The sequence below is a fragment of the Acidovorax sp. genome (genome assembly GCF_034519795.1).
Classification (GTDB): Bacteria; Pseudomonadota; Gammaproteobacteria; order Burkholderiales; family Burkholderiaceae_C; genus Acidovorax.
In genome coordinates, this window is record NZ_JAXHOB010000012.1 from 1 (window position 1) to 111599 (window position 111599).

Here is a 111599-nt window from a genome sequence, read left to right on the forward strand (position 1 = left end):
GCAGGCGCCCGCCCTGGCTGCCGATGCACCCACCGTGCAACTGCTGGGCAGCGGCACCATCCTGCGCGAATCCTTCTTCGCCCAGGAACTGCTCGAAAAGGAATGGGGCGTGGCTGCCAGCATCTGGAGCTGCCCGAGCTTCAACGAACTGGCCCGCGACGGCCAGGACGTGGAGCGCTGGAACCTGCTGCACCCGACCGAGACGCCACGCGTCTCCTTCGTTGCCGAGCAACTGGGCAAGACCACGGGCCCCGTGGTCGCCTCCACCGACTACATGAAGAACTACGCCGACCAGATCCGCTCGTTCATCCCCGCCGGCCGTACCTACAAGGTGCTCGGCACCGACGGCTTCGGCCGCAGCGACTTCCGCAGCAAGCTGCGTGAGCACTTCGAGATCAACCGCCACTACATCGTCGTCGCGGCGCTCAAGGCGCTTTCCGAAGAAGGCAAGGTGCCCGCCACCAAGGTGGCCGAGGCCATCGCCAAGTACAACATCCAGGCCGACAAGGTCAACCCGCTCTACGCGTAAATCGAACCGGAGACAACAATGGCATTGGTAGACATTCAAGTCCCGGACATCGGTGACTTCGACGAAGTCGGCGTGATCGAATTGCTGGTCAAGCCCGGCGACACGGTCAAGGCCGAGCAGTCGCTGATCACGGTCGAGTCCGACAAGGCGTCGATGGAGATCCCGTCGAGCCACGCAGGCGTGGTCAAGGAGGTCAAGATCGCCGTGGGCGACAAGGTCAAGCAGGGCTCCGTGGTGCTCACGCTGGAAGTGGCAGGCGAAGCGGCTGCGGCTCCCGCTGCTGCCGCACCCGCACCAGCCGCCGCATCTCCCGCACCGGCCCCTGCCGCTGCGGCGCCTGCTCCGGCGGCTGCTGCCTCGGCAGCAACATCCGGCCCGGTGGAAGTGCGCGTGCCCGACATCGGCGACTTCAAGGACGTGGCCATCATCGAGATGCTGGTCAAGGTCGGCGACACGGTCAAGGTCGAGCAATCGCTGTTCACCGTCGAGTCCGACAAGGCCTCCATGGAGATCCCGTCGCCCGCCGCCGGCGTGCTCAAGGAACTCAAGGTCAAGATTGGCGACACCGTGAACATCGGCGATCTGGTGGCGATCCTCGAAGGTGCCGCCGCGCCCGCGGCATCCGCACCAGCACCCGCAGCGGCGCCTGCCGCGCAGGCACCGGCAGCCGCCGCCCCCGCCCCCGCGCCGGCATCGGCACAGGCCGCAGCTGCCCCGGCGCCTGCCGCCGCATCGGTGCCCGCCCACCAGCCCGGCGGCCCCGTGACGGGCCTGCCCCACGCATCGCCTTCCGTGCGCAAGTTCGCCCGCGAACTCGGTGTGCCGCTCGAAGAGGTCAAGGGCTCCGGCCCCAAGGGCCGCATCAGCCAGGACGACGTGCAGGCCTTCACCAAGCAGGTGATGAGCGGCGCCACCCAGACCAAGGCCCAGGCCGCCAAGGCACCTGCTGGCGGCGGTGGTGGTTCCGGCGCAGGCCTGGACCTGCTGCCCTGGCCCAAGGTCGACTTCAGCAAGTTCGGCGCTGTCGAGCGCAAGGACCTCTCGCGCATCAAGAAGATCAGCGGCGCCAACCTGCACCGCAACTGGGTGATGATCCCCCACGTCACCAACAACGACGAGGCCGACATCACCGAGCTCGAAGCCTTCCGCGTCTCCACCAACAAGGAGAACGAGAAGAGCGGCGTCAAGGTGACCATGCTGGCCTTCGTGATCAAGGCCGTGGTGGCCGCGCTCAAGAAGTTCCCCGAGTTCAACACCAGCCTGGACGGCGACACCCTGGTCTACAAGCAGTACTACAACATCGGCTTTGCGGCAGACACGCCCAATGGCCTGGTGGTGCCCGTGCTCAAGGATGCCGACAAGAAGGGCATCATGCAGATCAGCACGGAAATGGGAGACCTCGCCAAGAAGGCCCGCGACGGCAAGCTCGGCTCGGCCGACATGCAGGGCGGCTGCATGTCGATCAGCTCGCTGGGCGGCATTGGCGGCACGCACTTCACTCCCATCATCAACGCGCCCGAAGTGGCCATCCTGGGCCTGTCCAAGGGCCAGATGAAGCCGGTGTGGGACGGCAAGCAGTTCGTGCCGCGCCTGGTGCTGCCGCTGTCGCTGTCGTACGACCACCGCGTGATCGACGGTGCCAGCGCTGCGCGCTTCAATGCCTATCTGGGCCAGGTGCTGGCGGACTACCGCCGCATCCTGCTGTAACGAGGAGACCCTGGTATGGCAATCATTGATATCAAGGTTCCCGACATCGGCGACTTCGACGAAGTCGGCGTCATCGAAGTGCTGGTCAAGCCCGGCGACACCATCAAGGCCGAACAGAGCCTGATCACCGTGGAGTCCGACAAGGCCTCCATGGAGATCCCCTCCAGCCACGCTGGCGTGGTCAAGGAGCTCAAGGTCAAGATCGGCGACAAGGTTGCCCAAGGCGCCGTGGTGCTGACGCTGGAGGCAGCGGATGCCGCCTCGGCACCAGCACCCGCTGCGGCATCTGCGGCTGCGCCAACGGCGGCAGCGCCGGCTGCTGCTGCACCTGCTACCCCCGCACCCCAGGCCTCGAGCTTTGGCGGCACGGCCGACCTCGAATGCGACCTGCTCGTGCTCGGCGCCGGTCCCGGCGGCTACAGCGCCGCCTTCCGCGCGGCCGACCTCGGCCTCAAGGTCGTGCTGGTCGAGCGCTACGCCACCTTGGGTGGCGTGTGCCTGAACGTGGGCTGCATCCCATCGAAGGCCCTGCTGCATGTGGCGGCTGTCATGGACGAAGTGAGCCACATGGCCGACCTGGGCGTGAGCTTCGGCGAACCCACGCTGGACATCGACAAGCTGCGCGGCCACAAAGAGAAGGTCATCGGCAAGCTGACCGGAGGCCTGGCCGCCATGGCCAAGATGCGCAAGGTCACCACCGTGCGCGGCCTGGGCCAATTCGTCGGCGCCCACCACCTCGAAGTGGAAGAAACCAGCGGCGCCACCGGCCAGGAGAAGACGGGCAGCAAGAAGGTCATCGCCTTCAAGAACGCCATCATCGCCGCCGGCAGCCAGGCCGTGCGCCTGCCCTTCATGCCCGACGACCCGCGCGTGGTGGACTCCACCGGCGCGCTGGAGTTGAAGGAAGTGCCCAAGCGCATGCTCATTCTGGGCGGCGGCATCATCGGCCTGGAAATGGGCACGGTGTACAGCACCCTGGGTGCGCGCCTGGATGTCGTGGAAATGATGGACGGCCTGATGCAGGGCGCCGACCGCGACCTCGTCAAGGTCTGGCAGAAGATGAACGCCAAGCGCTTCGACAACATCATGCTCAAGACCAAGACGGTGGGGGCCAAGGCCACGCCCGAAGGCATCGAGGTGACGTTTGCCGCAGCGGAAGAGGGTGGCACCGCGCCAGCCCCGCAGACCTATGACCTGGTCCTCCAGGCCGTGGGCCGCACCCCCAACGGCAAGAAGATCGCCGCCGAGAAGGCCGGGGTGGCTGTCACGGACCGTGGCTTCATCAACGTCGACATCCAGATGCGCACCAACGTGCCGCACATCTTCGCCATCGGCGACATCGTGGGCCAGCCCATGCTGGCGCACAAGGCGGTGCATGAAGCGCATGTGGCAGCCGAAGTCATCGCCGGCGAGATCCAGGGCAACAAGGAGCTGGCCAGCGCTGCCTTCAACGCCCGCGTGATTCCGAGCGTCGCCTACACCGACCCCGAAGTGGCCTGGGTGGGCCTGACCGAAGACCAGGCCAAGGCCCAGGGCATCAAGGTCAGGAAGGGCCTGTTCCCCTGGACGGCATCGGGACGGGCGATTGCCAACGGCCGCGACGAGGGCTACACCAAGCTCCTGTTCGACGACAGCCCCGAGGCGCACGGCCACGGCAAGATCCTGGGCGGCGGCATCGTGGGCACCCACGCCGGCGACATGATCGGCGAGATCGCGCTGGCCATCGAGATGGGCGCGGACGCGGTGGACATCGGCAAGACCATCCACCCGCACCCCACGCTGGGCGAGAGCATCGGCATGGCGGCGGAGATTGCGCATGGCAGCTGCACGGATGTGCCGCCGCAGAAGAAGTAAGCAATAAGCAAGCCGCTCCATTCCAGCAAAGCCGCATATGCCTTCGGGCATGGGCGGCTTTTTTGTGCGCCATGAATCCGTGAACAAATCGACAGATGCAAATTTATGCGACCTCGGCTGCACAAATGTCGGGGTTGGTGAAGGTTAGGATCCGAGATGGTTCTTGCACCCCCCACCATGGCCTATCAGCAGCACTTCATCCGCCAGACCGGCACCCAGCCACCCGCCCATGTACGCATGACCGTCGATGGCAACATGGTGCACACGGCTGAACTGCAGCCCACGCAGGCGGACGCTCCCGGTGCGGTCTGGGAGCCGCTGCACACGAAGACATGCCGCAACGCCTTCGAGGCCGCCATGCATGCCAATGGCGAGGAATGGAACCGGCTGGGCGCAGGCTGGCAGTTGGCCTCCGCAGTCGGAGAACCGCAGCCCGCACATCCAACCGATCTCAGGCCGGTGAACCCGGGCAGTCTCAGTAGGCTGGCAGAGGACCGGGACTTCGACTGGAGCAGCTATTTCGAGTACGCGGTGTGCCGCATCGCCGAGGTCTGGGAGTGGGACAAGCCCCAGCGCGCAGCCGAACTGCGGGTGCGCATGACGCCGGTGCAGATGGCCCTGTGGTCCATTGCCAATGCCGATGGACAGATCTGCAATGGCGGCTTCTCGCAGTTCTTCTACAACAGCTACGGCGAATTGGCGCACGAGGCGCTCTCAGGATTCGAGTTGCTGGGCCTGGCGCAGTACGCTGACATCCTGCGCGCCGCCTATGCGGTCTTCCCCGATCAGCGTATCCCCAAGGACCGGGACGAGCGCGTCGCCATCCTCGAAGCGCTGACGCTGGACGATGATTCTGTCAGCCCCCGCCTGCAGGCCGCGAGCAACGGCATAGAACATGCCTCGGCCATCTTCAAGGGCACCGAGGACCTCTGGGACGAACTCGAGACCCGTTACTACGCGCTGATCCACCAGAAAATCGGGGTGCGAGGCTACAACGCGGCCTTCTACAAGCCGTTGTGCGAGTGCATCGAAGCACGGGCCCACGAGGTTTTCCGGTAGCCGCCCGGCGCGCCATTGCGCACAATCCGCTGATCCCGTTACATTTTCGGGGGCCTGCCGCTTCCATGAGCACCATCGTCCAGATCTTCGACCGCATCACGGCCACCGACGTACCCACCGCCCTGGCTGCGTGCCAGCGCGACCAGCGGGCCACGCCCCGGGTGGTGGCCATGTTCGACCAGTTCCTGCGCGAGGTGCAGTGCTACTACCCGCTGGCCGCTGGTGCCAACGGCGTGGCGCAGCCCCTGATCTGGACAGAGGGCCTGCCGTTCGGGCCGCTGGACCACTGGCCCCTGAACCTGGGTGTCGACGTGCAGGCGCTCGATGCCACGGTGCTCTCCACCCTGGGCCATGTGGCGGCCGACGCCGGGCTGCAGCTGTTCGAGCCGCAGGGCGGGGCGCTGTACCGGCTGGACCGCCAGGTGGTCTACGAGGACGGCACGGTCGAGCCCTTTGCCGAACGCGCCCTGCGGGTGGAGCCGCCCAGGGTGCAGGCCGCGCCCGGCAGCTTTGCCCCGGCGCGGGTCCCGCACAGCCTGGACATGCTGTGCGGCGCACTGATGGAGCGGCTTACGCCCCTGGGCTTCGAGGTCCACCCCCATCCGGTGAACTCACGCGCGCGCCTGGTGCAGCGCAGCCATGGCCCTACGGTGCAGGCATTTTTCATACAGGTGCAGCCCGAGCATGACCGACAGTACATCCATTGCGCCGTGCACTGGTGGCTGCCCAGTGTGCGCGAGGCCTGGCTGGCGCGCCTGGACGAGATCGGCGGGCCCGAACTGCGCAGCCGCATCAAGGCCTTCATCCCCGACTACGAACGCAGCCTGAACGATTTTCAGCAGATCCCCTGGCACCGCAACCCGCGCCTGGGCCAGAACGAGCTGCGCAGCGCGCACGACCTGGACGAGTTTGCCAAGGCCCTGGCCTTCTGGGCCGCCGAGCGCGCCATCCTCTGGCAGGACGCGCCCAAGGACATGGCGGCCCTGGGCAAGCTGCTGCTCTCGGTGGACCAGGTCAGCCGCGTGCTCAGGGATGGCGAAAGCGGCGTGCACGGCCTGTTCACCTTGCAGGAGCAGATGGCCCTGCTGGTGCTGGCATTGCACTGCAAGACACCCTTGCGCGACGTCTGGGTCGAAACCCTGCGCCACCGCCAGCGCGTGACGCAGCATGTGCAGTGGAAACCCGTGAGCGGCAACGATGGCAATGCCTTGTTCGACGCGATTCTCCAAAGCCTGATCGAGCGGCCCCCTGTGCTGGGCGCCTGATCCAACCCACCTTTTTGCATGACTTCCGACAACGACATTGAAACCCGCGCCTGGAATCTGGTGCACGCCTACCTGGCCGATGCCTCTCCCGCTGCCTGGCATGTGTTCGCTGCGCGCTCCAACTACGACGGCAACAAGCAGGCCCTGCGCTGGCTGCTCGACCAGCCCAAGCTGGACCGGGGCACTGCGCTGCTGATCTACTGGTACCTGGGGGCCGCCTGGCATGTGCAGTTCACCTCGGCAGAGCAGGCGCTGAGCCCCGAAACCTTCACGCTGCTGCGCCTGATCGAGGAGCGCTATGCGGCGGGCTTCTATGAGGCAGGCAACATCTGGTTCGACCCGCACACCTCCGAAGGCGGCCGGCCCGATGACTACCCCAAGGTGCCGGTGGTGCGGCCTGTGCCAGCGATCATGCTGGAGCCGGTCAACGGCAGCGAGTTCGTTGAGCTGGACCCGGCGGGCTTTGACGAAGGCGTGCCACTGAGCGTGGCGGTGGCGCTGTATGCGCTGTTCGAGGAGAGCGAAGACTGATAACGTCCTCCGGTTCAGCGTCCCGGGCCGTCGATCGTGTCGCCGTCTGCGCGGTGTGAGCCCACCCCGACACCCAGGGCCATGCCGCCCATGCCGGCCCCGCCAGAGCCACCCGCGCCACCGGCGCCTGCACCCCCTCCACGCCCACCGCCGGGCTCGGCATTGCCTGCGCCTCCCGCTCTCCTGCCCGCCGCCCCGCCGCTTGCGGCCGGGCGCAGAGGGCCCTGGTTGGGTATGGCCACCGCAGCAGGGATGGGCTCCAGGTCCAGCGCCGAGCGGATGAAATGGCGCAGGGACACGACCAACTGCGCGGTCTCGATGCTGCGCCCGGCCACCATGTCCTGCGCGGCCTTGGCGGCCAATTCCACCTGCTCCTCCGTACCGAGCAGGATCACGTCGGACAGGGCAGCCTCCACGGCGTCGCGCACGCGGCGCTGGCGCTCGGTGCTGTTCGGGGCAAGGGAGGGGAGGGCAGGCGCCTGCACCTCGGAGGCATCTTTTTCCTCAGGGCCGGCCATGGCCATCTGCACGGCGCTGTCATGCACCTGCTGGCGACGCAGGTCGCGCATGTGCGTGGGGTGCACCTGCAGCTGGCCGGTGAACGAGCCGCCCAGCGTCTTGTACGCAGCGATCAGGGTCTTGAGGCGTTCGTTGATCTGGCGGTTCTCACGCTCGCGCCGTTTCTGGATGGTCTGCATGAACACCAGGCGCGTGCCCACCATGACCAGGGTGGCCACCAGCAGGCCCATGAGCGTGGCGAGCAGGGTGGACCAGGAACTGAAGTCGAGCAGGTTGCGCATGCGGAAAGCTGAGGGCGGACGGTGCGCCATCCTAAAGGCAAGTCAGCTGCCGCCCTGTAGGCGGGGGCCCCAGCCAGCCCCAGGGATGCTTTGCGATGGGGCGCCGGCCGTCACCCCCCGTTTCTCAATCGGCAGTCAGTCCCAGGCGCTTCACCACGGGTTCCCAGCGGGCCATTTCCTGGGTCAGCGTCGCCTGTGCCTGCGCGCTGGTGGTCCCCAGGGCCGTCACGTCGCTGTTTTGCAGCTTGGCACGCACGTCCCGCAGCTTCATCACCTCCTGCGCCCGTTTCGCCAGTTCGGCGATGACGGCGGGTGGCGTGCCCTTGGGGGCCTGCAGCACCAGCCGGAAGCTCACGTCCAGGCCTGGCTGCTTCAGGGCCTGGGCCAGCGTGGGCACCTCGGGCGCCAGCGGCGATGGCGTGGCCGAGGAGACGGCCAGTGCCGTGAGCTTGCCGGCCCGCACATGCGGCAGCACGGTGGGTGTGGCAAGGAAGCCGCATTGCACTTCGCCGGCCAGCACCGCCTGCGTAGCGGGCGCGGGCCCGCGGTAGGGGATGTGCTCCATGCGTGCGTGCGCCGCATCCAGGAACATCTCGGTCGCCAGGTGGCCCGGCACACCCGGTCCGCCGGAGCCGTACATGATGCGCTCGGTCTTGCTCTTGGCCACCAGCTCGGCCACCGTCTTCACACCCACCGAAGGGTGGCACACCAGCATCTGCGAAAAGCTGCCGATGATGGAAACGTTCACCAGATCGGTCTTGGGATCGAAATCGCGGTTCTTGTAGATATGTGGGTTGACCGTGAGCACCGTGTCCGGGCTGAGGACCAGGGTGGCGCCGTCGGGTTCCGCCTTGGCTGCCGCCATGGCGGCCAGGTTGTTGCCGGCACCGGGGCGGTTGTCCACGATCACGGGTTGCTTGACCAGCTTGCCCAGTTGGTCGGCGAACAGCCGCGCCGTGATGTCCGACGGGGCGCCGGGCGGCGAGCCCACGAAGAGGCGCACGGGTCCGGCGGGCCAGGCCTGGGCCAGCGCGGCGCAGGGCGCCAGCGCAATGAGGCCGATGGCGCTGGCGCTGCGGATCGTCTTGAAAATGCCCATGGATACTCCTTGTTGAAACTCAGTACATCAGCTGGCCGCGGCGGTTCACCACGCCGATGTCCACCCACTGCGTGCCGATGTTCTGGCCGTTGGTGAAATCGAGCGGCAGGCCACCCAGGTCCATGCGCAGCTGCCGCAGCGCGGCCGTCACCTTCTCGGGCGTGGGCGATGCGCCGGCGCGCGAGATGGCCTCCACCGCGACCTGCGCGGCCACGTAGCCGGTCAGGTGCGGGTTGGACGGCTCGGATTTCGGATAGTGGGTGCGCATGGCGGCCCGGAAGTCCCGCGTCAGGCGGGTCTTGTCGGCAGAGGCATTGGGCAGCACCTGCGCCACCCCCACGCCAATCGCCGATTCCAGGGGCGTCTTCTCGATGATGGCCTCGGCCGGCACGTAGGACATGCCATAGACCGGCGTACGGTCGGAGGCTGCACGCACGTCGCGCACCAGCGCCGCGCCGCTGTTGCGCACCAGCACCATCACATAGGCCTGCGCGCCGCTTGCCTGCAGCTGTTTGGCCGTGGCCGCGAGCTGCTCCCCGACCGGCGGCACGGGCACACGGCCGACGACCTCGAGCTTGAGCTGCGCAGCCGCTTCGTCGAAGTGGCCCAGGCCGCTCTTGCCCATGGGGTTGTCCTGATGGGCGACCGACACCTTGCGGATGCCCAGCGTGGACAGGTGCTGCAGGATGTGGCGGATCTGCGCGCGGTCGCCCGCGCTCACATGGAAGATCCACGGGCTGCCGGGGGTGCGCATGGCTTCCGCGCCCGGGGTTGCGCCCACGGCCGGGATCTTCACGCGGTCGAGCACCTTGCTGGATTGCAGTGCCAGCACATTGGCCGAGCCGAACAGGTTGATGAAGGCCAGCGGCTTGTCGCGCGTGGCGATCATCTCGACCAGACGCACGGTATCCTCGGGCTTGTACTGGTCGTCCTCGTGCACGAAGCGGATCTTCTGCCCGTTGACACCGCCCTTGGCATTCACGGTGTTGAAATACGCCATGGCCCCCTCGTAGTTGCCCACGGCGGTCACGGCCAGCGGGCCCTTGGTGGGCGATACCTGGGCGATGACGATGTCCGCATGGGCGGTGGCCACCTGAAGGGCCGCGAACAGGATGAGGGTACGAATGGGCAAGGGCTGACTCCAACGGCATAGAGAACTCTGCGGAGAATTCTTAGGCCTCAGCCGATGGTTCATCTAATGAAGAAAAGAGGAGACATCCCGAATGTTGTGCAATCCCCGTGTGCCGGACGATTTCGTGAATTATCGGTTGCTGCGGCTGTTCGCACTGGCCGGCGCGCCCGTGGTGCGCCTTTGCGAGGGGCGCTACGGTGTGACGCGGCGCGAATTCCGCCTGCTGTGCCTGGTGGTCGACGGTGGCCCCGTGTCCCCGTCGCGCCTGAGCGAATTGGCTCACCTGGACCCGGCCCGCGCGTCGCGTGTCATCGCGGCACTGGCCAGGAAGCGGCTGGTGCGCCGCGAGGTGCAGGACGGCGACCGCCGTTTCGCGCTCATTGCAGCCACACGCGAAGGCGTGGCGCTGCACAAGGAACTGTTTCCGCAGATCGCCGACATCAATCGGGGGGTGGTGTCGGTGCTCGACGCAGGGCAGGTCAAGGCACTGGATCAGATCCTGTCGGTGCTCACGCGCCACGCGGAGGTGGTGAACAGCTCCATCGTGCTGGATGTGGGCGCGGACCGCCAGCGCGGGCGGCGCAGCCCCGATGACGACTTTGCATAGGACTGCAGGCAGGGCGGGGCGTCAGCCAGCCTTGCCCGCCGCCAGGCCCCGGGGCGCCACTGCAGCGGCGGAATCCGCCGGCTTGCTGCGCTTGCTGATCAGCAGCACCCCCGCCAGCACCAGCCCCGCACCCGCCATCTGCCACCAGGACAGCGGTTCGTTCAGCAGCCAGCAGCCGAAGAAGATGGTGAGCATGGGCCCCAGGTTGCCGATCAGCGCGGTGCGGGCGGCGCCGATGCGGCGGATGGCGGCCGAGGTCATGAACACCGGCAGCACGGTGGAGAAGATCGCCATGCCCAGGGCGTGCAGGTACACGGGGGCGGGCTGCGCCAGCGCCGCGACCGGTTGGGTTGCCACGAAGTGCGCCAGCGTGGCCACGGTGGAGACCAGCATGGCCAGCGCGGTGAAGCGCGCCGCGCCCAGGGTGCGGATGGCGGGCTCGCTACCCGCCTGGTAGAAGGCATACGAGACGGCCGAACCGAAGACAAAGCCCGCCCCGATGAGCACGGCCCGGGCATCGCCGGCCACATGCAGGTCGTGCGCAAAGGCCAGGCCGATGCCCGCGTACGACAGCAGCAGCGAGCCGATTTCGCGCCGCGATGCGCGCTTGCCCATGAACAGCACGCCGATCACGATGGTCAGCGTGGGGTACATGAACAGGATCAGCCGCTCCAGGCTGGCCGTGATGTACTGCAGGCCGATGAAGTCGAGAATGCTGGCACCGTAGTAACCCAGCAGGCCCAGGGCCGCGACCCGCAGCCAGTCGCGCCGGGTCAGCGGGGCCAGGCTGCGGCTGGCGCGCCAGCCGACCCAGGCGAACACCGGCAGCGAGAACGCCATGCGCAGCGCCAGCAAGGTGACCGAATCGACCGGCGTGGCCTGGGGCACGGCATAGGCCAGCTTGACGAAGATGGCCTTGAACGAGAAGCCCAGGGCCGCAAGAACGGCCAGGGCCAGGCCGATGCGTTCGGCGGGCCAGTGTTTCCAGAAAGACATGGGGTGGAGGGTTCAATGCATGCGGTTGCCGCGAACGGTATGTGTGCATGCGATAGAGGCTGTGATCAGTGGAATCATGATGCTCTTGGATGTTGCAGGGCACAATTGCTATTCCCGCAAGCATGCGTTCGTCTGTTGCGAACGGTGGCGGGCTCCCGCATGAACTACGACCTGATCGACCTGCGCCTGTTCGTCGCCATTGCCGAAGAACGCAACCTCACCCGTGGGGCTGCGCGCGCCTGTCTGGCCCCGTCATCGGCCAGCCACCGGCTGCGCCGGCTGGAGGATGCGCTCCACACCACCTTGTTCGAGCGGCAGACCCGCGGCGTGCAGCTCACCCGCGCAGGCGAGGCGCTGCTGCGCAATGCGCGCCAGGTGCTGGCCAGCCTGGAGCAGATGCATGCCAACCTCTCGCCCTTTGCCACCGGCATCCGCGGCCATGTGAGCCTGTGGGCCAACACCCATGCCACGCACACCTTTCTGCCCGACGACCTGGCCGGTTTCCTCAGGCAGCACCCGCAGGTCAGCGTGACGCTGGAAGAGCGCACCAGCGCCGAGATCGTGGTGGCCGTGGCCAGTGGCGAGATCGAGGTGGGGGTGCTGGCCGATAGCGGCCACAGCGCGGGGGTGGCGCTGGCGCCGTACCGGCAGGACCGGCTGGTGCTCATCGTGCCCCAGGGCCATGCCCTGTCGGGGCTTGCACAGTTGGGCTTTGCCGAGGTGCTGGATTACGCCTTCGTCATGCTGCATGCGGGGTCGGCCATCCACACCTTCACGATGAATGCGGCCGCCGCGTTGGGCCGGCACCTGGACGTGCGCATCCAGGTGCGCAGCTTCGAGGCCGTCTGCCGCATGGTGGGGGCCGGCGTCGGCATCGGCCTGGTGCCGCGCAGCGCGGTCAAGCTCGCAGGCCTGGCCGACCCGCCCGTGGTGGTGGCCATGGACGAGCCCTGGGCCCAGCGCGACCTGCAGATCTGCGTGCGCAAGGGGGTCGAACTCTCGGGTTTCGCCTCTGCGCTCGTGGAGCATCTGCGCAGCAGCGGCGCCCATCGGGGGCCGGGCCGGTCACCCGGCGAGTAGCAGATTCACCCCCGCGGCCTGCAGTTCCTTGCGGAGGCGGGCGGGCACTGCGGCGGGAACCACCAGGGCGGCCAGCTCGTTGAGCGCTGCCACGGTGAAGGGCGAAGCCGCGCCGAGCTTGTCTGTCGAGGCCAGCACCACGGTCTCGGCCGCGCGGCGATGCAGTGCGCGCTTGACGGCGGCCTCCTCGAAGTCGCCGGTGGTGAGGCCGCCTTCGGCATGCACGCCCGTCACGCCCATCAGGAACAGGTCGGCACGCAGGCGCTCGGCCGCCTCCACCACGCTGGCGCCCACGTTCACCATCGAGTGCCGGTACAGGCGCCCACCCAGGCTCAGCACCTCGATGTGCGTGTGCCCGGCCAACGCCGTGGCCACGGCCGGGCTGTGGGTCACCACCGTGGCTTGCAGGTCGCGGGGCAGGTGCTGCACCACCTGCAGCGAGGTGGTGCCGCCATCCAGAATGACCACCTGCCCGGGCCGCACCAGGGCCGCACCGGCACGGCCGAGCAGGCGTTTTTCGTCGGGTGCCAGCTCCTGGCGCACTTGCAGGTCGCCCACGGCGGCCGAAGCGGGCAGGGCACCGCCGTGCACGCGCTGCAGCTTGCCCTCGGCAGCCAGCTCGCGTAGGTCGCGCCGCACCGTGTCTTCGGAAATGCCCCATTCGTCGCTGAGCGCCTTGGCCACGATCTGGCCCTCGTGCGCCAGCCGCTGGAGGATGAGCTGTTTGCGTTGGGTGGTGAGCATGGTTGCATGAAATTCAATGAAAATGCATGATACTGCACGAGTGCGCTTTTGGAGAAACCCATGCCCGATCCCACGGCGGCTGACCGCCCCTTGCTTGTGCTCATCGCCGGCCCCTACCTCTCGGGCACCGATGGCGACCCCGCCCGCATCGCCGCCAACCGCGAGCGGCTGGAGGCCGCAGCCCTGCCCATCTACCAGCGCGGCCACCTGCCGATGCTGGGCGAGTGGCTGGCGCTGCCCATCATCCATGCGGCCGGTGGGCGGGAGCATGGCGATGCCGTGTTCCATGCCTACCAGTACCCGGTGGCCGAGCGCCTGCTCACGCGCTGCGATGCCGTGCTGCGTTTGCCCGGGGCATCGCGCGGTGCCGATAGGGACGTGGCCCGGGCGCAGGCCCTGGGTCTGCCGGTCTACCACCACATCGACGAACTGCCGGTGCGCGAGGCTGCAGAGGAGGCTGCGGGATGAAGCGGCCCGAGCCTACGCCCCTGCCCGGCGATGCCGAAAACGTCCGGCTGCTGGATGGCCAGGTGCTGTCGGACAGTTGGTACACCCTGCGCAAGATCCACTTCGAGCTGCGCCGCCGCGATGGCCAATGGCAGCGGCTGAGCCGCGAGGCCTATGACCGGGGCAATGGCGCGGCCCTGCTGCTGTGGGACCCGCGCCGCAGCACGGTGGTGCTGACCCGGCAATTCCGCCTGCCGGCCTTCCTGAATGGCTCACCCAATGGCCAGTTGATCGAGGCCTGCGCCGGCCTGCTCGATGGAGAAGAGCCCGAGGCCTGCATCCGCCGCGAGGCCGAGGAGGAGACCGGCTACCGCATCCGCACACCGCGCAAGCTGTTCGAGGCCTACATGAGCCCGGGCTCGGTGACCGAGAAACTGCACTTCTTCGTGGCCGAATACGGGCCAGGCGACCGCGTGCGCGCGGGCGGCGGCGTGGTGGAAGAGGGCGAGGATATCGAGGTCATCGAGATGTCCCTGGCCGAGGCCCTGGCCGCCATCGCCTCGGGCCGCATCCAGGATGGCAAGACCATCATGCTGCTGCAGCACATCGCGCTGTCGTCAGCGAAAAGCACTGGCTGACGCCCGGGTTCAGCCTTTACCTTCGAGCAGCGCGATGATCCGGTTCCAGTGGGGTTCATCCACGGGCGTGATGGACAGGCGGCTGCCTTTTTGCAGCACCCGCAGGTCGGCCAGTTCGGGGTGCTGGCGCAGCTCCGGCAGGCCGAGCAGGCGGGTCTTGCGCAGGGCCTGCACATCCAGCAGCAGCCAGCGCGGCGCATCGGGCGGCGACTTGGGGTCGTGGTAGGGCGAGTCCGGGTCGAACTGGGTGGGGTCGGCCCGTGTGCCGGACGCTACGCGGGCGATGCCGACGATGCCCGGCTCGGCGCAACTGGAGTGGTAGAACAGCACGCCGTCGCCGACCTGCATGCCGTCGCGCATGAAGTTGCGCGCCTGGTAGTTGCGCACGCCGGTCCAGGGCACCGTGGCCTGGGGGGCGGCCAGGGCGTCGTCGATGGAGCATTCCTCGGGCTCGGACTTCATGAGCCAGTGGCGGGGGGTGGCGCTGGAGGGGGATGTCATGGCACCATTCTGGCAAAGAGCGGTGTTCCAAGCCAGCCAACCCAAAACCTCCAGGGGGAAAGGCGTTGCAGCCCGGGCCGGGCGCAGCGAAACATGAGATGGCCAGACAACGACCGACGAACAAGGAAGCGGGCAGCAATGACAAGGCTGACAAGTCCGGCGGCTGGCTGCTGGCGCTTTTTGCACTGCCCTTTGCAGCCATAGGGCTGGGCACGCTGCTGCTGGGCGTGCTGCCCACGCTGTACGACTGGTCGCGCATGCAGGGCTGGCAGCCCGTGCAGGCAAGGCTGGTGGCCGCCGAGGCGATCAGCAGCCGGGGCAGCAAGTCCACCACCTATGGCGTGGAGGCCGAGTACCGCTATCGGGTGGCAGGGCAGGAATACACCTCGCACCGTGTGGCCATCAATGGGGGCAGCGACAACGTGGGGGACTTTCAGCAGAGCCTGGGCAAGCGGCTGGAGGCGGCGCACCGCAGCGGTGCCAGCGTGCAGGCCTGGGTGGACCCCGACAACCCCGCCGATGCGGTGCTCGACAGGAGCCTTCGGGCGGGGTTGCTGGCGTTCAAAATGGTGTTCGTACTGGCCTTTGGCGGTGTGGGCACCGGCCTGCTGGTGGTGGTGTGGCGCACGCGCCGTGCCAAGGTGGTACACGAGCAGATGCCGCCTGCGTCCGCTGACCGCCCTTGGGAGGCACGGCCCGAGTGGGCAGGCAACCAGATCCGCTCGCACCAGAAGGTCGAGCAGTGGGTGGCCTGGGGCCTGGCCGGTTTTTGGAACCTGATTTCCTTGCCCATGGCGGTGGCGGTGGTGCCCGACAGGCTGGCCAGGGGCGACTACCTGGTGGTCGCGGGGGCGTCGCTGTTCCCGCTCATCGGCCTGTTCCTCTTGAGCTGGGCCATCCGTGCCACGCTGAACAACCGGCGCTATGGCGATGTTCGGCTGGCGCTGGACCCGTTTCCCGGCTCCATTGGCGGGCACGTGGGCGCGACCCTGCAGGTGCCCGTCGCGCACGACCCGGGTTTGCGCTTCCTGGTCACGCTGCTCTGCCTGCAGCGGCACCGCACCAGCTCGGGCGGAAAAAGCCAGTCCAGCGAAAGAACGGTTTGGCAGACGCAGGGCCTGGCGCAGGTGCAGCAGGCCGCCCAGGGCGTGGAGCTGGCGTTCCGCTTCGATGTACCGGCGCACCTGCCCGCCACGGAGGAGCCTTCCAGCCAATACCACAGCTGGCGCCTGGACGTGCAGAGCGTTGAAGGCAGCACGGGCGAAAACAGGGCACCCGGCTTCGTGCGGCGCTTCGAGGTGCCGGTGTACATCACGGGTGAGAAGTCGGTCTGGCTCCGGCAAGATGCGGCGCAGCACCCGCAACTGGGCGAGGTGGCCAGGACGGACACGGAGGACATCTCCGATGTGGAGCAGGTGCCCGGCGGCGTGCGGCTGTACTTCCCCTATGGCCGGCGCTGGAAGCTGATGCTGGCGCTGCTCGCGTTCGGCGCCGTCTTTGCGGGCGCGGGCACCTTGCTGTGGAACAGCGAGGCACCGCTGCTGTTCAGCGCACTTTTCGGCGGCATTGGCTGGCTGGTCGTATTGAGTGCGCTCTACGGCCTGGGAAACAGCCTCACGGTACACCTGGATCGCCAGGGCCTGCACACCGAGCGGCGCCTGCTGGGGCTCCTGAGTTTCAAGAGCGAGGCGACGGCGAGCGAGATTGCGCGCCTGGAGCTCAAGGAAAGCTATTCCACCGAGAGCGGCGGCCAGAAGGACACCTATTACCGCCTGCAGGCGGTGCTGACCAGTGGCAAGAGCATCACCGTGGCCGACAGCCTGCGCGGCAAGGCGGCGGCGGGGCAATTGCTGTCCTCCCTGTGCCGCCAGACGGGCTATACCAAGGGATCAGCGCCAGGTTGAGGGGGTGTTGACCAGCCTCACCCCGCCTTGCGGAAGGTCAGGTTGATGCGAAAAGCGCCGGTCAGTGGGTGCACGGCCTCGGCCAGCGGCATCACGCCGTGGTAGCGCAGGCGCGCCGGGCCGCCCCAGACCACCACGTCGCCATGGGCCAGGGGAATGCGCTGCGGCTTGTCGGCGCGCGCATCGCCACCGAACAGGAACACGGCGGGGATGCCCAGCGAGACCGAGACGATGGGGTGCTCGTGGCTTTTCTCGTCCTTGTCCTGGTGCAGCGACAGGCGCGTACCGGGGGCGTAGCGGTTGATGAGGCAGGCGTCGGGCTCGAAACCGGCAAAGCCTGCGGCATCGGCTGCCTCGCGCGCCAGGGTGGCGAACACGGTGGGCAAGGGCGGCCAGGGCCGGCCGCTCAGCGGGTCGGCCCGGCCATAGCGGTAGCCGCTGCGGTCGGAGATCCAGCCCAGCGGGCCGCTGTTGGTCATGGCCACCGACATGCGCTGGCCGCCGGGCGTTTCGAGGTGGCGGAACGGGGCATGGGCGGTGATCGCGTCCACGGCCTGCAGCAGAGAAGGCGCCACGCCAAGTGCAAAGCCGCGCAGCAGCGCCGCCCCGGGGGCCAGGGCTTCGCGGGTGCCGGCCTGCTGCGCCAGCAGCAAGGCCTCTTCGTCGTCGCTGAACAGGTTCAGGGTCATGTGGCGTCGTGGAAGATGATGCCAGCGGTGTGCCGCATGCCCGAGCGCACGCGGCTCACGCCATGGCGCATGTTCACGCGGTAGGGCCCGCGCGTGCCGTTGACCGGGCGGTGGTGCACAGCGAACACCACGGCATCGCCCTGGCGCAGGGGCACGACCTCGGCGCGCGACTGCATGCGCGGGCGCTGCTCGGTGAGCACGAATTCGCCGCCCGTGAAGTCGCGGCCCGGCTCGGACAGCAAAATCGCCACCTGCAGCGGAAACACATGTTCACCGTACAGGTCCTGGTGCAGGCAGTTGTAGTCGCCCGCCTCGTACTGCAGCAGCAAGGGCGTGGGGCGCACCTGGCCGGCCGCGTGGCAACGGTCGATGAACTCGGCATGCGTGGCCGGGTAGCGGGTGGCGATGTCCATCACTGCATTCCAGTGGTTGGCCGTGGGGCACAGGTGCAGGTACAGCGCCTCGCGCAGCCCGGCCACCAGCGGCGGTAGCGGGTAGGCGAAGTACTGGTACTCGCCCTTGCCGAAGCCGTGGCGGGCCATCACCACGCGGCTGCGAAAGAGGCCTTCTGTGGCATACAGGCCGGCCAGGGCTTGGCACTCGCCCGGGCTGAGCAGGGCAGGGAGAATGACCGCACCCTCGGTGTTCAGGGTGTCTGACACCGTGGCCCAATCCATGGCACCGGCGCGGGCAGCCCAGTCGGTAGTCTGTTCGGGAAGGCGGGCATTCATGCGGGCTGGCCCTCGGTTTGGCCGTGCGTGGCCTGCCGCTGCTCGCGCTCCAGCAGGGCCTGCTTGCGCTCCACGCCCCAGCGGTAGCCCGACAGGGCGCCATCGTTGCGCACCACCCTGTGGCAGGGGATGGCCACGGCCAGCGCGTTGGCCGCGCAGGCCTGGGCTACGGCCCGGGCGGCCGTGGGGGCGCCGATGCGCTGGGCAATCTCGGCATAGCTGGCCGTTGCGCCGGCGGGAATGGCCTGCAGCGCCTGCCATACGCGCTGCTGGAAAGCGGTGCCCTGCACGTCCAGGGGCAGGTCCAGCCCGAGGCCTGGCGCCTCGACAAAGGCCACCACCCGCGCCACCAGCGCGTCGAAACTGCGGTCGTCGCCCACCAGATGGGCCTGGGGGAAGCGGTCCTGCAGGTCCTGCGCCAGCACCTGGGCATCGTCGCCCAGCAGGATGGCGCACACGCCGCGCGCGCTCTGCGCCACCAGGATGGCCCCCAGCGAGCACTGTGCAATCGCAAAGCGGATGGTGACCTGCCTGCCGCCTGCCTGGTAGCGCGTGGGCGTCATGCCCAGCACGCCGTCGGCCTCTTCGTAGAAGCGGCTGGTGGCGTTGTAGCCGGCATTGAAGATGGCATCGGTCACGCTGCTGCCGGCCACCGGCGTGGCCAGCTCGCTGCGCACACGCCGTGCGCGCTGGGCGGCGCCATAGGCCTTGGGCGTGAGGCCCGTGGCCTGCTTGAAGATGCGGTGAAAGTGGTGCGCGCTCAGGCCCACGCGGGCGGCCAGTTCGTCCAGCGTGGGTGGCGTCTCGGCCGCCTCGATGATGCGGCAGGCCTCGGTGACCAGCGCGGCATGGTGCGCCACGGGCGACGCCTGGGTCGGCTTGCAGCGCTTGCAGGGGCGAAAGCCGGCCTGCTCGGCCTCAAGCGTGCTGGCATGGAAGCGCACGTTCTCGGGCAACGCTGGCCGTGCGGCGCAGCTGGGGCGGCAGTAGACCCCGGTGGTCTGTACCGAATAGTAGAAGCTGCCGTCGGCCTTGGCATCACGCGTGCGCACCGCCGCCCAGCGCGGATCGGCCAGGGTGGCTGCGGCCTGGGCGGCCTTGGTGGCCTTGGCGGGGCGGGTGGGCGGCATGGTGCTGTCAGCGGTGGCGGTGGAATGCATGGGTGGCCTCGCAAAGTGGATGGAGATGGCCTGAATGTAGAAACAGCCTGCGATCCACGCACCCCGAAGCTTGCTTTTGAATTCTGCACCTTCGGCGACCGCCCCGATGCCGACTGGGTTTCAGGGATCGGGGACAAAGGGCCGCGCCCTGCGCAGCCCCGTCCCGCCCCAGCGTTTGGCGTCCTCGCCGGGTATCGCCAGCGGGTTGTTCTGCGGTTCCGACAGGGGGGCCAGCAGGGCATGCAGGTCGGCTTCGCTGAACTTGACGGCGCCCTCGGCATCGTGCCCCAGCACGCCCTGGGCCAGCGCGGCCTTACGCGCCTGCAGCTCCAGCATGCGTTCTTCGATGCTGCCTTCCACCACCAGCTTGTAGACGAACACCGGCTGGTCCTGTCCGATGCGGTGGGCGCGGGCCGTGGCCTGTTCTTCCACGGCGGGGTTCCACCAGGGGTCCATGTGGATCACGGTGTCGGCGGCCGTGAGGTTCAGGCCCACGCCGCCGGCCTTGAGGCTCACCAGCAGGATGGGCGGGCTGGTCCCGTCCTGCGCCTGGAACTGTCGCACCACGGCGCCACGCTGGCGTGGCGGGGTTTCGCCCGTGAGGCGCAGGAACGGCAGCTCCAGCGTTTGCAGTTGCGCTGCCACCAGGTTGAGCATTTCGGTGAACTGCGAGAACACCAGCACGCGGCGACCCTCGGCGACCAGCGCGGGCAGCATGTCGGCCAGCAGTTCGAGTTTCGCACGCTCCATGCCGGCAGAGGTCTTGCTTCCTTTGACCAGCCGTGGGTCGCAGCACACCTGGCGCAGCTTGAGCAGGGCGTCGAGGATGCTGATCTGCGCGCCGTCGAAGCTTTCGCGCTCCAGCACGCGGCGCACCTGCTTGTCGGCGGTTGCACGCACGGCTTCGTACAGTTCGCGCTGCCTGCCCTGCAACTGCACGCGCTGGATGACCTCGGTGCGTGGGGGCAACTCGGTGGCCACGTCCTGCTTGCGCCGGCGCAGGATGAAGGGGCGCACGCGCTGCGAGAGCAACTGCGCGCGCAAGGTCTCGCCGTTCTCCTCGATGGGTTTGCGCCAGCGCGCGTTGAAGCTGCGCACGTCGCCAAGGAAACCCGGCATGAGGAAGTCGAACTGCGCCCACAGCTCGCCCAGGTGGTTTTCGAGCGGCGTGCCGGTCAGGCACAGCAGGTGCGGGGCTTGCAGGCGGCGCAGGGCGCGCGCGCTGCGGCTGCCGGCGTTCTTGACCATCTGCGCTTCGTCCAGGATCAGGAGGTGAAAGGTCTGCGCCGCCAGCGCCTCCACGTCGCGCCAGAGCAGGGGGTAGGTGGTGAGCACCAGATCGTGCTCGGCAATCTCGGCAAACAGCCTGCCCCGGTCGGGGCCGTGCAGTGCCAGCAGGCGCAGGCCGGGCGCCATGCGCTGGGCCTCGGCTTGCCAGTTGAACAGCAGCGAGGTGGGCAGCACCACCAGGGCCGGGCGCGTGAGGCGGCCGGCCTCCTTTTCCACCAGGATATGGGCCAGGGCCTGCGCGGTCTTGCCGAGGCCCATGTCGTCGGCCAGGATGCCGCCCAGGCCCTGGGCGCGCAGGTACTGCAGCCAGGCCAGGCCTTCGAGCTGGTAAGGGCGCAACTGCACCTGCAAGCCATTGGGTGCGGCGACCGGCTCGGGCGTGCCGATGGCCTTCAGGCGCTTGGCCAACTGGGACAGGCCGATATCGCCCTGCAGCTGCCAGTCGTTGGCACTGTCCACCCGGTGGGCCTGCACCAGGCTGGCGCGCAGGGCTTCGAGCCGGCGCAGCTCCCAGGCGCCCAGGCGCAGCGGGTCCCCGTCCTGGCGCTGGTTGCGCTCGGGGTCGGTGAGCAGGTCGACCATGGCCCCCACGATGGCCTTGAGCGGGCCGGCGGGTGCGTCGATGCGCCGCCCGCCCGGTGCACGCAGCGAGATGATCTCCAGGTCGTCGATGCGTGCCAGGCGCCGCGCGATGAGCCAGCGCGCGTCGCGCTTGAGCAGATCGGCCAGCATGGGCGCCAGGTCCAGCGTCTCGCCGTCGATCTCAATGCCCAGGCTGAGCAGCCAGGCGCCTTCGCGCGCGGGCAACTGCAGCTTTTGCACCGGCCGCTCGCGCGGGCCCACCGGGCCGGCCAGTTCCTTGCCCAGCACTTCGCCGGTGTCGGGGGCGATGAGGAGCTTCCAGCGCTGCACGGGCACGCTTTCATGCGCAAAGCCCGGCCGCACCACCACGCTCCAGCCCTGGGCCTGCATGCGCGGCACCTGCTCGGCCCAGAAGTCGCCGAAGAAGGCCTCCTGTGCCAGCGTCCACAGCGGGCCCAGGTTGGCCGCCGCATCGCGGTTGCGCCACTGCAGCGAGCGGGCGTCCACGGGCAGCAGACCGAGTTCCCACACCAGGTCCATGGCGTCGGACTCTGCGGCCAGGTCGCGCTGCATGCGCACCACGGGGCCGCCGATGTCGTACAGGTCCACGAGCGGCGCCGGGCGCGAGTTGAGGATGGAGGTGGGCGCGGGCGCCTGCCAGGCAATGGCGGCCTGGGGCGTTTCTTCGAGCCGGTAGGTCCAGTCGATCTGCGCCAGCGTCACGCTGTCGCCGCGCGGGCCCATCTTGCCCTGGGGCTTGAGGCCCAGCAGCCCCTCGCCCCGTCCCAGGGTCATGAGCGTGATGCGCGGCTGGAAGTGGCCGGCGGCAATGCCGGGCGGCAGGGCGGGGCGCCTGGATGGGATCGCCTCGGCGCTGGCCTCCCCGTCTCCGCGCATCAGCCCCATCACCCTGGCGGCCTCGGCGTCGGTCAGCGGTGGCAGGGCCTTCAGGGCTGCGGCATCGGCCTGGCGCCGCAGTGCCGCCACCCAGGCAGCAATCACCGCCTGGCGGTCAAAGCGCGGTGGGACGGGTTCTGCGGAAGGGGAGGGAGGGTCACCGGGGCGTGTCACTGGGCGATGATTGTGCCCGCACTACCCGACACGATCAGGCACTACCCGACCACCGGCACGGCGTAGTGCATGACGGATGTGTCCGACCCACCCAGGTAGCCCGGCCCATAGATTTCCAGGTCTGCACCGCCGCTGTGGCGCTGTTCGGCCCCCGCCAGCCAGTTGGCGTAGATGTAGTTGACCGTGTGGTTTACGTTCTCCGGCGCGCCCCGGTGCTCGAAGGTGGCGTAGCGCGCGGCCGGTACTTCGAAGTGCACCATGCCCTCGGGGACCTCGCTGACCTGCGAGACCTCAATGGCTGCGTGGTACAGCAGCAAGTCCGAGGTGCACGCGGTCTGGCTCACCACGCCGTAGCAGACCCCGGGCACCCGGTGGGGGACTTCTGCCAGCCGGGGCATGAAGCTCGCCCACAGCGGGGGCAGCTTCTGGCCCAGGTTGTCCTTGTCGGAGTCGGCTCCGTAGAAATGCGTGGCCAGCCCCACCAGTTGCAGGGGCGGGCGCTCGCGGATGTCGGGGGCGAGCGACAGGTTGCGGTCCAGCTGGCGCAGGTAGTCTTCGTCGAACTGGATTTTCTTGACGAAGAGGCTGCGCTTGCCGAACTTGCGGTACTGGTTGGGCGTCAATGCAAAGCAGGACTTGAAGGCGCGCGTGAAGCTCTCCTGTGTGTCGTAGCCTGCCGCCAGGGCAATGTCCAGAATGCCCAGGCGCGTGTTCAGCAGTTGGTCCAGCGCCTTGGCGAAGCGCCGGGACCGGATATAGGTCTTCAGCGTCTCGTTGGTCAGGGCCTTGAAGATGCGCTGGAAGTGCCACTGGCTCAGCCCCGCCGCCCGAGCCACCTCCGACAACTCAATGTCGGCATCGAGATGCGCTTCGATAAAGTCGATGCCGCGCTGGATGCGGTGCAGGTAGAACATGCGGGGCACTGGATTCAGGGGGTGTCGTAGAAGCCGGTCATGGCCACCAGCTTACCCTGGGCGTTGTACTGGCCAAAGCTCACGCCTTCTCCCATCACTGCGCCGCTGACGTCGTGCATCTTCCACTGGGCCATGCAGACGTTGTGGTGGCTGGTGAAGCGCTCGGTCACAAAGTAGGCGCCGGGTATCTGCTGGTGAAAGCCTTGCATGGTCTGCGCCAGCGCCTCCCAGCCCGAGGCCACGCCCAGCGGGTCGGTGTAGGTGCAGTGTTCATCCAGGCTGGCGGCGAACAGGGCGTGCTTTTCAGCGGGTGTAGGGGCCTTCCATGAGGCGACGTAGGTCTCCCAGGTGGTTTGCAGTGCGCGGTCCATGTGTGCTCCTTGGGGTGAATGGAAGCTGTCGATGGTGCCCATCGCTGCCGACTGGTTTTGATATTTTGTGCTTACCGATCAGGACCTGCCACCCTGCACCGCAGGCTCTGCAGCGGATGGCCGCAGCCGGCTGCCCTGCAGGTTCATCGCAGCGGCGGCCAGCAAAATGGCGGTGGCCCCCAGCCACTGCGCGGGTTGCAGCCGGTGGCCGAAGGCAATGAAATCCACGCCGATGGCCACCACTGGGTAGATGAACGACAGCGCGCCCTGCAGGTAGGTGGGCAGCTTCTGCACCGCGCCATAGAGCAGGATGTACATCAGCCCGGTATGCACCACGCCCACGGTGACCAGCAGCAGCCAGGTGCGCGGATCCTGGGGCAGGGCAGTGAAATTGGCGAACGGCGCCAGCATGAGAACCCCCACGCAGACCTGTACCAGCGCGATCAGGTGCGGCGGTGTGCCCGTGAGCCGCTTGGCGATCACCGAGGCCACGGCCCAGAAGAAGGCGGCGCCCAGCGCCATCGCAATCCCCAGCGCATAGTGGCTGCCCGCATCGCCTGCACCCGGGCGCGCCTGCACGATGAGCAGCATGCCGCCAAAGGCCAGCGCCAGCCAGCCGAGCTTGGGCAAGGTGACGCGCTCGCCGAACAGCAGCGCACCAAAGGCCACCAGCATGAAAGGCTGGGTGTTGTAGACCGCCGTGGCAATCGAGATGGAGGCGTGTGAATACGCGCCGAACAGCAGCAGCCAGTTGGTGACAATGGCCACACCGCCGAGCGCGGCCCAGGCCGCCTGGCGCCAGCTGAGCACGCCACGCAGAATGCCCATGGCCGCGCAGACCAGGGCCAGCGTGGCCGCGCCGAAGGCGCAGCGCCAGAACACCACGTCGAGCGCGGCCTGCCCCGATTGCACGACGAACCAGCCGATCGTGCCCGAAATGGCCATCGCACCGCCCATCTCGAGCGTGCCCTGCGTCTTCTTGTCCATCACCATTCAACCCCTGTAGTCAGATGCACCGAGTGTAGAAAAATGGGGATGCCAGATGAATGGTCAAAACAAGCTGATTGTTCAGATAGTCCTCATAATCGAAGGCATGGCTTGAAATTGGAGTGATTTTCCATGGACCTGATTGATCAATCCATTCTGTCCGTGCTGCACGCGGACTCGCGCACCTCGCTCAAGCTGCTGGCCGAGCGGGTGGGCCTGTCGGCACCCAGCGTGTCCGAGCGGCTGCGCCGGCTGGAGGAGCGCGGGGTGATCCGCGCGTTCACGCTCGACATCGAGCCGCGCGCGCTGGGTTACCAGCTGCAGGCCATCGTGCGTATCAAGCCGCTGCCGGGGCAACTGGCGGCGGTGGAGCAACTGATACGCGACACGCCCGAGTTCTGCGAGTGCGACAAGGTGACGGGTGACGACTGTTTCATCGCCCGGGTCTACGTGCGCTCCATCGAGCAGCTCGACGGTGTGCTCGACCGCATCGCCGACAAAGCCCAGACCAGCACCGCCATCGTCAAGGCGCAGACCATCCGGCGCCGGCCTCCGCCCTGGAATTTCGGTGGCTGAACGCTACCGCCCCAGCACCTTGGCGAACAGCTCGTTGCGAAAGTGGATGCCCATGCGCGCGAAGGCGCGGTTGCGGTAGGTCTTGACCGTGGGCACGCCCAGGCCCAGGTCGGCGGCGATGCCCTCGTGCGTCATGCCCTGCAGCACGCGGGCGCAGACGTCGAGTTCGCGGTCTGTCAGGTCGTGCTGCAGGAGCAGCAGCCGCTCGCGCAGGGCCGGCAGGCCCTGGGGCAGGGCGAGCAGGGCAGGGAGCACGGCATGGTCCGTGTCTTCCTCCTGCGCCAGCGGCACCATGGCCTGCGGGCGCGCCAGCGCGATGTGTTTGCGCGCCAGGGCCAGCAGCACGGGTGCCACGCTCTCGAAGCCGCTGATCTGGCCATCGCGAAACGGCGGCTGGTGCTGGTGGCGGTAGAAGTTGACCGCGAACACCGAGCCATCGCTCTCGTAGTCGACCACCGAGACGCGTTCGGCCACGCCATGCGCCTCGTAGACACGGGCGCGGTGCTCGCCCTCGACCTCGGTGGCCGTCACATGGCACAGGCGGGTCAGGGGTTCGACTGGCGTGTCGTCGAACGAACGGCCCCAGGTGCGGTCCTTGCGATAGGGGCCTGACAGGTACGCCCACCAGCAGTCCTGCGTGGTGTCGGGCACGCCCCGGCTGGCCGACATGAACAGGGTGGGCTTGCAGCGCTGGCCCGTGCGGTACACCGACCACGAGGCTGCAGGCAGCACGGGCGCCAGGTCGTCCAGCAGGCCGGATGCAAAACCGGACTCGCCCAGGCGCTGCACCATGCCGGCCAGGGCCTGGCCACTGGCGGGTTGCCTGCCCGATGCGGGCGGCACGGGGGGAAGCCATTGCCTCATGGGGTGGGGGAGATCCGTGTCATAGCGCTGTCATCCTCAGGGATGACAGGCGGTGGGCACAACCGGATTTACGCTAGGTTCATAACCAATTTTGCCGCCAGTACTGCCCATGTCCGAACTGCCACCCCTGCCCGAACCCCGCCTGAAATTCTTTGCCGACCTGCGCGTGCAGGTGGGTGTGCCGCAGGAGGTGGGGCACACCGCCCATGGCCTGCGCCGGCTGATCCCCATCACCGGTGGCACGGCGACGGGCGATGGCTGGAGCGCACGGGTGCTGCCCGGCGGCGCGGACTTTCAGCTCATCGTGAACGAGCGCCTGTCCGAGCTCGATGCGCGCTACGTGCTCGAAACCGATGGCGGCGACTTCATCTACGTACAGAACCGGGCCGTGCGCTCGGGCCCGCCAGAACTGATCGCACGGCTGGTGCGCGGCGAGCCGGTGGACCCGGGGCAGATCTACTTTCGCTGCAGCCCGAGCTTCGAGACCGCTTCGCCTGCACTGGCCTGGATCGCCGAGCGCATGTTCGTGGGCTCGGGGGCGCGCTACCCGGATGCGGTGGCGATGCGCTTCTTCGAACTGGCCTGAGTTTTCCCGTTTTCCTTTCCCCGACTCCCTCACAAAAACCACTGGAGACAAGCATGAAGACTTCTTTCAAACCCGTCCGGCGCGCCTTGCTGGCTGCGGCCGTGGCCACGGGCCTGGCAGCACCGTGGGCCGCCGCCCAGGCCCAGGCCACCGGCTACCCGAACAAGCCGGTGCGCATCATCGTCGGCTTTCCGGCCGGCACCGGGCCGGACATCGTGGCACGCCTGCTGGCGCAAAAGTTGTCCGAAGCCTGGGGCAACCAGGGCGTGATCGTGGACAACAAGCCGGGCGCGGGTGGTCTGATCGCCGCCAGCGAAGCGGCCCGTGCCGCGCCCGACGGCTACACGCTGATGCTGGGCGAAACCGGGCAGCTGAGCATTGCGCCCAGCAGCTACAGCAAGCTGCCGTACTCGCCGCAGAAGGACTTCGTGGCGGTGAGCCAGGTGGTCACGTCCGACTTCGTGCTGCTGGTCAATCCGCAAAAGGTGCCCGCGCGCAACGTCAAGGATTTCGTGGAGTGGACCAAGCAGCAAAAGGGCCTGTTCCTGGCCACCTTCGGCGCGGGCACGCCGGGGCACTTCGGCGCCTTCATGTTCGGTGACGCGGTGCAGTTGAAGCCCGAGCCCGTGCACTACAAGAACACGGCCGACGCGCTGGGCGGCCTGTTCAGCGGCGATGTGCAGGGCGTGTTCGCCAGCGTGGGCCTGGCCGCCCCCAATGTGAAGGCCGGCAAGTTGGTGGCCCTGGGCAGCACTGGCGCCACGCGCACCAACGCGCTGCCCGACGTGCCCACCATCAAGGAGCAGGGCTACGCCAACCTGGAGTTCTCGTCCTGGTTCGGCATCGTGGCGCCGGCCAAGACGCCGCCCGAGATCGTGGCCAAGCTCAGCGCCGACATCGTCCGGGCTGTGCAGTCGCCCGAAGGCAAGGCCAAGATGGAAGAGGCCGGCTTTCGCGTGACGGGCACGGGGTCGCCGGAGTTCACCAAGATCATCGCGGCCGACACGGTCACCTGGGGCAAGGCCGTGGCCGCCACCGGCTTCAAAGCGGATTGAGAACAGGAGACAAACCCATGCCTTCCATTCCATCCCGGGCGCTGAACGCCCGCCGCGCCGCGTGGCCCGTCGCCGCGCTGCTGCCCTTCGCGCTGGCCGCCTGTGGCGGCAACGACGACGGGCCCATGTGGCCCCCGGCCAATGGCGCCTACTCCGCAGCGTGTACCGGCCTGGTGGCCAGTGCCAAGCTGGCCGGCACCACGCTTGCCACCAGCTATGTGCCGCCCGACAGCAAGCGCCCCGGCGGTGCCGCCACCGGCGCCTTCCTCCCAGGCCACTGCGTGGTCACGGGCAGCATCAACCCGCGGGTGGGGGTGGACGGCAAGAACTACGCGATTGGTTTCCAGCTGAGCCTGCCGGACAACTGGAATGGCCGTTTCCTGTTCTTGGGAGGCGGCGGCAACGATGGCGTTCTGCGCGATACCTCGCTGAGCTCCAGCATCTCGATTGGCACGCCCTCGCCGCTGGGGCAGGGCTTTGCCGTCGTGTCCACCGATGGCGGACACATCGGCACCACCGCCAGCTTCGGCGCGGACCCGCAGGCGCGCACCGACCATGCCTACAACTCCTACGACAAGACGGCCGTGGCCGCTAAGTCGCTGATCGCCACGCACTATGGCCGCAAGCCCGACCGTTCCTACTTCTCGGGCTGCTCGGGCGGCGGGCGCCAGGGCATGGTGTTCTCGCAGCGCTTTCCGGACTATTTCGACGCCATCACGGCCGGCGCGCCGGCCATGCGCGTATCGAGCGGTGCCACGGTGGCCGCGATGTGGAACACGATTGCCTTCAACAGCATCGCTCCGCAGGATGCCTCGGGCAACCGCATCCTGTCGCAGGCCTTCAGCAATGCCGACCTGAACCTGGTGGCCAATGCGGTCAAATCCTCATGCGACGCGGCTGACGGTGTGGTCGACGGCATGGTGAACAACACCAAGGCCTGCCAGTTCAACCCGGCCGTGCTGCAGTGCAGCGGTGCCAAGGGGGTGGACTGCCTCTCGGCCGCGCAGGTGGGCGCCCTCAGCAAGGTCTTTGCCGGCCCGCGCAACTCGGCCGGCCAGGCGCTGTACGCCGGCCAGCCCTGGGACCCGGGCCTGGCCGCACCGGGCTGGCGCGCATGGACGCTGGGCAGTTCCACCACGGCCACGCCGGATGCGCGCTACATCACGCTGATGGTGGATGCGCTCATCAACGAGTTCTTCACGCCGCCGGACCTCACGTTCAACCCGCTGGCCTTCAACTTCGATACCGATCCAGCGCGCATGGCGGCGTACTCGGCCGTGTACGACACCTATGCCGACGACAAGCTCACGGCCTACCGGCAGCGCGGCGGCAAGCTGCTGTTCATCCACGGCATGTCCGACCCGATCTTCTCGGCCAAGGACACGGTGGACTACTACGAGCGGCTGGCGGCCAACAACGGCGGCATGGCCGGCACCCAGGGCTTTGCGCGGACCTTCCTGGTACCGGGCATGAACCACTGCTCGGGCGGCCCGGCCACGGACAGCTTCGATTCGATCCAGACCATGGTGGACTGGGTGGAGAAGGGCATCGCACCCGACACCATTGCCGCCCGGGCACTGCCCACACAGGCGAACTACCCGAACCGCACGCGGCCGCTATGCCCCTATCCCCAATTCGCCAAGTACAAGGGAACGGGCAGTGTGGAGGATGCGGGCAGCTTCACCTGCTCGGTGGATTAGCCCGAGGCGACTGCCCGCGCCTATTTCCTGGGGGCGGGGAGTTGCAATTGGGCTTCTTTCGCGACGCGCACACAGTCCTGCATGTGCTGCTCGCCCAGGTAGCGCAGCGTGGCATAGCCGATGGCCGCTGACACCGCCTGACCTGCCAGGGGCACATACTTGGCCAGTTGCTTGGTGGTCAGGCGCAGGCCCACGGTCTGTGTGGCGCGTATCACCAGTTCACGCGTGATGAGCTTGCCGATCAGCACCGAGCCGACCAGGCCCACGGCCTTTTGCACCTTCTCGCGCTTTTCGGGGTCGAGCTGGTCGAGTTGCTGGGCCGACAGGCCGAACTCCGAGCTGATCTGCGGCAGCAGGCGCGAGAGCAGGGCGGCGTCCACCGCCCAGTCCAGCCCCGGCACGGGGACGGTGCTGGCAGCGGCCGCCACCAGGGCGCGCCGGTGCAGCATGCGCCGGCTGCGCTGTACGGCAGCAGCAAGGGCGGGGTCGTCAGCAGCCATTTGTCGGGCAGTGGGCATGGATCACATCCAGAAAAGGTCTACGTCCGATCTGGGGCCGCTTCGGCCCAACGCAATGGCCATCAGTGCTCAGCTCTTGCCCTTGATCAGGCTGTAGATGAACAGCAGCACCATGGCGCCCACGATGGAGGCGATCCAGCCGGCCGCGTCGCCCTGCTGGTACCAGCCCAGAGCCACGCCCACATAGCTGGCCAGGAACGAGCCCGCCACGCCCAGCAGGGCCGTCATGATCCAGCCCATGGAATCATTGCCCGGTTTGATGGCGCGGGCGATGAAGCCAACGACCAGTCCAATCAACAGCGTTCCGATCAGTGAAAACATGTTTTGTCGCTTTGTATGCAGGTGAAAGAATGGCCCGACTGTAGCTGCATGGAAGGCGCCCGTCTGTCAGACAGGATGCATCGGCCCGTGGTGCGTCTGGATTGTTGACAATCTGCCGGCGTGTAGGACCTGTCGCACACGGTAGCGCGCGCACCGCTGATGACGGTTGGCACCGGGAGTGCCTAGAGTCAAGGGCATACCCAGCAATGCCCGCAGGAGTCCCGACATGCGCAGAACCGTCCCTCCCATCTCTCCCACGTCCTTCATGGTCGCCGTCGCGCTCGTGGTCGGTGTGTTTTCCGCAACTCCGTCAAGCGCGTTGGCGCAGGGCGATGAGGCCTCCCTGCAACGTGGCGCCGTGGAAGACATGACACCCCAGCAGCGCTACAGCACCGCCATCCGCGAGGCCGGTGGCGGCATGAGGGTAAGCCTGGAGGAGTGCCGGGCGATGGCGACGGCCGAACGCCGCGCCTGCGAAGCGCAGGCACGCGCCCGCTACCAGGCCGACATGGCGGCTGCCAAGGAGTTCCTCCGCAACCCGAACGCCAGGCCGGTGAACGTGATCGGCGGTCCCATCCGCAGCACGGAGTCCACCTACGTGGTCAAGCCGTGATGCAACGCAAAAGCGCGCCGAAGCGCGCTTTGTTCAGGGATGCTGGGGTGATTTACTTCGCGGCAGGTGCGCTGGTCTCGACCGCCGAGGCCACAGGCGTCACGCGGCGCGCACCATCGAAACGGCGCTGCCAGTACGAGACACGCATGTCTTCGACCCGGATTTCCGACCCACTGCGAGGAGAGTGAATGAATTTGCCGTCACCTACGTAAATGCCGACATGGCTGAATGCGCGGCGCATGGTGTTGAAGAACACCAGGTCGCCTGGCTGCAGTTCCTTCTTGTCGATCACCGTGGTGCTGGCGGCCTGCTGGTCCGCGCGGCGGGGAAGCAAAAGCCCCACCGTCTGCTCGTAGATTGCACGGACGAAGCCGCTGCAGTCGAAGCCGGTTTCAGCACTGTTGCCGCCACGCTTGTAACGGACACCCAGAAACTGCATGGCATTGCCCACCAGGTCGGTCGCCTTGTCCGCCACCGTATGGGCCTTGTCGGCCACGGTGTGCTGCATGTCCTTGAGCTGGGATATGAGACCCTTGTCCATCAGGATCTTTTCCATGTCATCCGCTTGACCGGTGGATGGTGCAGCCTGTGCGCTGACAGCGCAAGCCATGAGGAGGGTGCAAAACCATTTGGACATGGGGGCGAAGGGTACCACGCTAAATTGCCTGTTTTGTGAGGGAAGTCACGTAGGCCTGCACAAGGGGGCTGGACTTGCCCGCGCAGCTCCCTTATACCAACGGGTTGCATGGAACCCAGGTCCACCAAGGCTGACATGTATCTGACATCAAAATGCCGCATTTCTGCGCGCACCATGGGTTTTCTTGCTCTTTTTTCCGTAGCATCCGCAGGCATGGGCCACGCCCATGCCCAGGCGACTCCCGCGCCCGCCAGGCCTGTCACCTTGGCGTCAGTGGCCACGGGCCTCGTGAACCCCTGGGCCGTGGCTTTTCTGCCGGAAGGCCGCTTTCTGGTCACCGAGCGGCCGGGTCGCATGCGGGTGGTGGAGTCCAATGGCCAGTTGGGCCCAGCCCTCGCCGGCCTGCCGAGCATTGCCACCGGGGGACAGGGCGGCCTGCTGGACGTGGTGGCGGATACCGATTTCAGCCGCAACCGGCGCATCTTCTTCTGCTATTCCGAACCCGGTGCGGCCGGCACCTCCGACAACAGCACGGCCCTGGCGCGCGCCACGCTGGCCCCTGACAACCGCTCGCTGCAGGACGTGAAGGTCCTCTTCAGCCAGAAGCCCAAGGTGGCGAGCAACCTGCACTTCGGCTGCCGCATCGTGCAGGCGGGCGATGGCAACCTGTTCCTGGCGCTGGGCGAGCGCTACCACCGCAAGGACGATGCGCAAAAGCTCGACAACCACCACGGCAAGATCGTGCGCATCACACCCGATGGCGCGGTGCCGGCCGACAACCCGTTTCGCAAGCGCGCCGGGGCCCTGCCCGAGATCTGGAGCTATGGCCACCGCAATGCCCAGGGGGCGGCGCTTGCGCCGGACGGCAAGCTGTGGATGCACGAGCACGGCCCCCAGGGCGGCGACGAGATCAACCTGCCCCAGCCTGGCCGCAACTACGGCTGGCCGGTGATCACCTACGGTGAGAACTACGGCGGCGGCAAGGTGGGCGAGGGCACGGCCAGGGCCGGCATGGAGCAGCCGCTGCACTACTGGGTGCCTTCCATCGCGCCTTCGGGCATGGCCTTCCTCACCAGCGACCGCTATGGCGCCGCCTGGCGCGGCAGCCTTTTCGTGGGCTCGCTCAAGTTCGGTACGCTGCACCGGTTCGAGGTGGCGGGCGGCAAGCTGCAGCGCGAGGAGAAGCTGCTACAGGGCAACAACGAGCGCATCCGCGACGTGCGCCAGGGGCCCGATGGCTGGCTCTACCTGCTGACCGACAGCCCGCAGGGGCGCTTGCTGCGCCTGGCACCGGCGCCCTGAAGGTCCGCCCAGGGTCGTGGGGCTGCGACAATGGAGCATTCCCATTGAATTTCCCGGTACACGCCATGCTGCTTGACGCCTCCGAATCCCAACTCGTTCTGGTGGACTACCAGGAACGCCTGATGCCCGCCATTGCCGAAGGCGCTGCCGTGCTGGCCAATGCACGCCGCCTTGCGCAGATCGCGCAGCTGCTGGAGGTGCCGGTCTGGGGCACCGAGCAGAACCCCTCGCGCCTGGGGCCCAACGACCCGGCCCTGCGCGCACTGTGCCAGAAGACCCTGGCCAAGATGCACTTCAGCGCTGCGGAGGAAGGCCTGGGCGAGTGGCTGCGCCCCCCCGCCAAGGCCCAGCAGGGCGGCAATGCACGCAGCCTGCCCAAGCACCTGCAAAAGCCCGCCCAGCAGGCGCCCGAGCGCGGCACCATCGTGATAGCGGGCTGTGAAGCCCATGTCTGCCTGCTGCAGACGGCGCTGGACCTGATCGACGACGAGTTCGAGGTCTGGGTGGTGACCGACGCCTGCGGCTCGCGCACCGACCGCAACCGCGACGCCGCCTTCGACCGCCTGGCCGGCGCGGGCGCCGAGCTGGTGACCACCGAGATGGTGGCCTTCGAATGGCTGGGCAGTTGTGAACATCCCGCGTTCAAGGATGTGCTGGCGCTGGTGAAGAAGTAAATCCGCCGCTGCTGCCAGCCGCGAGGGCCTGCGCCAGTGCGCAGTGGGTTGCACCATGGGCCGGCAACAGATGATCCATGCGCAGCGAGCAGCGCCACGTCCAGAGGCCAGGGCGGTGAAAGCCGACATGAAGCGCAAGGTGCCCTCACTGGATGCAGGCTTTCCCTTCGTGCTGGCCCCGGCATGCGGCGTCTGCTTTGTCGCGCGGCTTGCCAATAGCCCGCTATGGGCTGCGCCGCCTCCTAGCCTGGCAGCGATTTCGGCAGATTGCCTTCTTCAACGAACTTCCAACCCGGGACACTAGACTGTCGCATCGCGGCCCGCGTTCCCATCCATGAAGAACCACCTACCTACTCACCCGGCCGCCGTATTGGCCCTGGCGTTTCTGGCCACCATAGTATTGGGCACCGCGCTACTGATGCTGCCCTGGGCCAGCGCCAGCGGCGAGGGCGCGCCGTGGCTGACGGCGCTGTTCACCGCCACCTCAGCGGTGTGCGTAACGGGGTTGGTGGTGGTGGACACGGGCACATTCTGGAGCCCACTGGGCCAGGGGATGATGATGGCACTTTTCCAGCTCGGCGGCTTCGGCATGATGACCTCGGCCACGCTGATGGGCTTGCTGATCGGCGGACACATGAAGCTGCGTACGAGGCTGCTGCTGCAGTCTGAAACCCGCGCGCTCTCGTTGGGCGATGTGCGCTCGGTGGCGCGCATGGTGCTGGTGGTCACCTTGCTGGTGGAGGGAATGGTAGCGCTGTGGCTGGCGCTGCGCTTTGCCGCCACCATGAACCTGGACTGGGACGAGGCGCTGTGGCAAGGTGTCTTCCATTCCGTATCGGCCTACAACAATGCGGGTTTTTCCATCTGGCCAGACAGCGTGATGCGCCATGTGACGGACGGCTGGGTGCTGGGGCCACTGATGCTGGCTATCGTTGTGGGCGGGTTGGGTTTTCCCGTCATCACCGAGCTATGGGCCAATTGGCGCAAGCGACATGCACGCTGGTCCGTCCACACTACGCTGACAGTATGGGGCTCTGTCGCGCTGGTGCTGCTGGGCACGCTGGGACTGTGGCTGGTGGAGCACAACAACCCCAGGACGCTGGGCAATCTGGGCTTTCTGGACCAGTGGCAGGCGGCCCTGTTCACCTCGGTCTCGGCGCGAACAGCAGGCTTCAACGCGGTCGACATTGGCGCGCTGAAGCTCGAATCGCTGGTGTTGCACTGTGTGTTGATGTTCATCGGCGGCGGTAGCGCGGGCACGGCCGGTGGCGTGAAAGTGACCACAGTCTTCTTGCTGTTGCTGGTGGTGTGGAGCGAAATCCGCGGCCGTGCCGATGTGGAGCTGCGCGGGCGGCGCATCTCCACCCAGGTGCAGCGCCAAGCCTTGTCGATATTGGTGCTCAGCGGCGCGGCGGTGTCGCTGGGGCTGTTGGCCATCATTGCGCTGACAGACCACCTGCCGCTGGAAAAGCTGATGTTTGAAGTGGTGTCGGCCTTTGCCACGGTGGGCCTGTCCACCGGCATTACCGCCGAGCTGCCGCCTGCGGCGCAGGGCGTGATCATTGCGCTGATGTACGCCGGGCGCGTGGGCGTGGTCACGCTGGCGTTGGCGCTGGCAATCAACCAGGTACCCAGGTCGTACCGCTACCCAGAGGAGAAACCGATTGTTGGCTAAATCAAACTCAACGCAGGGCGACAGCGTGGTCGTCATTGGCCTGGGGCGCTTTGGTGCGAGCGTGGCGCGCGCGCTGGTGGCCGCTGGCCACGAGGTGCTGGCCATGGATGCCAGCGAGGAGGTGGTGCAGGACCTCGCGCACGAGCTGCCGCATGTGGTGCAGGTCGATTCCACCGAGCTGCATGCGCTTGTGCAGCTGTCAGTGACCGACTTTTCCCACGCGGTGGTGAGCATCGGCACCAACCTGGAGGCGAGTGTTCTGACGGTGCTGAACCTGGCGCAGATGGGCGTGAAGGACATCTGGGCCAAGGCCAACAGCCCGCAGCACGGGCGCATAGCCGAGAGGGTGGGCGCGCACCATGTGATCTATCCCGAGGCCGATATGGGACAGCGCGTGGCGCACCTGGTGACGGGCAAGATGATGGAGTTCATCGAGTTCGACGATGGCTTCGCGATTGCCAAGACCCGAGCACCGATGGAGTCGCACAACAAGACGCTGGCGGTGTCCAACGTTCGCAAGAAGCACGGCATCACGGTGGTGGGTATCAAGCGGCGACACCAGGACTTCATTTATGCCAATCCCGAATCCGAGGTCAAGCCCGGCGACCATCTGATCGTGGCAGGTCCAACGAATCTGATCGAGAGGTTCGCTGCGCTTTACTGACTTGGGTTGCTTCCTCGCTGCTGGTGTCCACCCACAAGCCACCCACGAAGCCCCTGCGGGTCGATTGACGAGAAGTTGAAACCCAGCGAGCTCGCAAGGTCATGGGCACTCGTCAGCTTCCAGCAAGTCCGTTATGAATAATTATAAATTCAGAAATGCGCCAACCTCAGCGCACAGATGAGATGCTGGAGACACACCATGACGAGTTACGCCGACTTCTACCGCCACTCCATCGAGCAGCCTGACGCCTTCTGGGCCGAGCAGGCGACCCTCATCGACTGGCAGACCCCGCCCCAGCAGATCTGCGACTACAGCAACCCGCCGTTTGCGCGCTGGTACGTGGGCGGCACCACCAACCTGTGCCACAACGCGGTGGACCGGCACCTGGCCGAGCGGGCCGACCAACCGGCCTTGATCGCCATCTCCACCGAGACCGACAGCGAGCGCAGCTACAGCTTTGTCGAGCTGCATGCCGAGGTGCAGCGCATGGCGGCCGTGCTGCGGGCGCTGGGGGTGAAGAAGGGCGACCGCGTGCTGATCTACATGCCGATGATCGCCGAGGCGGCGTTTGCCATGTTGGCCTGTGCGCGCATCGGCGCGCTGCATTCGGTGGTTTTTGGCGGCTTCGCCTCGGGCTCGCTGGCCTCGCGCATCGAGGATGCCGAGCCCGTGGCCGTGGTCAGTGCCGATGCCGGTTCGCGTGGTGGCAAGGTCGTTCCCTACAAGCCGCTGCTGGACGAGGCCATCGCCCAGTCGCGCCACAAGCCGGCTGCGGTGCTCATGGTCAACCGGGGCATGGCGCCCATGCCACTGCACCCCGGCCGCGACCACGACTGGGCGGCCCTGCGCGCGCAGCACCTGGACGCAGTGGTGCCCTGCGAATGGCTGGAATCCACCCACCCGAGCTACACCCTGTACACCAGCGGCACCACCGGCAAGCCCAAGGGCGTGCAGCGTGACACGGGCGGCTATGCGGTGGCGCTGGCGGCCAGCATGCGGCATATCTTCGACGCCAAGCCCGGCGACACCTATTTCGCCACCAGCGACATCGGCTGGGTGGTGGGCCACAGCTACATCGTCTACGCGCCGCTGATCGCGGGCATGGCCACCATCCTGTACGAGGGCCTGCCGATCCGGCCCGACGCGGGGGTGTGGTGGAGCATCGTCGAGAAGTACCGGGTCACGCACATGTTCTCGGCCCCGACGGCCGTGCGCGTGCTCAAGAAGCAGGACGCGAGCTGGCTGCGCAAGTACGACGTATCGAGCCTCAAGGCGCTGTGGCTGGCCGGCGAGCCGCTGGACGAGCCCACCGCGCAGTGGATCAGCGATGCGCTGCGCGTGCCCATCATCGACAACTACTGGCAGACCGAGACCGGCTGGCCCATCCTCACGCTGGCCAACGGCATCGAGCGGCAGACCACACGCTTCGGCAGCCCCGGCAAGGCGATGTACGGCTATGCCGTGAAGCTGATCGACGAATCCACGGGCGAGGAGCTCACAGGCGCCAACCAGAAGGGCGTGGTCGCCATCGAGGGGCCGCTGCCACCCGGCTGCATGCAGACCGTCTGGCGCGACGACGAACGCTTCGTCAACACCTACTGGAAGAGCATCCCCGGCAAGCTGATCTACAGCACCTTCGACTGGGGCATCCGCGATGCCGATGGCTACCACTTCATCCTGGGCCGCACCGACGACGTGATCAACGTCGCCGGCCACCGCCTGGGCACGCGCGAGATCGAGGAGAGCATCGCTTCGCACCCCAACATCGCCGAGGTGGCGGTGGTCGGCGTGGCCGATGCGCTCAAGGGCCAGGTGGCCATGGCCTTTGCGGTGGCGCGCGATGCCAGCGGGCTCGATGACCCGGCCGCGCGCCTCGCGCTCGAAGGCGAGGTCATGCAGCGCGTGGACCGGCAACTGGGCGCCGTGGCCCGGCCCTCGCGCGTGCATTTCGTGACCGTGCTGCCCAAGACGCGCAGTGGCAAGCTGCTGCGCCGCGCCTTGCAGGCCGTGGCCGAACGGCGCGACCCGGGCGATCTGACCACCATGGAAGACCCGGCGGCGCTGCAGCAGGTGCGGGAACTGGTGGGGCAGGGCGTGGAGCCTGCCTGAACACCTGCTCAGCGGCCGTGCCGGATCTTTCCGCCGGCACCGCGCACGCTGGCCTCGATGAGGGCCTGCAACTCGGGCGACAGGTCGGCCACGGGCAGGGTGCTGAACTGGGCCGGGGAGAACAGCAGCAGCCAGACGCGCTCGAACTGCCAGACCTCCTTCACGCTGGACCAGGGCAAGGTGGCCAGGCCCGCATCCGAGGCGAGCGTGAAGCTGTCCTGGTCCGCCCGCAGCGTGGCCTCTGGCGTGCCGCCCATGTCGCGCAGCTTGCCCATGGCATTGCGGTAGTGCACCACATAGACGGTGGCGCACACCAGCAGGCTGATGGCCACCGCTGTGCCGGTCACCCCGATCTGCCAGGACCGGTCGCCGCGCGCCACCAGCACCCCGAACCAGAGGGCCAGCGCCGCACTGACCAGCAGCGTGCGCCGGCCCGTGGAGCGGCGCCAGAAGCAGAGGACGGCGTGGCGCACCAGGTCGGGGTGGTAGTGCAGGGTGGCTTGCAGGGGCATGGCAGGTCGGGTGTGTGGTGGACAGGCGGGAGTGTGCCATCGGGTGGCCTGCTCAATGCGGCCGTTGCCGCTGCCAGCCCGCCGGTGTCTGCCACTGGGCCGCCCAGTCCACGAACTGCTCCATGGCCATGGGCCGGGCGATGCAGTAGCCCTGGGCCTGGGCGCAGCCCAGCTGCTGCAGCATCTGGCCCTGCTCGATGGTTTCCACGCCCTCGGCGATCACCCGGTAGCCGAAGGAGCGGGCCAGGCCGATCACGCCCTGCACGATGGCCAGGTCGCCCGGGTCGCCCATCATGCCGTGCACGAAGCTCTGGTCGATCTTGAGCGTGTCCATGGGCAGGCGGCGCAGGTAGGTCAGCGACGAATAGCCGGTGCCGAAGTCGTCGAGCGAGACGGTCACGCCCAGTTCGCGCAGCCGCGTCAGCGTGGCGGCCACGGCGCTGAGGTCGTAGAGGGCGGCGCTCTCGGTGATCTCGATCTCGACCTGGCGCGCATCGATGTCGGGGTGCTCGGCCAGCCTGTGGGCCATCCAGTCGGCAAAGCCGGGGTGCTGCAGGTGCAGAGCGGAGATGTTGATGCTCACGGGAAGGGCGAGGCCATGGCCGTTCAGGCGCCTGAGAAGGTCCAGGGCCGCTCCGACCACCCATTGCCCGAAGCCGATCTCCAGCTCGGTGCCCTCCAGCAGCGGCAGAAAGGCGCCGGGCGCAAGCAGCCCGCGCTCGGGGTGCTGCCAGCGGGCCAGGGCCTCGGCACCCACCACGGCGCCGCTGCGCATGTCCACCTTGGGCTGCAGGTGCAGGATGAACTGTGCGCCCGCTATGGCCTCCTGCAGGTACTTGCCCTGCTCGCGCTGCGCCACCAGGGCCCGCTCCTGTGCGGCATCGAACTGGTGGAAGCGGTTGCGCCCGGCCTGCTTGGCTGCGTACATGGCCTGGTCGGCATGGCGCAGCAGGGTGTCGGCATCGGCTTCATCGAGAGGGAACACGGTGTAGCCGATGCTGGCCGTGACGAGCACGCGCTCGGTGTCCAGCGCGTAGGGGGCGGAGATGTTCTCCATCACCCGGCCCAGCAGGCGCTCGCACTCGGCGGTGTCGGCCAGGTCGGGCAGCAGCATCACGAACTCATCCCCACCCAGGCGGGCCACGCTGTCGCCGGGCCGCAGGGCCCGCGTGAGGCGGCCCGCCACCATCACCAGCAGGCGGTCGCCTGCGCCATGGCCCAGGCGATCGTTCACGGGCTTGAAGCCATCGAGGTCCAGGTAGCCCACCCCGAGCTGGGTGCCGTGCTCGCGCGCCTGGTCCAGGCACTCCTGCAGCCTGCGCGCCAGCAGCACACGGTTGGGCAGGCCGGTCAGGGCATCGAAGTGCGCCAGCTTCTGCAGCAGCACCTCCTGCTCGCGCTGGGGCGTCACGTCGAGCGCCACGCCCAGCATGCGCAGGGGCTGGCCATCGGCGCCAAAGCTCACGATCTTGCCCAGGTTGCGCACCCAGCGCGTGCCTTCGTGGGGGGCGGGCACCTTCCAGGTGGCATCGAACGGCGTGGCCGGCCGTGCCGCGTGGCGCGCCACTTCGGCCGTGATGCGGTCGATGTCGTCCGCCGCCACCGCGCTGGTCCAGCGCACCGATGTCTGGGCGATGGGCCCCGGCGTGCGGCCCTGCATGGAGGCCCAGCGGCTGTCGCCGGTGATGGTGCCGCGCTCCATGTCCCAGTCCCACAGGCCCAGGGAGGCGGCAGAGATGGTCAGCGACAGCAGCTCTTCGCGCTCGCGCACCTGCTCTTCCTGGCGTTTGCGGTCGGTGATGTCGTGCACCGAGAACAGCCAGCAGGGCTCGCCGTCGAAATCGATGGCGCGCATGGACTGCAACACGGTCAGCCGGGTGCCCGGGCGCCCTTTGAGCGTCACCTCGTGGCTGGCCTGCGGGTCTGCCTGCTCAAAGGCCTGTATCAGCCGCTGGCGCTCTTCCTGGGTGAAGATGCCCAGCTCCACGGCCGTGCGGCCCACGGCCTCGCCGCGCGGTATGCCCAGCAAGGCTTCCCAGGCCGGGTTCACGTCCAGGTACTGCCCGTCGCTGCGGCGCGACAGGCCCATGGGGAAGGGCATGAGCTGAAAAATGCGCGAAAAGCGCTCTTCGGACTGGCGCAGGCGCTCGGTGGCGCGCTTGGCCTCGTCGATGTCCTGCATGACCCCGCGCACCCGGGTGACGCGGCCGTTCTCGACGACGGGCTCGCCCCGGGCGCGCACCCACAGCAGGTGGCCATCCGCGTGGATCACCTCCAGCTCCAGGCTCCACTCGGCACGATTGAGGATGCTGGCGCGAAAGTGGTTGCGCAGCGTCTCGCGGTAGGCGGGCGCCACCATGCGGTCGATGTAGTCGGTGGGCAGGGCCGAGCCGGGCGGCATGCCATGGATGTCGAAGCACACGTCCGACCAGTAGACCAGGCCCTGGCCGCGCACGTCCTCCCAGGCGCCCAGGCGTGCCAGCCGGCCGGCTTGCTGCAGGAGCCCGTTGAGTGCGCGCAACTCGTCGCTGGTGCGTTGGGCTTCGGTCATGTCGTGGAAAACGAAGACAAAACAGTCTTCCCCATCCACAAGCACGGACCGTGCCGACATCAACCCCGGGATGCGCGCACCGCCACGCTGCGCCACCAGGGGCAGCCGGTCCACTTTGCCATGGCGCTGGAAGGTCTCCAGCAGGCGCTTGCGCTCCTCGTCGGAGGCCCAGATCCTGAGCTCGGTCGAGGTGCGGCCCAGCACCTGCCCATGCGGGATGCCCAGCAGCTCGCAGAACGCGGGATTCACATCGATGTAGCGCCCGTCCGAGATGCGGCTGATGCCCGCTGCGTCGGGCAGCGTCTGGTAGAAGGAGGTGTACTTGGCCTCCGAGTCACGCAGCGCCTGTTGCGCTTCGCGGTGCGCGGAGATATCCACGTCCATGCCGATCAGGCGCAGCGGCTTGCCCTTGGGATCGCGCAGCGCCACCAGGCCGCGCGACATCAGCCAGCGCCAGCGACCGGCGGTATCGCGCACGCGGAACTCGGCTTCGTAGGAATCCTCCAGGCCGTCCATGGCACGGGCCAGCCGGGCGGCGTTGCGCTCCCTGTCCACCGGGTGGCGCAGGTCGTACCAGCGTTGCCACAGGTCTGGCGCAGTGCGATCGGCATCGGTGATGCCGAACAGGTCGTAGAAACTCCCTTCGCAGCGGAACTGGCGCGTGTCCACGTCCCACTCCCAGCGGCCACCATTGAGGGATTCAAGGGCCATGCGCAACTGCTGCTCGCGCTGGCCCAGGGCGTGCAGGGCCGACGTCGTGGCCGCCAGCGACTGGGCCTTGCCGATCAGCAACAGCCGGCAGGCGCCCAGCACCGCAATGCCGACACCATGGTTCCAGGGCAGGCTCGTCCACCAGTCCGCCGGGTCGGGGCCGGGCGCGAAGAGGCCGGCCACCGTCTGCACGACACCGCTGACCACGGGCAGTGTCAATGCCAGGCCCAGCACTTCGCGCCAGCTGCTGCGCCCGCTGCGCAGTGCCAGTTGCCGCCACAAGGCCCCGGTCGCCCAGGCGCCGGCCAGCACCCAGGTGCCGATGGGGGAGAGGGCGCCCTGGATCCCGAACCCTGCAAGCAGGGCCAGGCCTGCGGTGACGGCGGTGGCCCGGGCCCCAAAGCACAGTGCCACGAAGGCCGTGGCCGTCGGGTAGACCACCAGGGCAGGCCCCTGTGCCTGGAAATTGAGCAGCGCCAGCATGGCGGCCGACACCAGGCCTCCCGCCAGTCCCGCCAGCCACTCGGTGCGCCGCGAGGGGGCCAGCACCTCCATGGGCGGCAGCAGGGCCAGCGCCAGAACGGCCAGCAGCAGGAGCAGGCCGCCTGCCAGCAGGGTGTTATGCGCCATGGTGCCCGTAGCCCGGTCTGTGCGCACGCAGGCTTGCGCCCGCTACCTTGCAGGTGGCGTCAGGCTTGCACGGCAATCCCGTGGCATGTGAAGGCGTGCTGAAAACCGACGCGACAAAGACCATGCATCGAGTTTAGGGCCGTTCCGGGGCCACCCCGGCGGGGCTGCGCGTCCTGACAAGCCCGGTTGACAACAGCGTGCCGGTGACGATGAAGCGGCCCAGGATCCCAGCGCCAGCCTGACCCGGCGCAGGCGGCCGATGCGATCGCCCAGCTGCAGCCAGGCCATCAGCGCACCAAACAGGGGCGCCGTGGCATTTTCCTTGATGGGCTACCGGAATACGGCGGCAGGAGCGAGGCCCTCCAGAGCGAGGCCAGCAGCACGAACTCGCCGATCCACGCGGAGACGGGTTTCGATCCGGAATCGCTCATGCCGCCAGCGGGCGCGCGCCCTCGATGGCCAGCAGGGCGCCCTTGCGGTCCAGGCCGCCGGCGTAGCCGGTGAGGCTGCCGTCGGCGCCCAGCACCCGGTGGCAGGGCACGATCACGCTCACGGGATTGCGCCCGACTGCGGCGCCCACGGCCCGCACCGCGCGCGGGCGGCCCAGGTCCTGGCTCAAGGTGCCATAGGTGGTGGTGGCGCCGCAGGCTATGCCCAGCAGGGCGCGCCACACCTCCTGCTGGAACGGCGTGCCGCCCGACAGGTCCAGCGGCAGGTCGAAGCCGCGGCGATCACCGCGCAGGAACTGTTGCAGCTGGGCAGCGGCTTCCTGCATCAGGGAATGGCCGCTCGCTTCGGGCCAGGCGCCGGGGCCGTCCAGAAAAGCCGTGGGCTGGTGCCGCTGGCCGTCGAACCACAGGCCGACCAGGCCCTGGGGAGAGGCCGCCAGGCGCACGGGGCCGAGGGGGGACGGGGTGCGCGATTGCACGGTGGCGGGATGGAATTGCATGGGAAGGGCCGGTTCAAAGGGGTTTTTGCGCAGCAGCGCCGGGCAGGGGCAGCTCCGCCCAGGCGCGCAGCACGGCGTAGCTGCGCCAGGGGCGCCAGGCGGCAGACGCCTCGGTGGCGGCGCGGGCCGGGTTCTTATGGCCCTGCACGCCAAGGGCCTTGTGCAGTGCCACGTCGCCCGCCGGGAAGGCATCGGGCCAGCGCAGCACGCGCATGGCGATGTACTGGGCCGTCCAGTCGCCGATGCCGGGCAGGGCGCACAGCGCCGCTGTCGTGGCGGCCACATCCGCGCCGGCATGCAGGGCCAGGGCCCCGCTGTCCACCGCCTGCGCCAGCGCCACGATGGCCGCCTGGCGCTGGCGCACGATGCCCATCTGCCCGAGCACGTCGCCCTCGGCCCGCGCCAGCACGGAGGGTGGAGGAAACAGCCGGGTGAGCTCGGGCCAGGGCGTGGCGATGGGCTCGCCCAGCCGCTCCACCAGCCGCTGGCCCAGCGTGCGGGCGGCGGCCACGGTGATCTGCTGGCCCAGCACGGCGCGCACGGCCAGCTCGAAGCCATCGAAGGCACCGGGCACGCGCAGGCCATCGCCTTGGGGAAAGCGCTCGTGCAGCACGGCATTGATGGCGCCAGGCTCGGCATCCAGGTCCAGCATGGCACGCACCCGCGCGATCACCACCGGCAGCACCGGGTACAGGCTGTCGCTGGTCTGCAGCAGCACCTGGTGGCGGGCGGTGTCGAAACGGGCGCTGAGCCAGCCGGTGACCTCCATGCTCCCGGTCACGGCAGGGGGCAGGCGCACCGTGCGCCGCAGGGCCGGTGCGCCATCGCCCGCCTGCTCCACCCATTCCACCCCGAGGAAGCGGCGCCGCTCGAAGAAGGCGAGCAGTGCCGCCACGTCCAGCGGCGGGCGGTAGGCCAGGCGCAGCGTGCCCGTGCGGGTGGCGCCCTGGGGGCTGCCGTTCTTGCGCAACTGGCCCGGGTTGAGCCCATAGTGCTCGGCAAACGCCGCATTGAAGCGGCGCACGCTGCCAAATCCGCTGGACAGGGCCACCTGGGTGATGGGCAGGGGCGTGTCGGTCAACAACTGCTTGGCCGTGAGCAGGCGCCGGGTCTGCAGGTACTGCAGCGGGGAAACTCCCAGGGCCGCCTCGAAGATGCGGCGCAGGTGCCGGTCGCTCACGCCCAGGCGTTCGGCCAGCCGGGCGACGGTGGGCCCCTGGCTGCCCCGGGCCCAGCCTTCGGGCGCGTCGAGCAGGCGCACAGCCTGCTGAACCAGGATGCCCGAGGCGTCCTGCACCGACCAGGCCAGGGACTGGGGCGCCATCTCGGGCCGGCAGCGCAGGCAGGGCCGAAAGCCGGCGCTCTCGGCCTGGGCCGCCATGGCAAAGAAGCGGCAGTTCTCGCGCCGGGGCGTGCGCACCGAGCAGACCGGGCGGCAGTAGATGCCGGTGGAGGTCACGCCTGTGAAAAAGCGCCCATCGAAGCGCGCATCGCGGGTCTGCAGGGCCAGGTAGCGGCCTTCGTCATCCGCCGCTGGAGCGGCGGGCAATGGCGGGGCGAGGGGGCGGGGTGGCTGGGGCATGGGGGAATGATAGGTCCCGCCTACAGGCAGTCTGGCCGTTTTCGGACATGTGCCTCAGAGCGCCCTGGTCTACCGTTGAGGGGCATCCCCGGCGCAGCGTGGGGTGCCCCCTACAATCCAGCGCACCGTTCCAACGCTCACAGCAAAGGCCCCCCACGTGCAACCCACGCCCGCCATTTTCAAAGCCTACGACATCCGCGGCATCGTGCCGGCAACCCTGAACGAAGAAGTCGCCCTGGGACTGGGCCGTGCCTTTGGCACCGCAGCCCGTGCCGAAGGCCAGACCACCGTGGCCGTGGGCCGCGATGGCCGCCTCTCCGGACCGGCGATGTCGGCCGCACTGATCCAGGGGCTGGTGGAAGCAGGCATCGAGGTGATCGACGTGGGCATGGTCACCACCCCTCTGCTGTACTTCGCGGCCAGCACGCTGTGCAACAGCGGCATCCAGGTCACGGGCAGCCACAACCCGCGCGACTACAACGGCTTCAAGATGGTGCTCAATGGCCGCGCCATCTACGGCGAAGAGATCCAGTCCCTGCGCCGCACCATGGAGCAGGAAAGCTGGCAGCTCGCGGCCGGTGGCCGTGTGCGCCATGTGGACGTGCTGCCCGCCTACCGCGAGCGCATCACCGGTGACGTGAAGCTCGCCCGCCCGCTCAAGATCGTGGTCGACTGCGGCAACGGCATTGCCGGCGCCACGGCCCCGGACATCTTCCGCGCCCTGGGCTGCGAGGTGATCGAGCTGTTTTCCGAGGTGGACGGCAACTTCCCCAACCACCACCCCGACCCGAGCAAGCCCGAGAACCTGCGCGACCTGATCGCCGCGCTGCAGGGCAGCGATGCCGAACTGGGCCTGGCTTTCGACGGCGACGGCGACCGCCTGGGCATCGTCACGCGCGATGGCGTCAACATCTTCCCCGACCGGCAGATGATGCTGTTCGCCCAGGACGTGCTCTCGCGCGTGCCCGGCGGCAACATCCTGTTCGACGTGAAGTGCACCCAGCGCCTGGCGCCGGCCATTGCCGCTGCGGGCGGCGTGCCGGTGATGTTCAAGACCGGCCACTCGCTGATCAAGGCGCGCATGAAGGAGCTCGACTCGCCCCTGGGCGGCGAGATGAGCGGCCATATCTTCTTCAAGGAGCGCTGGTACGGCTTCGACGACGGCACCTACGCCGGCTGCCGCCTGCTCGAGATCCTGAGCCGCCATGCCGACCCGAGCGCCGTGCTCAATGCCCTGCCCACCAGCTTTTCGACGCCTGAGCTCAACGTGGCCTGCGCCGAAGGCGAACCGCACCGCCTGACGGCCGAGTTGCAGGCCCTGGCGGCCGGCAGCTTCAGCGCGCCGGCCGAGGTCAACACCATCGACGGCCTGCGCGTGGACTGGCCGGACGGCTTTGGCCTGATCCGTGCGAGCAACACCACGCCGGTGCTGGTGCTGCGCTTCGAGGGCCATACCGAGGAGGCGCTGGCGCGCATCGAGGCGGCCATGCTGGCGCTGCTGCACCGGGTCAAGCCCGACGCGAAGCTGGGCGCGGCTGCCCACTGATTTCCAGGCCCGATCCCATTTTTTGCGAACGCGTTCTCCTTGACCACCCCCATGCCTTCCTTGCTGTGCATCGCCGCAGCGCAGTCGATTTCAGCTCCCGGTGAAGTACGGGCCAATGTGCAGGGGCACCTGTCCATGGTGCACGAAGCCGCCCGCCATGGCGTGCAACTGCTGGTGTTTCCCGAGCTGTCGCTCACCGGCTATGAGCCTGCGCTGGTGGCCGGCCTGGTGCTGGATGCGCAGGACGCCGCACTCGCGCCCCTGCGCGACGCCGCCCGCGCCACCGGCATGGCACTGGTGGTGGGTGCCCCCGTGGCCCCGGTGGTGGCGGGGAACAAGCCGGCCATCGGCGCCTGGGTGTTCGGGGCCGATGGCAGCGCTGCCCTGTACCGCAAGCGCTACCTGCACCCTGGCGAAGAGCAGTTCGCCAGTGCGGGCAGCGAAGATGTCCACCTGCGCACGCTCGCAGGCCAGCCCACGGCCCTGGCCGTGTGTGCCGACACCACCCACCCCGAACACGCCCTGGCGGCACGGGAGGGCGGGGCAGCCCTGTATGCCTGCGGCTCGGTGATCTCCGAGGGCGGGTATGCCAGGGATTCCAGCCAGTTGCAGGGCTACGCGGCCGATCTGGGCCTGGCCGTGCTCATGGCCAACCATGGCGTGCCTACGGGCGGCTATGTCTGTGCTGGCCGCAGCGCCTTCTGGGCCCCCGGGGGCGAGGCCGTCGTGGCCGCACCGGGTGCGGGGGCCTGCCTGGTCATCGCCTCACGCCAGGGCCTGGCATGGCAGGGCCGCGTGGTCGACGTCGTCGCGCAATGAGGCGCAGCATGACCACCGCACGCGCCCTGTATTCCATGATGACCTGGGCGGCCCAGCCGCTGCTGCGCCGCAAGCTGCGCCGCCGCGCCGTGGCCGAGCCCGGCTATGCCGTGGCCGTGGGCGAGCGCTTTGGCCGCTACCCGCAGCCCATCGACAGCCTGGTGCTGCACAGCAGCACCGACCCGCTGGGCCAGTTCGTCTGGATCCATGCCGTGTCGCTGGGCGAGACGCGCGCAGCCGCCATCTTGCTGGCCGAGTTGCGTGCCCAGCTGCCCGGCATGCGCCTGCTGCTCACCCATGGCACCGCCACCGGCCGGGCCGAGGGTGAAAAGCTGCTGCAGGCGGGCGATGTGCAGGTGTGGCAGCCCTGGGACACCCAGGGCGCCGTGCTGCGTTTTTTGCGCCAGTTCCGCCCGGCCATCGGCATCCTGATGGAGACCGAGGTCTGGCCCAATCTGGTGGCGGCCTGCCGGCAGCGCGGCGTGCCCCTGGTGCTGGCCAATGCCCGCTTCAATGAACACTCGCTGCGCAAGGCCCGGCGCGTGTCTCCGCTGGCGCGCCCGGCCTACGCCGCGCTGACCGCGGTGTACGCGCAGACCGAGGACGACGCCGAGCGCCTGCACGCCATCGGCGCGCAGGTGCAGGGGGTGTTCGGCAACCTCAAGTTCGACGTGGTGCCCGACGCGGCGCAACTGGAGCTGGGGCGCGCCTGGCGTGTGCAGGCCATGCGACCGGTGGCCATGCTGGCCAGCAGCCGCGAAGGCGAGGAGGCACTGTGGCTGGAGGCCGTGCGCGCCTGGAGCACCTCGCGTGCGGATGCGGCACAACCGGTGCAATGGTTGCTGGTGCCCCGCCATCCGCAGCGCTTCGACGAGGTGCAGCAACTGCTCCAGAGTGCGGGCCTCACGGTGTCGCGGCGCAGCACCTGGAGCCTGCTCCCCGAGCCGGCGGATGTGTGGCTGGGCGACTCGCTGGGCGAAATGGCCCTGTACTACGGCATGGCCGACGTGGCGCTGCTGGGTGGCAGCTTTGCCCCGCTGGGCGGGCAAAACCTGATCGAGGCCGCCGCCTGCGGCTGCCCGGTTGTGCTGGGCCCGCACACCTACAATTTTGCCGAGGCGGCCGAACTGGCCTGCGCCGCCGGGGCGGCGCAGCGCGTGCCCGACCTCACGGCGGGCGTCGCGCAGGCCATGCAACTGGCGCGCGACGCGACGCAGCAGGCGGCCGCCAGCGAGCGTGCAAGCCGTTTTGCGCGCCAGCACCGGGGCGCGGCCCGGGCTACGGTGCGGGAGCTGCTGCAGCTGGTGCGCCTGCGTACGATCGGGCGGCATGAAGAAGACGCCAATGCCTGAGCCGCAGCCGCCGCGCATCCGCACGGCGGCTGCGGCCGACGCGCCGGCCATCGCCGGTTTGATGGGGCAACTGGGCTACGAGGCCAGTGAGGCGTTGATCGTCCGCAAGCTCGCGATCCTTCTGGCGAATGCCTGTGACAGCGTGCTGCTGGCCGAGGTCGATGGCTGCATGGCCGGTGTCATCAGCTTGCATGTGCTGGAGCTTTTCCATGCCGAAGGCCGGATCGGCCGCATCACCTCGCTGGTGGTCGATGCCGGGCACCGCGGCGGTGGGATCGGGGAGGCGCTGGTAGCCGCAGCCGACCGCTTTTTCACCGGGCAGGGCTGTGTCCGCGCCGAAGTGACCAGCGGCGATCACCGGACTGCAGCGCATGCCTTCTATGCGGCGCAGGGCTACGCGCCGGATGAGCGGCGCTTTCTCAAACGCTATGCCGGCTTGAGCGCCCAGGAATCTGGCTGACCTTGCCTGGGCTGCGTAAAGTAAAGGCCCCGATTGCCCTACGTCCCGACCACGCCCCCGTCGGCCTTGCGGATCACCACCGTGGCCGAGCGCGGGCGCCCGGCGGGGCGCTGGTCGGGCCAGTTGGAGAACTTGCGCGGCTGCTCGGGATCGCTGCGCTCGCTCGGGCTTTCGCCGGGGTGCTGGATGTTGATGAACATGGTCTTGCCATCGGGCGTCATCGTCGCACCCGTGATCTCGCAGCCCGAAGGGCCGACCAGGAAGCGACGCACCTCGCCCGTGCGCGGGTCGGCCGCCAGCATGGCGTTGTTGCCCATGCGCGCCAGGTCGCCCTTGCCCATGGCCGAGGTCGACATGTCGGTCTGCACCCAGAGCACGCCGCGGCCGTCGGCCCACAGGCCATCGGGGCAGGCGAACATGTCGCCTTTCACGCTGCCTTTGGCGTCCTGCCGCTCGTTGGCGGGGTCGCCCGCCAGGATGAAGTGGTCCCACTGGAAGCGGATGCCATCGAAGTCGCCGGTTTCCTTCCAGCGGATGATGTTGCCCATGCTGTTGTTGGCGCGCGGGTTGGCCGCGTCCACGCCGGGCTGGCTGGCGCCGCCGCGGTTGCTGTTGTTGGTCAGCGTGCAGTAGACGGCACCGTCCTTGCCCACGGCGATCCACTCGGGCCGGTCCATTTTGGTGGCGCCCAGCAGGTCGCTGGCCTGGCGCGTCTTGACCATCACCTCGCCCGCATCGGCAAAACCGTTGGCGGCCGTGAGCGGGCCCTGGCCATGGGTCAGCGCCAGCCACTGGCCGCTGCCATCGGCGTTGAACTTCGCGACGTACAGCGTGCCGTGGTCGAGCAGGTCGGCGTTTTCACGCGCGCCGCCCTTGCGGATCGCGTCCCGGCTCACGAATTTGTAGATGTACTCGAATCGGGCATCCTCGCCGGAGTAGACGACGGCGCGTCCGTCCTTGGTCACCGCCACGGTGGCGCCTTCATGCGCCGCACGGCCCAGCGCGGTGCGCTTGACGGGGGTGGAGCTGGGGTTGAACGGGTCGATCTCCACGATCCAGCCGAAGCGGTTGGGTTCGTTGGGGTTCTTTGTGGCATCGAAACGCGCGTCGTGCTCGGCCCAGCGGTAGCCCGCAGGCTCGCCCTTGCGCAGTCCCCAGCGGGTCTCGTGGGCGTTCGGGGTGTCGGGGCCCTTGAAATAGAAGATGAAGTTCTCTTCGCATGTCAGGTAGGTTCCCCAGGGGGTCATGCCGCTGCCGCAGTTGTTGAGCGTACCGAGCGGCCGTGTGCCGGCGGGGTCCGCTGCCGTGCGCAGCAGGGCGTGCCCGGCCGCAGGGCCGCCGAAGGCCATGGGCGTGCGCGCCGTGATGCGCCGCGCCCAGGGGGAGGGGCGCACCACGTCCCACTGGCCATCGGCTTTCTGCTCGACTTCCACCACCGAAACACCGTGCGCGGCCTGGGACTTGCGCACCTTCTCGGCCGTCCAGGTCTTCATGCCATCGGCGTGCAGCAGGCCGTCGTCGCTGTACTCGTGGTTCATCACCAAAAGCCCCTGGCGGCTGCCTTCCTGGGCGTAGAAGTGGATGCCGTCGTGGTGCATGCCGAACTGTGCCTCCTGCTCGGCGGCGGTGTTGGTGCCGTTCTCCTTGAAGGCCGGGCTATCGCCCGACAAGCCCACCGGGTCGCCCCAGGGCGCGATGGTCTGGGCGATGTAGCCTTCGGGCACGACGATGCGGTCGGCCGTGCCGATGGGAACGCTCTTGAAGCCCAGCAGCGGGCCGCTGGCGATGCCGGTACCGGTGGCACAGCCGGGCAGCGACACGGCGGCCAGCGGCGCCAGCAGGCCGCCGACGGCCGATGCCAGGCCACCGCCCAGCAAGGTGCGCCGGCGCAGTGCCGACACCTCGTGGATGCTGGGGTTGCCCGAGCGGTTGCTGTCTTCCATCGTGGCGAAGTCCTTGGCCATGAGAGTCTTTCGGTGGGGAGGGGGAGTGTTGTTTGACGGACAGGAGACAATGCCGCAGCACGGGCTCCGATGTGCTGGCCGCAAGGGAGCAATGCCACGCCAAGCGGACCTTGCGCCAGCAGCTTAGGATGCGAAGATGGCGGTTTGATGACTTGCGCACGACCCGGCCCGGGCCCGCTCACCGAGAAAAGAAAGCATGGAAGTCGAATTCAAATTCACCATTCCGGCCAGGCGCCTGGCCGCCGTGAAGGCCGCGGCCCGCCGGGGTACGTCCAGCGCGATCCGGCTGGAGGCGCGCTATTTCGATACCGCCGACAAGGCGCTGTCATCGCGCGGCATTGCCCTGCGCCTGCGCAACGAGGGCGGGCAGTGGGTGCAGACCGTCAAGGCCATGGGCGATGGGCCCCTGGACCGGGAGGAGCACAACGCCAGCGTCGATGGCGCCACTTCGCTGGCGCGCCCGGCGCTGCATGCCGGCACCAAGGCGGGTGAGCGGCTGCGCGCGGCAATGGACAGCGCGCAGGGCCCCCTGGTGGAGACCTACCGCACCGAGATCGACCGCGTCACCCGCAACCTGGCCTTTCGCGGCGGTGTCGTCGAGCTGGCCTTCGACCTCGGCCGCATCGTGGCCCATGGCGGCACGGCGCAGGAAAAGCAGGCGCCCGTGTGCGAACTGGAACTGGAGCTCAAGGAGGGGCCGGTGGCGGGCCTGGTCGAAGTGGCCACGCAGTGGGCGGCCCAGCATGGCCTGCTGCTGAACACGGTGTCCAAGGCCGAGCGCGGCGAGCGGCTCATGGCCGCGCAATGGGCAAGGCCCGCTGCCAAGGCCCGGCCCATGGCGGCCGGCAGCCGCAAAAAGCAATTTCTCAAGGGTCCGAACCTGCAGCGCGCCGCCGTGGCCAACTGCCTGGCGCAGATCCTGGCCAATGCCAGCGAGATCGTGGAAGGCTCGGCCAGCGAAGAGCATGTGCACCAGTTGCGCATCGGCATCCGCCGGCTGCGCACGGCGCTGCGCGAGCTCGATGGGCTGGCGCCGGGCCGCTTCGATCCCGCCTGGGAGCCACCGCTGGTCGATGTGTTTCGCCGCCTGGGCCAGCTGCGCGACCGGGAGCAGGCGCTGGACACCATGGGCGCCGAACTGCGCGAGGCGGGGGCGCCGAAGTCGGCAGCTCTGCCGGCGGCCCACGGTGCATCGCCCCTCGCCATCGTCGGCACGCCTGCCTTCCAGGCCGTGCTGATCGGCCTGATGGGATTCACGGCCCAGGCCCTTGCGGCCGAGGGCGACGGCGCGCTGGGCGCAGCGAAGGTGCGGCGGTATTTGCACAAGCGCCTGCAGGCGCTGCGCACCAAGGTCCACCGGGATGCGCGCCGCTTCGAATCCCTGTCGGTCGAGGAGCAGCACCGCGTGCGCAAGCGCTTGAAGCGTTTGCGCTTCCTGACCGAGTTCGTGGCACCGGCGCTCGAAGGCGGGGCGGACGATTTCCTGGCCAGCCTGCAGCCCGCCCTGTCGGCGCTGGGCCGGCTCAATGACGAGCAGGTGGCCAGCGAGCTCTACCGCAGCATGGCAGCCCAGGACCCCAAGGCCTGGTTCGGTGTGGGCTGGCTTGCGGCGCGGCGCGGGACGTCGGTCAAGGCCACGAAAAAGGCCCTCTCCCGGATGGGAGAGGGCCCGCGCTTTCGCAAGGTTTGAGCTGTGCCCGTCAGGGCGTGAGCAGGGCGTTGATGGCCTGCACGTCCTCGATGGTGAGCGTGCCGGCGGCCTGGCGCAGCTTGAGCGTGCCCAGCAGCACGTTGTAGCGCGCCTGGGCCAGGTCGCGCTTGGTCTGGAACAACTGGCTCTGGGCGTTGAGCACGTCGATGTTGATGCGCACACCGACTTGGTAGCCGAGCTTGTTGGCGTCCAGCGCGCTCTGGCTCGATGCCTCGGCGGCCTGCAGGGCCTGCACCTGGCCCTGGCCCGATTGCACGCCGAAGAAGGCGGCACGCGTGGCCTGGGCGACGTTGCGGCGTGTGGTCTCCAGGTCGGCGCTGGCCTTTTCTTCGAGGGCCAGTGTTTCCTTGACGCGGTTTTGCACCGAGAAGCCGGCGAACAGCGGCAGGTTGAGGGCAAGGCCCAGGCTGGCGTTGTTGGTGCGGCTGTTGATGCCCGGCGCGGTGATGGTGCCGGTGGGGTTGCGCTGGATGTTGTAGCCCGCCTGCAGGTCCACCGTGGGCAGGTGGCCGGTTTCGGCCTTCTTGGTTTCCAGGCGCGCGATGTCCAGGGCAATCGCGGCCTGGCGCACGCCGGGCTGCAGTTCCCGGGCGGTGTCCACCCAGGTGATCACGTTGTCGGGCTGCACGGGGGGCAGTTGCAGCGGCAGGGCCAGGGGCTTGGGCTGGGTGCCCGTGATGCCCACGAGTTGGTCCAGCGCGAGTTTCTTCACGCGCAGGTCGTTTTCGGCCGCGATTTCCTGGGCGATCACCAGGTCGTAGCGGGCCTGGGCTTCGCGCGAATCGGTCACGGTGGAGGTGCCGACCTCGAAATTGCGCTTGGCCGAGGCCAGTTGCTCGGACACGGCGGCCTTTTGCGCCTGCACGAAGGTCAGCGTGTCCTGCGCGGCCAGCACATCGAAATAGGCCTGGCTCACGCGCACCAGCAGGTCCTGGCTGGCGGCGTCGAGCTGGGCCTGGGCCACGTCCACGCCGCGCTGGGCCTGTTCCAGGTTGATGCGGTTGGCCGGGCGGTACAGGGGCTGCGAGGCATTCACGCCCAGGGTCTGGGTGGTGGCGGTGCGCTCGATGGGCGGGCGGCTCACATCGGTGTTGGCGCGCGAGACACCGGCCGACAGGCCGGCGCTGGGCAGCAGGCCGGCGCGGGCCTGGTCGGCGCGGCGGGCCGAGGCATCGAGCTGAAGCCGGGCCGACTGCCAGGCCGTGTCATAGGTGCGCGCAGACTCCAACAGCTCCGTCAGGCTCTGGGCCTGTGCGGGGGCGCACAAAGCAGCGCCCAGCGCCAGTGACAGGGGAAGTAGCCGGAACGATGTCATGGATGCCTTTCAGGAGTAGCTGCATGTCGGGGATGGGACGAAAGAGACCGGGGGCCTTCAATAGCGGGGCACGGCCGGGTCGTTCTCATGCGACCAGGCGTCGATGCCGCCACTGATGTTGGCCAGCCGCTCGAAACCCTGTTGCTCCAGGAACGCCGCCACGCGCAGGCTGCGTGCGCCGTGGTGGCACAGGCAGGCGATGGGCGTGCCCGCGTCGCGGGCGGCATCGAGTTCGGCCAGGCGGCCCGTGAGCTGCCCCATGGGGATGGCCACCAGCTCGAACCCGTCAGCGCGCACGCTGGCCGTCTGCAGTTCCCAGGGCTCGCGCACATCCAGCACCACGGGCCGGCTGCCATCGGGGGCGGTGGCGAACCAGGCGGCGAGTTGGGCGGGGCGGATGTGCTCGATCATGCAAAAAACTCCAGAGAAGGCAGGTCAGAAAGTGAAGCCGGAAGGTTCAGGAAAGCCCACCAGGCGCGGCGCGATGGTGTCCCAGGGCGAGGTGGTCTCGAAACGCTCGCCGGTGCGGCGGGTCAGGGTGAAGCGCATCACGGGCTCGCTGCCCACGATGGCGCCCAGGCGGCCACCGTCGCGCAGTTGCGCGAACAGGGCCGCAGGCACTTCGGCCACGGAGCCGCTGAGCACGATCACGTCGAAGGGGCCGTCCGTCGTACCGTTGGCGCCATCGGCCAGGCGGACTTCGGCGTTCTGCACACCGGCGCTGAGCAGGTTTTCGCGGGCCATTTCGGCCAGTTCGGGCACGATTTCGATCGACACCACCTGCTGCGCACGGGCGGCCAGCAGCGCAGTCATGTAGCCCGAGCCGGAACCGATTTCGAGCACGCGGTCGGTGGGCTTGATCGCCAGGTCCTGCAGGATGCGGGCTTCCACGCGGGGCTGCAGCATGCTGTGGCCCAGGCGCACGGCGTCTTCGGCATCGCTGCCCAGGAGCGGCACCTCGATGTCCATGAAGGCCAGGCTGCGGTAGGCGGGCGGCACGAATTCTTCGCGGCGCGCAACGGCAAGCAGGTCGAGCACGTCGGCATCGAGCACGTTCCAGGGACGGATCTGCTGCTCGATCATGTTGTAGCGGGCCTGGGCGACCGGGTCGCTGGTGTTGGCGGACGTGTTCAGTGGCATGTTCATGGAAGTTCTCCGTGGGGCGGGTGTCAGGACAAACCCTCGATTTTACGGGCCTCGGGCGCCTTCTGGCCGCGACCCATGCGCGCCAGGGCCCAGCGCGCCAGATCGTCCATGTAGCAATACACCACCGGAACCACCACCAGGGTCAGCAGCGAGGAGGTGATGACCCCCCCGATCACCGCCTGGCCCATGGGTGCGCGCTGCTCGGAACCCTCGGACAGCGCGAAGGCCAGCGGCACCATGCCGAAGATCATGGCCAGCGTGGTCATGAGGATGGGGCGCAGGCGCACGCGGGCGGCCAGCAGCAGGGCCTCGGCCCGGGGCAGGCCCGGCACGGTGGCGCCGGTATCGTCGGTATGCTCCTCGCGGGCGCGGATGGCGAAGTCCACCAGCAGGATGGCGTTCTTGGTGACGAGGCCCATGAGCATCACCACGCCGATGATGGAGAACATCGACAGCGTGGAGCGAAACATCATCAGCGCCAGCACCACGCCGATCAGCGTGAGCGGCAGCGAGGTCATGAGCGCCAGCGGCTGCAAAAAGCTCCGGAACTGGCTGGCCAGGATCATGTAGATGAAGACGATGGCCAGCACCAGCGCCGAGATGGCGTAGCCGAAGGATTCGGCCATGTTCTTGGTCGAGCCGCCGAACTGGTAGCGGTAGCCGGGCGGAAAATTCACGCTGTCGAGCGCCGTCTTGATGTCCGCCGACACCTCGCCGGCCGAGCGCTGCGAGACGTTGGCGTTGATGGCCACCTCGCGCGTCAGGTCGCGGCGGTTGATCTGGTTGGCGCCGGTCGATTCGGTCACGCTGGCCACCTGGTTCAGGCGCACGATGCGTGTCGTGCCATCGGCGGCGCTGATGGCGAAGGGCAGGCGCTCCAGGTCCTGCGGGGCAGTGCGGGCCTCGGGCGCCAGGCGCACGTTCACGTCGTAGGTCTGGTCGTCGGGCGCGCGCCAGTTGCCCACCGTGGTGCCGGCCACCAGGGTGCGCAGCGATGCCGCCATCTGCGCCACCGACAGGCCCAGGTCCGAGGCTGCGTCGCGCTTGATATCGAGGGCGATCACCGGCTTGTTGGGCTTGGCGCTGGTGTCCAGGTCCACCAGCCCGGGGATGCCGCGGATCTTCGCGGTCACGGTGGCCGTCAGGCGCTCCAGTTCCTGCAGGTCCGGGCCCTGCAGCGAGAACTCCACCTGTTTTTGCCCGCCCACGGCGTCGAGCAGGCCCACGTGCGTGACGGTGATGCCGGGCACGGTCTTCAGGCGCTCGCGCAGCACGTCGGACATGGCGTCCACGCTGCGGCTGCGGTCCTTGCGGTCCACCAGGCGCACGTAGATGTTGGCGTAGATCTTGCCCTGGGCGCTGCCGGTGTTGATGGTGGACAAGGTGTAGCGCACCTCGGGCATCTCGTGCAGGATGGCCTCCACCTGGGCCGCCTTGGCCTCGGTGGCTTCGAGCGACGAGCCCACGGGGGTGTAGAAATTGATCGAGGTCTCGGAGAAATCGGCCTTGGGCACGAACTCGGTTCCGAGCAGCGGCACCATGAAGATGCTCAGCACGAAGATGGCCAGGGCGATCGCCATGGTCGTCAGCTTGTGTACCAGGGACCAGCGCAGGATGTGCTGGTAGCCCTCGGCCAGCGCGTCGGTGGCGCGGTCGAACCAGCCCGTGACGCGGCCGATGGTCTTGTCGTAGAAGGTGACCGGCGTGGTCTTCTGGCCATGGCTGTGGATGCTCGGGTCGTGCCAGATGCTCGACAGCATGGGGTCGAGCGTGAAGCTCACGAACATCGAGATCATCACGGCGGCCACGATGGTGATGCCGAATTCGTGGAAGAACTTGCCGATGATGCCGCCCATGAAGCCGATGGGCATGAACACCGCCACGATGGACAAGGTGGTGGCCAGCACCGCCAGGCCGATTTCCTGCGTGCCGTCCATGGCCGCGTTGTAGGCGGACTTGCCCATCTGCACGTGGCGCACGATGTTCTCGCGCACCACGATGGCATCGTCGATCAACAGGCCCACGCACAGGCTCAGCGCCATCAGCGTGATCATGTTGATGGTGAAGCCGAACATGTTCATGAACAGGAAGGTGCCGATCAGCGCAATGGGCAGCGTCAGCCCGGTGATCACGGTGGAGCGCCAGGAGTTCAGGAACAGAAAGACAATCAGCACCGTGAGGATGGCACCCTCGATCAGCGTCTGGCGCACGTTGTTCACCGCCACGCGGATGGGGCGGGCGCTGTCGCCGATGGTCTCCAGCCGCACGCCGAGCGGCAACTGGTTGCGCAGCTCCACCACGGCCGCGTTCAGTCCGTCGACCACCTCGATGGTGTTCTCGCCCTGCGACTTCTGCACCGACAGGAGCAGCGTGCGCTGGCCGTTGTACAGCGCCAGGCTCTCCACTTCCTGCGCACCGTCGTTGACGCGGGCCACCTGGTCCAGGCGCACCGGGGCGCCGTTCTTGCGCGCCACGATGATGCGGCCGAAGTCCTCGGGGCGCTCCATGCGCGCGTCGATCTGCACCACGCGCTCCTGCGCCAGCGAGCGGATGGCGCCCACGGGCAGGTCCTGGTTCTCGTTGCGCACGGCACTGGCCACCTGGTCGGGCGTGACGCCGAAGGCTTCGAGCGCCTGCGGGTTCAGGTAGATGTTGATCTCGCGCTTGGTGGCGCCCACCAGGTTCACGGCGCCCACGCCGCGCACGTTCTCCAGGCGCTTTTTGAGGATCTGCTCGGCCCAGGTGGTCAGCTCCACCGCGCTGCGCGTGGGGCCGCCGGCGGAGGCATCGGGCAGCACGGCCAGCGACCACACGGCCCGGCTGGCGGGGTCGAAGCGCAGCACGCGCGGCTCCTTGACCTCGGTGCGCAGCAGGGGGCGCACGGTGGCCACCTTCTCGCGCACGTCCTCGGCGGCCTTGCGGCCGTCGATGTGCAGCTGGAACTCGATGATGACGACGGCCATGCCCTCGTAGCTGCGCGAGGTCAGGGCATTGATGCCGGCAATCGAGTTGACGCCTTCCTCGATCTTCTTGGTGACCTCGCTCTCGACGATCTCGGGCGAGGCGCCGGGGTAGTCCACCGTGACCACCACCACCGGAAAGTCGATGTTGGGGAACTGGTCGACCTTCAGGCGCTGGTACGAGAACAGGCCCAGCACCACGATGGCGAGCATCACCATGGTGGCGAACACCGGGTTCTTCAGGCTGACCTTGGTGAACCACATGGCGGGTCAGGGCGTGGCGCGCGATGCGGGAACTGCTGCCGGGGTCGCTGCCGCCGTGGTCACTGCAGTGCCCTCGCGCAGCTGGCCCATGCGGCCGGAGACCACCACCGTGCCTTCGGGGGCCCCCTCGATGGCGACCAGGGTCTGGCCGTCGACTGCGGCGCGCGCCCCGGTCTTGACCGGCAGGTAGGCCACCTTGCCACCCTGCACCGCCTGTATATAGGGCGCGGGCTTGTCGGTGCGCACGGCATCCAGCGGCACGGTCAGCACGTCGGCGCGGCCGGTGTCGAGCAGACCCTGCACGAACAGGCCCTGGCGCAGCGTGGGCGCACTGCGGTTCTGCGCAATGGCCAGGTACACCGGCACCGTGCGGCTGCCGGCCTGGGCGCTGGGGTTGATGCGGGCCACCGTGGCCACCACGGGCTCGGTGCTGCCTTCGATCTGCAACAGGGCCTTCTGGCCCACTCGCACGGCCAGCGAGTCGGCCGGGCTCAGCAGGGCTTCAAGCTCCAGGCGCGAGAGGTCGACCACCTCCAGCACACGGCCATCGATGGGCATGCGCTCGCCGGGCTGGGCCAGCCGCTGCGATACCTGGCCGGTGAGGGGGCTGCGCAGCACCGTGTCGTCGAGCGACTTTTTGGCCAGGTCGGCGGCGGCCAGCGCCGCACGGTAGGTGGATTGGGCCGCTTCCAGGCTGGCCTGCGAGGTGACGAGGGCCGTGGCCGAAATGAAGCCCTGGTTCACCAGGGCCTGGTTGTTGGTGACCGTGCGCTGGTTGATGTCCACCTGCGCCTTCGCGGCCTCGGCCTGCTGCTGCGCCTGGCGCAGGCGGGCCTGGGATTCGGTGGCATCGATGCGGGCCAGCACCTGGCCGGCGCGCACGCTGTCGCCTTCGCGCACCGTGAGGCCCTGCAGTTCACCCGCCACCCGTGCCTTGACCATGGCCGACTCGGTGGCGCGCAGCGAGCCCGACACCGGCACGCCCAGCACCAGGCTCTTGCGCACCACGCCCACCAGCTCGGTGGCGGCCAGCTGCAGGGGGGCCTCGGCGCGCTGGCTGGCCGCTTGTGCCAGCGCTTTCTGCTGCGCCTGGCGCGCGGCCATGGCGCGCCAGGCACCACCGCCCACCAGCACGACAACGGCGGCCGTGGCCAACCAGGGAATCCAGCGTTTCATGGGTCAGGCCGCAGAAGAAGAGGGAGGAGGGGAGGAGAGGGTGGGGGCGAAAGGCCCTGTGTCCGGGCGGGCGCACAGGCCGTAGAGCACATTGTCGACCTGTGCATCGATGAACTTCTCGGGTCCGAGCTCCAGCGCATCGGGCATGCAGGCGCCCATGGAATGCTTCCACAGCATCAGAAAGATCATCGGGGCCATCACCACGTGCACGGCGTAGTCCAGGTTCACGGGGCGGAATTCGCTGCGGTCGATGCCGCGACGCAGGATGCGGCGCACCAGGTCCTGGCCGGGTTGTATCACTTCCTGCTGGTAGAAGAGGGTGATTTCGGGGAAATTCTGGGATTCGCTGAACATCAGCTTGGTGATGCCCGAGGCCTTGGTGGCGCCGATGCGCTCCCACCAGACCTGGTAGCAGTGGCGCAGCAGCTCGCCCGTCGTGCCTTCGAAGGTTTCGAGCTCATGGCTCCACTCCTCGAAACGGCCCGCGATGTTCTGGCGCACCACGGCCTTGAACAGCTCTTCCTTGCTCGGGAAGTACAGGAACAGCGTGCCCTTGGACACCCCCGCACGCGCAGCCACGTCGTCCACGCGGGTGGCAGCAAAGCCTTTTTCGACAAACAGGTCGAGCGCGGCCTCCAGCAGTTCGCCGGGGCGCGCCTCCTTGCGGCGTTCACGCTTGGTACCGGCAGAAGGGGTGGTGGGGGCAGTGCTCAAGGGGCTTTCTAGTTAATGACTGACTGGTTAGTAATATAGCAAGCACATCTGCCGGCGTCAATTCAACGGAGTCTCTGCTGCGAAATAAGCCACTCCCGCACCGGTGTACGGGTAAACCCCGAGGCGAGATGCCCGTGCCTGCTTCGCGCCGAGAAATGCCTGCTGCTTGCACCCTCACCAAGGCGGTGCAAAGCACCTCGCAAGCCCCAAAAACGTGCGCACGGGTGCTCCACAAATGGGAGCGCCAACAGGGGTGCGGCGCGCGGGCGCAAATGTCCCTAAAACAGGACCAAATCGGCCCAAATGTCTCATTGACAGGACATTAGAGATATTCGACCATGAATCCATGTCGCCCAATCTCCCGCTGCCCAAGTACCACCAGATCTACCTGGTGCTGCGCGAGCAGCTGCAGGAGGGGCGCTTCGCCGCCGGCCTGCCGGGCGAGCTGGCGCTGATGCAGCAGTTTTCGGTGGCCCGCGTCACCGTGCGCCGCGCGCTGGAGCTGCTGCAGGGCGAGGGCCTGATCTCGCGCGAACCGGGCCGCGGCACCCGCCCGGTGACAGCACCCGACACCGCGCCGGGCGGCCCGGACGGCCACCCGCACAGCAACCGCGCCCAGCTCACGGGCCTGCTCGAAAACCTGGTCAGCATGGGCCTGCGCACGTCCGTGAAGGTGCTCGATGTGGAGACGGTGACCGCCTCGCGCGCCGTGGCGGGGGCGCTGCAGATCGCCGTGGGCGATTCGGTGCAGAAGGCGGTGCGGGTGCGCAGCACGCGCGAGGGCCCGCTGTCGCACATCACCACCTATGTGCCGGCCGACATCGGCCGCCAGTTCGGGCGCCGCGAACTCGCGCGCAAGCCCATCCTGGTGCTGCTGGAAGAGTCGGGCGTGAAGGTGGGCCGCGCCCACCAGACCATTTCCGCCAAGCTGGCCGACGCGGTGGTGGCCCGCCACCTCGACGTCTCGGTGGGCTCGGCCCTGCTGGCCGTGCGCCGCCTGATCCTGGACGACCAGGAGCGCCCGGTGCAATGGCTGCACGGCCTGTACCGGCCGGACCGCTACGAATACGAGATGCAGCTGTCGCGCGTGGGCAGCATCGATGCCAAGGTCTGGGTCAGCAAAGAGCTGTCGGCCCAGTTCCACTGAATGAACACAACGATCCCCTTCGACCATTCCCCAAGGAGTACGCCCATGAGCAACCGCCGCCATTTCCTATCCCAGTCGGCCGCCGCCGCATCGGCCCTGGCCTTCCCCCTGGTGGGCGGCGCGCAGGCCAAGGCGGTCAAGGTGGGGGTGCTGCACCCCGTGACGGGGGCGCTGGCCTATTCGGGCCAGCAGTGCCGTGAGGGCGCGATGATGGCCATCGAAGACATCAACAAGGCCGGCGGCATCAAATCGCTGGGCGGCGCCAGGCTCGAGGCGCTGCTCGGCGATGCGCAATCCCAGCCCCAGGCCGGTGCGGCCGAGGTGGAGAAGATGAACGAGGCCGGTGTGTCCGCCGTGGTCGGGGCCTTTGCCTCGGCCATCTGCCTGGCGACCACGCAGGCGGCCGCCAAGTACAACCTGCCGCACATCGTGGACGTGGGCGTGGCCGACCAGATCGTGGAGCGCGGGCTGAAGAACACCTTCCGCTTCGGCCCCGGCTACAAGAAATGCGCCGAAACCGCCGTGGCCAACCTGCACGTGCTCAACACGGCGGCCGGCAAGCCCGCCAAGACGGTGATGATCATCCACGAGGAGTCGCTGTTCGGCTCGGGCACGGCCCAGTTGCTGGCGCGCGAGCTGCCGGGCTACGGCTATGAGGTCAAGGAGGTCGTCAAGCACGCCAACCCGACGCGCGACTTCAACAACATCGTGCTGCGCATGAAGGCGATCAACCCCGACATCGTGATCCCCGCCAACTACTACAACGAGTACGCGCTGCTGGTGCGCACCATGCAGCAGCAAAAGGTCACCCCCAAGGCCATCTACTCGGTGCTGGGCGGCGCCGCGTCGAGCTACAAGTTCGTCAAGGAGTTTCCGGATGCGGCCAACGGCATCATCGACTGCAACCACTGGTTCAACCCCAAGGACAAGCGGGCGCAGGACCTGAAAAAGCGCGTGGAGGCCAAGGGCCTGTTCTTCAGCTACGAGCTGTTCATGACCTACACATCGATGTGGCTGCTGGCCGATGCGCTGGAGCGCGCCAAATCGGTGGACCGCGCCGCCATCATCGACGCGCTGGAAAAGAGCACCTTTGCCGACCACATCATGCCGTACGGCGCCACGAAGTTCGTGGCCGGGCAGAACCAGGGCGCTCAGCCGCTCATGACCCAGGTGCTGAACAAGGACATCAAGGTCATCATCCCGCGCGACTACCGCGAAGCGGACCCGCTCTTCCCGCTGAAGGCCTGAGAGCCCAAGACCATGCCTGAATCTCTGTTTCCGGCGCCAGAAAGCCTGGCGCCAGGCTACGCCTTTGCCTGACATGCCGCAGACACCGCACCCATGTTCGAGCTCAGCATCCTTTTTCCCTCGGTCCTCAACGGCCTGACGACCGGCGCGGTCTACGCGCTGATCGCGCTGGGCCTCACGCTGATCTACGGCGTGCTGCACATCATCAACTTCGCGCATGGCGCGTCGCTGATGCTGGCGCTGTACGCCGTCTACCTGCTCAAGCAGCACTGGGGGATCGACCCCTACTTGGCGCTGCCCATCCTCGTGCCCGGCATGTTCGTCCTGGGTTATGGGCTGCAGCGCGTGGTCATCAACCGCGCCAGCCATGGCAAGGACGAAAACATCCTGCTGGTCACGCTGGGCATCTCCATCGTCATGGAGAACCTGGCGCTGCTGTTCTTCAAGTCCGACACGCGCACCATCGAAACGGCCTACACCCTGACCACCGTGGCCATCGGCCCGGCCATGATCGCGCTGCCCAAGCTGGTGTCGTTTGCCGGGGCGCTGGTGGTCTCGGGCCTGTTGCTGTGGATCGTGGGGCGCACCGACCTGGGCCGGGCCATCCGCGCCGTGGCGCGCGAAAAGCACGGTGCCAAGCTCATGGGCATCCACGTGGACCATGTCTACGCCATGAGCTTCGGCATCGGCCTGGCCTGCCTGGGGGCGGCTGCCTGCTTCCTGCTGCCGGCCTACTACGTCAACCCGCAGGTGGGCAGCGGCTTCGTGCTGGTGGCCTTCACCATCGTCGTGCTCGGCGGCATGGGCAGCTTCACCGGCGCGCTGGTGGGCGGGCTGCTGATTGGGGTGGTGGAGTCGCTTGGCGGCCTGTTCCTCGGTGAATCATTGGGGCAGATCGGCATCTTCGCCATCTTCATTGCCGTCTTGCTGTTTCGCCCGCAGGGCCTTTTTGGAGCCAGGCAGTGAACAAGCAACTCTGGGCCATTGGCCTTTTCGCACTCGCCATCGCAGCCCTCACGGGTTGGTCCGACTCGGGCGTGCTGCTCAACTTCGTGATGATGGCGCTGTACGCCGCCTTGCTGGCACAGGCCTGGAACATCCTGGGCGGCTTCGGCGGCCAGTTCTCCTTCGGCCATGCGCTGTTCTTCGGCACGGGCGCCTATATCCAGGCCATTGCACAGATGCAGGGCGGCATCAATGCCTGGCTGGCCCTGCCCATGGCGGTGGCCGGCAGCGCGCTGGTGGGGCTTTTCGTGGGCGGGCTGTCGTTCCGCTACGGGCTCAAGGGCTCGTACTTCGCGCTGGTCACGCTGGCGTTTGCCGAGGTGTTCCGCATCCTGGCGCTGTCGGTGCCCTTCACCGGCGCGGGCGTGGGGTTGATGCTGCCGCTCAGGGAGTCGCTCTCCAACATGCAGTTCGGCTCGCGCAAGGGCTATGTGTTCCTCATCCTGGCGCTGGTCACCCTGGCGCTGCTGGTGAGCTGGTGGCTGCGCAACTCGCGCTTCGGCGCCTGGCTGCAGGCCGTGCGCGACAACGAGGACGCGGCGCGCGCCATCGGCGTCAACCCGTTCACGGTGAAGATGGGCGCCATCGCGCTGTCGGGCGGCTTCATGGGCGCGGCCGGGGCGTTCTACGTGCAGGTGTTCCAGTACATCGACCCGGGCATTGCCTACGGTTCAGTGACCTCGGTGGAGGCGCTGGTGGCGGCCATCGTGGGGGGCATCGGCACCGTCTGGGGGCCGGTGCTGGGCGCGCTGGTGCTGCATGTGCTGGCCGACCTCACGCGCAACCTGTTCGGCCAGTTGCCGGGGATCAACATGGTGATCTACGGCGTGGTGCTGGTGCTCATCGTCATGTTCCTGCCGCGCGGCATCGCGGGCCTGGGCCAGTCGGTGGTGGACCTGTGGAAACGTTCGGGAGGCCGCCATGGCCAATGAGCTTCTAAAACTCACGGGGCTGGGCAAGTCGTTCGGCGGCCTCAAGGCGGTGCAGAACGTCAGCCTCACGGTGCCCGAAGGCTCGCTGACCGCGCTGATCGGCCCCAATGGCGCCGGCAAGACCACGCTGTTCGCGCTGATGACCGGTTTCGTCAAGCCCGACGCGGGCACGGTGCAGTTCGCCGGGCGCGGCATCACCGGCCAGGCACCGCACCTCAATGCCCGCCTGGGCATGGCGCGCACCTTCCAGATCGTGCAGCCCTTTGCGGCGCAGACCGTGCGCGAGAACATCGCCGTGGGCGCCCACCTGCACGAGCCGCGCCGCGCGTCCGCCCTGGCGCAGGCCACCGAGGTGGCGGCGCGCGTGGGTCTGTCGGCGCAACTGGACAAGCCTGCATCCGACCTCACCGTGGCGGGCCGCAAGCGGCTGGAGCTGGCGCGCGCGCTGGCCACCCGGCCGCGCCTGTTGCTGCTCGACGAGGTGCTGGCCGGTCTCAACCCCCAGGAGATTGCCGAGATGATTCCCGTGGTGCGCGGCATTGCAGAGGGCGGTGTGACGGTGCTGATGATCGAGCACGTGATGCAGGCCGTGATGAACCTGGCCGAGCACGTGTGGGTGCTGGCCCAGGGCCAGCTGATCGCCGAGGGCAACCCCGCCACGGTGACGTCCGACGAGCGCGTGATCGAGGCCTACCTGGGCCATGGCACGGCGGCGCGCCTGCGCGCCGCAGCCGCGAAGGAGGCCGCATGAGCACGGCACCGCTGCTCGATATTGCCGGCCTGCGCGGCGGCTATGGCCGCGTGGAGGTGCTGCGTGGCGTGGACCTGCAGGTGAACCCCGGCGAAACCGTGGCCCTGCTGGGCAGCAACGGCGCGGGCAAGTCCACGCTCAACAACGTGGTCTGCGGCATCTACCCGGCCTGGGCCGGGCGCGTGGCCTTCGGCGGCGTGGACCTGAGCGGTGCGCACTACACGGCGGTTGTCAAGGCCGGGCTGATCCAGGTGCCCGAGGGGCGCAAGATCTTCCCCAACCTGAACGTGCTCGAAAACCTGTCGCTGGGCAGCTTTTCGCGCGCCCGCGAACGCCGCGCCGAGAACATCGACAAGGTGTTCGCCACCTTCCCGCGCCTCAAGGAGCGCACCACCCAGCTGGCCGGCACCATGAGCGGCGGCGAGCAGCAGATGCTGGCCATTGGCCGCGGCCTGATGGCCGAGCCGCGCCTTTTGATCCTGGACGAGCCATCGCTGGGCCTGTCGCCGCTGCTGGTCGAAGAGATGTTCGGCCTGATCCGCCAGCTGCGCTCCACGGGACTGGCGGTGCTGCTGGTCGAGCAGAACGTGGGCCAGTCGCTGGAGATCGCCGACCGCGCCTATGTGATGGAGAACGGGAGCATCCGGTTTTCGGGTGCCCCCGATGAACTGCTGAGCAGCGACGAACTGCGCCGGGCCTACCTGGGCCTCTGACAAGGAGACAAGCCCCATGACGATTCCACGCCGAAACCTGCTGCTGGCCCTGCCCGCGGTGCTGCCCTTGGGCCATGCGCTGGCCCAGAACGCCCCCATCCGCATCCTCGTGGGTGCGCCCGCCGGCGGCTCCACCGACACCCTGGCGCGCAACCTGGCCAGCGAGATGGGCCGCCAGCTCGGCCGCACCGTGGTGGTGGAAAACCGCCCGGGCGCGGGCGGCAACATCGCGGCCGATGCGGTGGCCAAGGCCGCGCCCGACGGCAACACACTGCTCATGAGCTTCACGAGCCACGCGATCAACGCCAGCCTCTACCCCTCGCTGCCGTTCGACCCCATCAAGGATTTCACCCCGCTGACCTGTGTGGCCACCTCGCCATCGATCCTGGTGGCCAACCCCTCAGTGCCGGCCAAGGATGTGCGCGAGCTGATCGCGCTGGCCAAGGCCCGGCCGGGCAAGTTCAACTTCGCCATCGGTGCCGTGGGCTCCTCCCTGCACCTGGCGGGCGATGCCTTCAAGATGCAGTCGGGCGCCTACATCGTCAACATTCCCTACCGCGGCACGGCGCCGGCGCTGCAGGACGTGCTGGCCGGGCAGGTGGAGCTGATGTTCGCCGCCGTAGGGAACGCCCAGGCGCAGGTGCGGGCGGGCAAGCTGCGCGCGCTTGGCGTCACCAGTGCCCGGCGCCTGCCGGCCTTTCCGGACGTGCCCGCCATCGCCGAGGTGCTGCCGGGCTACGAGTCGAGCGCCTGGTTCGGCCTCTTCGGGCCCGGGAACATGGCCCCCGAGTTGGCCAAGCGCCTGAGCGACGCAGCCCGCCAGGCCATCGCCACGCCCGAGGTGAAAAAGCGCCTGGAGACCGAAGGCGCCGTGCCCGTGGGCAACAGCCCCGAGGAGTTCGCGCGCTTCGTGCAGGCCGAGATCCCGCGCTGGGCCAAGATCGTGCGTTTTGCTGGAGCCAAGCCCGAATGAGCTCCCCGCCCAGCACCCTGGCACAGAAGCTGGTGGCCCGCGCGAGCGGGCGCACCGGCCTGGCGCCGGGGGACATCGTCAACTGCAAGGTGGACCTGGCCATGTTCCACGACTCGTCCGGTCCGCGGCGCCTCAAGCCCATGCTTGACGAGCTCGGTGCCACCATCTGGGACAAGTCGCGGGTGGTGCTGGTCATGGATCATTACCTGCCCGAGCGCGACGAGGAATCGCGCCGCATCGTGCGCATCGCGCGCGACTGGGCGCAGGAGCAGGCCTTGCCCCATGTGTACGACGGCCAGGGCATCTGCCATGTGGTGGTGCCCCAGCACGGCCACATCCGCCCCGGCATGTTCTGCGTGGGGGGCGATTCGCATTCGCCCACGGGCGGGGCCTTCGGTGCCTATATGTTCGGCATCGGCAGCACCGAGATGCTGGGCGTGGTGGTCACCGGCGAGATCTGGCTGCGCGTGCCGCACACCCTGCAGATGCACTGGAGCGGGCGCCTTGCAGCCGGCGTGACCGCCAAGGACATGATGCTGCACTTGATCGGCAGTTTCGGCATGAACGGTGGCCAGTACCAGGCGGTGGAGTTCGCTGGCCCGGCCGTGCAGACCCTGTCGATGCAGGAGCGCATGACGCTCTCGAACATGAGCGCCGAGCTGGGCGCCCAGGCCGGCCTGATCGCCCCCGACGCGACCACGCACGACTGGCTGGCCGCCCACGGCGTGCCAGAAGCCGATCTGCAAGGCCTGGATGCCTGGGCGACCGACCCCGGCGCGCCGCTCACCCGCCATGATTTCGACGCCGACACCCTGGCACCCCAGGTGGCCGCGCCGCACAGCCCCGCCAATACCGCCGCAGTGGGTCAGCATGCGGGCACGCGCATCGACGTGGCCTACATCGGTGCCTGCACGGGCGCCAAGCTCGACGACCTGCGCGCCGCCGCCAGCGTGCTGCGCGGCCAGCGCGTGGCCAGCGGTGTGCGCCTGATGGTGGCACCTGCCAGCCAGCAGGACCAGGCCGCCGCCCGGGCCGAAGGCGTGCTGCAGGTGCTGGAGGACGCGGGCGCCGAGCTGTTCCCTACCACCTGCGGCGCCTGCGCCGGCTATGGCGATAGCGTGGGCGACGGCACTACCGTGATCTCCAGCACGGCGCGCAATTTCAAGGGGCGCATGGGCTCGGCCACGGCCCAGGTGTACCTGGCGTCGCCTTATACCGTGGCCGCCTCGGCCCTGCAGGGCCGGATTGCCGACCCGCGCGAGGTGCTGGCATGAGCGCCGCACTGCACAGGGTCTGGAAGCTCGGTGCCGACATCGACACCGACGTGCTGGCCCCAGGCCACGCGATGAAGCACGGCATCGACGTGCTGGCGCGCCACTGCCTGGAATCGGTGCGCCCGGACTTCGTGGGCGGCGTACGCCAGGGCGACGTGATCGTGGCCGGGCCCAATTTCGGCATCGGCTCCTCGCGCGAACAGGCCGCCGCGGTGCTGGTGCGGCTCGGCATCGTGGCGGTCATCGCGCCATCGTTCAGCGGCCTGTACTTTCGCAACGCCTTCAACCTGGGCCTGCTGCTGCTGACCTGCCCGCAGGCGGACCAGGTGGGCGAGGGTGCGCAGATTGCCCTCGACTGGCAGGCCCCTGCGGTGATCGCCGCGGATGGCAGGCGCCTGGCGTGCGATCCGATTCCCCCGTTTCTCATGGACATGGTGCGCGCTGGCGGTCTGATGAACCAGCTGCGCACCCGATTTGGCAAGGAGGCCTTGAATGGCTGAACAGACAACCACCACCAGCAGCACGGACCCCGTGACCCTCGCGGTGCTGCGCGGCCGGCTCGAGCAGATTGCCGACGAGATGGACGCCACGCTCTACCGCAGCGCGTTCAACCCCATCATCGCCGAGGCGCACGATGCCTGCCACGGCCTGTACGATGCCACGAGCGGCGACACCCTGGTGCAGGGCAAGTCGGGCCTGCCGGTGTTCGTGGGGGCCATGGCCTTCGCGGTGCGCGCGGCCATGCGCATCGCAGCCGGGCGCGGCGGCATGGCACAGGGCGATACCTGGCTGTTCAACGACCCCTACGAGGGCGGCACGCATGCCAACGACTTCAAGCTGGTGCGGCCCTTCTTTCGCGACGGCAGGCTGTACTGCTTTCTTGCCTCGGCCGCGCACTGGCACGATGTGGGCGGCAACGTGCCAGGCAACTACAACCCCGCCGCCACCGAGTGCTGGCAGGAGGCGGTGCAGATACCGCCGGTGCGCATCGTGCGCAGTGGCGCGCTCGATGAGGACGTGCTGGCCATCCTCAAGGCCAACACCCGCCTGCCCGACAGCCTGTGGGGTGACCTCAATGGCCAGCTCTCGGCCCTGGACCTGGGCGAGCGGCGCCTGCACGACCTGCTCGACCAGTATGGCGACACCGTGGTGCTACAGGCCATGGGCGAGCTGCGCACGCGCGCCGTCAGGCTCATGCGCTCGCACATCGCGGCGCTGCCCGATGGGCGCTACAGCTTCAGCGACATGCTGGACAACGATGGCGTGAAGGACGAGGCGCTGACCATCGCCCTGGACATGACCGTGCAGGGCGACCGGCTCACGCTCGACTTCTCGCGCACCTCACCCCAGTGCGCCGGTCCAGTCAATATCTCGCGCGCCACGGCCATCGCGGCCTGCTACGTGGCGCTCAAGCACCTGTTTCCGGATGTGCCGGCCAATGCGGGTGTGCTCGACGCGGTGGACTTCGTGCTGCCCGATGGCCTGGTGATCAGCGCCGCGCGGCCGCGCCCGGTGGGCGGCTACACCGAGACCATTTTGCGCATGATCGACGTGATCTTCAGCGCCACGGCCCTGGCCGCGCCAGAACGGGCCATGGCCCAGGCCTACGGCACCATCAATGCGCTCTCGATCGCCGGGCACCGCACCGATGCCGCCCGCAAGGGCCAGCGCTGGGTGATGTTCAGTTTCTTCGGTGGCGGCCACGGCGGGCATTCGGACGGCGACGGCATGAGCCACGGCAATGCGCCGATCTCCACCGCGACCATTCCGCCGCTGGAGATCCTGGAGGCAGCGTACCCCGTGCGCTTCACCCAGTGGGCGCTGCGCCCAGGCTCGGGCGGCGACGGCCAGCACCGCGGCGGCCTGGGGGCCATCTACGAGATCGAGCTGCTGGAGCAGGACGCCGAGGTCTTCATCTTCGGCGAGCGCGGCAAGGCCGCGCCCCAGGGCATTGCCGGGGGCGGGGAGGGCGCCATGAACGTCTTCAGCTACGAGAACGCGGGCACGTGGAAGGTGCCGCCCATGCGCTCCAAGATGATCGGTATCCAACTGAAAAAGGGCGAGCGCGTGCGCCTGGAGACACCCGGTGGCGGGGGCTACGGCGTGCCGGCGGCACGGTCAGCCGCAGCGCGCCGGAGCGACGAGGCGATGGGTTATGTGGTGGCGGACAACAGCGCAGCAGCAGTGAAAGGCGCAGCATGAGCGGCAAGGCTTCCTTCGTGGTGGGGGTGGACGTGGGTGGCACCTTCACTGATCTGTTCGTGCTGGACGAGACCGATGGCAGTGCGCGCATCGTCAAGGTGCCCTCCACAAGGGGCGAGGAGGCGCGCGGCTTCATGAACGGGGTGGCCCGCGTGGCGGATTCGGCGGCGGCCATCGCCACCATCGTGCATGGCACGACGGTGGGCACCAATGCGCTGCTGGAGCGCAAGGTGGCGCGCACCGGCATCATCACCACGCGCGGCTTTCGCGACGTGCTGGAGATGCGCCGTCGTGACCGCCCGCAGACCTGGGGCCTGCGCGGCAGCTTCGAGCCCATCGTGCCGCGCGACCTGCGCCTGGAGGTGGACGAGCGCGTGCTGGCCGATGGCACGGTGCACACGCCTGTAGACCTGGGCCAGGTCAAGGCGCAGGCCCAGGCATTGCTCGATGCCGGCTGCGAGGCCGTCTGCGTGTTCTTCATCAACACCTATGCCAACCCGGCCAACGAGCAGGCAGCCGTGGCCGCCGTGCGCAGCCTCTGGCCCAACCCGCATGTGACGGCCGCCAGCGAGGTGCTGCCCGAGATCCGCGAGTTCGAGCGCTGCTCGACCGCCACGCTCAATGCCGCGCTGCAGCCGGTGGTGGGCAGCTACCTGGAGCGGCTGGAGGGTGACCTGCGCGGCCAGGGTTTCGCAGGCGAACTGCTCATCGTGCAAAGCAATGGCGGCGTGATGTCGCGCCAGACGGCCTGCGACGTGCCGGTGCGCACGGCGCTGTCGGGCCCGGCGGCCGGGGTGATCGCCTGTGCGGCCATCGCGCGGGCGGCAGGCTTCCCGGATGCCATCACGGGCGACATGGGGGGCACTTCGTTCGACGTGTCGCTGGTCGCTGGCGGCGAGGCGGCCTTGGCGGCGCAGACCGCCATTGAGTTCGGCATGGTGGTGCGCTCGCCCATGATCCAGATCGAGACCATCGGCGCGGGCGGCGGCTCCATCGCCTCGGTGGACGCCAGCGGCATGCTGCAGGTGGGTCCCGAGTCGGCCGGCAGCGTGCCGGGCCCCGCCTGCTACGGGCGCGGCAACACCCGGCCCACGGTGACGGATGCGAACGTGCTGCTGGGCCGCATCGCGGCCGACCGGCCCCTGGGCGGCGGCCTGCTGGCTGCCATGGACGCGGGCAAGTCGCGCGAGGCCATTGAAGTCCATGTGGCCCAGCCCCTGGGCCTGGATGTGATGGCGGCGGCCGAGGCCATCCTCACCGTGGCCAATGCCAAGATGGCCGGCGCCGTGCGCGTGGTGTCCATCGAGCGCGGGCATGATCCGCGCCGGTTCGCCTACATGCCGTTCGGCGGTGGCGGCGCGCTGCATGTCTGCGCCATGATGCGCGAGGTGGGCGTGGGCACGGGCATCGTACCGCGCTATCCCGGTGTTACATCCGCCCTGGGCTGTGTGATGGCCGACATGCGCCATGACGCAGTGCAGACCCTGAACAAGCCCCTGGCCGACCTGGACGTGGCCGACTTGCGCCAGCGCGTGCAGGCCCTGTCGGCTGCCTGCCAGCAGCGGCTGGACTCGGCGGGTGTGCAGTTCGTGCAGGTGCAGGAGGTCATTGCGCTGGACATGCTCTATGCCGGGCAGACGCACACCGTGCAGGTGCCGCTCGCAGCGGAGGCACTCACCCGCGAGGGTATCCAGGCGGCGTTCGAGGCTGCCTACCGCGCCGCCTTCGGCCGCGTGCTCGACGGCATCGCGGTGCGGGTGATGAACCTGCGCTATGCCCGCGTGGGTGTGCGCCCCAAGTTCGACCTCACGGTGCTGGCCCCGCAATCGGCCACGCTGAACCCCTCCCTGGGCGTGCAGCGGGTGTTCCACGCCGGCCAGTGGTGGGATGCAGCGCGCCATGCGCGGCTGGACCTGCCGGTGGGCGCCCGCATCGACGGCCCGGCCATTTTGGAACAGCCCGACACCACGGTGTGGCTGGAGCCGGGCTTCCATGCCACGGTGGACACGCTGGGCAACCTCCTGGTGCGCGCAGCATGACGGCCGCCACGCCCCTCAGTCCGCGGCGCGTGGCGCTGGTCGTGGTCGACCTGCAGAACGACTTCCTGGCGCCCGACGGTGCCTATGCGCGCGGCGGCGCGGTCAGCCCTGCGGCGCAGGCCTTGCCGGCGCGGGTTGCGCAGGTGGCCACCTCCGTCAAGGCCGGCGGCGGCCTGGTCGCGGGCAGCCAGTTCACGCTGTGGCCCGACGCCCAGGGCGAGCCCATGGTCTCGCCGCACCTCCAGGCGCTGCGGCCCTTTCTGCGGCGCGGCGACTTCGCGCCCGGCAGCCGTGGCCAGGCCCATGTGCCCGAGATCGCCCCCTGGGTGGATGTCTCGGTGTGCAAGGTGGCCTACTCGGCTTTTTTCAACACCCAGCTCGACTGGGTGCTGCGCCGCGCGGGCATCGACACCGTGGCCGTGTGCGGCATCGTCACCAACGGCGGCGTGGCCAGCACGGTGCGCGATGCCCACATGCGCGACTACCGCACCCTGGTGCTGTCGGACGGCTGCGCCGCCTTCCGCCAGGACGTGCACGACACCGCGCTGGCCGACATGGCCACCGTGGCCAAGGTGCTGAACTGCGCCGATTTCATGGCTGCGCTGGCGGCTGGCACGCCATGACGGGCACGGTGCCGACCATTCGCCGCGCCGACCGGATGCCTGCGGCCGCGCAGGGCAACCATGTGCCCGTGGCCATCGTGGGCGGCGGCGCCTGCGGCCTGACGGCCGCGCTGGTGCTGCACGACCTGGGTATCGAATGCGCCGTGCTGGAGCGCGATGCCACGCCCACGGGCTCCTCGGCCCTGTCCTCGGGCTTCATCCCGGCACCGGCCACGCGGGTGCAGAAGGAACTGGGCATTGGCGACAGCCCCGAGCGCTTTGCCGCCGACATCAGCGCCAAGGCCAAGGGCAGGGCGGCACCGCAACTGGTGCAGGCCTATGCCCGGGCCATCGGCCCTGCGCTCGATGCGCTGCAAGAGCGCCATGGACTGCAGTGGCAGGTGCTCGACGGCTTTCTGTACCCCGGCCACAGCCTGCGCCGCATGCATGCCGTGCCCGAGAAGACCGGGGTGGGCCTGATGGGCCGCCTGGCCAACGCCGCTGCGGCGGCCGATATCCCCCTGGTGACCGATGCCACTGTGCGCGAGCTGTGGGCCGACGACACCGGCCTGGTGATCGGCGTGGGCTACGAGCGGCCGGATGGCACGCTGGAGCACCTGTCGTGCGATGCGGTCCTCCTGGCCTGCAACGGCTTTGGCGGCAATGCCGCCATGGTGCGCGAGCTGCTGCCCGAGATGCGCGATGCCCTGTTCGCCGGCCACACGGGCAACGATGGCAGCGCCATCGCCTGGGGCCGTGCGCTCGGCGCGCGCCTGGCGGACCTGGGCGGCTACCAGGGCCATGGCTCCTGGGCCATCCCGCAGGGTGCACTGATCTCCTGGGCGCTGATGATGGAGGGGGGCCTGCAGGTCAACGCGCTGGGCCGGCGCTTCCACGACGAGACGCAGGGCTACTCGGAGGCCTCGGTGCATGTGCTGGCGCAACCGGGTGGCGTGGCCTGGAATGTGTTCGACGCGCCCCTCCTGGCGCTGGCGCGCGGCTTTCCGGACTTCGTGGATGCCGAGGCTGCGGGCGCCGTGAAGCATTGCGACAGCGTGCAGGCCCTCGCGGCCGTGATCGGCTGTGATGAGGCCGCTCTGGCGGCCACCATCGGGGGGCAGGGCCCGTACCCGCGTCCGGACGCCCGGCCGCTGCAGGCACCGTTCTGCGCCGTGAAGGTCACGGGCGCGCTGTTCCATACCCAGGGCGGTCTCGATATCGACGCGCAATGCCGGGTAATCGACACCACAGGCTGCCCGTTTCCCAACCTGCTGGCAGCCGGCGGCGCGGCGCGCGGCGTCTCGGGCGATGCCGTCTGGGGCTACCTCTCGGGCAATGGCCTGCTGAGCGCGGTGGCCGGTGGCTACATCGCGGCCCACACCGCCGCCCACCTGCTGGAACCCACCAAGAGCACCACCGCATGAGCACGATATCCCTGCATGAACGGCTGCAGCAGCCGCAGATCCTTCTGGCCCCCGGCGTCTACGACGCACTGAGCGCCCTGGTGGCCGAGCAGGCCGGCTTCGAGGCGCTGTACCTCTCGGGCGCCTCCATCGCCTACACGCGGCTGGGCCGTTCCGACGTGGGCCTGACCACCTACACCGAGGTGGAGGACACGCTGGCGCGCATCACCGAGCGGGTGCGAGCGCCGGTCATCGTCGATGCCGACACCGGCTTCGGCAACGCCCTGAATGTGCAGCGCACCGTGCGCGGCTTCGAGCGAGCCGGCGCCGCCATGGTGCAGATCGAGGACCAGGGCTTTCCCAAGCGCTGCGGCCACCTGGACGGCAAGAGCGTGGTGCCTGCCGCCGAAATGGTGGGCAAACTGCGCGCCGCGCTCGACGCGCGCCACCATTCCCACACCTTGGTGCTGGCACGCACCGATGCCTTGGCTGTGGAGGGCACCGAGGCGGCCTTCGACCGCGCCGAGCAGTACCTCGAATGCGGTGTGGACGCGCTCTTCATCGAAGCCCTGCGCACGCCTGAGCAGATGGACGCCGCCTGCCAGCGCTTTGCCCACCGCATCCCGCTGCTGGCCAACATGGTCGAAGGCGGCAAGACCCCGGTGCAAAGCGCGCAGGAGCTGGGGCAGCGCGGTTTTCGCATCGCCATCTTCCCGGGCGGCACGGCGCGGGCCGTCGCCCACACCCTGCAGGGCTATTACGCCAGCCTGCACACGCACCAGACCACGGCGCCGTTCAAGGAGCGCATGCTGGACTTCGACGGGCTCAATGCGCTGATCGGGACACCCGAGTTGATGGAGCAGGGCAGGAAGTACGAATAGCCCCGCCGGCACTGCGGCACCCGAGGCCGCTTACCATCCCATGGAAATCCTTCCTTGCATGGAGAACACATGGCAGACAAACTGCAAACCATCACCCTGGGCGGCGGTTGCTTCTGGTGCACCGAGGCGGTGTTCGACCGCGTGCGCGGCATCACCGACGTGGAAAGCGGCTACACCAATGGCCAGACCATCCAGCCCACCTACGAGCAGATCTGCCAGGGCGACACCGGGCATGCCGAAGTGGTGCGCCTGACCTTCGATGCCGACGAGATCAGCCTCGAAGAGATCCTGGAGATCTTCTTTCACACCCACGACCCGACCACGCTCAACCGCCAGGGCAACGACGTGGGCACCCAGTACCGCAGCGGTATCTACTACGAAGACCCGGCCCACGGCGAATTGGCCAACGCCATGGTGCGCCAGATGTCGCAGGACAAGCTGTTCGGCGCGCCCATCACCACCGAAGTGAAGCCCCTGGCCAACTACAGCACGGCCGAGGACTACCACCAGGACTACTTCGCCAAGCACCCGGGCCAGGGCTACTGTGCCTTTGTGGTGGGCCCCAAGGTGGACAAGTTCCGCAAGACCTTCCGCAAGTACCTCAAGGAGGACTGACGGTACCCGCCCCGGGCGCTACCCGCACGCGCACCACGCCGCCCAGCAGCCCACCCATGGCCCGTTGCAGCCGGGAGGCGGGGCGGCTCGACAGCAGGGTGCGCAGGATGTCCTGCGCACTGATGATTTCCGGGCGCGCAAAGCCGCAGTCCGCGAGCATGGCCTGCAGTTCAGTGTCATCCAGGAGGCAGTTCCAGGGCTCGCCCATGCGGCGAAAGCGGCGCGCCATCAGGCCCAGGGCCAGCCGCCGGCCCAGCTCCTTCGGGGCAGGGCGCCGCACATAGTCGAAAACCAGCACGCTGCCCGGCGCCATCTGCGTCCCGATGCGTTCCAGCGTGGCCCGTACGGCCGAGGGGGCCAGGTACATGCTGACGCCCAGCCAGGCAAACACGGTGCGTTCGTGCGGGTCCAGACCCTGGGCTATCAGATATTGCATGAAGTCCTGGCGCTCGAAGTCCACCGGCACATGGGTCGCGCCTGGCCTCATCCACAGGCCGGCGCAGGCGGCCAACTGCTGCTTCCAGGCCTGGGTGGCCGGGTGGTCGACCTCGAACACCCGGGCAAGCCCCTTGGGCCAGCCCCTGCGCAAGGCGAACGTGTCCAGGCCCGCGCCCAGCACCACGTACTGCGTGGCCCCGGCGGCCACCGCCTCGCGCAGGGTGTCTTCGGCGATGCGGCTGCGGGCGGCCAGGGCGCCGCGCATGGCTTCGGAAAAGCTGCCCCGGTCGCTCAGGTGCCCTCCGGGGCCATGGTCGATGGCCCATTGGCGCACCGCGACGCCCAGTTCGGGGCCCAGGATGTCGAGGGCCAGGGGGTCGGCGAACACTTCACCCCCGTCCAGCAACTGGTGCCGGGCGCGGGCAATGCCGCACAGCAAGGCCGTGCGGCTGGGCCGGGCCGAGGCCAGAAGGGGTTGCAGGGCAGAAGAGAGGGGAGGTGGGTTGTGGGCCATGGAGGCGATTCTGAAAGGCCCGCGCCCGGCCGTCTTGAACGATTTCGCCATGGGCACCCCGGGCGCTTGCCTGGCGAACCCGTTTACGATGCGAGGCGTGCGCCTGCGATTCCCGCTCCCTTTTGCCACCGTCGCCCTGCCGCCTGTTGCGCTGGCAGGTTGTATCCGTGCCTACCTCATCAAGGACACCACGGGCGGCAAGCCCCTGCAGGAGGCACCGCGTCTGAACCGCTACCCGGCATCGGTCTACTGCGGCGTGGCCTGGTTTCTACAGGGCAGCTCCGAGCGCATCGATCCCGAAGGCGGTGCACCCCAGCCCCTGGCCTCCACGCTGCTGCTGGGACCGCAGACCCGCCCCTGGGCCACGCGCAATCCCGGGCCGGTGCGCACCTTCGGGGTGGTGTTCCAGCCCCATGCCTTCCACCAGCTCACCGGCCTGCCCATCAGCGCACTGGTGGATGGCCTGCTGCCCGCCCAGGAGGTGCTGCCGGCGCCATGGCGTGCGCTGTGCGATGCCGTGAGGCAGGCGCAGGATGATGCCGCCCGGATGGCACTGATCGAAGACATGGTGGCCACCCATTGGCGCAGCGGCGATGGCGCGCAGGTTGCCGATGGTGCCGACGGTGCCCCTGGCGCCAGCTGGATGCGCGCGCTGCAGGCCCATGCAGCGGCCAGCGGGCTGGGCGGCAGCCTGCGCAGCCTGGAGCGCCACGCCCGCGCCTGGGCAGGCCAACCCGTGCGCCGCCTGGCCTGGCTGTCGCGCGCCGAATCGACCTTGCTGCAGGCACGCACCGACAGCGAGCACAGCGGCCAGGTGCCGCGCTGGCAGGACGTGGCCTCTGGCGCAGGCTATGCGGACCAGTCGCATTTGTGCCGCGAGACGCAGCGCGTCACCGGGCACAGCCCGGGCGAACTGGCGCGCGGCGTGGACACGGACGACAGCTACTGGTTCTATCGGCTCTGGTCTTGACCGGCGGCTTCGTCCGGAAATGGCCGGCAACCGGTGTGCAGCATGCATAATGCAAGTCGATTGCGTTACCAGGCCAGCGCCGGTCAGCCACTCCCTTCATGCCCACGATTCATCCCCCTCTTTCTTCTGCCGCCGCCACGCACAGCGCCTGGACCCTGCCAGCCGGCATGCGGGCCACGCGCGCCACGCGGGCGCTGGCACAGCTGTTCGAGGCGCGGCCCGATGCCGCGCTGTCCGAAGCCGAGGTGGAAGCCGCCCTGGCGGCAGCCGGTGCGCCGGTCAACAAGGTCACCGTCTACCGCATGCTCGACCGCTTTGCCACCGCCGGCCTGCTGCAGCGGCAGGTGGATGCCGCCCGCGTCACGCGCTTTGCGCTGGCGCCGCAGGGCGGGGAGGGCACAGCTCCCCGCTTCGAGTGCGGCGACTGCCACCGCCAGTTTCGCCTGGCGCAAGGCTCGGCGCGCGTGCAAAGCGCCTTGAAGCAGGTGCTGCAGGCGCTGGCCACGGCCGGACACGAAAGCCTGGCGGTGGACATTGCCGTGCGCGGCCGTTGCGCCGGGTGCGCGCACCCGGCCGAGGGGGCCGCCGCATGATCCGCACACGGGGCCTTTCGTACGCCTATGCCGCAGGCAGCGAAGCACTGCGCTTTCCCGATGTGGACCTGCGCCAGGGCGGCACCTTGCTGCTGCGCGGGCGCTCGGGCACGGGCAAGTCGACCTGGCTGGCCCTCATGGCCGGGTTGCGCTCGCCTGCGGGCGGCGACCTGTTCGTGGCCAGTACCCAGTTGGGCACACAGCGCGGCGCCGAGATCGATGCCTGGCGCGCGCGCAGCGTCGGCTTTTTGCCGCAGAAGCTGCACCTGAGCAGCGCGCTCACCGTGTCCGACAACCTGGCCCTGGTGTACTTTGCGGCCGGCCTGCCGCGCGACGATGCGGCCATCAACCGCGCACTGGCCCAGGTGGGCGTGGCCGAGCTGGCCGCGCGCCGCCCGCACCAGCTCTCGGGCGGGCAGGCGCAGCGCGTGGCGCTGGCCCGCGCCGTGCTGCTGCAGCCGCAGATCCTGCTGGCCGACGAGCCCACCGCCAGCCTCGATGACGAGGCCGCGGCCGATGCCCTGGCCCTGCTGCAGAGCAGCGCCGCAACGTGCGACGCCAGCCTGGTGATCGCCACGCACGACCAGCGCGTGGTACAGGCCCTGGCCGCCGTGCCGGGCCTGCAGCAACTCGATCTCAACGCCATGCGCGTCTCCTGATTCCATGGCCAAACTTCTTTCGCTTTCCTGGCGCTATCTCTGGGCGCGCCCGCTGGCCGCCGTGCTCAACCTGCTGGTGCTCACGCTCGGCCTGGCCGCCATCACCCTGGTGCTGCTGGTGGCCACGCAGCTCGACCGGGCCTTCGAGCGCGACCTGGACGGCATCGACCTGGTGGTGGGCGCCAAGGGCAGCCCGCTGCAGCTCATCCTGGCCGGGGTGTTCCATATCGATGTGCCCACGGGCAACATCCCGCTGCAGGAAGTGCAGGCCCTGCAGAAGAACCCGCTGGTGGCCCAGGTGATCCCGCTGAGCCTGGGCGACAGCTACCAGGGCTTTCGCATCGTGGGCACCACGCCGGACTACCTGGCGCTGTATGGCGCCACCGTTGCGCAAGGCCAGCCCTGGCAGCAGCCCATGGATGCGGTGCTGGGCGCCACGGTGGCACGCGGCATCGTGGGCGGAGCGCATGCCGGCGCGCCGCTGGTCGGTGCCACCTTCATCGGCAGCCATGGCCTGGGCGGGGGAGGGCATGCCCATGGCGAGCACCCGTACCGCGTGGCCGGCGTGCTGGCCGCCTGCGGCTGCGTGCTCGACCGGCTCATCCTGACCTCCACCGAATCCGTCTGGATGGTGCACGAGACGGCCACCGCCACCGAGCCCGAGGACCTGGCGGTGCTCAAGGAGGAGCGCGAGGTGACCGTGGCCCTGCTGCGCTACCGCACGCCCATGGCCGCCGTCACGCTGCCGCGCCAGATCAATGCCGACACGTCGATGCAAGCAGCGGCCCCGGCCATCGAGGTCACGCGCCTGCTGCGCCTGCTGGGCGTGGGGGCCGATGTGCTGCGCGCCTTTGGCGGCGTGCTGCTGGCCGTGGCCGCGCTCAGCGTGTTCATCGCCCTGTGGAATGCCGTGCGCGAGCGCCGCACCGACCTGGCCATGCTGCGCATGCTGGGCGCGCCGCCGGGCCGCGTGGCGGGCCTGGTGCTGTGCGAGGCCCTGTGGCTGGCCGTCCTGGCCTCGGCCCTGGGCCTGCTGCTGGGCCATGGCCTGGCCCAGGTGCTCGGCTGGGTGCTGCAGGCCCAGGGCCTGTTGCCCGTGAGCGGCCTGGTGTGGCTGCCCGCCGAGGCGGGTGTGCCGCTGATCGCCGTGGTCGTGGCCGCCTTTGCTGCGCTGCTGCCCGCCATGCAGGCCTACCGCACCGAAGTGGCCGACCTGCTCAGCCAACCCTGATTACCAACTGCTCCCGAAAGGATCGTCATGAAAAAACTGCTCACCGCCCTGGCCCTGGCCCCCTTGCTGCTGGCAGGCGCCCTGGCACACGCCCAGGGCGCGCACTCCGACCAGGAAACCAAGGCCGACATCCAGCGCCACCGTGCCATGGCCGCCGCGCACGAGGCTGCAGCCAAGTGCCTGGAGTCGGGCAAGGGCCACGACCAGTGCCAGAAGGAACTCCAGGTGGCCTGCAAGGGTCTTGGTATCGGCAAGTTCTGCGGCATGCGCCATGCGCATTGACCCATTGCACACGACGCCTGCACAACTGTAAGAAAATACCACCGGCCCCGTTAACAAGGACTTCTGCATGCACCACCCTCCATTGCCCCGTTCCCTGCCAGCGCGCTCTGCCGCGCTGGTGCTGGCCTGCGCCCTGGCGGGGGTGGGCAGCGCCCATGCCGAAAGCAAGCCTGCGGCCACGGCCGGCGCGCCCTACAACACGCCGGTGCTCAGTTCGCCCATGCCGGGCACGGCGCCGACGGGCTCGGGCGCGGGCTACCACAGCCCCAACAGCCCCATCGCGCCGCTGCCCCAGCGCAACGACGTGGTGCCATGGTCGGTACTCAGCGACCTGACCAAGAAGACCACCAAGGACGGCATCCTGCCCGTGTTCAACGCCCAGCAGCAGGGCATGGACAAGACGGTGCAGCGCATCCAGGGCTTCATGATGCCGCTCGATGCCAAGGCCACGCAGACGCACTTTCTGCTCACCTCCGTGCCGCTGACCTGCTCGTTCTGCATTCCCGGCGGGCCCGAAAGCATGGTCGAAGTGAAGGCCAAGACACCCGTGCGCTACTCGCTCGAGCCCGTGGTGGTCGAGGGCCGGTTCACCGTGCTGCAGAACGACCCCTACGGCCTGTACTACCGCGTGGTCGAAGCCGTGCCGGTGAAGTAACAAGACAATCCTCCCCGTGACCCCCCTGCGCACCCAGCCGACTGCCCTTGCGGCAGTTGCCCCCCGCCCCCGGCGGGGTGCGCGCGCGTGGGTGGCCCATGCGGCGCTGGTGTGGCTGGTGCTGGCCCTGGCCTGGGTGCCCACGCTCGGGCGGCTGCACCAGGTTGCGCACGCGCAGCCGCTGGCCCAGATCCATGCCGGCCATGGCACGCCGGCCGTGGTGGAGCATGCCTCCGCCCATGCACCGGACTTGCTCGGCGGCTTCCTGGCAAGCCACAGCCGGGTGGACTGCCTCTTGCTCGACCAGTTGGCGCTGGGCGATGCCTTGCACGGCACCGCCCCGGTGCTGCTGCCCCGATCACCGGCCCTTGCGCCGGTGGCTGTGCACGCCGAGCGCGTGCTGGCGCGCCATGTCGCGCTGTTCCAGGCGCGCGGACCGCCTGCCTTGCTGGGCTGAAGACCCCGCCTTGCTGTCCTTGGCGTACTGCGCAGGGACTGGCGGGTGCATTGCGCCCCCATTCCCCATGACCCCCTGACGGCAGCGGCCTGCAATCCAGGCCGCGCAGCCGTGCTTCCCTTTTTCTCCATGCCTGCCCAGCAGCATGAATGCGCGCACCCGCGCCCGGCCTTTGCCAATGAACACCATGACGACACCACAACGCCACGCCACCCCCCGCCGTCCCGCCCTGCACCCCACCTTGCATCCTGTGGCCCTGGCCGCCATGCTGGCGATCTCGGCCGGTGGCACTTTTGCCCAGACGGCGGCACCTGCCGCCCCCGATGCGCCCAGCCTGCCCTCCGTCACGGTGTCCGCCAGCGGCCTGCAGCTGGGCGCCAGCGAAATGACCACGCCCGTGAGCGTGCTCGAGGGCGACGAACTCGTGCGCCGCCGCGAGGCCACCCTGGGCGAGACGCTCAACAGCGAGCCCGGCATCACCAGCAGCCACTTCGGCGCGGGCGCGAGCCGCCCCATCATCCGCGGCATGGACGGCCCGCGCGTGAAGGTGCTGTCGGATGGTGCCGAACTGCACGATGCCTCGACCATCAGCCCCGACCATGCCGTGGTGTCCGAGCCCCTGCTGGCCACGCAGATCGAAGTGCTGCGCGGCCCCTCGGCCCTGGTGCATGGCAACGGCGCCGTGGGCGGCGTGGTCAACGTGCTCGACGGCAAGATCCCCACGGCCATTCCGCAGAAGGGCTACGAAGGGAGTGCCGAGCTGCGCGCCAACACCGGCGCACGCGAGGGGGCAGGGGCCTTCTCACTGACCGGCGGCGCCGGCAACCTCGCGATGCATGTGGAAGGCGTCTCGCGCGATGCCGGCGACTACCGCGTGGGCAAGGGCTGGGCGCCGAATGGCGAACCGGCCAGGAAGGTGCTGGGCAGCTTCAACCGCACCGACACCGGCAGCGTGGGCCTGTCCTGGGTGGGCGACCGTGGCTACCTGGGCGCCGCCTACACCCGCCAGACGGCGCGCTATGGCCTGCCGGGCCACAACCACAGCTTCGAAGGCTGCCACACCCACGGCAACCACCTGCACTGCGGCGAGCATGGCGAAGAGGACGGGCACGACCACGACCATGGCGCCGAGGCCGGCGACGTGCCGGTGGTGGACCTGCGCAGCGAGCGCTTCGATGTGCGCGGCGAGCTGCGCAACCCGTTTGCTGGTTTCTCGGCCCTGCGCCTGCGTGCCGGCGTGACGGACTACGTGCACGATGAGGTGGAGGATGGCGCCATCAGCACCACCTTCAAGAACAAGGCCTATGACACGCGCGTCGAGCTGCAGCACGAGCCGATTGCCGGCTTCAAGGGCGTGTTCGGCCTGCAGACCTCAGAGCGCAAGTTCAGCGCCGACGGGGAAGAGGCCTATGTGCAGCCCACCACCACGCGCAAGACCGGCCTGTTCGTGCTCGAGGAGTACCGCCTGGGCGACTGGCGCTTCGAAGGTGCGCTGCGCCACGACCGCCAGACGGCCGAGGCCCAGACCTCGGGCATCGAGCGCAGCCACAACGGCACCTCGGCATCGCTGGGCGCCGTGTGGCAGTTCACCCCGGGCTACCAGCTGGGCACCTCGCTGACCCGCGCCAGCCGCGCGCCATCGGCCGAAGAGCTCTACGCCAACGGCCTGCACATGGCCACCAGCACCTACGAGCGTGGCAACGCCGACCTGCGCTCCGAAACCTCGCAGAACATCGACCTGAGCCTGCGCAAGACCAGCGGCGACACCACTTTCGGCGTGAGCGTGTTCCGCAACCGCATCAGCAACTACATCTACGGGCGCACGCTCGACGAAGTGGATGGCCTGCAACTGCTGCAGTACGCCCAGGCCGACGCCACCTTCACCGGCATCGAGGGCCAGGTGCGCCAGCGCATCACGCGCAACCTGGGCGTCACTTTGTTCGGCGACACGGTGCGCGCGCGCCTGGCCGGTGGCGGCCTGCTGCCGCGCATTCCCGCCACGCGCGCCGGGGTGCGCATGGATGCCAACTGGAACGCCTGGGACGGCCAGGTCGAATGGGTGCAGGTGGCACGCCAGAACCGCGTGGCCGAGTTCGAGTCGGCCACGCCCGGCTACGGCATGCTCAACCTGGGCGTGAGCTACAGCGGCAAGTACAACGGCGAGACGCCCTGGCAGGTGTACCTCAAGGCCAACAACCTGACGGACCGCCTGGCCTACGCCCACACCTCGTTCATCAAGAACGCAGCGCCGCTCATGGGCCGCAACCTGACGCTGGGGGTCAAGGTCGCGTTCTGATGCCAGGGCCGGCCGCAGGGCCGGCCCGAAGTTCCATGGGTTTACACGAAACGTATATGTTTCGTATAATTCAGCCCATGGGTATCGTCAAAATTTCCGACCAAATGCATGAGAACCTGCGCATTGCCAGCAATGCGCTGTCTCGTTCCATCAATTCCCAGGCCGAGCACTGGATGCGCGTGGGCATGCTTGCCGAGCTGCACCCCGAGCTCAGCCACAGCCAGATCTGCCAGATGCTGATCCGCGCCGAGCAGGCGGGCGGATTCGATCTGGCCGTGCTGGCGCAGGCCCTGCCATCTGCCGACGGTGGCAGCAAGCCCAGCGTTCAGGTCAGGCGGGTGCAGTGATGGGAGCCAGGCACCCCCAGGTGATCATCAAGACGCCCGCCGAGATCGCCCAGTCGCGCATTGCCGCCCAGTTGGCGGCCCGGGTGCTGCAGATGATTGGCCCCTATGTACAGCCCGGCGTCTCCACCGAGGCGCTGGACGAGCGCTGCCGCGAATTCATCGTGAACGAGCTGCAGGCCATACCGGCCAACATCGGCTACCACGGCTTCACCAAGACGGTGTGCACCTCCGTCAACCATGTCGTCTGCCATGGCGTGCCTGCGGCCGACAAGGTGCTCAAGAAGGGCGACATCATCAACATCGACGTGGCCGTTCTCAAGGACGGCTGGTTCGGCGACACCAGCCGCATGTACTACGTGGGTGAGCCCAACCGCCTGGCGCGGCGCCTGGTGGAGACCACCTACGAGGCCATGTGTGCCGGCATCCGCCAGGTGCGCCCCGGCGCCACGCTGGGGGACGTGGGCCATGCCATCCAGAGCGTGGCCGAGCGCGAGCGCTTCAGCGTGGTGCGCGACTACTGCGGCCACGGCATCGGGCAGATCTACCACGAGGACCTGCAGGTGTTGCACTACGGCCAGCGCGGCCAGGGCATCACCCTGGAAGAGGGCATGGTCTTCACCATCGAGCCGATGATCAACGTCGGCAAGCGCGAAACCCGCGAACTGCCCGACGGCTGGACCGTGGTCACACGCGACCACTCCCTGTCGGCCCAGTGGGAGCACATGGTGGCCGTGACGGCCGATGGTTTCGAGGTGCTGACGGCCTGGCCCGAGGGCACGGGGAGCTATCCGGCGATTGCCTGAATCCGGTGGTCACTTGGATGGAGCTCAACCCACGACGCGCTGGGTGAAAGGAATGCCGTTGAACGTGTGGGTGCAGCAGCGGCAATGCGGAGCGAGGCTGGACGGGCCCAGTGCCGGATTGACAATCTGCAGGATGCCTTTCTCATCGACATACAGGCCGCTGAAATAGCTGGCTTCGCCCAGGCGCACGTACTCCTGGCGCTGGTGTGCTTCCAATGCCACCATCCAGTAGATTGGCGCGTGCTGGTCCAGCCGCGAAACGGCTTCGCGATGGACATCGTTCCACGGCATACCGACCCTGGACAGCAGAAACCTGAACAGTGGCGTGTAGTCCAACCCTCGGCGCACCTTGCCATGCATCGACAGGCGTTGCGGTGATGGTGCCAGCCCGTGGCGCTCGCCTGGCTCCCTGGCGTTGCGCCCATGCCGGTAGTCCCCGCCGAAGAGGTGGTGAACACCGCGCGCCGTCGTGTTCACACGGCGGTACAGTGGGTCTTTTGGCGGATCTCCGGTGTTTTTTCGCATGGCTTTTTGTCGCTTTTCGCATTCTCGCGCAAAGGCACTGGATGCCTCTTTCGGAGCCTTGCTGAAAGGGGCGGGGCACGCATCTACCGCGCTGCCTGCATCGCCTCGAACTGCTCCACCGGCATGGGCCGCGCAAACGCAAAGCCCTGCAGCACATCGCAGCCGGCGTCCACTAGGTAGTCGATCTGCGCCTGGGTCTCCACGCCTTCGGCCGTGACCGCCAGGCCCAGGCCGTGCGAGAGCGCGATGATGGCCTTGACGATCATGCGGCTGTGCTCCTGCTCGGGCAGGTCGCGGATGAAGCTGCGGTCGATCTTGAGCCGCTTCATCGGCAGGCGCCGCAGGTAGGCCAGCGACGAGTAGCCGGTGCCGAAGTCGTCGATGGCCAGGTGCACGCCCAGCTGGCTCAGGCGGTGCAGGGTGCTGGCGCAGGCGTCCATGTTCTCCATGAGCACGGTCTCGGTGAGCTCGATCTCCAGCAGGTGGGCCGGCAGGCCTTCCTCGCGCAGGATGTCCATCACGCGTTCCAGGAACTGCGGGTCGTTAAGCTGCCGTGCCGAGACGTTGACCGCCACGCGCAAGGGGGCCCGGCCCTGTGCCTGCCATCGCGCAGCGTCCCGGCATGCGGTGCGCACCACCCAGTAGCCAAGGTGCACGATCAGGCCGCATTCTTCCGCAACCATCACGGCCTCCAGGGGCGGGATATGGCCCAGCCTGTCATGCGACCAGCGCAGGAGCGCCTCGGCACCGATCATCTTCTGGTCCCCGGCCGAAAACACCGGCTGGTAGTGCAGGGCCAGGCCTTGTCCGTCCTCCAGCACCTGGCGCAGGGCCTTCTCGATGGCATGCCGGCGCACGGCGGCGAGGTTCATGGACGCATCGAAGCGCTCGCAGCGGTTCTTGCCGAGGTCCTTGGCGCGGTACATCGCCGTGTCGGCGCAGCTGATGAGGCTGTCCCGGTCCGGCGCGTCGCCCGGGTAGGTGGCGATGCCTGCGCTGCAGGTCACCATCACCTCCTGGTCCGACTCGACAAAGCCTTTCTCGAACACGGCAATGATGCGTTCCGCGTAGCTGCCGAGGGCCGCCTCGTCCATGTCCAGCCGCAGAATGACGGAAAACTCGTCGCCCCCCATGCGGCAGATGTCGTCGCCCGCGCGCACCACCGACTGCAGGCGCTGTGCCACCTGGCGCAGCAGGCCGTCTCCGGCGGCATGGCCGAAGGTGTCGTTCAAGGTCTTGAAATTGTCCAGGTCGATGTAGACCAGTGCCAGCTTGCTGCCCAGCGTGGCGGCGCGGTCGATTTCATGCGCCAGGCGCTCGTTGAAGAAGTGCCGGTTGCCCACGCCCGTCACCGCATCCTGGTGGGCCAGCACCTGAAGGCGGCGCTCCGCCTCGCCGACCGCCGCGCGGCTGCGCAGCACCAGCGCGGTGGCCAGCGCCATGGTGCCGCCGGCGATGAGCAGTGCGCCGCCGAAGCGGATGACCAGGTGGGTGTAGACCTCGCCCATCGACTTGCGCAGGTAGATGCTGCCCGAGCTTTTGCCCCGGAACTTCACGGGCTTGGCCATCTCCAGCAGGTACAGGCCCTGGTGTTCGAAATCCCCGTTGCCACCGCCCGGGAGCGTGCCCGGAGCCACCTGGTCGCCATCGCGCTGGTACGAGGCGAAGAGGACGCCCTGTGCATCGTAGATGCCAGCCATCAGCACCATGGGCGAGGCCTTGAGGGCGCCCAGGATCTCTTCCGCCGTATGGGCATCGCGGAACATCACGGCCGTGGAGATGTTGTCGGCCACGATGGCCGCCTCCACCCGGCTGTCGGCGAGCATGGCCTGGCGGCTGCTCCAGTAGTCGAAGGCCGTCAGGGCCAGGACCATGGTCAGCAAGGCCAGGCCGGTGGCCAGCAGCCCGGTCGCCACCACGCGCGATGACAGCTGCCCTGGGTCTGCGGTGGCCGGGCTGTCGGGATTCACCGGGCCCCCCTGGACAGGCGCAGCAGGCGTGAGCTGACCGACAGGCCGGCCTTGCCGATGGCATCGGCATTGATGTCGAAGACGATGCGGTCGCCGTCCCGGTGCAGGGTGATCATGATGTCCGCCGGGGCGGCCGCCGGATCGTCGGCGATGGTCAGCACGGCTGTTTTGCCGGGGGCGGTGCGCAGTGCGCGCAGGGCCCGGTCCGTGTCCGCGCCATGCAGCACCAGCACGCGGCAGTCGTCGATTTCGTTCGCCTCCCAGAGGCGTATGCGGATGGGGTTGTCCTTGCGCGCGGGGCGACCCTCCAGTGCCAGCAGGGTGCGTTTCAGCGGGCTGAAGGGGGACACGCAGATGGTCCATTCGGTGCCGGCGCGGCCATCGCCCTGGGGCCATTCGACGAACTGGATGAAGTTGAAGACATAGGCGGCCTTCATCTCGTTTTCGCCGATTTTCTCCTGCGCGCCGCTCCAGGGACAGCAGGCAAGCATGCACAGCCCCGCGAGGAGGATTTTGTGCAGGTGGTACACGTGCGGCATGGCCTAGAACGCGTAGGTGAGCTTGAGGCGCCAGGTTCTGCCGTCCTGCGCCAGCGAATCCCCGTGGATCTCGAAGGACGCAGGGTCGGCAAACCGCCTGTCGAACAGGTTGTACACCCCGAAAGAGACATCCGTGCCCACCAGCCGGGTGGAATAGGTGAGATTGGCGACCGCATGGGCCGGCAGGCGCGAGGCCAGGGTGCTGCGTGCGCCGATGGCGATGGCTTCCACCCCGACGCGCCCTCGCCCCGAGGGGGAAGCGTCGGCACTGCCGATGGCGCTGGACCATTGCGCCTTCAGCAGGTGGCGGGGCGAATTGGCCAGGGTTTCCCGGGTCAGGGCGTCGCGCGCCCGTTGCCAGCTGTAGGCCAGTCGCAACCGGGCATCGGGGCCCAGGCGCTGTTCGAACTCAGCCTCCATGCCGTCAACGCCGACGTTGTTGGCGTTGCTGAACATGAGCCGGTCGACCTGCGGTGCATCGCCGATCGCCAGCAGGTGCGAGACACGCGACTGGAACACCGTGAGCAGTGCGCGCGATGCGCCCGATGGCGCGTGCTCCAGCACCAGTTCCGTGGTGCGGATGCGCTCGGAGCGCAGGCTGGACGTGCCCACCACCCCGCCGGGCGTTTCCACGCGGTAGTCGCGCTCGTAGGCGTTGGGCGGCCGGTATGCCGTGCCGTACAGCAGCTTGAGGGCCGTGGCAGGCCCCACCAGGTACACCAGTCCCAGGCGCGGGTGCAGGCTTCCCTTGCTGTCCGAATGCTTGCCCCAGCGCAACCCGGCGTGCAGCACCAGGTCGGGGCGCAGGGCGACCTCGTCCTGCAGGTAGACGCCCATGACGTCGCCGCTGCTGCTCGTGTCCAGGTAGTGCGCTTCGGGCGCCAGGTCCAGATTGCGCTGCGTGATGTCCAGATCGCGCCGGTAGTCCACGCCGAAGGAGATCTTGTGCCGCTGGAACGCCGTGCTCACCCACTGCAGCTCCGAGCCCACCCAGCGGCCGCGGCCGGTATCGCGGTTGGCGGTGACGGGCGGGTAGTCGTAGACATAGTCGCCCACATACCGGTATTGGCCGCCATGGACCCTTGCCGTGAAATGCAGGGAAGGGCTCCACGGGCCCGCGTATTCCGCCGCAAGGCGGGTGCTGGAATCGGCCACGCGGGATCGCCGGTCGTTGAACACCTGCGAAAAGGCCGCCGTGGGCAGGCCCTTGAGCCGTTCGCCGTGCGACAGGGACAGGGTCACGCCGCCGCGCCGCATCTTGGCGAAGAAGCTGCTGCTGCGGTCGTAGTCCAGGCCCTGCGCGATGCCCTGGTTCTGCGCGGGGGTATCGTAGGCGGGAAAGTAAAGGTCCTCGCCCCGGGTGGTGGAGCGCGAGGCGGAGACCAGCCAGTCACTGCCCTGCGCGTCCACCGTGCCCAGCGTGAAGCGCAGCCTGGCGTGGCCGTGGCTGCCCAGTTCGGTGCTGACCTGCGCGCCCTTGGGTTGCCGGCCTTCGCGCGTGATGATGTTGAGGACGCCGAAAAAGGCATTCGCGCCATAAACGGCCGCACTGGGGCCGGGCACGAATTCCACGCGCTCGATCAGGTCGATGTCGATGGGGAAATCCGTGCCCACCGGCGCCTGGTCGTACAGGTTGTCGTTGAACCGCACGCCATCGACCAGCAGCAGCACCCGGGTGTTGTAGTCCCCCGGTGTGGAAAAGCCGCGCATGCCCAGGTAGTGGTAGGACCGGTCGTAGGACACATACAGCCCGCGCATGCTGGCCAAAATCTCGGCCAGGTTGCGGTAGCCGAAGGTCCGGATGTCCTCGGCGGTCACGACGCTGACCGCGGCCGGGGCCTCGAGTGCGCTTTGCAGGTAGCGGCTCGCGGTGCGCACCTCCATCTGCATCAACTGCTCCAGCGGCAGCTGGGCGACATCGGCCTGGGCATGCGCCCTGGGTGCCAGGCAGACGGCCATGCAGATCCCGAGGGCAAGCCGACCGCGTCCTGCACATGAAAGGGTTTTTGTCATGGCATCTCTATCGTGGACATGTCTTGCCACCTCCGCAAGCTGCACCCGGTGGCCGTAACAGATGCTTGCATCCTACTCTTCCGGTGGCGGCCGGGGCCTGGGTTTACCTTAGTTCAGGATGGCCGCCACACCGCACCCGTTTTGGAGGAAATATACGCAATGCGTTTTCAATAAATGCTCATTGCGTATAATTTCGATCCATGAACAGCCAGCAAGATTTCCTGCGCGACGCGATGCGCCGCCTCAACCTGACGCGCGACGCGTTTTCCGACCGGCTGGGCGTGCGCCGGCGGGCGCTGGACACCTGGCTGCTGCCCGCCGACTCGGGCGAGGCGCGCAGCATGCCGGAGATGGTGGAAAAGTTCGTCTCCGAAATCCTGGCACACGAGGCACACGAGGCACGCGACACGGGGGCCGGGCCGGGCAGGGCGCCTGCAGCCAAGCCCCTGGCCCAGCGCATCGCGGCCGAGGGCCGGCCGCACCTGCTCTCGGTGTCTCAGTTCGACCGGGGCAGCCTCGAAGAACTGTTCCAGGTCGCCGACCTGATGCAGCCCATCGCCCGGCGCCAGAAGGTGTCGCGTGTGCTGGAGGGCGCTGTCCTGGGCAGCCTGTTCTTCGAGGCCAGCACGCGCACGCGGGTGAGCTTTGGCGCAGCGTTCTGCCGCCTGGGCGGCACGGTGTGCGACACCACGGGCTTCACTTTCTCGTCCATGGCCAAGGGCGAGTCGATCTATGACACCAGCCGCGTGATGGCCGGCTATGTCGATGCACTGGTGGTGCGCCACCCCGAGCAAGGGGCGGTGGCCGAGTTCGCGCGCGCCACCAACATCCCCGTGATCAATGCGGGCGACGGGCCGGGCGAACACCCGAGCCAGGCCATCCTGGACCTCTACACCATCCAGCGCGAGTTCTCGCGCCTGGGCAAGCTGGTCGATGGCACGCATGTGGCCATGGTGGGTGACCTCAAGTACGGGCGCACGGTGCATTCGCTGATCCGCCTGCTGTCACTCTACAAGGGGCTCAAGTTCAGCCTGGTGGCCCCGCCATCGCTGGAAATGCCGCCCTACCTGCTGGAGCTGGTGGCACGCAACGGCCATGTGATCGAACAGACGGCTTCGCTGGAGGAGGGGCTGCGCGGTGCCGACGTGGTCTATGCCACGCGCATCCAGAAGGAGCGCTTCGTGGGCGAAGCCATCGAGGGCTACACGCCCGAGTTCCAGGTGCGCAAGTCGCTGGTCGATGCATTGTGCAAGCCCGACACCATCCTCATGCACCCGCTGCCGCGCGATGGCCGGCCGGGCGCCAACGACCTCTCCACCGACCTCAACCACGACCCGCGCCTGGCCATCTTCCGCCAGACGGACAACGGCATCCCTGTGCGCATGGCGCTGTTCGCGGTGCTGATGGGGGTGGAGAACCAGGTGGCGCGCAGCATGCGCGATGCCGGCTGGCGCTCGCCATCCCACGTGGGGCCTGATGACGCCGTGTTCGACGGGCTGGACTGAGGGAAAACCCTTGCAGGCACTACACTCGCAGGCTCTTCTCCCGCGCGCCGCTGCCCTGTGAACTCCCCCGTTTTTGCCTCCCTGATCCCCGTCGTCCTGTTCATTGCCATCGGCTTTTTGTCGGGCAACCGGGGCTGGATCAGGGCGGGGTCGGTCAAGGACCTCTCCAACCTGGTGTTCATGGTGCTCACCCCAGCGCTGCTATTCAGAACCATGAGTTCGGTGCACCTGGGCGATGTGGACTTTGCCCCCATCGCCGCCTACTTCGCGGCGGCGGGGCTGGTGTTCGGCGGCACCATGGCGCTGCTGGGCTTCACCAGCCTGGCGGCGGCGCGGGCGCTGGCCAACATGTTCAGCAACACCGTGATGATCGGCGTGCCGCTGGTGGGCCTGGTGTTCGGCGAGGCGGGCCTGGTCACGCTGTTCACGCTGATATCCCTGCACGCGCTGATCCTGCTCACCGCTGCCACCGTGGTGTTCGAGCTGGCTGCGGCGCGTGAGCGGGCCGGTACACCGGGGCACGAAGGCCGCTCCATGCTGCGCACGGTGCTCATGGCGGTGCGCAACGGCATCGTGCACCCGATTCCCCTGCCCATCATCGCCGGCCTTTTGTATGCGCAGACGGGCCTGCCGATCCCGCTGGTCATCGACAAGCCGCTGGAACTGCTGGGCCAGGCCCTGGGGCCGGTGGCGTTGCTGCTGGTGGGCGTGACGCTGGCCTTCACCAAGGTGGGCACACATTTCCGCGCGGCCATGCGCATTGCGCTGGTCAAATGCCTGGTGCACCCGGTGGCCATGGCCGCGGTGGGCTGGGCCCTGGGCCTGTCGGGCATGCCGCTGGCGGTGATGGTGGTGGCCGCCTCGCTTCCGGTGGGCGCCAATGTGTTCCTGTTCTCGCAGCGCTACGAAGTGGCGCAGGACGAGGTGACGGCCAGCGTGGCCGTGTCGACGGCCCTCGCGCTGATCACCATGCCGTTGGTGATCATTTTGGTGACTCGTTTTCTGGTTTAGGGCGCCAGTCGTTCGCGCACCCAGTCCCTGCCGTCAAGCCGGTAGCGCAGCCGGTCGTGCAGGCGGCTCTTGCGGCCCTGCCAGAACTCCCACTGCTCGGGCTTCAGGCGGTAGCCGCCCCAGTGCGGCGGGCGTGGAGGCTTGAGCAGGAACTGCGCGCCATACTTGGCGGCGTTGGCCACCAGCACGCTGCGGCCGGGGATCACCTGGCTTTGCGGGCTGGCCCAGGCGCCGATGCGCGAGTCGAGCGGGCGGCTGGCAAAGTAGGCGTCGCTTTCCTCGTCGCTCACCTTTTCCACCATGCCCTCGATGCGCACCACGCGCTCGAGCTCCACCCAGTGGAACTGCAGTGCCGCAAACGGGTTGCCCGCGATCTGGCGGCCCTTGCGGCTCTCGTAATTGGTGAACCAGACGATGCCGCGCTCGTCGTAGCCCTTGATGAGCACGATGCGCGTGCTGGGGCGCAGGTCTCCGCCCACGGTGGCCAGGGTCATGGCATTGGGCTCGGGCACCTGGGCGGAAATGGCTTCCTTGAGCCATTGATCAAACTGCTGCAGGGGTGCAGCATGCGAGGCGTCTTCGTTGAGTTCGGCGCGCTCGTAGCTCTTGCGCAGATCGGCGATGGAGGTGGTCATGGCCACGATTGTGCATCCCCACCAGATGGGCCGCGCGGTGCCGGTTGTTGCCGAATAAAAATTCGCTTATATTGGCGAGGCGATGAAACCCAAAGACGATGAAAAGCAGCGCGCCATTGCGCAGGCCACCTTCGACCTGGTGGGCCAGACGGGCCTGAGCGGGCTCACCATGGCCCAGATCGCGCGCGCCGCGGGCATTGCCACGAGCACGCTGTATGTCTACTACCCATCCAAGGACGAGCTCATCAGCCAGCTCTACCAGGACGCCAAGACCGTCACTGCCGCCCGCATCATGGACGGCGTGGGGCCTGGCTTGCCGTACCGTGCCCGCGTGCGCCGCATCTGGGGCAACCTGTTGCGCCACCGGCTGGACCAGCATGCCGAGGTGGTGTTCCAGGAGCAGTACTACAACTCGCCCTGGTTCACCGAGGGCAACCGCGAGTTCTCCACGCGCCTGATGGCCGGGTTCTTCGCGCTGATGCAGGAGGGCCAGCAGCAGGAGATCCTGAAGGCCGTGCCGGTGCCGCTGCTCACGGCCAGCCTGATCGGGTCGGTGCGCGAAACCGCCGGCTTGATACGTACCGGTGTCCTGCCCGACGACGAGGCCCTGCACCAGACCGCCTTCAGCCTGTGCTGGGATGCGCTCAAAGCATGATCCGCCGATTTGCGCTTTAATCGAATCAATATTCTCTTAAAAATGCTGCGATTTCACCAGCCCCTGCTGCGCCCCGACCGACGGCGATGGCGCCGCTGGCCTGTCGCCCTGACATACCGCCGCTTTACCGTCTGCCTGCTTTCCCTCAAAAATACCCCCACGGAGAACCCACGATGCCCACCCTGAACATCAACGGCAAAGAAACGGCAGTGGATGCCGATGAATCCACCCCCATCCTCTGGGCCCTGCGCGACACGCTGGGCATGACCGGCACCAAGTTCGGTTGCGGCGCAGCGCTGTGCGGCGCCTGCACCGTGCACCTGAACGGGGCGCCGATCCGCTCGTGCATCACGCCGATCTCGGCGGCGGCGGGCCAGAAGATCACCACCATCGAAGCCATCGCGTCCAGCGACAAGGTGGGCAAGGCCGTGCATGCCGCCTGGGTCAGGCACGACGTGGCGCAGTGCGGCTACTGCCAGAGCGGCCAGATCATGAGCGCCACGGCCTTGCTCAAGGGCAAGAAGAAACCGAGCGACGCCGACATCGACACCGCCATGGCCGGCAACGTCTGCCGCTGTGGTACGTATGTGCGCATCCGCGCCGCGATCCACGACGCCGCCCGCACGCTGGCCTGAAGGAGAGAACACCATGCATTTCGACTCCCATGCCGTACAGGCCCACATGCCCCGGCACCTTGCCGCGCTGCTCGAAAAAGCGCAAGGCACCGATGAATCCACCGGCTCCGGTTCGTCAGAAGGCCTGGCGCGCCGCACCTTCCTCAAGGTGACGGCGGCCTCGGGCTTTGCGCTGGGCGCATTCCCCCTGGCGGCCGTGGCGCAGGGCGCCGCCGCGCCGGTTGCCGGCCTCAAGCCCTTCGAGCAACCGTCGGCCTTCGTGCGCATCGAGCCCGATGGCACGGTCACCGTCACCATCAACCGCCTGGACTTCGGCCAGGGCGTGCAGACCGGCCTGCCGATGATCCTGGCCGAGGAGCTCGATGCCGACTGGTCCAAGGTGCGCAGCACGCACGGCGATGCCAACGTGGCCTATGCCGATCCGACCATGGGCCTGCATCTCACAGGCGGTTCCAACTCCATCAAGAACTCCTACACCCAGTACCGCGAACTCGGTGCCCGTACCCGTGCCATGCTGGTGTCGGCGGCTGCAGCGCAGTGGGGCGTGGACGCCTCGGCCCTGCGCACGCAGAACGGCTTCGTCGTGGGGCCGGGCGGCAAGAAGCTCGGCTATGGCGAACTGGCCGAGGCCGCCATGAAGCTGCCCGTGCCCGAGAAGGTCACCCTGAAGGACCCCAAGCAGTTCCGCCTGATCGGCAAGCCCACGGGGCGGCTCGACGCCAAGGCCAAGTCCAGCGGGCTGCAGGACTATGGCATCGACGTGCGCCTGCCCGGCATGCTGACCGCCGTGGTGGCGCGCCCGCCGGTGTTTGCGGCCAAGCTCAAGTCGCTGGACGACTCGGCCGCCAAGGCCATCAAGGGTGTGAAGGCCGTTCTGCGCGTGCCCACCGACCGGGGTGGCGAAGGCGTGGCGGTGATCGCCGATGGCTACTGGGCGGCCAAGCAGGGCCGCGATGCGCTCAAGGTGGAATGGAACACGGACGCCGTGGAACGGCCCGACACCACGGCACTGCTGGCCAGCTACCGCGAGCTGGCGGCCAAGCCCGGGCTGGTCGCCATGCAGGCCGACACGGCCCCGCTGGCGGGCGCGCCGCACAGGATCAGCGCCGAATATGTGTTCCCCTACCTGGCGCACGCGCCCATGGAGCCGCTGAACTGCACCGTGCTGCTCAATGGCGACAAGGCCGAGCTGTGGATGGGCACGCAGATGCCGGGCTTGGATGCGGTGGCGGCCGCCAAGGCCCTGGGCCTGCAACCCCAGAACCTGAAAATCCACACGCAGATGGCGGGGGGCGGCTTCGGCCGCCGGGCCATTCCCTCCAGCGACTACGTGGTCGAGGCCTGCGGCGTGGCCAAGGCCGCGCGGGGCGCGGGCCTCACCGCGCCAGTGCGCACGCTGTGGAGCCGCGAGGACGACATCAAGGGCGGCTACTATCGCCCCATGCATGTGCACCGCGCGGAAATCGGCTTCGATGCCCAGGGCAACGTCCTCGCCTGGGACCACGTGATCGTGGGCCAGTCCATCGTCAAGGGCTCGCCCTTCGAGGGCTTCATGGTCAAGAACGGCATCGACGCCACGGCCATCGAGGGCATGAAGGAGCCCTATGATGTGCCCATGAAGCTCTCGGTGCACCATCCGCAGGTCAATGTGCCCGTGCTGTGGTGGCGCAGCGTGGGTTCCACCCACACCGCCTACGCCATGGAGACGCTGATCGATGAGGTCGCCCGCACCACCAAGCAGGACCCCGTGGCCTACCGCCTGCGCCTGATGGGCGACAAGCATCCGCGCCACAAGGCTGCGCTGCAGTTGGCGGTGGCCCAGTCGGGTTACGGCAAGAAGAAGCTGCCCGCCGGCCGCGCCTGGGGTGTGGCGGTGCACGAGTCGTTCGAATCCGTGGTGGCCTATGTGGTCGAGGCCTCCGTCAAGGACGGCACGCCCAAGCTGCACCGCATCACCGCCGGGGTGCACTGCAACCTGGTGGTCAATCCCAAGAGCGTGGAGGCCCAGGTGCAGGGCGGGGCGCTGATGGGTCTGTCGATGTGCCTGCCCGGTGGCGCCATCACCCTCAAGGACGGCGTGGTCGAGCAGAGCAATTTCGGCGACTTCGCGGTGCCGCGCATCACCGACATGCCCCAGGTGGCCGTGCACATCGTGCCCAGTGCCGACCCACCCAAGGGCATGGGCGAGCCCGGCCTGCCGCCGCTGGCGCCGGCATTCGCCAACGCCATTGCGCAGCTCACCGGCAAGACGCCGCGCGAGTTGCCCTTCAAGCTGGCGTGATGATGAAGAAGGTGGTGGTAGACCCGGACCCGTTGCCGTCCCCTGTGGTGCTGGTTCTGGCCTCGGGCCGGGGCGAGCGCTTTGCGGCCTCGGGTGGGGCCGTGCACAAGCTGAGTGCATTGCTGCGTGGCGTGCCGGTGCTGGAGCACACGCTGGCTGCCGTGCGCGAGAGCGGTTTGCCCTGGCACCTGGAAGACTCGGGCCACCCGGGCATGGGGGATTCGATTGCGGCGGCGGTGCGGGCCACGGCCACTGCACCCGGCTGGCTGGTGCTGCCGGCGGATCTGCCCCTGGTGCGGCCGGAAACCCTGCGCGGCATGGTAGGCGCGCTATACGGGTGCGCGGTGGCTGTGCCGGTGCACCGTGGCGCGCGCGGCCACCCGGTGGCTTTTTCTGCGCTGTGCCTGCCTGGGCTGCTGGCCCTGTCGGGCGAGCAGGGCGCCGCCAGCGTGGTGCACGAACAGAAGGAGCAGGGCAGGCTGCGGCTGGTGGAGGTGGATGACGAAGGCACGGTGACCGATGTGGACACCGTGAAGGACCTCGCCCGGGCCGAGCAGATCCTGGCGGGCCGGCTTACTTCGCTGTGATGACCGCGCAGGCCAGGCGCGGGCCGGCGTTGCCGGTGGGCTGGGTGGTGTAGTCGTCGGGGTCGCGGTGCACAATCAGGCCCTTGCCGACGATGTCGTTGGCGGTGCTGCCCACGCGAATGGAGCGCGACTCGAAGTTGATCTTGGCCACGCCACCGGCGTCGGCCTTGAGGCTGGGCAGGTCGCCCGTGTGGTGCGCGGCGCCGCCGTGGCTGCCATGCGGCTTGCCACCGGGGTTGAAGTGGCCGCCCGTGCTCATGCCGTCGCCGCTGGAGCAGTCGCCTTTTTCATGGACGTGAAAGCCGTGCTCGGCGCCGGGCTTGAGGCCGCGCACTTCGCCCATCACCTTGACCGTCTCGCCCGTCTGGGTGAAGGTCACCATGCCGGTGGTGGTGTTGCCGCGCGTGGATTCCAGCTTGGCCACGGCCGAAGGGCCAGACGACGAAAAGGCAGCGCAGCCCGCCAGGGAGGCAACGGCAACGGCCAGCAAGGCAAAACGAAGATTCTTCATGGTGATCGGCTCCTGAAAGAAGACAGAGAGAGGGCACACTGCCCCGGGGCTGGGGGCAGCGCAAGCTGCGAATGGTTCTTCGCACCTTCAAGGTGCACCACTATGCCTGCTTTTTGTCGGTAAGCGAAAGCAATCTTCCCAAAGAGCGGTCGTGGATGCCCATGCGGCGCAGCTCGTCGTAGGTGGCCTGGGCGTAGTCGCGCGTGGTGCCGAAGCGGCCGCAGGCCTGCTCGAAGATGCGCAGGTACTCCTGGTCGGGCAGCTCGCCCGTGTGGTTGGGGCTTTTGCGCGACAGGGTGAAAGCCAGCGCCTGCACGCTGCCATGGGGCGTGTGGCAGGTGAGCCAGCGGGGGTCATACACGCCGGTCATCATCTCGCGCTGCCACAGGTTGATCAGCACCTGGCGCGCGTGCGCCTTGTCCACGCGGAACACCATGCCCCGGCAACTGCCGCCCGAGAGCATGCCGAACACCAGGCCCGGGCACTCGGGCGTGCCGCGGTTGATGCGGCTCCACATCTTGAGCGCGCGGTGCCAGCCATGCACGCGCGCAGCACGGCGCTCGGCAAAGTCGAAATCGGGGCGCCAGATCAGGGAGCCGTAGCCGAACACCCACAGGTCCCTGTGGCCACCCCACTCGTGCAGGGCCCGCTCCAGCATGGGAGCAGGATCGCGCAGCGGTGCGGGAAGACTCGTCATGCCATCACTCTACAATGAAGCAGGTGCCCCAACCTGGCGCCCGACAACATCCACCACCATAGATAGAGACACAGGGAGACTTCATGTCCGGTAGTTCCGATAACGACAGCCAAGAACGTTTTGCACTCGGTTTTTTGTTCATCCTGATCGCCTTGATCATCTCCACCGCGGTCGGCACCGTGGTGGTCAAGCGCCTGGGCGCCGCGTCTGCCAGCAAGGCAGCGCCTGCGCCCACCACCGCTCTTGCAAACAACGCGCCAGCCGCCCCGGCCGCTGACACCGCCGCTGCAGCGGCAACTGCTGCCGATGCCCCCAGCGTGCGCGTGGACAACGGCGTCGTGAAGTTCTACTTCGCCAGCGCCAAGGCCGAGCTGGCCGCAGGCGCCAACAAAGCCCTGGCCGATGTCGTCAAGGGCGTGGCCGAAGGCAAGAAGGCCGTCGTCTCGGGCTTCCACGACGCCACGGGCGACGCCGCCGCCAATGCAGAGCTGGCCAAGCAGCGCGCCTACGCGGTGCGCGACGCGCTCAAGGGCCTGGGCGTGGCCGAGGACAAGATCGAGCTCAAGAAGCCAGAGGAAACCACGGCCAGCGGCAACAATGCCGAGGCGCGGCGTGTGGAAGTGGCGTTGGCTGCAGGCTGATCACGCTGGCACGCCCCGCGCTCCAGACTGGGGCGCGATGAACGCAGAAGCCCGGCAATGCCGGGCTTTTTCGTTGGGGCCGCAGGGCGGGGGGTCAGCGCAGGCCTGTGCCACCCGTGTCGTTCTTGCGCTCGATCAGCTCGATCTTGTACCCATCGGGGTCCGTCACAAACGCGATCACCGTGGTGCCGCCCTTCACAGGCCCCGCCTCGCGCGTCACGTTGCCGCCCGCAGCCTTGATCTTCTCGCAGGCTGCATAGGCATCCGGCACGCCCAGGGCGATGTGGCCATACGCCGTGCCCAGGTCATAGCTCTCGGTGCCCCAGTTGTAGGTCAGCTCGATCTCGGCCTGGTCGGGGTTGCCGCCGTCGAAGCCGAGAAAGGCCAGCGAGTATTTGTACTCGGGGTTTTCGGACTGGCGCAGCAGCTGCATGCCCAGCACCTGGGTGTAGAAATCAATCGAGCGCTGAAGGTTGCCAACGCGGAGCATCGTGTGGAGGAATCTCATGCCCTCGATTGTGCCGGTAGATCGAAAACCAGGCAGGTGGTGGTGGCGTGGGCGTACAGGGTGCCGTCGGGGCCCACCAGGCGTGCCTCGGCCGTGGCGAGCTGGCGCCCGCAGTGGATCACGCGGCCTTCGGCGCGCACGCGCGGCACCTTGGGGGTGATGGCCTTGACCAGGTTCACGCCCAGCTCGGCCGTGGTGTAGCCGCGCCCGGGCAGCATGCGGGTGTGTACGGCGCAGCCCAGGGCCGAGTCGAGCAGGGTGGCGAACCAGCCACCGTGTACCGTGCCCATGGGGTTCAGGTGCTCCACACCCGGTGTGCCCTGGAAGATGGCCACGCCTTCGCTGACCTCCACCAGGCGAAAGTCGAGGGCGCGTGCAATGGGCGGGTAGGGCAGTTCGCCGCGCAGCATGGCCTGCATCGTCTGCAGGCCGGTGAGGCCAGCCACCTGGTCGGGCCGTGCCACGCCGGGACCCACGCCGGCGTTCATGCGGGCCATCACCTCTTGCTCCAAGGCAAGCCATTGTTCGAGTTGGTTGTGCTGGGTCATGGAGGTCTCGTTCAGTTGAAGTGTTGCATATGCAATTATTGCAGATACAATCGAATCCATGCAAGCCGAAATCACCCTTCCTTCACCCGCTGCGGCGCGTCCGCAGGGCTGTACCAACTTCAAGCTGCGCCAGTTGCTGCGCCGGGTAGGGCAGCACTACGACGCCGAGATGGCCAAGTGCGGCCTCAAGACCACGCAATACTCGCTGCTGTCGCATGTGCTCAGCCTCGGCCCCATCCGCCCCGGCGACCTGGCGGCGGAGATGAAGATGGACGCCTCCACGCTCACACGCAACCTGCGCCCGCTGGTCGATGCCGGCTGGGTGACCTTGCAGGCCGGCGCCGATGGCCGCAGCCGCCTGGTGCACATCACCGACGCGGGCCGCGACAAGCGCGCCGAAGCCCAGCGCTGCTGGAAGGTGGCGCAACTGGCACTCAACGACCTGCTGGGCCTGGAGCGCGTGGTGGCGCTGCACACCCTGGCCGATGAGTGCCTGGAACTGCTGTCCCCCATCTCGGAGCCTGACCATGGCGAATGACGCCCTTTCAGCACCTTCGGCTGCCAAGCCGGCCGTTCCTCCCATCGCCATCTGGCTGGTGCTGCTGGCCGCCGCGGGCGCTTTTGCCCTCACCATGGGCACCCGCCAGACCATGGGGCTGTTTCTCTCGGCCCTCAACACATCCACCGGCCTGGGCGTGGGCAGCATCAGCCTGGCTTTTGCCTTCGGCCAGCTGTGGTGGGGCCTGACCCAGCCGTTTGCCGGCGCGGTGGCCGACCGCATCGGCACGGGGCGGGTGATCCTGGTGGGCGTGGTACTGGTCGCACTGGGCACCTTCATCACGCCGCTGATGACGAGCACCGCCGGGCTGATCTTCGCCATCGGCGTGCTGGCTGCCGGCGGTGCCGGCATGGCCGGGCCCTCGGTGCTGATGGCGGCCACCACGCGGCTGGTGCCGCCCGAAAAGCGCGGCCTGGCCACCGGCATCGTGAACGCGGGCGGCTCGTTTGGCCAGTTCGCCATGGCGCCCATTGCCATCGGCTTCATGGCCGCCGTGGGCTGGGCCAGTGCCATGCAGTGGCTGGGCGTGCTGGTACTGCTGGCGCTGCCGGCGGTCTTCGTGCTCAAGGGCAATTCGAACGCGCTGGCGGCGCAGGCCGCTGCGGCATCGGGCGTCAAGGCGCTCACGGCGCGCCAGGCCATCGCACAGGCGCTGGCCACGCCCAGCTACCTGTACCTGGCGGCCGGCTTTCTGGTGTGCGGCTTCCATGTGGCCTTTCTGGCAACGCACTTGCCCGGGGTGGTGGCCGCCTGCGGCCTGCCCCCCGCAGTGGGCGGCTGGGCGCTGGCCATGATCGGCCTGTTCAACATCGTCGGCAGCCTGGCCATGGGCTGGGCGGTGGGCCGCTGGCGCATGAAGTCGCTGCTGTCGCTGCTGTACGCCACGCGCGGCCTGGCGGTGCTGGTCTTCCTGTTCGCCCCCAAGACCACGGCCGTGATGCTGGTCTTTGCGGCGGTGATGGGCGTGACCTTTCTGTCCACCGTGCCGCCCACGGCTGGGCTGGTGGCCAAGATGTTCGGCACGGCCAACATGGCCATGCTGTTCGGGGTGGTGATGCTCTCGCACCAGGTGGGAGGCTTCTTCGGCGCCTACCTGGGCGGCAGCGTGTTCCAGGCCACGGGCAGCTACGACTGGGTCTGGTACATCGACATCGCGCTGGCCCTGGGCGCCGCGCTGGTGAACCTGCCGATCCGCGAGGCGCCGCTCAAGCGCCTGGTCCCCGCCACCGCCTGATACCCCGATACCGTTCCCAAGAGCCTGTTGACCATGACCGATACCACCCATACCGTACCGCCCCTGTACCTGGAAGATATGAGCGTGGGCCGGCGCTTCACGAGCGGCGAGCACGCGATGGACGCCGAGCAGATCGTCAGATTCGCCCGGCAGTTCGACCCGCAGCCCTTCCATATGGACGATGCCGCTGCCAAGGGCACCCTGTTCGGCGGCCTGGCTGCCAGCGGCTGGCATACGGCGGCCATCACCATGCGCCTGCAGGTGACCACCGGCCTGCCGGTGGCCGGCGGCATCATCGGCGCCAGTGGCGACGTGGCCTGGCCCCGGCCCACGCGCCCCACCGATGTGCTGCATGTGGTGAGCGAGGTCATGGAGGTCAACCCGTCCAGATCGAAGCCCGACCGCGGCATGGTGACCGTGCGCAGCGAGACCCTGAACCAGCATGGTGACGTGCTGCAGGTCTCGACCGTGCGTATCGTCGTGCCGCGCAAGCCGGTGGCTGCGCCATGACTGCCGTTGCAACGCCGGCCGCCGCCGCGGGGGCGATGAATCCGCGCACCCGCATGCTGCTGGAGGCGCCCATTGCCCCCACCTTGCTGCGCATGGCGGCCCCGAATGTGCTGGTGATGCTGGCCCAGGCCGGCGTGGGGCTGATCGAGACCTACTTCGTCGGCAAGCTCGGCACCGATGCGCTGGCCGGCATGGCGCTGGTGTTCCCGGTGGTGATGCTGATGCAGATGATGTCGGCAGGCGCCATTGGCGGCGGCGTGGCGGCGGCCATCGCGCGGGCCCTGGGTGCGCGCCGGCGCGAGGACGCGGACGCGCTGGTGCTGCATGCGCTGGTCATCGGGCTGGTGTTTTCGCTGGTGTTCACCCTGGCCGTGGTGGGGGGCGGGCGCTGGCTCTACACCCGCATGGGCGGGGCAGGGGGCGCGCTGGAGGCGGCGCTCATCTATTCCAACTGGGTGTTTGCCGGCGCGGTGTGCGTGTGGGTGTTCAACACCCTGGCGGCCATCATCCGCGGCACGGGCAACATGGCCGTGCCGGCCTATGTCACGGTGTGGGGCGCGCTGGTGCTCATCCCCCTGTCGCCGCTGCTGATCTTTGGCTGGGGTCCGCTGCCGGGCCTGGGCATTGCGGGCGGCGCCATCGCGCTCATGGCGTACTACGTGCTGGGCAGTGCCGTGCTGGCCTGGTACCTGTGGTCGCCGCGCAGCCTGCTGCGGCCCGCGTTCAAGGGCCTGCAACTGCGCTGGCCGCTGTTTGCCGACATCCTGCGGGTGGGCCTGGTCGGGGCGGTCTCCACCGTGGCGACCAATGTGGCCATCGGTGTCACCACGGCGCTGGTGGGCAGTTTCGGCACGGCGGCCATTGCCGGCTACGGCACCGCATCGCGGCTCGAATACCTGATGGTGCCGCTGGTGTTCGGCTTTGGCGCGCCCCTGGTGGCCATGGTCGGCACCTGCATCGGCGCGGGCCAGCGCGAGCGTGCCCTGCGCGCCACCTGGATCGGCGCCGCCATGGCGTTCGGCATGACCGAGGCCATTGGCCTGTGGGCCGCGTTTTTTCCCGCCACCTGGCTGTCGCTGTTCGCCAGCGACCCGGCCATGATCGCCGCAGGCAGCCAGTACCTGCGCACGGTGGGCCCGGTGTATGGCTTCTTCGGCCTGGGCCTGGTGCTGTACTTCGCCTCGCAGGGGGCAGGCCGCCTGTTCTGGCCCGTGGCCGGCAACCTGGCGCGGCTGGTGATCGCCGTCGTGGGCGGCTGGCTGGCGCTGCGCTGGGATGGCGGCCTGGCCGGCGTGTTCGCCGCGCAGGGTGTGGCCCTGGTGGTTTACGGCATCGTGATCGGCTGGGCGATTGCCGGCGGCGCCTGGTTCGGCCGCGTGGGCTGGCCGAGCAGCCCGGCAGGGCTGCTGCGGCGTCAGACGGGCACGGTGTAGTTCAGCGTCATGCGGCCGCCGTCCACGGTGACGATCTCGCCCGTGACATAGCTTGCCGCATCGCTGGCCAGCCAGGCCACCACGTCGGCGATCTCGGCCGGGTCGCCCAGGCGCTTCATCGGCGTGCGCGACATGATCTTGGCCTTGGCCTCGTCGCTGGTGAGCACGGCCTTGGCCGCCAGTTCTGTGGCGATGGTGCCGGGCGCCACGGCGTTCACGCGCACGTTCTTGTCGGCCAGGGCCAGCGCCATCACGCGTGTGAGCTGGTTGATGCCGCCCTTGCTCACGTTGTAGCTGGAGATGCTGGGAATGGTGAGCACGCCATTGACCGAGCTCATGTTGACGATGGAGCCGCCGCCCGAGGCCACCATGGCGCGCGCCACGGCCTGGCCCACCAGGAACGAACCCTTGAGATTGACGCGCAGCACGGCGTCGAAGTCTTCTTCGGTCACTTCGAGGAAATCGGCGGCACGGAAGATGCCGGCGTTGTTCACCAGCACGTCGATGCGGCCATGGGCCTGCAGCGTGCGCTCCACCAGGGCATCCACCTGGGCCTTGTCGCCCACGTCGCAGCGCACATAGAAGGCGCCGAGATCCTTTGCCAGTGCATCGCCACGGGCGTCGTCCACGTCGGCGATCACCGTGTGGGCACCCTCGCGGGCAAAACGCCGCACGCAGGCCTCGCCGATGCCCTGGGCACCCCCGGTAACGATGCAGACACGGCCCTGGTGGCCGAAGTGGACGGTGGACGGGGCGATGGAAGAGGGCGCAGCAGGAAATGTCATGCCCCGGATGGTAGCCGCTTGCCGGCCTGGCGCTGGCCTGGGCCTATCGGCGCGGACGGTCGCGCCGCACGGATCTGGGGGTGTTGGCTGTGCTGGCCGCCTTGTGGGCCGGCTTTTTCGCACGGGGGTGCAGCAAGGGCTTGAACCGGGCGCGCTCCCTGCTGGCCCGGTGGCCACGCCACAGCCAGGCCAGCGCCAGCATCAGCACCACGGCCCAGGCGGTCACCATCCGGGGGTTGCCGGCCAACCAGGACACCACGAAATCGACATACTCCATGGCACGCAAGCTATCACAGCGCGAACCGCCGTTGCATGGGTGTAAACAATCATCAACAAACGGCCCGGCGGCCGGGTTTTGCTGAAACCCTTGGATACACTCCGACCATGAGCGACCTGACGGCCTCCGCGACCGAAGCGCCTTCCCACACCAAGGCCTTGCTGCAGCTGTGCAAGCGCCTGGAGCGGGCGTGGAGCCTGCCCGACATCTTGGACGCGGTGTCTCCGGTGGCGGAGCAGGTGCTGGGCTACCCCCATTGCTGGCTGGGCGTCTATGGGCTCAAGCCGGGGTTCGTCTCGATCCTGCTGCATTCCAGCCAGATCAACGACCCCACGCTCGCGCGGGCCATCGACACCACGGAGATCCCCATCGCAGGCGACAGCATGGTCCAGGAGATCATTGCTGCGGACCATGTGGTGGTGGTGGCCGACGCCCGCACCGACCCGCGCACCAACAAGGAGATCGTGGCGGCGCTGGACAACCGCACCATCATCAATGTGCCGCTGATCATGGCGGAGCAGCGGCTCGGCGCCGTGGGCATGGGTACCTATGGCGATGCGGAAGGCGTGCGCCCGCCCTTGCCCTGGCACATCGACTTCATGCAGGCCATGGCGGCCCATGTGGCGGTGGCCATGGACCGCGTGCGCTTCATGCAGGCCCGCAAGGAAGCCGAGGACGCGCTCTACCACGAGAAGGAGCGCCTGCAGGTCACGCTGCACTCGATTGGCGATGCGGTGATCTCCACCAATGCCCAGGGGGACCTGCTCTACATCAACCCGGCCGCCGAGGCGCTCACCGGATGGAGCCTGACCGCCGCCGTGGGCAGGCCCTATGGCGAGGTGTTCCGGCTGCTCGGGCCTGGCGGCGCCGGGGAGCCGGCGCCCGACATGATGGCCGGTGCCATTGCCGCCGCCCAGGCCCGGCGCTACCCGGAGTTGCAGCTGCACCCCCTGCACGGTGGCCGGGTGCTGGTGGAGGCGACGGCCTCGCCCATCAAGGACGCGGATGGAGAGGTGCAGGGGGCCGTGCTGGTGTTCCGCGACGTGACGGAGCAGCGCCGCCTGAGCCATGAGATCGCCTACCAGGCCATGCACGACGAGCTGACCGGGCTGGGCAACAGGCGCGCGTTCGAGCAGGCGCTGTCGCGCGCCTTCGACCTGACACGGGGCAGTGCGCACCACGACGTGGTCTGCTATCTGGACCTGGATGAGTTCAAGGTGGTCAACGACACCTGTGGCCACGCGGCAGGCGATGCCATGCTGCGCGAGATCGCCCAGCTGTTTGCCGGCCTGCTGGGCGAGCAGGACCTGCTGTGCCGCATTGGCGGGGATGAATTCGGCATCGTGCTCGGCGGCCACAGCGTGGCCGACGCCCTGCAGGTGGCCGAGAGGCTGCAGCAGCGGCTGGCAGGCTACCATTTCGTGTGGCTGGAGCAGCGCTTCGGCGTGGGCGTCAGCATCGGCATGGTGGCGCTGGACGCCTACACCGAAAGCGTGGGCGCCTTGCTCCAGGCCGCCGACAGCGCCTGCTACGTGGCCAAGGATGCGGGGCGCAACCGCATCCACCTGTACGCCATCGACGACCCTGCGCTGGCGCAGCGTTATGGCGTCATGGAATGGGTGAGCCGCATCGAGCATGCCCTGCTGCATGATCGGTTCGAGCTGTTCGCACAACCCATCGTGCCCCTGCAGGGCGGTGATCCTGAGGGCCTGCATTGCGAAATCCTGCTGCGCATCCGCAGCGCGCTGGGGGAGCTGGTGCTGCCAGGCCTGTTCATGCCGGCGGCCGAGCGCTACCACCTGGCCGCGCGGGTCGATCGCTGGGTCGTCACCCATGCGCTGCGCTGGGTGGTCGAGCAGCAGGACCGCATCGCGCAGTGCTCGATCAACCTGTCGGGCCAGTCGCTCGGGGATGCGGCCTTCACCGCTTTCGTGCTGGAGGCACTGCAGAATGCCGATGTGCCGTGCTCCAAGCTGTGCTTTGAAATCACCGAGACAGCGGCCATCAGCAACCTGCATACGGCCAATCACTTCATCGAGACCTTGCGTGCCTGTGGCTGCAAGATCGCGCTCGATGATTTTGGCAGTGGCCTGTCCTCCTTTGCCTACCTGCGCAACCTGCCGGTCGACGTGCTCAAGATCGACGGCCAGTTCGTGCGCGACATCGACCGCGACCCGGTGAGTCTGGCCATGGTCAAGTCCATCCACGAGATCGGCTGCCTGATGGGCAAGCGCACCGTGGCGGAGTTCGTCGAGAGCCAGGCCCTGGTGGCCCTGCTGCGGGACATTGGCGTGCACTATGCCCAGGGCTACGCCGTGGGCTACCCCGTGCCGCTGGCGCAGGTGCTCGGCGGCCGCCAGAGCGTGCTTGCATGACGCCACCTTTGCGGGCACGCGTGTTGCATGCAGCGGGCCCGTAACCGGAGCGAATGAGGATGCGTGCCTTCCAGCTGTCTCTGCGGACTGCCATCGCGGTGCCTTTTGCGGCGCTGTTCGTGGCCACGGTCGTGCTGCAGGCAGTCACGCAGCACCGCCAGATCAGCCAGTTGATCGAGCAGGAGAGCGTGCGCGTGCTGGAGGCGCTCACCAGCAACTCGCGGGCGCGCCTGGCGCAATTCCTGGAAACCCCGTTCCTGATCCAGAGCACGGTGGCCGATGCCATCAGCCGCCATGGCCTGTACCAGGAGGGCGACCTGCGCCCCGTCTATACCCACCTGCGGGGGGTGTTCTCCGACCTGTATGCCGGGCAGCAGCAGATCAGCCTGCTGAGCTTCGGGAGCAGGGCGGGGGAGTACACCGGTATCCGCCGGGAGCCCGGTGAGGGGTTTCGCCTGATCCTCAAGGATGCCACGACGAGCGGCATGATGAATGTGTACGAGGACGATACGCTGCGCAAGGTGGCGGCGGCCTTTCCCAACTACGACCCGCGTGTGCGCCCCTGGTATGCGCCGGTGGCCGGCTCGGGCCAGTCTCGCTGGTCGCCCATCTACACCACGGCGGGGGAGCGGGGCGACATCACCATCTCTGCCGCGACGCCGGTCGTGGCCGATGGCAGCCTGCTCGGTGTGATGGAGGCCGATGTGCGGCTGGACAGCCTGAACCGCTTCCTGCGCGAGGAGCCGCTGCGCGGCCAGGGGCAGATCTTCATCGTCGATGCGCAGGGCCTGATCGTGGCCCATTCGGAGCCGGGCTCCGTGCTCGGCGAACGCCGCAATGCCGCCGGCCAGCGGGAGCGGCTGCGCATCTCGGAAAGCACGAGTGCCCAGATCCGCACGGCCGAGAGCTATCTGCGCGAGGTCCCGGCCACGGCTGGCGGAAGTTTTCACTTCCAGCACCTGGATGCGCGCTACTTCGGGCGCGTCACGCCCTATGCGGACCCGCGTGGCATCGACTGGCGCATCGTGGTGCTGCTGCCCGAGTCCGAGCTGCTTGGCGACACCCGCAGCGCAGGCCAGGGGGCGCTGCTGGCCGCCGGGGCCATTGCCATCATCGGACTGCTGCTGGGCCTGTGGGTGATCCAGTGGGCGGCGCGGCCCATCCTCAGGACCGCCGAGGCGGCCAACCGGATCGCCCGTGGTGACTGGGACACGGACATCGTCGCCCCCAGCCCCCTGCGGGAAACCACCATCCTGGTGCTCGCCTTCAATGAAATGGCCCACCGGCTGCAGCGCTCGTTCCAGCAGATGCAGGAGTTGCTCACCCATGACAGCCTGACCCAGTTGCTCACGCGCCGGGGCTTGCTGGAGCAGGTGCAGTGGACAGAGCCGAAGCGCGCCGTGCTCGGCCTGGTGGGGCTGAACGCCTTTCGCGCCATCAACGACAGCGTGGGCTATGGGGGTAATGTCGGTTTTTGTGCAGGATCAGAATCCTGAGTCAAAATTCCCTTAGAGCACAACTACTTAGCGCCGCGGAGACGCCTCCCGCGGACCAAAAAATCTTCAAGGCGCTTGCCGTGTTCCAGGGCGTCGTTCAACCAGTTGGGGCGACGGCCTTTGCCGCCCCATGTGTTGCCCTGATCATCTTGGTACATGCCCATCTGACTGCTTAGAGGCTTAGGACTTGGGGGGGGCAGACTCGGAACAGCTTTCGTTTCAAGTGCAGCCACTTCAAACAAGTCGCCCGGCACCAATTCGAATTTGGCGATCACCTCCTTCAACAGTGGAATGATCTCCTCTGCCTCGTAAGCGTCGTTCATCGCCTCTTCCAGGCGTTTCTTCATTTGGGTCATTGTCCTAGGCACCACGATCTCCATTCAAAGAGCTTGAAAGCAGCGTAGCCCATTGTGGCGCGAGCCTCCACCGGGGCCTGGTGAATTCTCTGGAACTCCACAAGCAGTGATCCCAGGCGGGATTCATTCTGTGCCACAGAGCGCTCGCTGCGGAAACGTGTCGCGGTATCGAGGCGCTGGCACAGTGGATTGGAGGGACGGGTATGGAGGGCGTGGATGAGCTAACGGAAAACCGCCCGTCTTTGAATGCAGCCCGAAGCCACATAGGAACTATTGCGCTTGGTGCCGGCAAAAGCAATACACGAACTGCTGAGGCGCCCCCCAGGGCGTGGTGTGGATCTCGGTGTGGCTGTCGATCAGTTCGAAGGGTGCGCCAAACCTACCGTGCAGTTCGTCGGGTGCATAGCGGGAAACCTCCAGACCGCTGCACTTCTCAGGCCCCTGCGGCCCGAATGTGCCGATGATCGCAAAGCCACCGGGCCTCAGAGCGTGCATCACCTGCGCCACATAGCGCTCACGCTGCGCATCGCTGGTGAGAAAGTGGAACACCGCGCGGTCGTGCCACACATCCACGGACGCCGCAGGCAGCCCCACCTCCAGGATATCGGCCGCAAGCCACGCCACCTCGGCGGCCCTGGGGCCCAGCCGCAGCTGCGTGACCTCCAGCGCCGTACGCGACAGGTCCAGCACCGTGATGTCCTGGTAGCCATCGGCCAGGAGGTCATCGACCAGCGTGGACTCGCCCCCGCCCACGTCGATGATGGACGCCTGCTTCGAGCGGGCCGCCCTGCGGACATAGTGCAGGGACTGCAGCAGGTGCGGCGCATACCAGCTCACCGCTTCAGGCGACTTGGTGCCGTAGACCGATTCCCAATGCGTTTCAGTGCCCATGGGGGATTCCCTGCGAACATTCAGGATGCACAGCGTATCCGATCACCGGGACCTTGCCATGAAAAGGCCTGGATCTATCCATGCCCGTGCCGGTGGTGCGCATCCGGCACATGGGCGTGCACGTGGCGCAGCGGCTCATGCGCGTGTGCATGGCTGTGCGGCCCCTGCGGCATCACCGCGTGGCTGTGGTTGTGGTGCCCGTCATCGTGGCGGTGGGCGTGCTCGTGCTCCATGGCCTCGTGCTGGTGCTCGTGGCCGTGCGACTCGGCCAAGTGCAGCAGCACGCCCAGCACCATCAGCGCACCACCCGCCGCCATGGCCCAGCTGCCGCTGCGGTCGCCCAGCGCGATGGCCAGGGCCGCGCCGATGAAGGGCGCAAACGCGAACACCGAGCCCGTGCGTGCAGCGCCGAAGGCCCGCTGCGCGAGCAGGTAAAAGCGCAGGCTCAGCCCGTAGCCGGTGGCACCCACCGCCAGCAAGGCCAGCGCAGCGCCCATCGAAGGCAGCGGGTCATCGAAGACCCAGGCCAGCATTGCGGTGGCGCAGCTACCCAGCAGCGCCTTGCCCAGCACCACCTGACCCGGGTCGCGCTCGGCCAGGGCGCGCGACAGTGTGTTGTCCGCACCCCAGGCGGCCGTGGCCAGCAGCACGGCCAGCAAGCCCAGCAGCTGGCTACCGCCGGCCTGCCCCTGGCCCATCACCAGCGCCATGCCCCCGGCCAGCAGCAGAATCATGGCCGCCCAGACGCGGCGGTCCATCGTCTCCCCGTACAGCAGGCGCGCCAGCACGGCCGTGAACAGCGCCTCCAGCGTCAGCATCAGCGAGGCGCCGGTGCCGCTGGTGTGCTGCAGCCCCCATGCCATCGCCACGGGGCCCAGTACGGCACCAAAGGCGGCCATGGACAGCAGCCGGGGAATGTCGCCGCGCGTGAGCCGCGCCTCTTGCTCGACCCGCTGACGCGACAACGCGCCCACCGCTGCCGCGCCCGCATACAGCAGGGCCGCAGTGGTGAAGGCGCCCAGCCCGGCCCCGAAGTGCTGGACCAGCG

The 111599-nt window shown here is 68.3% G+C and carries 107 protein-coding genes (1 of these 107 running past the window's edge); 64 read left to right on the forward strand and 43 right to left on the reverse strand.

The features are described 5' to 3' along the window. The 6 genes from U5N23_RS13560 to U5N23_RS13585 all read left to right on the forward strand — a co-directional run. Positions 1-529, forward strand: a 529-nt coding sequence (locus tag U5N23_RS13560) for a transketolase-like TK C-terminal-containing protein (protein WP_416208608.1), incomplete at its 5' end; no start/stop codon positions are given. A gap of 18 nt (positions 530-547) precedes the next feature. Continuing rightward, on the forward strand, positions 548-2236 hold the full coding sequence (gene aceF, locus U5N23_RS13565) for a dihydrolipoyllysine-residue acetyltransferase (RefSeq protein WP_322593331.1): 1689 nt from the start codon (positions 548-550) through the stop codon (positions 2234-2236). A 15-nt stretch (positions 2237-2251) separates the two neighbouring features. Next, the gene (lpdA, locus tag U5N23_RS13570; protein WP_322593332.1) at positions 2252-4090 is read left to right on the forward strand and encodes a dihydrolipoyl dehydrogenase; all 1839 of its coding nucleotides are present in this window, start codon (positions 2252-2254) and stop codon (positions 4088-4090) included. Positions 4091-4246: 156 nt separating this feature from the next. Further along, the gene (locus U5N23_RS13575; RefSeq protein ID WP_322593333.1) at positions 4247-5149 is read left to right on the forward strand and encodes a DMP19 family protein; all 903 of its coding nucleotides are present in this window, start codon (positions 4247-4249) and stop codon (positions 5147-5149) included. A 65-nt stretch (positions 5150-5214) separates the two neighbouring features. Then, positions 5215-6414, forward strand: a complete 1200-nt coding sequence (locus tag U5N23_RS13580; protein ID WP_322593334.1) for a hypothetical protein — start codon at positions 5215-5217, stop codon at positions 6412-6414. An 18-nt stretch (positions 6415-6432) separates the two neighbouring features. Further along, positions 6433-6945, forward strand: coding sequence for a DUF4274 domain-containing protein (locus tag U5N23_RS13585; RefSeq protein ID WP_322593335.1), 513 nt, complete (start codon positions 6433-6435; stop codon positions 6943-6945). A 14-nt stretch (positions 6946-6959) separates the two neighbouring features. Here U5N23_RS13585 and U5N23_RS13590 read toward each other — a convergent pair whose 3' ends face one another. From U5N23_RS13590 to U5N23_RS13600, 3 genes are all read right to left on the reverse strand, one after another. Further along, the gene (locus U5N23_RS13590; protein WP_322593336.1) at positions 6960-7745 is read right to left on the reverse strand and encodes a hypothetical protein; all 786 of its coding nucleotides are present in this window, start codon (positions 7743-7745) and stop codon (positions 6960-6962) included. A gap of 124 nt (positions 7746-7869) precedes the next feature. Then, a complete protein-coding gene (locus U5N23_RS13595; protein ID WP_322593337.1) occupies positions 7870-8844 on the reverse strand; it encodes a Bug family tripartite tricarboxylate transporter substrate binding protein in 975 nt (324 codons plus the stop codon). Positions 8845-8863: 19 nt separating this feature from the next. Continuing rightward, positions 8864-9976, reverse strand: a complete 1113-nt coding sequence (locus tag U5N23_RS13600; protein WP_322593338.1) for an ABC transporter substrate-binding protein — start codon at positions 9974-9976, stop codon at positions 8864-8866. Positions 9977-10067: 91 nt separating this feature from the next. Between U5N23_RS13600 and U5N23_RS13605 the strand changes: the two genes are divergently transcribed. Beyond that, entirely contained in the window at positions 10068-10583 is a 516-nt protein-coding gene (locus tag U5N23_RS13605; RefSeq protein WP_322593339.1) for a MarR family winged helix-turn-helix transcriptional regulator, read from the forward strand. A 21-nt stretch (positions 10584-10604) separates the two neighbouring features. Here U5N23_RS13605 and U5N23_RS13610 read toward each other — a convergent pair whose 3' ends face one another. Continuing rightward, positions 10605-11579: a DMT family transporter gene (locus tag U5N23_RS13610; RefSeq protein ID WP_322593340.1), complete on the reverse strand. Its 975-nt coding sequence runs from the start codon at positions 11577-11579 to the stop codon at positions 10605-10607. A 159-nt stretch (positions 11580-11738) separates the two neighbouring features. On the opposite strand from U5N23_RS13610, the gene U5N23_RS13615 reads away from it, so the two are divergent. Then, entirely contained in the window at positions 11739-12659 is a 921-nt protein-coding gene (locus tag U5N23_RS13615; protein ID WP_322593341.1) for a LysR substrate-binding domain-containing protein, read from the forward strand. Here the strand turns inward: U5N23_RS13615 and U5N23_RS13620 are convergent. Continuing rightward, the gene (locus U5N23_RS13620; protein WP_322593342.1) at positions 12645-13403 is read right to left on the reverse strand and encodes a DeoR/GlpR family DNA-binding transcription regulator; all 759 of its coding nucleotides are present in this window, start codon (positions 13401-13403) and stop codon (positions 12645-12647) included. The genes U5N23_RS13615 and U5N23_RS13620 overlap by 15 nt on opposite strands. A 60-nt stretch (positions 13404-13463) precedes the next feature. Here U5N23_RS13620 and U5N23_RS13625 point away from each other — a divergent pair, with 60 nt between their 5' ends. After that, positions 13464-13871 (forward strand): DUF4406 domain-containing protein, encoded by a 408-nt coding sequence (locus U5N23_RS13625; RefSeq protein ID WP_322593343.1) that lies wholly within the window; start codon positions 13464-13466, stop codon positions 13869-13871. After that, the gene (locus U5N23_RS13630; protein ID WP_322593344.1) at positions 13868-14488 is read left to right on the forward strand and encodes an NUDIX domain-containing protein; all 621 of its coding nucleotides are present in this window, start codon (positions 13868-13870) and stop codon (positions 14486-14488) included. Before U5N23_RS13625 ends, U5N23_RS13630 begins: the two co-directional genes overlap by 4 nt. Before the next feature lie 9 nt (positions 14489-14497). On the opposite strand, the gene U5N23_RS13635 is transcribed toward U5N23_RS13630, so the two are convergent. Continuing rightward, a complete protein-coding gene (locus U5N23_RS13635) occupies positions 14498-14989 on the reverse strand; it encodes an EVE domain-containing protein (protein ID WP_322593345.1) in 492 nt (163 codons plus the stop codon). Positions 14990-15087: 98 nt separating this feature from the next. On the opposite strand from U5N23_RS13635, the gene U5N23_RS13640 reads away from it, so the two are divergent. Continuing rightward, the gene (locus U5N23_RS13640) at positions 15088-16893 is read left to right on the forward strand and encodes a DUF3592 domain-containing protein (protein ID WP_322593346.1); all 1806 of its coding nucleotides are present in this window, start codon (positions 15088-15090) and stop codon (positions 16891-16893) included. A gap of 17 nt (positions 16894-16910) precedes the next feature. Here U5N23_RS13640 and alkB read toward each other — a convergent pair whose 3' ends face one another. The 7 genes from alkB to U5N23_RS13675 form a co-directional block, all read right to left on the reverse strand. Further along, positions 16911-17582, reverse strand: coding sequence for a DNA oxidative demethylase AlkB (gene alkB, locus U5N23_RS13645; protein WP_322593347.1), 672 nt, complete (start codon positions 17580-17582; stop codon positions 16911-16913). Next, the gene (locus tag U5N23_RS13650; protein ID WP_322593348.1) at positions 17579-18313 is read right to left on the reverse strand and encodes a 2OG-Fe(II) oxygenase; all 735 of its coding nucleotides are present in this window, start codon (positions 18311-18313) and stop codon (positions 17579-17581) included. Before U5N23_RS13650 ends, alkB begins: the two co-directional genes overlap by 4 nt. After that, on the reverse strand, positions 18310-19443 hold the full coding sequence (gene ada, locus U5N23_RS13655) for a bifunctional DNA-binding transcriptional regulator/O6-methylguanine-DNA methyltransferase Ada (RefSeq protein WP_322593878.1): 1134 nt from the start codon (positions 19441-19443) through the stop codon (positions 18310-18312). Before ada ends, U5N23_RS13650 begins: the two co-directional genes overlap by 4 nt. A gap of 150 nt (positions 19444-19593) precedes the next feature. Then, positions 19594-22416 (reverse strand): DEAD/DEAH box helicase, encoded by a 2823-nt coding sequence (locus U5N23_RS13660; protein WP_322593349.1) that lies wholly within the window; start codon positions 22414-22416, stop codon positions 19594-19596. Positions 22417-22457: 41 nt separating this feature from the next. Beyond that, a complete protein-coding gene (locus U5N23_RS13665; protein ID WP_322593350.1) occupies positions 22458-23330 on the reverse strand; it encodes an AraC family transcriptional regulator in 873 nt (290 codons plus the stop codon). A gap of 14 nt (positions 23331-23344) precedes the next feature. Further along, complete coding sequence (locus U5N23_RS13670) at positions 23345-23701, reverse strand: nuclear transport factor 2 family protein (RefSeq protein ID WP_322593351.1); 357 nt, start codon at positions 23699-23701, stop codon at positions 23345-23347. Positions 23702-23779: 78 nt separating this feature from the next. Next, entirely contained in the window at positions 23780-24688 is a 909-nt protein-coding gene (locus U5N23_RS13675) for a DMT family transporter (RefSeq protein WP_322593352.1), read from the reverse strand. 132 nt (positions 24689-24820) lie between these two features. Between U5N23_RS13675 and U5N23_RS13680 the strand changes: the two genes are divergently transcribed. After that, positions 24821-25264, forward strand: coding sequence for an Lrp/AsnC family transcriptional regulator (locus U5N23_RS13680; RefSeq protein WP_322593353.1), 444 nt, complete (start codon positions 24821-24823; stop codon positions 25262-25264). Positions 25265-25267: 3 nt separating this feature from the next. On the opposite strand, the gene U5N23_RS13685 is transcribed toward U5N23_RS13680, so the two are convergent. Further along, positions 25268-26128 carry a helix-turn-helix transcriptional regulator gene (locus U5N23_RS13685; protein ID WP_322593354.1) on the reverse strand — a complete coding sequence of 287 codons (861 nt, stop codon included), beginning with the start codon at positions 26126-26128 and terminating at the stop codon, positions 25268-25270. Between the two features lie 109 nt (positions 26129-26237). On the opposite strand from U5N23_RS13685, the gene U5N23_RS13690 reads away from it, so the two are divergent. Genes U5N23_RS13690 through U5N23_RS13700 form a run of 3 tightly spaced genes read left to right on the forward strand, consistent with a single transcriptional unit; the run spans position 26238 to position 29469 of the window. Continuing rightward, positions 26238-26714, forward strand: coding sequence for a DUF3237 domain-containing protein (locus U5N23_RS13690; RefSeq protein ID WP_322593355.1), 477 nt, complete (start codon positions 26238-26240; stop codon positions 26712-26714). Positions 26715-26767: 53 nt separating this feature from the next. Next, positions 26768-27769: a tripartite tricarboxylate transporter substrate binding protein gene (locus tag U5N23_RS13695; RefSeq protein ID WP_322593356.1), complete on the forward strand. Its 1002-nt coding sequence runs from the start codon at positions 26768-26770 to the stop codon at positions 27767-27769. 17 nt (positions 27770-27786) lie between these two features. Next, positions 27787-29469 (forward strand): tannase/feruloyl esterase family alpha/beta hydrolase, encoded by a 1683-nt coding sequence (locus U5N23_RS13700; RefSeq protein ID WP_322593357.1) that lies wholly within the window; start codon positions 27787-27789, stop codon positions 29467-29469. A 20-nt stretch (positions 29470-29489) separates the two neighbouring features. On the opposite strand, the gene U5N23_RS13705 is transcribed toward U5N23_RS13700, so the two are convergent. Then, positions 29490-29987 carry a hypothetical protein gene (locus U5N23_RS13705; RefSeq protein ID WP_322593358.1) on the reverse strand — a complete coding sequence of 166 codons (498 nt, stop codon included), beginning with the start codon at positions 29985-29987 and terminating at the stop codon, positions 29490-29492. A gap of 69 nt (positions 29988-30056) precedes the next feature. Continuing rightward, positions 30057-30308, reverse strand: a complete 252-nt coding sequence (locus U5N23_RS13710) for a GlsB/YeaQ/YmgE family stress response membrane protein (RefSeq protein WP_322593359.1) — start codon at positions 30306-30308, stop codon at positions 30057-30059. Between the two features lie 226 nt (positions 30309-30534). On the opposite strand from U5N23_RS13710, the gene U5N23_RS13715 reads away from it, so the two are divergent. Further along, the gene (locus U5N23_RS13715) at positions 30535-30921 is read left to right on the forward strand and encodes a hypothetical protein (protein ID WP_322593360.1); all 387 of its coding nucleotides are present in this window, start codon (positions 30535-30537) and stop codon (positions 30919-30921) included. A gap of 52 nt (positions 30922-30973) precedes the next feature. On the opposite strand, the gene U5N23_RS13720 is transcribed toward U5N23_RS13715, so the two are convergent. Beyond that, positions 30974-31558, reverse strand: coding sequence for a C40 family peptidase (locus U5N23_RS13720; protein ID WP_322593361.1), 585 nt, complete (start codon positions 31556-31558; stop codon positions 30974-30976). 213 nt (positions 31559-31771) lie between these two features. Here U5N23_RS13720 and U5N23_RS13725 point away from each other — a divergent pair, with 213 nt between their 5' ends. The 5 genes from U5N23_RS13725 to U5N23_RS13745 all read left to right on the forward strand — a co-directional run bounded on the left by U5N23_RS13725 (position 31772) and on the right by U5N23_RS13745 (position 37982). Continuing rightward, positions 31772-32860 (forward strand): PQQ-dependent sugar dehydrogenase, encoded by a 1089-nt coding sequence (locus U5N23_RS13725; RefSeq protein ID WP_322593362.1) that lies wholly within the window; start codon positions 31772-31774, stop codon positions 32858-32860. Positions 32861-32925: 65 nt separating this feature from the next. Then, positions 32926-33534, forward strand: coding sequence for an isochorismatase family protein (locus U5N23_RS13730; RefSeq protein ID WP_322593363.1), 609 nt, complete (start codon positions 32926-32928; stop codon positions 33532-33534). A gap of 334 nt (positions 33535-33868) precedes the next feature. Next, positions 33869-35209 (forward strand): TrkH family potassium uptake protein, encoded by a 1341-nt coding sequence (locus tag U5N23_RS13735; RefSeq protein WP_322593364.1) that lies wholly within the window; start codon positions 33869-33871, stop codon positions 35207-35209. Beyond that, positions 35199-35873 (forward strand): TrkA family potassium uptake protein, encoded by a 675-nt coding sequence (locus U5N23_RS13740; protein WP_322593365.1) that lies wholly within the window; start codon positions 35199-35201, stop codon positions 35871-35873. Before U5N23_RS13735 ends, U5N23_RS13740 begins: the two co-directional genes overlap by 11 nt. Positions 35874-36071: 198 nt before the next feature. Then, positions 36072-37982 carry a propionate--CoA ligase gene (locus U5N23_RS13745; protein ID WP_322593366.1) on the forward strand — a complete coding sequence of 637 codons (1911 nt, stop codon included), beginning with the start codon at positions 36072-36074 and terminating at the stop codon, positions 37980-37982. A gap of 8 nt (positions 37983-37990) precedes the next feature. Here U5N23_RS13745 and U5N23_RS13750 read toward each other — a convergent pair whose 3' ends face one another. The 4 genes from U5N23_RS13750 to U5N23_RS13770 all read right to left on the reverse strand — a co-directional run bounded on the left by U5N23_RS13750 (position 37991) and on the right by U5N23_RS13770 (position 44917). Next, the gene (locus tag U5N23_RS13750; RefSeq protein ID WP_322593367.1) at positions 37991-38494 is read right to left on the reverse strand and encodes a YcxB family protein; all 504 of its coding nucleotides are present in this window, start codon (positions 38492-38494) and stop codon (positions 37991-37993) included. A 52-nt stretch (positions 38495-38546) separates the two neighbouring features. After that, positions 38547-42386, reverse strand: coding sequence for an EAL and GGDEF domain-containing protein (locus U5N23_RS13755; RefSeq protein ID WP_322593368.1), 3840 nt, complete (start codon positions 42384-42386; stop codon positions 38547-38549). 427 nt (positions 42387-42813) lie between these two features. After that, a complete protein-coding gene (locus U5N23_RS13765; protein ID WP_322593369.1) occupies positions 42814-43335 on the reverse strand; it encodes a methylated-DNA--[protein]-cysteine S-methyltransferase in 522 nt (173 codons plus the stop codon). A 13-nt stretch (positions 43336-43348) separates the two neighbouring features. Then, complete coding sequence (locus tag U5N23_RS13770; protein WP_322593370.1) at positions 43349-44917, reverse strand: DNA-3-methyladenine glycosylase 2 family protein; 1569 nt, start codon at positions 44915-44917, stop codon at positions 43349-43351. A gap of 157 nt (positions 44918-45074) precedes the next feature. Between U5N23_RS13770 and U5N23_RS13775 the strand changes: the two genes are divergently transcribed. From U5N23_RS13775 to U5N23_RS13790, 4 genes are read left to right on the forward strand one after another with little or no spacing between them, the layout of a single operon-like run. Then, complete coding sequence (locus U5N23_RS13775) at positions 45075-46463, forward strand: phosphomannomutase/phosphoglucomutase (RefSeq protein ID WP_322593371.1); 1389 nt, start codon at positions 45075-45077, stop codon at positions 46461-46463. 51 nt (positions 46464-46514) lie between these two features. After that, positions 46515-47282, forward strand: a complete 768-nt coding sequence (locus U5N23_RS13780; protein WP_322593372.1) for a carbon-nitrogen hydrolase family protein — start codon at positions 46515-46517, stop codon at positions 47280-47282. A gap of 8 nt (positions 47283-47290) precedes the next feature. Further along, complete coding sequence (locus tag U5N23_RS13785; RefSeq protein WP_322593373.1) at positions 47291-48634, forward strand: 3-deoxy-D-manno-octulosonic acid transferase; 1344 nt, start codon at positions 47291-47293, stop codon at positions 48632-48634. Beyond that, on the forward strand, positions 48612-49094 hold the full coding sequence (locus tag U5N23_RS13790) for a GNAT family N-acetyltransferase (RefSeq protein WP_322593374.1): 483 nt from the start codon (positions 48612-48614) through the stop codon (positions 49092-49094). Before U5N23_RS13785 ends, U5N23_RS13790 begins: the two co-directional genes overlap by 23 nt. Before the next feature lie 38 nt (positions 49095-49132). Here the strand turns inward: U5N23_RS13790 and U5N23_RS13795 are convergent, their stop codons facing one another. Beyond that, positions 49133-51058 carry a PhoX family phosphatase gene (locus U5N23_RS13795; protein ID WP_322593375.1) on the reverse strand — a complete coding sequence of 642 codons (1926 nt, stop codon included), beginning with the start codon at positions 51056-51058 and terminating at the stop codon, positions 49133-49135. 196 nt (positions 51059-51254) lie between these two features. Between U5N23_RS13795 and U5N23_RS13800 the strand changes: the two genes are divergently transcribed. Continuing rightward, positions 51255-52748, forward strand: a complete 1494-nt coding sequence (locus tag U5N23_RS13800) for a CYTH and CHAD domain-containing protein (protein ID WP_322593376.1) — start codon at positions 51255-51257, stop codon at positions 52746-52748. Positions 52749-52758: 10 nt separating this feature from the next. On the opposite strand, the gene U5N23_RS13805 is transcribed toward U5N23_RS13800, so the two are convergent. Genes U5N23_RS13805 through U5N23_RS13830 form a run of 6 tightly spaced genes read right to left on the reverse strand, consistent with a single transcriptional unit; the run spans position 52759 to position 60344 of the window. Beyond that, entirely contained in the window at positions 52759-54084 is a 1326-nt protein-coding gene (locus U5N23_RS13805) for a TolC family outer membrane protein (protein ID WP_322593377.1), read from the reverse strand. A gap of 57 nt (positions 54085-54141) precedes the next feature. After that, the gene (locus U5N23_RS13810; protein WP_007850151.1) at positions 54142-54495 is read right to left on the reverse strand and encodes a rhodanese-like domain-containing protein; all 354 of its coding nucleotides are present in this window, start codon (positions 54493-54495) and stop codon (positions 54142-54144) included. 24 nt (positions 54496-54519) lie between these two features. Beyond that, positions 54520-55230 (reverse strand): protein-L-isoaspartate O-methyltransferase, encoded by a 711-nt coding sequence (locus U5N23_RS13815; RefSeq protein ID WP_322593378.1) that lies wholly within the window; start codon positions 55228-55230, stop codon positions 54520-54522. A 23-nt stretch (positions 55231-55253) separates the two neighbouring features. Further along, a complete protein-coding gene (locus U5N23_RS13820) occupies positions 55254-58454 on the reverse strand; it encodes an efflux RND transporter permease subunit (protein WP_322593379.1) in 3201 nt (1066 codons plus the stop codon). Between the two features lie 6 nt (positions 58455-58460). After that, on the reverse strand, positions 58461-59630 hold the full coding sequence (locus U5N23_RS13825; protein ID WP_322593380.1) for an efflux RND transporter periplasmic adaptor subunit: 1170 nt from the start codon (positions 59628-59630) through the stop codon (positions 58461-58463). 3 nt (positions 59631-59633) lie between these two features. Continuing rightward, positions 59634-60344, reverse strand: coding sequence for a TetR/AcrR family transcriptional regulator (locus U5N23_RS13830; RefSeq protein WP_322593381.1), 711 nt, complete (start codon positions 60342-60344; stop codon positions 59634-59636). A gap of 346 nt (positions 60345-60690) precedes the next feature. Between U5N23_RS13830 and U5N23_RS13835 the strand changes: the two genes are divergently transcribed. From U5N23_RS13835 to msrA, 15 genes are all read left to right on the forward strand, one after another. After that, positions 60691-61491 carry a GntR family transcriptional regulator gene (locus tag U5N23_RS13835; RefSeq protein ID WP_322593382.1) on the forward strand — a complete coding sequence of 267 codons (801 nt, stop codon included), beginning with the start codon at positions 60691-60693 and terminating at the stop codon, positions 61489-61491. A gap of 45 nt (positions 61492-61536) precedes the next feature. Next, complete coding sequence (locus U5N23_RS13840; protein ID WP_322593383.1) at positions 61537-62739, forward strand: ABC transporter substrate-binding protein; 1203 nt, start codon at positions 61537-61539, stop codon at positions 62737-62739. Between the two features lie 93 nt (positions 62740-62832). Continuing rightward, positions 62833-63705, forward strand: a complete 873-nt coding sequence (locus U5N23_RS13845; protein WP_322593384.1) for a branched-chain amino acid ABC transporter permease — start codon at positions 62833-62835, stop codon at positions 63703-63705. Continuing rightward, complete coding sequence (locus tag U5N23_RS13850; RefSeq protein ID WP_322593385.1) at positions 63702-64676, forward strand: branched-chain amino acid ABC transporter permease; 975 nt, start codon at positions 63702-63704, stop codon at positions 64674-64676. Before U5N23_RS13845 ends, U5N23_RS13850 begins: the two co-directional genes overlap by 4 nt. Continuing rightward, the gene (locus tag U5N23_RS13855; protein WP_322593386.1) at positions 64666-65427 is read left to right on the forward strand and encodes an ABC transporter ATP-binding protein; all 762 of its coding nucleotides are present in this window, start codon (positions 64666-64668) and stop codon (positions 65425-65427) included. The genes U5N23_RS13850 and U5N23_RS13855 overlap by 11 nt, the downstream gene beginning before the upstream one ends. Beyond that, entirely contained in the window at positions 65424-66140 is a 717-nt protein-coding gene (locus U5N23_RS13860; protein WP_322593387.1) for an ABC transporter ATP-binding protein, read from the forward strand. Before U5N23_RS13855 ends, U5N23_RS13860 begins: the two co-directional genes overlap by 4 nt. Positions 66141-66162: 22 nt before the next feature. Continuing rightward, positions 66163-67113: a tripartite tricarboxylate transporter substrate binding protein gene (locus U5N23_RS13865; RefSeq protein ID WP_416208621.1), complete on the forward strand. Its 951-nt coding sequence runs from the start codon at positions 66163-66165 to the stop codon at positions 67111-67113. Next, the gene (locus U5N23_RS13870; RefSeq protein WP_322593389.1) at positions 67110-68387 is read left to right on the forward strand and encodes a 3-isopropylmalate dehydratase large subunit; all 1278 of its coding nucleotides are present in this window, start codon (positions 67110-67112) and stop codon (positions 68385-68387) included. The genes U5N23_RS13865 and U5N23_RS13870 overlap by 4 nt, the downstream gene beginning before the upstream one ends. Then, positions 68384-68887: a 3-isopropylmalate dehydratase gene (locus U5N23_RS13875; protein ID WP_322593390.1), complete on the forward strand. Its 504-nt coding sequence runs from the start codon at positions 68384-68386 to the stop codon at positions 68885-68887. The genes U5N23_RS13870 and U5N23_RS13875 overlap by 4 nt, the downstream gene beginning before the upstream one ends. Beyond that, entirely contained in the window at positions 68880-70589 is a 1710-nt protein-coding gene (locus U5N23_RS13880; RefSeq protein ID WP_322593391.1) for a hydantoinase B/oxoprolinase family protein, read from the forward strand. Before U5N23_RS13875 ends, U5N23_RS13880 begins: the two co-directional genes overlap by 8 nt. Then, entirely contained in the window at positions 70586-72628 is a 2043-nt protein-coding gene (locus tag U5N23_RS13885; RefSeq protein WP_322593392.1) for a hydantoinase/oxoprolinase family protein, read from the forward strand. Before U5N23_RS13880 ends, U5N23_RS13885 begins: the two co-directional genes overlap by 4 nt. Continuing rightward, positions 72625-73251: an isochorismatase family cysteine hydrolase gene (locus tag U5N23_RS13890; RefSeq protein WP_322593393.1), complete on the forward strand. Its 627-nt coding sequence runs from the start codon at positions 72625-72627 to the stop codon at positions 73249-73251. Before U5N23_RS13885 ends, U5N23_RS13890 begins: the two co-directional genes overlap by 4 nt. Beyond that, positions 73248-74654 (forward strand): FAD-dependent oxidoreductase, encoded by a 1407-nt coding sequence (locus U5N23_RS13895; protein ID WP_322593394.1) that lies wholly within the window; start codon positions 73248-73250, stop codon positions 74652-74654. The genes U5N23_RS13890 and U5N23_RS13895 overlap by 4 nt, the downstream gene beginning before the upstream one ends. Further along, positions 74651-75514, forward strand: a complete 864-nt coding sequence (locus tag U5N23_RS13900) for an isocitrate lyase/PEP mutase family protein (protein ID WP_322593395.1) — start codon at positions 74651-74653, stop codon at positions 75512-75514. Before U5N23_RS13895 ends, U5N23_RS13900 begins: the two co-directional genes overlap by 4 nt. 69 nt (positions 75515-75583) lie before the next feature. Then, on the forward strand, positions 75584-76129 hold the full coding sequence (msrA, locus tag U5N23_RS13905; protein WP_322593396.1) for a peptide-methionine (S)-S-oxide reductase MsrA: 546 nt from the start codon (positions 75584-75586) through the stop codon (positions 76127-76129). Here msrA and U5N23_RS13910 read toward each other — a convergent pair. Further along, the gene (locus U5N23_RS13910; RefSeq protein WP_322593397.1) at positions 76116-77081 is read right to left on the reverse strand and encodes an SAM-dependent methyltransferase; all 966 of its coding nucleotides are present in this window, start codon (positions 77079-77081) and stop codon (positions 76116-76118) included. The genes msrA and U5N23_RS13910 overlap by 14 nt on opposite strands. A gap of 97 nt (positions 77082-77178) precedes the next feature. On the opposite strand from U5N23_RS13910, the gene U5N23_RS13915 reads away from it, so the two are divergent. The 10 genes from U5N23_RS13915 (at position 77179) to map (ending at position 85374) form a co-directional block, all read left to right on the forward strand. Next, positions 77179-78051 carry a DUF6597 domain-containing transcriptional factor gene (locus U5N23_RS13915; RefSeq protein ID WP_322593398.1) on the forward strand — a complete coding sequence of 291 codons (873 nt, stop codon included), beginning with the start codon at positions 77179-77181 and terminating at the stop codon, positions 78049-78051. A 167-nt stretch (positions 78052-78218) separates the two neighbouring features. Then, complete coding sequence (locus tag U5N23_RS13920) at positions 78219-78644, forward strand: transcriptional repressor (RefSeq protein ID WP_322593879.1); 426 nt, start codon at positions 78219-78221, stop codon at positions 78642-78644. Next, positions 78641-79303, forward strand: a complete 663-nt coding sequence (locus tag U5N23_RS13925) for an ATP-binding cassette domain-containing protein (protein ID WP_322593399.1) — start codon at positions 78641-78643, stop codon at positions 79301-79303. The genes U5N23_RS13920 and U5N23_RS13925 overlap by 4 nt, the downstream gene beginning before the upstream one ends. Positions 79304-79307: 4 nt before the next feature. Continuing rightward, on the forward strand, positions 79308-80534 hold the full coding sequence (locus U5N23_RS13930; RefSeq protein WP_322593400.1) for an ABC transporter permease: 1227 nt from the start codon (positions 79308-79310) through the stop codon (positions 80532-80534). Between the two features lie 27 nt (positions 80535-80561). Then, positions 80562-80816: a hypothetical protein gene (locus U5N23_RS13935; protein ID WP_322593401.1), complete on the forward strand. Its 255-nt coding sequence runs from the start codon at positions 80562-80564 to the stop codon at positions 80814-80816. Positions 80817-80883: 67 nt separating this feature from the next. Further along, positions 80884-81471 carry a DUF3299 domain-containing protein gene (locus U5N23_RS13940; protein ID WP_322593402.1) on the forward strand — a complete coding sequence of 196 codons (588 nt, stop codon included), beginning with the start codon at positions 80884-80886 and terminating at the stop codon, positions 81469-81471. Between the two features lie 16 nt (positions 81472-81487). Continuing rightward, a complete protein-coding gene (locus tag U5N23_RS13945; RefSeq protein WP_322593403.1) occupies positions 81488-81928 on the forward strand; it encodes a hypothetical protein in 441 nt (146 codons plus the stop codon). Between the two features lie 187 nt (positions 81929-82115). Further along, entirely contained in the window at positions 82116-84224 is a 2109-nt protein-coding gene (locus tag U5N23_RS13950; protein WP_416208609.1) for a TonB-dependent receptor domain-containing protein, read from the forward strand. Positions 84225-84301: 77 nt separating this feature from the next. Then, the gene (locus tag U5N23_RS13955; RefSeq protein WP_322593404.1) at positions 84302-84571 is read left to right on the forward strand and encodes a ParD-like family protein; all 270 of its coding nucleotides are present in this window, start codon (positions 84302-84304) and stop codon (positions 84569-84571) included. After that, on the forward strand, positions 84571-85374 hold the full coding sequence (gene map, locus U5N23_RS13960) for a type I methionyl aminopeptidase (RefSeq protein WP_322593405.1): 804 nt from the start codon (positions 84571-84573) through the stop codon (positions 85372-85374). Before U5N23_RS13955 ends, map begins: the two co-directional genes overlap by 1 nt. 24 nt (positions 85375-85398) lie before the next feature. Here map and U5N23_RS13965 read toward each other — a convergent pair whose 3' ends face one another. The 4 genes from U5N23_RS13965 to U5N23_RS13980 form a co-directional block, all read right to left on the reverse strand. After that, positions 85399-85899 carry a hypothetical protein gene (locus U5N23_RS13965; protein WP_322593406.1) on the reverse strand — a complete coding sequence of 167 codons (501 nt, stop codon included), beginning with the start codon at positions 85897-85899 and terminating at the stop codon, positions 85399-85401. Positions 85900-85982: 83 nt separating this feature from the next. Next, a complete protein-coding gene (locus tag U5N23_RS13970) occupies positions 85983-87869 on the reverse strand; it encodes a putative bifunctional diguanylate cyclase/phosphodiesterase (RefSeq protein ID WP_322593407.1) in 1887 nt (628 codons plus the stop codon). After that, entirely contained in the window at positions 87866-88360 is a 495-nt protein-coding gene (locus tag U5N23_RS13975) for a YfiR family protein (protein ID WP_322593408.1), read from the reverse strand. The genes U5N23_RS13970 and U5N23_RS13975 overlap by 4 nt, the downstream gene beginning before the upstream one ends. A gap of 51 nt (positions 88361-88411) precedes the next feature. Continuing rightward, on the reverse strand, positions 88412-90367 hold the full coding sequence (locus U5N23_RS13980) for a TonB-dependent receptor plug domain-containing protein (RefSeq protein WP_322593409.1): 1956 nt from the start codon (positions 90365-90367) through the stop codon (positions 88412-88414). 254 nt (positions 90368-90621) lie between these two features. On the opposite strand from U5N23_RS13980, the gene U5N23_RS13985 reads away from it, so the two are divergent. Together U5N23_RS13985 and U5N23_RS13990 are read left to right on the forward strand one after the other, a co-directional pair. Further along, the gene (locus U5N23_RS13985; protein WP_322593410.1) at positions 90622-91926 is read left to right on the forward strand and encodes an aspartate carbamoyltransferase; all 1305 of its coding nucleotides are present in this window, start codon (positions 90622-90624) and stop codon (positions 91924-91926) included. A gap of 57 nt (positions 91927-91983) precedes the next feature. Continuing rightward, on the forward strand, positions 91984-92937 hold the full coding sequence (locus tag U5N23_RS13990) for an AEC family transporter (RefSeq protein ID WP_322593411.1): 954 nt from the start codon (positions 91984-91986) through the stop codon (positions 92935-92937). Here the strand turns inward: U5N23_RS13990 and pdxH are convergent. Further along, a complete protein-coding gene (gene pdxH / locus U5N23_RS13995) occupies positions 92934-93572 on the reverse strand; it encodes a pyridoxamine 5'-phosphate oxidase (protein ID WP_322593412.1) in 639 nt (212 codons plus the stop codon). The two genes, U5N23_RS13990 and pdxH, sit on opposite strands and share 4 nt — an antisense overlap. Before the next feature lie 82 nt (positions 93573-93654). Here pdxH and U5N23_RS14000 point away from each other — a divergent pair, with 82 nt between their 5' ends. The 4 genes from U5N23_RS14000 to U5N23_RS14015 all read left to right on the forward strand — a co-directional run bounded on the left by U5N23_RS14000 (position 93655) and on the right by U5N23_RS14015 (position 97730). Further along, positions 93655-94227 carry a TetR/AcrR family transcriptional regulator gene (locus U5N23_RS14000; RefSeq protein ID WP_322593413.1) on the forward strand — a complete coding sequence of 191 codons (573 nt, stop codon included), beginning with the start codon at positions 93655-93657 and terminating at the stop codon, positions 94225-94227. A gap of 173 nt (positions 94228-94400) precedes the next feature. Next, positions 94401-94862, forward strand: a complete 462-nt coding sequence (locus tag U5N23_RS14005; RefSeq protein WP_322593414.1) for a (2Fe-2S)-binding protein — start codon at positions 94401-94403, stop codon at positions 94860-94862. 13 nt (positions 94863-94875) lie between these two features. Beyond that, on the forward strand, positions 94876-97143 hold the full coding sequence (locus U5N23_RS14010; protein WP_322593415.1) for a xanthine dehydrogenase family protein molybdopterin-binding subunit: 2268 nt from the start codon (positions 94876-94878) through the stop codon (positions 97141-97143). After that, positions 97143-97730 (forward strand): nucleotidyltransferase family protein, encoded by a 588-nt coding sequence (locus tag U5N23_RS14015; protein WP_322593416.1) that lies wholly within the window; start codon positions 97143-97145, stop codon positions 97728-97730. Before U5N23_RS14010 ends, U5N23_RS14015 begins: the two co-directional genes overlap by 1 nt. Here U5N23_RS14015 and U5N23_RS14020 read toward each other — a convergent pair. Continuing rightward, entirely contained in the window at positions 97717-98241 is a 525-nt protein-coding gene (locus U5N23_RS14020) for a superoxide dismutase family protein (RefSeq protein ID WP_322593417.1), read from the reverse strand. The genes U5N23_RS14015 and U5N23_RS14020 overlap by 14 nt on opposite strands. A 100-nt stretch (positions 98242-98341) precedes the next feature. Then, positions 98342-98938, reverse strand: coding sequence for a gamma-glutamylcyclotransferase (locus U5N23_RS14025; RefSeq protein ID WP_322593418.1), 597 nt, complete (start codon positions 98936-98938; stop codon positions 98342-98344). A gap of 83 nt (positions 98939-99021) precedes the next feature. Between U5N23_RS14025 and U5N23_RS14030 the strand changes: the two genes are divergently transcribed. After that, positions 99022-99579 carry an OmpA family protein gene (locus tag U5N23_RS14030; protein WP_322593419.1) on the forward strand — a complete coding sequence of 186 codons (558 nt, stop codon included), beginning with the start codon at positions 99022-99024 and terminating at the stop codon, positions 99577-99579. A gap of 94 nt (positions 99580-99673) precedes the next feature. Here U5N23_RS14030 and gloA read toward each other — a convergent pair whose 3' ends face one another. Together gloA and U5N23_RS14040 are read right to left on the reverse strand one after the other, a co-directional pair. Beyond that, positions 99674-100087 carry a lactoylglutathione lyase gene (gene gloA, locus U5N23_RS14035; protein WP_322593420.1) on the reverse strand — a complete coding sequence of 138 codons (414 nt, stop codon included), beginning with the start codon at positions 100085-100087 and terminating at the stop codon, positions 99674-99676. After that, the gene (locus tag U5N23_RS14040; protein ID WP_322593421.1) at positions 100084-100635 is read right to left on the reverse strand and encodes a PaaI family thioesterase; all 552 of its coding nucleotides are present in this window, start codon (positions 100633-100635) and stop codon (positions 100084-100086) included. Before U5N23_RS14040 ends, gloA begins: the two co-directional genes overlap by 4 nt. 58 nt (positions 100636-100693) lie before the next feature. On the opposite strand from U5N23_RS14040, the gene U5N23_RS14045 reads away from it, so the two are divergent. Genes U5N23_RS14045 through U5N23_RS14060 form a run of 4 tightly spaced genes read left to right on the forward strand, consistent with a single transcriptional unit; the run spans position 100694 to position 104371 of the window. Next, positions 100694-101173: a MarR family winged helix-turn-helix transcriptional regulator gene (locus U5N23_RS14045; RefSeq protein WP_322593422.1), complete on the forward strand. Its 480-nt coding sequence runs from the start codon at positions 100694-100696 to the stop codon at positions 101171-101173. Next, entirely contained in the window at positions 101163-102428 is a 1266-nt protein-coding gene (locus U5N23_RS14050; RefSeq protein ID WP_322593423.1) for an MFS transporter, read from the forward strand. The genes U5N23_RS14045 and U5N23_RS14050 overlap by 11 nt, the downstream gene beginning before the upstream one ends. Before the next feature lie 33 nt (positions 102429-102461). Continuing rightward, the gene (locus U5N23_RS14055; RefSeq protein ID WP_322593424.1) at positions 102462-102938 is read left to right on the forward strand and encodes a MaoC family dehydratase; all 477 of its coding nucleotides are present in this window, start codon (positions 102462-102464) and stop codon (positions 102936-102938) included. After that, the gene (locus tag U5N23_RS14060; RefSeq protein ID WP_322593425.1) at positions 102935-104371 is read left to right on the forward strand and encodes an MATE family efflux transporter; all 1437 of its coding nucleotides are present in this window, start codon (positions 102935-102937) and stop codon (positions 104369-104371) included. The genes U5N23_RS14055 and U5N23_RS14060 overlap by 4 nt, the downstream gene beginning before the upstream one ends. On the opposite strand, the gene U5N23_RS14065 is transcribed toward U5N23_RS14060, so the two are convergent. Both U5N23_RS14065 and U5N23_RS14070 read right to left on the reverse strand, forming a co-directional pair. Continuing rightward, complete coding sequence (locus U5N23_RS14065) at positions 104353-105156, reverse strand: SDR family oxidoreductase (protein ID WP_322593426.1); 804 nt, start codon at positions 105154-105156, stop codon at positions 104353-104355. The genes U5N23_RS14060 and U5N23_RS14065 overlap by 19 nt on opposite strands. Positions 105157-105199: 43 nt before the next feature. After that, on the reverse strand, positions 105200-105433 hold the full coding sequence (locus U5N23_RS14070; protein WP_322593427.1) for a hypothetical protein: 234 nt from the start codon (positions 105431-105433) through the stop codon (positions 105200-105202). Between the two features lie 107 nt (positions 105434-105540). Here U5N23_RS14070 and U5N23_RS14075 point away from each other — a divergent pair, with 107 nt between their 5' ends. Together U5N23_RS14075 and U5N23_RS14080 are read left to right on the forward strand one after the other, a co-directional pair. Next, positions 105541-107808 carry an EAL domain-containing protein gene (locus tag U5N23_RS14075; RefSeq protein ID WP_322593428.1) on the forward strand — a complete coding sequence of 756 codons (2268 nt, stop codon included), beginning with the start codon at positions 105541-105543 and terminating at the stop codon, positions 107806-107808. A gap of 59 nt (positions 107809-107867) precedes the next feature. Further along, positions 107868-109304, forward strand: a complete 1437-nt coding sequence (locus tag U5N23_RS14080; protein WP_322593429.1) for a cache domain-containing protein — start codon at positions 107868-107870, stop codon at positions 109302-109304. Positions 109305-109327: 23 nt separating this feature from the next. Here U5N23_RS14080 and U5N23_RS14085 read toward each other — a convergent pair whose 3' ends face one another. The 3 genes from U5N23_RS14085 to U5N23_RS14095 all read right to left on the reverse strand — a co-directional run. Next, positions 109328-109651, reverse strand: coding sequence for an H-NS family nucleoid-associated regulatory protein (locus tag U5N23_RS14085; RefSeq protein ID WP_082608124.1), 324 nt, complete (start codon positions 109649-109651; stop codon positions 109328-109330). A gap of 279 nt (positions 109652-109930) precedes the next feature. Further along, positions 109931-110551 (reverse strand): class I SAM-dependent methyltransferase, encoded by a 621-nt coding sequence (locus U5N23_RS14090; RefSeq protein ID WP_057267515.1) that lies wholly within the window; start codon positions 110549-110551, stop codon positions 109931-109933. A gap of 74 nt (positions 110552-110625) precedes the next feature. Further along, on the reverse strand, positions 110626-111599 hold the 3' portion of the coding sequence (locus U5N23_RS14095; RefSeq protein ID WP_057267514.1) for a DMT family transporter. It continues 85 nt past the right edge of the window; the window shows 974 of its 1059 coding nt (coding positions 86-1059); its start codon lies off the right edge, out of view — the gene reads right to left on this strand; the stop codon is at positions 110626-110628.

Coding starts and splice junctions, on each gene's coding strand:
- aceF (WP_322593331.1), top strand. CDS start 548: ATGGCATTGGTAGACATTCAAGTCCCGGACATCGGTGACTTCGACGAA.
- lpdA (WP_322593332.1), top strand. CDS start 2,252: ATGGCAATCATTGATATCAAGGTTCCCGACATCGGCGACTTCGACGAA.
- U5N23_RS13575 (WP_322593333.1), top strand. CDS start 4,247: ATGGTTCTTGCACCCCCCACCATGGCCTATCAGCAGCACTTCATCCGC.
- U5N23_RS13580 (WP_322593334.1), top strand. CDS start 5,215: ATGAGCACCATCGTCCAGATCTTCGACCGCATCACGGCCACCGACGTA.
- U5N23_RS13585 (WP_322593335.1), top strand. CDS start 6,433: ATGACTTCCGACAACGACATTGAAACCCGCGCCTGGAATCTGGTGCAC.
- U5N23_RS13590 (WP_322593336.1), bottom strand. CDS start 7,745: ATGCGCAACCTGCTCGACTTCAGTTCCTGGTCCACCCTGCTCGCCACG.
- U5N23_RS13595 (WP_322593337.1), bottom strand. CDS start 8,844: ATGGGCATTTTCAAGACGATCCGCAGCGCCAGCGCCATCGGCCTCATT.
- U5N23_RS13605 (WP_322593339.1), top strand. CDS start 10,068: ATGTTGTGCAATCCCCGTGTGCCGGACGATTTCGTGAATTATCGGTTG.
- U5N23_RS13610 (WP_322593340.1), bottom strand. CDS start 11,579: ATGTCTTTCTGGAAACACTGGCCCGCCGAACGCATCGGCCTGGCCCTG.
- U5N23_RS13615 (WP_322593341.1), top strand. CDS start 11,739: ATGAACTACGACCTGATCGACCTGCGCCTGTTCGTCGCCATTGCCGAA.
- U5N23_RS13620 (WP_322593342.1), bottom strand. CDS start 13,403: ATGCTCACCACCCAACGCAAACAGCTCATCCTCCAGCGGCTGGCGCAC.
- U5N23_RS13625 (WP_322593343.1), top strand. CDS start 13,464: ATGCCCGATCCCACGGCGGCTGACCGCCCCTTGCTTGTGCTCATCGCC.
- U5N23_RS13630 (WP_322593344.1), top strand. CDS start 13,868: ATGAAGCGGCCCGAGCCTACGCCCCTGCCCGGCGATGCCGAAAACGTC.
- U5N23_RS13635 (WP_322593345.1), bottom strand. CDS start 14,989: ATGACATCCCCCTCCAGCGCCACCCCCCGCCACTGGCTCATGAAGTCC.
- U5N23_RS13640 (WP_322593346.1), top strand. CDS start 15,088: ATGGCCAGACAACGACCGACGAACAAGGAAGCGGGCAGCAATGACAAG.
- alkB (WP_322593347.1), bottom strand. CDS start 17,582: ATGACCCTGAACCTGTTCAGCGACGACGAAGAGGCCTTGCTGCTGGCG.
- U5N23_RS13650 (WP_322593348.1), bottom strand. CDS start 18,313: ATGAATGCCCGCCTTCCCGAACAGACTACCGACTGGGCTGCCCGCGCC.
- ada (WP_322593878.1), bottom strand. CDS start 19,443: ATGCCGCCCACCCGCCCCGCCAAGGCCACCAAGGCCGCCCAGGCCGCA.
- U5N23_RS13665 (WP_322593350.1), bottom strand. CDS start 23,330: ATGTTCTACCTGCACCGCATCCAGCGCGGCATCGACTTTATCGAAGCG.
- U5N23_RS13670 (WP_322593351.1), bottom strand. CDS start 23,701: ATGGACCGCGCACTGCAAACCACCTGGGAGACCTACGTCGCCTCATGG.
- U5N23_RS13675 (WP_322593352.1), bottom strand. CDS start 24,688: ATGGACAAGAAGACGCAGGGCACGCTCGAGATGGGCGGTGCGATGGCC.
- U5N23_RS13680 (WP_322593353.1), top strand. CDS start 24,821: ATGGACCTGATTGATCAATCCATTCTGTCCGTGCTGCACGCGGACTCG.
- U5N23_RS13685 (WP_322593354.1), bottom strand. CDS start 26,128: ATGAGGCAATGGCTTCCCCCCGTGCCGCCCGCATCGGGCAGGCAACCC.
- U5N23_RS13690 (WP_322593355.1), top strand. CDS start 26,238: ATGTCCGAACTGCCACCCCTGCCCGAACCCCGCCTGAAATTCTTTGCC.
- U5N23_RS13695 (WP_322593356.1), top strand. CDS start 26,768: ATGAAGACTTCTTTCAAACCCGTCCGGCGCGCCTTGCTGGCTGCGGCC.
- U5N23_RS13700 (WP_322593357.1), top strand. CDS start 27,787: ATGCCTTCCATTCCATCCCGGGCGCTGAACGCCCGCCGCGCCGCGTGG.
- U5N23_RS13705 (WP_322593358.1), bottom strand. CDS start 29,987: ATGCCCACTGCCCGACAAATGGCTGCTGACGACCCCGCCCTTGCTGCT.
- U5N23_RS13710 (WP_322593359.1), bottom strand. CDS start 30,308: ATGTTTTCACTGATCGGAACGCTGTTGATTGGACTGGTCGTTGGCTTC.
- U5N23_RS13715 (WP_322593360.1), top strand. CDS start 30,535: ATGCGCAGAACCGTCCCTCCCATCTCTCCCACGTCCTTCATGGTCGCC.
- U5N23_RS13720 (WP_322593361.1), bottom strand. CDS start 31,558: ATGTCCAAATGGTTTTGCACCCTCCTCATGGCTTGCGCTGTCAGCGCA.
- U5N23_RS13725 (WP_322593362.1), top strand. CDS start 31,772: ATGGGCCACGCCCATGCCCAGGCGACTCCCGCGCCCGCCAGGCCTGTC.
- U5N23_RS13730 (WP_322593363.1), top strand. CDS start 32,926: ATGCTGCTTGACGCCTCCGAATCCCAACTCGTTCTGGTGGACTACCAG.
- U5N23_RS13735 (WP_322593364.1), top strand. CDS start 33,869: ATGAAGAACCACCTACCTACTCACCCGGCCGCCGTATTGGCCCTGGCG.
- U5N23_RS13745 (WP_322593366.1), top strand. CDS start 36,072: ATGACGAGTTACGCCGACTTCTACCGCCACTCCATCGAGCAGCCTGAC.
- U5N23_RS13750 (WP_322593367.1), bottom strand. CDS start 38,494: ATGCCCCTGCAAGCCACCCTGCACTACCACCCCGACCTGGTGCGCCAC.
- U5N23_RS13755 (WP_322593368.1), bottom strand. CDS start 42,386: ATGGCGCATAACACCCTGCTGGCAGGCGGCCTGCTCCTGCTGCTGGCC.
- U5N23_RS13765 (WP_322593369.1), bottom strand. CDS start 43,335: ATGCAATTCCATCCCGCCACCGTGCAATCGCGCACCCCGTCCCCCCTC.
- U5N23_RS13770 (WP_322593370.1), bottom strand. CDS start 44,917: ATGCCCCAGCCACCCCGCCCCCTCGCCCCGCCATTGCCCGCCGCTCCA.
- U5N23_RS13780 (WP_322593372.1), top strand. CDS start 46,515: ATGCCTTCCTTGCTGTGCATCGCCGCAGCGCAGTCGATTTCAGCTCCC.
- U5N23_RS13785 (WP_322593373.1), top strand. CDS start 47,291: ATGACCACCGCACGCGCCCTGTATTCCATGATGACCTGGGCGGCCCAG.
- U5N23_RS13790 (WP_322593374.1), top strand. CDS start 48,612: ATGAAGAAGACGCCAATGCCTGAGCCGCAGCCGCCGCGCATCCGCACG.
- U5N23_RS13795 (WP_322593375.1), bottom strand. CDS start 51,058: ATGGCCAAGGACTTCGCCACGATGGAAGACAGCAACCGCTCGGGCAAC.
- U5N23_RS13800 (WP_322593376.1), top strand. CDS start 51,255: ATGGAAGTCGAATTCAAATTCACCATTCCGGCCAGGCGCCTGGCCGCC.
- U5N23_RS13805 (WP_322593377.1), bottom strand. CDS start 54,084: ATGACATCGTTCCGGCTACTTCCCCTGTCACTGGCGCTGGGCGCTGCT.
- U5N23_RS13810 (WP_007850151.1), bottom strand. CDS start 54,495: ATGATCGAGCACATCCGCCCCGCCCAACTCGCCGCCTGGTTCGCCACC.
- U5N23_RS13815 (WP_322593378.1), bottom strand. CDS start 55,230: ATGAACATGCCACTGAACACGTCCGCCAACACCAGCGACCCGGTCGCC.
- U5N23_RS13820 (WP_322593379.1), bottom strand. CDS start 58,454: ATGTGGTTCACCAAGGTCAGCCTGAAGAACCCGGTGTTCGCCACCATG.
- U5N23_RS13825 (WP_322593380.1), bottom strand. CDS start 59,630: ATGAAACGCTGGATTCCCTGGTTGGCCACGGCCGCCGTTGTCGTGCTG.
- U5N23_RS13835 (WP_322593382.1), top strand. CDS start 60,691: ATGTCGCCCAATCTCCCGCTGCCCAAGTACCACCAGATCTACCTGGTG.
- U5N23_RS13840 (WP_322593383.1), top strand. CDS start 61,537: ATGAGCAACCGCCGCCATTTCCTATCCCAGTCGGCCGCCGCCGCATCG.
- U5N23_RS13845 (WP_322593384.1), top strand. CDS start 62,833: ATGTTCGAGCTCAGCATCCTTTTTCCCTCGGTCCTCAACGGCCTGACG.
- U5N23_RS13855 (WP_322593386.1), top strand. CDS start 64,666: ATGGCCAATGAGCTTCTAAAACTCACGGGGCTGGGCAAGTCGTTCGGC.
- U5N23_RS13860 (WP_322593387.1), top strand. CDS start 65,424: ATGAGCACGGCACCGCTGCTCGATATTGCCGGCCTGCGCGGCGGCTAT.
- U5N23_RS13870 (WP_322593389.1), top strand. CDS start 67,110: ATGAGCTCCCCGCCCAGCACCCTGGCACAGAAGCTGGTGGCCCGCGCG.
- U5N23_RS13875 (WP_322593390.1), top strand. CDS start 68,384: ATGAGCGCCGCACTGCACAGGGTCTGGAAGCTCGGTGCCGACATCGAC.
- U5N23_RS13880 (WP_322593391.1), top strand. CDS start 68,880: ATGGCTGAACAGACAACCACCACCAGCAGCACGGACCCCGTGACCCTC.
- U5N23_RS13885 (WP_322593392.1), top strand. CDS start 70,586: ATGAGCGGCAAGGCTTCCTTCGTGGTGGGGGTGGACGTGGGTGGCACC.
- U5N23_RS13890 (WP_322593393.1), top strand. CDS start 72,625: ATGACGGCCGCCACGCCCCTCAGTCCGCGGCGCGTGGCGCTGGTCGTG.
- U5N23_RS13895 (WP_322593394.1), top strand. CDS start 73,248: ATGACGGGCACGGTGCCGACCATTCGCCGCGCCGACCGGATGCCTGCG.
- U5N23_RS13900 (WP_322593395.1), top strand. CDS start 74,651: ATGAGCACGATATCCCTGCATGAACGGCTGCAGCAGCCGCAGATCCTT.
- msrA (WP_322593396.1), top strand. CDS start 75,584: ATGGCAGACAAACTGCAAACCATCACCCTGGGCGGCGGTTGCTTCTGG.
- U5N23_RS13910 (WP_322593397.1), bottom strand. CDS start 77,081: ATGGCCCACAACCCACCTCCCCTCTCTTCTGCCCTGCAACCCCTTCTG.
- U5N23_RS13920 (WP_322593879.1), top strand. CDS start 78,219: ATGCGGGCCACGCGCGCCACGCGGGCGCTGGCACAGCTGTTCGAGGCG.
- U5N23_RS13925 (WP_322593399.1), top strand. CDS start 78,641: ATGATCCGCACACGGGGCCTTTCGTACGCCTATGCCGCAGGCAGCGAA.
- U5N23_RS13930 (WP_322593400.1), top strand. CDS start 79,308: ATGGCCAAACTTCTTTCGCTTTCCTGGCGCTATCTCTGGGCGCGCCCG.
- U5N23_RS13935 (WP_322593401.1), top strand. CDS start 80,562: ATGAAAAAACTGCTCACCGCCCTGGCCCTGGCCCCCTTGCTGCTGGCA.
- U5N23_RS13940 (WP_322593402.1), top strand. CDS start 80,884: ATGCACCACCCTCCATTGCCCCGTTCCCTGCCAGCGCGCTCTGCCGCG.
- U5N23_RS13950 (WP_416208609.1), top strand. CDS start 82,116: ATGACGACACCACAACGCCACGCCACCCCCCGCCGTCCCGCCCTGCAC.
- U5N23_RS13955 (WP_322593404.1), top strand. CDS start 84,302: ATGGGTATCGTCAAAATTTCCGACCAAATGCATGAGAACCTGCGCATT.
- map (WP_322593405.1), top strand. CDS start 84,571: ATGGGAGCCAGGCACCCCCAGGTGATCATCAAGACGCCCGCCGAGATC.
- U5N23_RS13965 (WP_322593406.1), bottom strand. CDS start 85,899: ATGCGAAAAAACACCGGAGATCCGCCAAAAGACCCACTGTACCGCCGT.
- U5N23_RS13975 (WP_322593408.1), bottom strand. CDS start 88,360: ATGCTTGCCTGCTGTCCCTGGAGCGGCGCGCAGGAGAAAATCGGCGAA.
- U5N23_RS13980 (WP_322593409.1), bottom strand. CDS start 90,367: ATGGCCGTCTGCCTGGCACCCAGGGCGCATGCCCAGGCCGATGTCGCC.
- U5N23_RS13985 (WP_322593410.1), top strand. CDS start 90,622: ATGAACAGCCAGCAAGATTTCCTGCGCGACGCGATGCGCCGCCTCAAC.
- pdxH (WP_322593412.1), bottom strand. CDS start 93,572: ATGACCACCTCCATCGCCGATCTGCGCAAGAGCTACGAGCGCGCCGAA.
- U5N23_RS14000 (WP_322593413.1), top strand. CDS start 93,655: ATGAAACCCAAAGACGATGAAAAGCAGCGCGCCATTGCGCAGGCCACC.
- U5N23_RS14005 (WP_322593414.1), top strand. CDS start 94,401: ATGCCCACCCTGAACATCAACGGCAAAGAAACGGCAGTGGATGCCGAT.
- U5N23_RS14010 (WP_322593415.1), top strand. CDS start 94,876: ATGCATTTCGACTCCCATGCCGTACAGGCCCACATGCCCCGGCACCTT.
- U5N23_RS14015 (WP_322593416.1), top strand. CDS start 97,143: ATGATGAAGAAGGTGGTGGTAGACCCGGACCCGTTGCCGTCCCCTGTG.
- U5N23_RS14020 (WP_322593417.1), bottom strand. CDS start 98,241: ATGAAGAATCTTCGTTTTGCCTTGCTGGCCGTTGCCGTTGCCTCCCTG.
- U5N23_RS14025 (WP_322593418.1), bottom strand. CDS start 98,938: ATGACGAGTCTTCCCGCACCGCTGCGCGATCCTGCTCCCATGCTGGAG.
- U5N23_RS14030 (WP_322593419.1), top strand. CDS start 99,022: ATGTCCGGTAGTTCCGATAACGACAGCCAAGAACGTTTTGCACTCGGT.
- gloA (WP_322593420.1), bottom strand. CDS start 100,087: ATGAGATTCCTCCACACGATGCTCCGCGTTGGCAACCTTCAGCGCTCG.
- U5N23_RS14040 (WP_322593421.1), bottom strand. CDS start 100,635: ATGACCCAGCACAACCAACTCGAACAATGGCTTGCCTTGGAGCAAGAG.
- U5N23_RS14045 (WP_322593422.1), top strand. CDS start 100,694: ATGCAAGCCGAAATCACCCTTCCTTCACCCGCTGCGGCGCGTCCGCAG.
- U5N23_RS14050 (WP_322593423.1), top strand. CDS start 101,163: ATGGCGAATGACGCCCTTTCAGCACCTTCGGCTGCCAAGCCGGCCGTT.
- U5N23_RS14055 (WP_322593424.1), top strand. CDS start 102,462: ATGACCGATACCACCCATACCGTACCGCCCCTGTACCTGGAAGATATG.
- U5N23_RS14060 (WP_322593425.1), top strand. CDS start 102,935: ATGACTGCCGTTGCAACGCCGGCCGCCGCCGCGGGGGCGATGAATCCG.
- U5N23_RS14065 (WP_322593426.1), bottom strand. CDS start 105,156: ATGACATTTCCTGCTGCGCCCTCTTCCATCGCCCCGTCCACCGTCCAC.
- U5N23_RS14070 (WP_322593427.1), bottom strand. CDS start 105,433: ATGGAGTATGTCGATTTCGTGGTGTCCTGGTTGGCCGGCAACCCCCGG.
- U5N23_RS14075 (WP_322593428.1), top strand. CDS start 105,541: ATGAGCGACCTGACGGCCTCCGCGACCGAAGCGCCTTCCCACACCAAG.
- U5N23_RS14080 (WP_322593429.1), top strand. CDS start 107,868: ATGCGTGCCTTCCAGCTGTCTCTGCGGACTGCCATCGCGGTGCCTTTT.
- U5N23_RS14085 (WP_082608124.1), bottom strand. CDS start 109,651: ATGAAGAAACGCCTGGAAGAGGCGATGAACGACGCTTACGAGGCAGAG.
- U5N23_RS14090 (WP_057267515.1), bottom strand. CDS start 110,551: ATGGGCACTGAAACGCATTGGGAATCGGTCTACGGCACCAAGTCGCCT.